At 70.9% G+C, this 115,343-nt stretch carries 101 protein-coding genes and 1 pseudogene (1 of these 102 running past the window's edge); 54 read left to right on the plus strand and 48 right to left on the minus strand.

Features of this window, described 5'->3' with window-relative positions; all coding sequences use genetic code 11:
• Positions 1 to 133: 133 nt before the first annotated feature.
• A complete protein-coding gene (locus FKR81_RS27805; protein WP_186763210.1) occupies positions 134 to 973 on the minus strand; it encodes an alpha/beta fold hydrolase in 840 nt (279 codons plus the stop codon).
• Positions 974 to 983: 10 nt separating this feature from the next.
• On the opposite strand from FKR81_RS27805, the gene FKR81_RS27810 reads away from it, so the two are divergent.
• A complete protein-coding gene (locus tag FKR81_RS27810) occupies positions 984 to 1,445 on the plus strand; it encodes a PPOX class F420-dependent oxidoreductase (protein WP_186763219.1) in 462 nt (153 codons plus the stop codon).
• On the opposite strand, the gene FKR81_RS27815 is transcribed toward FKR81_RS27810, so the two are convergent.
• The 3 genes from FKR81_RS27815 to FKR81_RS27825 all read right to left on the minus strand — a co-directional run bounded on the left by FKR81_RS27815 (position 1,438) and on the right by FKR81_RS27825 (position 4,659).
• Positions 1,438 to 2,106, minus strand: a complete 669-nt coding sequence (locus tag FKR81_RS27815; protein WP_146356097.1) for a VOC family protein — start codon at positions 2,104 to 2,106, stop codon at positions 1,438 to 1,440. The genes FKR81_RS27810 and FKR81_RS27815 overlap by 8 nt on opposite strands.
• 24 nt (positions 2,107 to 2,130) lie before the next feature.
• Complete coding sequence (locus FKR81_RS45710) at positions 2,131 to 4,119, minus strand: putative bifunctional diguanylate cyclase/phosphodiesterase (RefSeq protein ID WP_268891587.1); 1,989 nt, start codon at positions 4,117 to 4,119, stop codon at positions 2,131 to 2,133.
• Between the two features lie 180 nt (positions 4,120 to 4,299).
• Positions 4,300 to 4,659, minus strand: coding sequence for a hypothetical protein (locus FKR81_RS27825; RefSeq protein WP_146356101.1), 360 nt, complete (start codon positions 4,657 to 4,659; stop codon positions 4,300 to 4,302).
• A 67-nt stretch (positions 4,660 to 4,726) separates the two neighbouring features.
• Here FKR81_RS27825 and FKR81_RS27830 point away from each other — a divergent pair, with 67 nt between their 5' ends.
• Both FKR81_RS27830 and FKR81_RS27835 read left to right on the plus strand, forming a co-directional pair.
• Positions 4,727 to 5,488, plus strand: a complete 762-nt coding sequence (locus FKR81_RS27830) for a glycerophosphodiester phosphodiesterase (RefSeq protein ID WP_235921809.1) — start codon at positions 4,727 to 4,729, stop codon at positions 5,486 to 5,488.
• 54 nt (positions 5,489 to 5,542) lie between these two features.
• Positions 5,543 to 6,946, plus strand: coding sequence for an MFS transporter (locus FKR81_RS27835; RefSeq protein WP_146356105.1), 1,404 nt, complete (start codon positions 5,543 to 5,545; stop codon positions 6,944 to 6,946).
• On the opposite strand, the gene FKR81_RS27840 is transcribed toward FKR81_RS27835, so the two are convergent.
• The 3 genes from FKR81_RS27840 to FKR81_RS27850 are packed head-to-tail and all read right to left on the minus strand — an operon-like array spanning position 6,909 to position 8,883.
• Positions 6,909 to 7,826 carry a hypothetical protein gene (locus tag FKR81_RS27840; protein ID WP_146356107.1) on the minus strand — a complete coding sequence of 306 codons (918 nt, stop codon included), beginning with the start codon at positions 7,824 to 7,826 and terminating at the stop codon, positions 6,909 to 6,911. The genes FKR81_RS27835 and FKR81_RS27840 overlap by 38 nt on opposite strands.
• Positions 7,823 to 8,560, minus strand: a complete 738-nt coding sequence (locus FKR81_RS27845; RefSeq protein ID WP_146356109.1) for a hypothetical protein — start codon at positions 8,558 to 8,560, stop codon at positions 7,823 to 7,825. Before FKR81_RS27845 ends, FKR81_RS27840 begins: the two co-directional genes overlap by 4 nt.
• Complete coding sequence (locus tag FKR81_RS27850; protein WP_328593163.1) at positions 8,557 to 8,883, minus strand: PadR family transcriptional regulator; 327 nt, start codon at positions 8,881 to 8,883, stop codon at positions 8,557 to 8,559. The genes FKR81_RS27845 and FKR81_RS27850 overlap by 4 nt, the downstream gene beginning before the upstream one ends.
• A 168-nt stretch (positions 8,884 to 9,051) precedes the next feature.
• Here FKR81_RS27850 and FKR81_RS27855 point away from each other — a divergent pair, with 168 nt between their 5' ends.
• Positions 9,052 to 9,768, plus strand: a complete 717-nt coding sequence (locus tag FKR81_RS27855; protein ID WP_146356111.1) for a thymidine kinase — start codon at positions 9,052 to 9,054, stop codon at positions 9,766 to 9,768.
• Between the two features lie 24 nt (positions 9,769 to 9,792).
• On the opposite strand, the gene FKR81_RS27860 is transcribed toward FKR81_RS27855, so the two are convergent.
• From FKR81_RS27860 to FKR81_RS27870, 3 genes are all read right to left on the minus strand, one after another.
• The gene (locus FKR81_RS27860) at positions 9,793 to 10,302 is read right to left on the minus strand and encodes a hypothetical protein (RefSeq protein ID WP_146356113.1); all 510 of its coding nucleotides are present in this window, start codon (positions 10,300 to 10,302) and stop codon (positions 9,793 to 9,795) included.
• Positions 10,292 to 11,134 carry a hypothetical protein gene (locus FKR81_RS27865; protein WP_146356115.1) on the minus strand — a complete coding sequence of 281 codons (843 nt, stop codon included), beginning with the start codon at positions 11,132 to 11,134 and terminating at the stop codon, positions 10,292 to 10,294. Before FKR81_RS27865 ends, FKR81_RS27860 begins: the two co-directional genes overlap by 11 nt.
• A 175-nt stretch (positions 11,135 to 11,309) precedes the next feature.
• On the minus strand, positions 11,310 to 13,382 hold the full coding sequence (locus FKR81_RS27870; protein ID WP_222598423.1) for a glycoside hydrolase family 2 protein: 2,073 nt from the start codon (positions 13,380 to 13,382) through the stop codon (positions 11,310 to 11,312).
• A gap of 211 nt (positions 13,383 to 13,593) precedes the next feature.
• On the opposite strand from FKR81_RS27870, the gene FKR81_RS27875 reads away from it, so the two are divergent.
• The 7 genes from FKR81_RS27875 (at position 13,594) to FKR81_RS27905 (ending at position 19,355) form a co-directional block, all read left to right on the plus strand.
• Complete coding sequence (locus FKR81_RS27875; RefSeq protein ID WP_146356117.1) at positions 13,594 to 15,054, plus strand: hypothetical protein; 1,461 nt, start codon at positions 13,594 to 13,596, stop codon at positions 15,052 to 15,054.
• 84 nt (positions 15,055 to 15,138) lie between these two features.
• Positions 15,139 to 16,050, plus strand: a complete 912-nt coding sequence (locus tag FKR81_RS43775; RefSeq protein WP_186763212.1) for a hypothetical protein — start codon at positions 15,139 to 15,141, stop codon at positions 16,048 to 16,050.
• Positions 16,051 to 16,089: 39 nt separating this feature from the next.
• Positions 16,090 to 16,533: a GyrI-like domain-containing protein gene (locus tag FKR81_RS27885; RefSeq protein WP_146356119.1), complete on the plus strand. Its 444-nt coding sequence runs from the start codon at positions 16,090 to 16,092 to the stop codon at positions 16,531 to 16,533.
• A 142-nt stretch (positions 16,534 to 16,675) separates the two neighbouring features.
• Complete coding sequence (locus tag FKR81_RS27890) at positions 16,676 to 17,380, plus strand: helix-turn-helix transcriptional regulator (RefSeq protein ID WP_146356121.1); 705 nt, start codon at positions 16,676 to 16,678, stop codon at positions 17,378 to 17,380.
• Between the two features lie 90 nt (positions 17,381 to 17,470).
• On the plus strand, positions 17,471 to 17,836 hold the full coding sequence (locus FKR81_RS27895; RefSeq protein ID WP_146356123.1) for a VOC family protein: 366 nt from the start codon (positions 17,471 to 17,473) through the stop codon (positions 17,834 to 17,836).
• A gap of 56 nt (positions 17,837 to 17,892) precedes the next feature.
• Complete coding sequence (locus FKR81_RS27900; RefSeq protein WP_146356125.1) at positions 17,893 to 18,465, plus strand: TetR/AcrR family transcriptional regulator; 573 nt, start codon at positions 17,893 to 17,895, stop codon at positions 18,463 to 18,465.
• A gap of 47 nt (positions 18,466 to 18,512) precedes the next feature.
• Positions 18,513 to 19,355 carry an SMP-30/gluconolactonase/LRE family protein gene (locus FKR81_RS27905; protein WP_235921810.1) on the plus strand — a complete coding sequence of 281 codons (843 nt, stop codon included), beginning with the start codon at positions 18,513 to 18,515 and terminating at the stop codon, positions 19,353 to 19,355.
• A 48-nt stretch (positions 19,356 to 19,403) separates the two neighbouring features.
• Here the strand turns inward: FKR81_RS27905 and FKR81_RS27910 are convergent, their stop codons facing one another.
• From FKR81_RS27910 to FKR81_RS27930, 5 genes and pseudogenes are all read right to left on the minus strand, one after another.
• A complete protein-coding gene (locus FKR81_RS27910; protein WP_146356127.1) occupies positions 19,404 to 20,432 on the minus strand; it encodes an LLM class flavin-dependent oxidoreductase in 1,029 nt (342 codons plus the stop codon).
• Positions 20,433 to 20,440: 8 nt separating this feature from the next.
• Complete coding sequence (locus FKR81_RS27915) at positions 20,441 to 22,063, minus strand: peptide ABC transporter substrate-binding protein (protein ID WP_146356129.1); 1,623 nt, start codon at positions 22,061 to 22,063, stop codon at positions 20,441 to 20,443.
• A gap of 9 nt (positions 22,064 to 22,072) precedes the next feature.
• Positions 22,073 to 23,494, minus strand: a complete 1,422-nt coding sequence (locus FKR81_RS27920) for a DHA2 family efflux MFS transporter permease subunit (RefSeq protein ID WP_146356131.1) — start codon at positions 23,492 to 23,494, stop codon at positions 22,073 to 22,075.
• Positions 23,491 to 23,703 (minus strand): MbtH family protein, encoded by a 213-nt coding sequence (locus FKR81_RS27925; RefSeq protein ID WP_146356133.1) that lies wholly within the window; start codon positions 23,701 to 23,703, stop codon positions 23,491 to 23,493. The genes FKR81_RS27920 and FKR81_RS27925 overlap by 4 nt, the downstream gene beginning before the upstream one ends.
• A pseudogene (locus tag FKR81_RS27930) lies at positions 23,700 to 38,102 on the minus strand (amino acid adenylation domain-containing protein); the annotation flags it as partial. The pseudogene FKR81_RS27930 and the gene FKR81_RS27925, both read right to left, overlap by 4 nt.
• Positions 38,103 to 38,233: 131 nt before the next feature.
• On the opposite strand from FKR81_RS27930, the gene FKR81_RS27935 reads away from it, so the two are divergent.
• From FKR81_RS27935 to FKR81_RS27990, 12 genes are all read left to right on the plus strand, one after another.
• On the plus strand, positions 38,234 to 39,703 hold the full coding sequence (locus FKR81_RS27935) for an aminotransferase-like domain-containing protein (protein ID WP_328593164.1): 1,470 nt from the start codon (positions 38,234 to 38,236) through the stop codon (positions 39,701 to 39,703).
• A gap of 540 nt (positions 39,704 to 40,243) precedes the next feature.
• A complete protein-coding gene (locus FKR81_RS27940; RefSeq protein ID WP_235921811.1) occupies positions 40,244 to 41,905 on the plus strand; it encodes a non-ribosomal peptide synthetase in 1,662 nt (553 codons plus the stop codon).
• Entirely contained in the window at positions 41,902 to 42,903 is a 1,002-nt protein-coding gene (locus FKR81_RS27945; RefSeq protein WP_222598424.1) for a hypothetical protein, read from the plus strand. Before FKR81_RS27940 ends, FKR81_RS27945 begins: the two co-directional genes overlap by 4 nt.
• The gene (gene trpA / locus FKR81_RS27950; protein WP_146356138.1) at positions 42,896 to 43,660 is read left to right on the plus strand and encodes a tryptophan synthase subunit alpha; all 765 of its coding nucleotides are present in this window, start codon (positions 42,896 to 42,898) and stop codon (positions 43,658 to 43,660) included. The genes FKR81_RS27945 and trpA overlap by 8 nt, the downstream gene beginning before the upstream one ends.
• Positions 43,657 to 44,031, plus strand: coding sequence for an ectoine synthase (locus FKR81_RS27955; protein WP_146356140.1), 375 nt, complete (start codon positions 43,657 to 43,659; stop codon positions 44,029 to 44,031). Before trpA ends, FKR81_RS27955 begins: the two co-directional genes overlap by 4 nt.
• 17 nt (positions 44,032 to 44,048) lie before the next feature.
• Complete coding sequence (locus FKR81_RS27960) at positions 44,049 to 45,191, plus strand: acyl-CoA dehydrogenase family protein (protein ID WP_146356142.1); 1,143 nt, start codon at positions 44,049 to 44,051, stop codon at positions 45,189 to 45,191.
• 7 nt (positions 45,192 to 45,198) lie between these two features.
• Positions 45,199 to 45,843: a transglutaminase-like domain-containing protein gene (locus FKR81_RS27965; RefSeq protein ID WP_146356144.1), complete on the plus strand. Its 645-nt coding sequence runs from the start codon at positions 45,199 to 45,201 to the stop codon at positions 45,841 to 45,843.
• A complete protein-coding gene (locus tag FKR81_RS27970; protein WP_146356146.1) occupies positions 45,840 to 47,204 on the plus strand; it encodes a TrpB-like pyridoxal phosphate-dependent enzyme in 1,365 nt (454 codons plus the stop codon). Before FKR81_RS27965 ends, FKR81_RS27970 begins: the two co-directional genes overlap by 4 nt.
• Positions 47,197 to 47,850 carry a phosphoribosylanthranilate isomerase gene (locus FKR81_RS27975; protein WP_146356148.1) on the plus strand — a complete coding sequence of 218 codons (654 nt, stop codon included), beginning with the start codon at positions 47,197 to 47,199 and terminating at the stop codon, positions 47,848 to 47,850. Before FKR81_RS27970 ends, FKR81_RS27975 begins: the two co-directional genes overlap by 8 nt.
• Positions 47,847 to 48,536, plus strand: a complete 690-nt coding sequence (locus FKR81_RS27980) for a beta/alpha barrel domain-containing protein (RefSeq protein ID WP_146356150.1) — start codon at positions 47,847 to 47,849, stop codon at positions 48,534 to 48,536. Before FKR81_RS27975 ends, FKR81_RS27980 begins: the two co-directional genes overlap by 4 nt.
• Positions 48,533 to 49,792 carry a UbiD family decarboxylase gene (locus tag FKR81_RS27985; RefSeq protein WP_146356151.1) on the plus strand — a complete coding sequence of 420 codons (1,260 nt, stop codon included), beginning with the start codon at positions 48,533 to 48,535 and terminating at the stop codon, positions 49,790 to 49,792. Before FKR81_RS27980 ends, FKR81_RS27985 begins: the two co-directional genes overlap by 4 nt.
• Complete coding sequence (locus tag FKR81_RS27990) at positions 49,789 to 50,355, plus strand: UbiX family flavin prenyltransferase (RefSeq protein WP_146356153.1); 567 nt, start codon at positions 49,789 to 49,791, stop codon at positions 50,353 to 50,355. Before FKR81_RS27985 ends, FKR81_RS27990 begins: the two co-directional genes overlap by 4 nt.
• Positions 50,356 to 50,594: 239 nt before the next feature.
• On the opposite strand, the gene FKR81_RS27995 is transcribed toward FKR81_RS27990, so the two are convergent.
• On the minus strand, positions 50,595 to 51,266 hold the full coding sequence (locus FKR81_RS27995) for a response regulator transcription factor (protein WP_235921812.1): 672 nt from the start codon (positions 51,264 to 51,266) through the stop codon (positions 50,595 to 50,597).
• On the minus strand, positions 51,259 to 53,301 hold the full coding sequence (locus FKR81_RS28000; RefSeq protein ID WP_146356155.1) for a sensor histidine kinase: 2,043 nt from the start codon (positions 53,299 to 53,301) through the stop codon (positions 51,259 to 51,261). The genes FKR81_RS27995 and FKR81_RS28000 overlap by 8 nt, the downstream gene beginning before the upstream one ends.
• 153 nt (positions 53,302 to 53,454) lie before the next feature.
• Here FKR81_RS28000 and FKR81_RS28005 point away from each other — a divergent pair, with 153 nt between their 5' ends.
• Genes FKR81_RS28005 through FKR81_RS28025 form a run of 5 tightly spaced genes read left to right on the plus strand, consistent with a single transcriptional unit; the run spans position 53,455 to position 57,185 of the window.
• Positions 53,455 to 53,883 (plus strand): nitroreductase/quinone reductase family protein, encoded by a 429-nt coding sequence (locus tag FKR81_RS28005; protein ID WP_146356157.1) that lies wholly within the window; start codon positions 53,455 to 53,457, stop codon positions 53,881 to 53,883.
• Positions 53,880 to 54,425 (plus strand): hypothetical protein, encoded by a 546-nt coding sequence (locus tag FKR81_RS28010; protein WP_146356159.1) that lies wholly within the window; start codon positions 53,880 to 53,882, stop codon positions 54,423 to 54,425. The genes FKR81_RS28005 and FKR81_RS28010 overlap by 4 nt, the downstream gene beginning before the upstream one ends.
• Positions 54,422 to 54,814 (plus strand): hypothetical protein, encoded by a 393-nt coding sequence (locus FKR81_RS28015; protein WP_146356161.1) that lies wholly within the window; start codon positions 54,422 to 54,424, stop codon positions 54,812 to 54,814. The genes FKR81_RS28010 and FKR81_RS28015 overlap by 4 nt, the downstream gene beginning before the upstream one ends.
• Positions 54,811 to 56,310 (plus strand): multicopper oxidase family protein, encoded by a 1,500-nt coding sequence (locus tag FKR81_RS28020; protein ID WP_146356163.1) that lies wholly within the window; start codon positions 54,811 to 54,813, stop codon positions 56,308 to 56,310. Before FKR81_RS28015 ends, FKR81_RS28020 begins: the two co-directional genes overlap by 4 nt.
• A 44-nt stretch (positions 56,311 to 56,354) precedes the next feature.
• Positions 56,355 to 57,185 carry a DUF11 domain-containing protein gene (locus FKR81_RS28025; protein WP_146356165.1) on the plus strand — a complete coding sequence of 277 codons (831 nt, stop codon included), beginning with the start codon at positions 56,355 to 56,357 and terminating at the stop codon, positions 57,183 to 57,185.
• 48 nt (positions 57,186 to 57,233) lie between these two features.
• Here the strand turns inward: FKR81_RS28025 and ligA are convergent, their stop codons facing one another.
• Positions 57,234 to 59,225, minus strand: a complete 1,992-nt coding sequence (ligA, locus tag FKR81_RS28030; protein WP_146356167.1) for an NAD-dependent DNA ligase LigA — start codon at positions 59,223 to 59,225, stop codon at positions 57,234 to 57,236.
• Between the two features lie 83 nt (positions 59,226 to 59,308).
• Between ligA and FKR81_RS28035 the strand changes: the two genes are divergently transcribed.
• Complete coding sequence (locus tag FKR81_RS28035) at positions 59,309 to 59,893, plus strand: D-alanyl-D-alanine carboxypeptidase family protein (RefSeq protein ID WP_146356169.1); 585 nt, start codon at positions 59,309 to 59,311, stop codon at positions 59,891 to 59,893.
• A gap of 41 nt (positions 59,894 to 59,934) precedes the next feature.
• On the opposite strand, the gene FKR81_RS28040 is transcribed toward FKR81_RS28035, so the two are convergent.
• The 3 genes from FKR81_RS28040 to FKR81_RS28050 all read right to left on the minus strand — a co-directional run bounded on the left by FKR81_RS28040 (position 59,935) and on the right by FKR81_RS28050 (position 61,672).
• Entirely contained in the window at positions 59,935 to 60,366 is a 432-nt protein-coding gene (locus FKR81_RS28040) for a pyridoxamine 5'-phosphate oxidase family protein (protein WP_146356171.1), read from the minus strand.
• Positions 60,367 to 60,459: 93 nt separating this feature from the next.
• Positions 60,460 to 61,260, minus strand: a complete 801-nt coding sequence (gene ppk2, locus FKR81_RS28045) for a polyphosphate kinase 2 (RefSeq protein ID WP_146356173.1) — start codon at positions 61,258 to 61,260, stop codon at positions 60,460 to 60,462.
• A gap of 52 nt (positions 61,261 to 61,312) precedes the next feature.
• A complete protein-coding gene (locus tag FKR81_RS28050) occupies positions 61,313 to 61,672 on the minus strand; it encodes a spore germination protein GerW family protein (protein WP_146356175.1) in 360 nt (119 codons plus the stop codon).
• A 383-nt stretch (positions 61,673 to 62,055) separates the two neighbouring features.
• Here FKR81_RS28050 and FKR81_RS45230 point away from each other — a divergent pair, with 383 nt between their 5' ends.
• Positions 62,056 to 62,442 carry a flavodoxin domain-containing protein gene (locus FKR81_RS45230; RefSeq protein ID WP_235921813.1) on the plus strand — a complete coding sequence of 129 codons (387 nt, stop codon included), beginning with the start codon at positions 62,056 to 62,058 and terminating at the stop codon, positions 62,440 to 62,442.
• 71 nt (positions 62,443 to 62,513) lie between these two features.
• On the opposite strand, the gene FKR81_RS28060 is transcribed toward FKR81_RS45230, so the two are convergent.
• From FKR81_RS28060 to FKR81_RS28070, 3 genes are all read right to left on the minus strand, one after another.
• Complete coding sequence (locus FKR81_RS28060; protein ID WP_146356177.1) at positions 62,514 to 63,746, minus strand: MgtC/SapB family protein; 1,233 nt, start codon at positions 63,744 to 63,746, stop codon at positions 62,514 to 62,516.
• Between the two features lie 83 nt (positions 63,747 to 63,829).
• Positions 63,830 to 64,708: a universal stress protein gene (locus tag FKR81_RS28065; RefSeq protein ID WP_146356179.1), complete on the minus strand. Its 879-nt coding sequence runs from the start codon at positions 64,706 to 64,708 to the stop codon at positions 63,830 to 63,832.
• Positions 64,708 to 65,403, minus strand: coding sequence for a hypothetical protein (locus tag FKR81_RS28070; protein WP_146356181.1), 696 nt, complete (start codon positions 65,401 to 65,403; stop codon positions 64,708 to 64,710). Before FKR81_RS28070 ends, FKR81_RS28065 begins: the two co-directional genes overlap by 1 nt.
• A gap of 138 nt (positions 65,404 to 65,541) precedes the next feature.
• Here FKR81_RS28070 and FKR81_RS28075 point away from each other — a divergent pair, with 138 nt between their 5' ends.
• Positions 65,542 to 66,198, plus strand: coding sequence for a response regulator transcription factor (locus tag FKR81_RS28075; protein ID WP_146356183.1), 657 nt, complete (start codon positions 65,542 to 65,544; stop codon positions 66,196 to 66,198).
• Here the strand turns inward: FKR81_RS28075 and FKR81_RS28080 are convergent.
• Complete coding sequence (locus tag FKR81_RS28080; RefSeq protein WP_146356185.1) at positions 66,195 to 67,877, minus strand: GAF domain-containing sensor histidine kinase; 1,683 nt, start codon at positions 67,875 to 67,877, stop codon at positions 66,195 to 66,197. The genes FKR81_RS28075 and FKR81_RS28080 overlap by 4 nt on opposite strands.
• Before the next feature lie 118 nt (positions 67,878 to 67,995).
• Between FKR81_RS28080 and FKR81_RS28085 the strand changes: the two genes are divergently transcribed.
• From FKR81_RS28085 to FKR81_RS28095, 3 genes are read left to right on the plus strand one after another with little or no spacing between them, the layout of a single operon-like run.
• Positions 67,996 to 68,997, plus strand: coding sequence for an Acg family FMN-binding oxidoreductase (locus FKR81_RS28085; protein ID WP_146356187.1), 1,002 nt, complete (start codon positions 67,996 to 67,998; stop codon positions 68,995 to 68,997).
• A gap of 46 nt (positions 68,998 to 69,043) precedes the next feature.
• Positions 69,044 to 69,859 (plus strand): transglutaminase-like domain-containing protein, encoded by an 816-nt coding sequence (locus FKR81_RS28090; RefSeq protein WP_146356188.1) that lies wholly within the window; start codon positions 69,044 to 69,046, stop codon positions 69,857 to 69,859.
• Positions 69,856 to 70,743, plus strand: coding sequence for a transglutaminase family protein (locus tag FKR81_RS28095; protein WP_222598425.1), 888 nt, complete (start codon positions 69,856 to 69,858; stop codon positions 70,741 to 70,743). Before FKR81_RS28090 ends, FKR81_RS28095 begins: the two co-directional genes overlap by 4 nt.
• 8 nt (positions 70,744 to 70,751) lie before the next feature.
• Here the strand turns inward: FKR81_RS28095 and FKR81_RS28100 are convergent, their stop codons facing one another.
• Complete coding sequence (locus FKR81_RS28100) at positions 70,752 to 71,951, minus strand: serine hydrolase domain-containing protein (RefSeq protein WP_146356190.1); 1,200 nt, start codon at positions 71,949 to 71,951, stop codon at positions 70,752 to 70,754.
• 7 nt (positions 71,952 to 71,958) lie between these two features.
• The gene (locus FKR81_RS28105) at positions 71,959 to 72,855 is read right to left on the minus strand and encodes an alpha/beta hydrolase (protein WP_146356192.1); all 897 of its coding nucleotides are present in this window, start codon (positions 72,853 to 72,855) and stop codon (positions 71,959 to 71,961) included.
• 94 nt (positions 72,856 to 72,949) lie between these two features.
• On the opposite strand from FKR81_RS28105, the gene FKR81_RS28110 reads away from it, so the two are divergent.
• Positions 72,950 to 73,981, plus strand: a complete 1,032-nt coding sequence (locus FKR81_RS28110; protein WP_146356194.1) for a helix-turn-helix domain-containing protein — start codon at positions 72,950 to 72,952, stop codon at positions 73,979 to 73,981.
• Here FKR81_RS28110 and FKR81_RS28115 read toward each other — a convergent pair.
• Together FKR81_RS28115 and FKR81_RS28120 are read right to left on the minus strand one after the other, a co-directional pair.
• On the minus strand, positions 73,971 to 75,251 hold the full coding sequence (locus FKR81_RS28115) for an FAD-dependent oxidoreductase (RefSeq protein ID WP_146356196.1): 1,281 nt from the start codon (positions 75,249 to 75,251) through the stop codon (positions 73,971 to 73,973). The genes FKR81_RS28110 and FKR81_RS28115 overlap by 11 nt on opposite strands.
• Positions 75,248 to 75,784 carry a PadR family transcriptional regulator gene (locus tag FKR81_RS28120; RefSeq protein WP_146356197.1) on the minus strand — a complete coding sequence of 179 codons (537 nt, stop codon included), beginning with the start codon at positions 75,782 to 75,784 and terminating at the stop codon, positions 75,248 to 75,250. Before FKR81_RS28120 ends, FKR81_RS28115 begins: the two co-directional genes overlap by 4 nt.
• 108 nt (positions 75,785 to 75,892) lie before the next feature.
• Between FKR81_RS28120 and FKR81_RS28125 the strand changes: the two genes are divergently transcribed.
• Positions 75,893 to 76,237, plus strand: coding sequence for a type 2 periplasmic-binding domain-containing protein (locus FKR81_RS28125; RefSeq protein WP_146356199.1), 345 nt, complete (start codon positions 75,893 to 75,895; stop codon positions 76,235 to 76,237).
• A gap of 4 nt (positions 76,238 to 76,241) precedes the next feature.
• On the opposite strand, the gene FKR81_RS28130 is transcribed toward FKR81_RS28125, so the two are convergent.
• Together FKR81_RS28130 and FKR81_RS28135 are read right to left on the minus strand one after the other, a co-directional pair.
• A complete protein-coding gene (locus tag FKR81_RS28130; RefSeq protein WP_146356201.1) occupies positions 76,242 to 78,608 on the minus strand; it encodes a VIT domain-containing protein in 2,367 nt (788 codons plus the stop codon).
• On the minus strand, positions 78,605 to 79,177 hold the full coding sequence (locus FKR81_RS28135; protein ID WP_146356203.1) for a MerR family transcriptional regulator: 573 nt from the start codon (positions 79,175 to 79,177) through the stop codon (positions 78,605 to 78,607). Before FKR81_RS28135 ends, FKR81_RS28130 begins: the two co-directional genes overlap by 4 nt.
• A gap of 23 nt (positions 79,178 to 79,200) precedes the next feature.
• Between FKR81_RS28135 and FKR81_RS28140 the strand changes: the two genes are divergently transcribed.
• The gene (locus tag FKR81_RS28140) at positions 79,201 to 79,389 is read left to right on the plus strand and encodes a hypothetical protein (protein WP_146356205.1); all 189 of its coding nucleotides are present in this window, start codon (positions 79,201 to 79,203) and stop codon (positions 79,387 to 79,389) included.
• 1 nt (position 79,390) lies between these two features.
• Here the strand turns inward: FKR81_RS28140 and FKR81_RS28145 are convergent, their stop codons facing one another.
• Positions 79,391 to 80,896, minus strand: coding sequence for a carotenoid oxygenase family protein (locus tag FKR81_RS28145; protein ID WP_146356207.1), 1,506 nt, complete (start codon positions 80,894 to 80,896; stop codon positions 79,391 to 79,393).
• Between the two features lie 5 nt (positions 80,897 to 80,901).
• Positions 80,902 to 82,104 (minus strand): acetyl-CoA acetyltransferase, encoded by a 1,203-nt coding sequence (locus FKR81_RS28150; protein ID WP_222598427.1) that lies wholly within the window; start codon positions 82,102 to 82,104, stop codon positions 80,902 to 80,904.
• A 47-nt stretch (positions 82,105 to 82,151) separates the two neighbouring features.
• On the opposite strand from FKR81_RS28150, the gene FKR81_RS28155 reads away from it, so the two are divergent.
• From FKR81_RS28155 to FKR81_RS28165, 3 genes are read left to right on the plus strand one after another with little or no spacing between them, the layout of a single operon-like run.
• On the plus strand, positions 82,152 to 83,312 hold the full coding sequence (locus FKR81_RS28155; protein ID WP_146356209.1) for an acetyl-CoA C-acyltransferase: 1,161 nt from the start codon (positions 82,152 to 82,154) through the stop codon (positions 83,310 to 83,312).
• A gap of 8 nt (positions 83,313 to 83,320) precedes the next feature.
• Positions 83,321 to 84,268: a winged helix-turn-helix transcriptional regulator gene (locus FKR81_RS28160; protein ID WP_146356211.1), complete on the plus strand. Its 948-nt coding sequence runs from the start codon at positions 83,321 to 83,323 to the stop codon at positions 84,266 to 84,268.
• A gap of 23 nt (positions 84,269 to 84,291) precedes the next feature.
• The gene (locus tag FKR81_RS28165) at positions 84,292 to 85,335 is read left to right on the plus strand and encodes a DUF2855 family protein (protein WP_146356213.1); all 1,044 of its coding nucleotides are present in this window, start codon (positions 84,292 to 84,294) and stop codon (positions 85,333 to 85,335) included.
• Between the two features lie 5 nt (positions 85,336 to 85,340).
• On the opposite strand, the gene FKR81_RS28170 is transcribed toward FKR81_RS28165, so the two are convergent.
• Together FKR81_RS28170 and FKR81_RS43780 are read right to left on the minus strand one after the other, a co-directional pair.
• Complete coding sequence (locus FKR81_RS28170; protein WP_146356215.1) at positions 85,341 to 87,602, minus strand: WD40 repeat domain-containing protein; 2,262 nt, start codon at positions 87,600 to 87,602, stop codon at positions 85,341 to 85,343.
• Between the two features lie 116 nt (positions 87,603 to 87,718).
• Positions 87,719 to 88,582, minus strand: a complete 864-nt coding sequence (locus tag FKR81_RS43780; protein ID WP_186763213.1) for a hypothetical protein — start codon at positions 88,580 to 88,582, stop codon at positions 87,719 to 87,721.
• Between the two features lie 36 nt (positions 88,583 to 88,618).
• On the opposite strand from FKR81_RS43780, the gene FKR81_RS28180 reads away from it, so the two are divergent.
• From FKR81_RS28180 to FKR81_RS28190, 3 genes are read left to right on the plus strand one after another with little or no spacing between them, the layout of a single operon-like run.
• Positions 88,619 to 89,062 (plus strand): MarR family winged helix-turn-helix transcriptional regulator, encoded by a 444-nt coding sequence (locus FKR81_RS28180; RefSeq protein WP_235921814.1) that lies wholly within the window; start codon positions 88,619 to 88,621, stop codon positions 89,060 to 89,062.
• Positions 89,059 to 89,640, plus strand: coding sequence for an NADPH-dependent F420 reductase (locus FKR81_RS28185; RefSeq protein WP_146356219.1), 582 nt, complete (start codon positions 89,059 to 89,061; stop codon positions 89,638 to 89,640). Before FKR81_RS28180 ends, FKR81_RS28185 begins: the two co-directional genes overlap by 4 nt.
• A complete protein-coding gene (locus FKR81_RS28190) occupies positions 89,637 to 90,656 on the plus strand; it encodes an LLM class flavin-dependent oxidoreductase (RefSeq protein WP_146356221.1) in 1,020 nt (339 codons plus the stop codon). Before FKR81_RS28185 ends, FKR81_RS28190 begins: the two co-directional genes overlap by 4 nt.
• 240 nt (positions 90,657 to 90,896) lie before the next feature.
• On the opposite strand, the gene FKR81_RS28195 is transcribed toward FKR81_RS28190, so the two are convergent.
• A complete protein-coding gene (locus FKR81_RS28195; RefSeq protein ID WP_146356223.1) occupies positions 90,897 to 92,237 on the minus strand; it encodes a glycosyl hydrolase family 79 C-terminal domain-containing protein in 1,341 nt (446 codons plus the stop codon).
• A gap of 256 nt (positions 92,238 to 92,493) precedes the next feature.
• Here FKR81_RS28195 and FKR81_RS28200 point away from each other — a divergent pair, with 256 nt between their 5' ends.
• The 5 genes from FKR81_RS28200 to FKR81_RS28220 all read left to right on the plus strand — a co-directional run bounded on the left by FKR81_RS28200 (position 92,494) and on the right by FKR81_RS28220 (position 96,259).
• On the plus strand, positions 92,494 to 92,892 hold the full coding sequence (locus tag FKR81_RS28200) for a TOBE domain-containing protein (protein ID WP_146356225.1): 399 nt from the start codon (positions 92,494 to 92,496) through the stop codon (positions 92,890 to 92,892).
• A gap of 1 nt (position 92,893) precedes the next feature.
• Positions 92,894 to 93,667: a molybdate ABC transporter substrate-binding protein gene (gene modA / locus FKR81_RS28205; protein ID WP_146356227.1), complete on the plus strand. Its 774-nt coding sequence runs from the start codon at positions 92,894 to 92,896 to the stop codon at positions 93,665 to 93,667.
• Positions 93,664 to 94,467 carry a molybdate ABC transporter permease subunit gene (gene modB / locus FKR81_RS28210; RefSeq protein ID WP_146356229.1) on the plus strand — a complete coding sequence of 268 codons (804 nt, stop codon included), beginning with the start codon at positions 93,664 to 93,666 and terminating at the stop codon, positions 94,465 to 94,467. The genes modA and modB overlap by 4 nt, the downstream gene beginning before the upstream one ends.
• Positions 94,464 to 95,495 (plus strand): ABC transporter ATP-binding protein, encoded by a 1,032-nt coding sequence (locus FKR81_RS28215; RefSeq protein ID WP_146356231.1) that lies wholly within the window; start codon positions 94,464 to 94,466, stop codon positions 95,493 to 95,495. The genes modB and FKR81_RS28215 overlap by 4 nt, the downstream gene beginning before the upstream one ends.
• A gap of 146 nt (positions 95,496 to 95,641) precedes the next feature.
• Positions 95,642 to 96,259 (plus strand): hypothetical protein, encoded by a 618-nt coding sequence (locus FKR81_RS28220; RefSeq protein WP_146356233.1) that lies wholly within the window; start codon positions 95,642 to 95,644, stop codon positions 96,257 to 96,259.
• Here FKR81_RS28220 and FKR81_RS28225 read toward each other — a convergent pair.
• Positions 96,246 to 97,415, minus strand: coding sequence for a helix-turn-helix domain-containing protein (locus tag FKR81_RS28225; protein ID WP_146356235.1), 1,170 nt, complete (start codon positions 97,413 to 97,415; stop codon positions 96,246 to 96,248). The two genes, FKR81_RS28220 and FKR81_RS28225, sit on opposite strands and share 14 nt — an antisense overlap.
• 223 nt (positions 97,416 to 97,638) lie before the next feature.
• Here FKR81_RS28225 and FKR81_RS28230 point away from each other — a divergent pair, with 223 nt between their 5' ends.
• The 5 genes from FKR81_RS28230 to FKR81_RS28250 all read left to right on the plus strand — a co-directional run bounded on the left by FKR81_RS28230 (position 97,639) and on the right by FKR81_RS28250 (position 102,315).
• Entirely contained in the window at positions 97,639 to 99,351 is a 1,713-nt protein-coding gene (locus FKR81_RS28230; RefSeq protein WP_222598428.1) for an FAD-binding dehydrogenase, read from the plus strand.
• A 151-nt stretch (positions 99,352 to 99,502) separates the two neighbouring features.
• Positions 99,503 to 100,969, plus strand: a complete 1,467-nt coding sequence (locus tag FKR81_RS28235) for a DUF4185 domain-containing protein (protein ID WP_235921815.1) — start codon at positions 99,503 to 99,505, stop codon at positions 100,967 to 100,969.
• Between the two features lie 16 nt (positions 100,970 to 100,985).
• Positions 100,986 to 101,324 (plus strand): peptidase inhibitor family I36 protein, encoded by a 339-nt coding sequence (locus tag FKR81_RS43785; RefSeq protein ID WP_186763214.1) that lies wholly within the window; start codon positions 100,986 to 100,988, stop codon positions 101,322 to 101,324.
• A 23-nt stretch (positions 101,325 to 101,347) separates the two neighbouring features.
• Complete coding sequence (locus FKR81_RS28245; protein ID WP_186763215.1) at positions 101,348 to 101,824, plus strand: peptidase inhibitor family I36 protein; 477 nt, start codon at positions 101,348 to 101,350, stop codon at positions 101,822 to 101,824.
• Positions 101,825 to 101,841: 17 nt separating this feature from the next.
• A complete protein-coding gene (locus tag FKR81_RS28250; protein WP_146356243.1) occupies positions 101,842 to 102,315 on the plus strand; it encodes a hypothetical protein in 474 nt (157 codons plus the stop codon).
• A gap of 52 nt (positions 102,316 to 102,367) precedes the next feature.
• Here FKR81_RS28250 and FKR81_RS28255 read toward each other — a convergent pair whose 3' ends face one another.
• Positions 102,368 to 106,159, minus strand: coding sequence for an nSTAND1 domain-containing NTPase (locus FKR81_RS28255; RefSeq protein WP_146356245.1), 3,792 nt, complete (start codon positions 106,157 to 106,159; stop codon positions 102,368 to 102,370).
• A 202-nt stretch (positions 106,160 to 106,361) separates the two neighbouring features.
• Between FKR81_RS28255 and FKR81_RS28260 the strand changes: the two genes are divergently transcribed.
• On the plus strand, positions 106,362 to 106,886 hold the full coding sequence (locus FKR81_RS28260; RefSeq protein ID WP_146356247.1) for a peptidase inhibitor family I36 protein: 525 nt from the start codon (positions 106,362 to 106,364) through the stop codon (positions 106,884 to 106,886).
• An 81-nt stretch (positions 106,887 to 106,967) separates the two neighbouring features.
• Here FKR81_RS28260 and FKR81_RS28265 read toward each other — a convergent pair whose 3' ends face one another.
• The 10 genes from FKR81_RS28265 to FKR81_RS28310 all read right to left on the minus strand — a co-directional run.
• A complete protein-coding gene (locus tag FKR81_RS28265; protein ID WP_268891588.1) occupies positions 106,968 to 108,200 on the minus strand; it encodes an MFS transporter in 1,233 nt (410 codons plus the stop codon).
• Entirely contained in the window at positions 108,182 to 108,883 is a 702-nt protein-coding gene (locus FKR81_RS28270; protein ID WP_146356251.1) for a phytanoyl-CoA dioxygenase family protein, read from the minus strand. Before FKR81_RS28270 ends, FKR81_RS28265 begins: the two co-directional genes overlap by 19 nt.
• 64 nt (positions 108,884 to 108,947) lie before the next feature.
• Positions 108,948 to 109,487 (minus strand): histidine phosphatase family protein, encoded by a 540-nt coding sequence (locus FKR81_RS28275; protein ID WP_146356253.1) that lies wholly within the window; start codon positions 109,485 to 109,487, stop codon positions 108,948 to 108,950.
• A complete protein-coding gene (locus FKR81_RS28280) occupies positions 109,475 to 110,245 on the minus strand; it encodes an SDR family oxidoreductase (protein ID WP_146356255.1) in 771 nt (256 codons plus the stop codon). The genes FKR81_RS28275 and FKR81_RS28280 overlap by 13 nt, the downstream gene beginning before the upstream one ends.
• Positions 110,246 to 110,275: 30 nt before the next feature.
• Positions 110,276 to 111,472 carry an ATP-grasp domain-containing protein gene (locus tag FKR81_RS28285; protein WP_146356257.1) on the minus strand — a complete coding sequence of 399 codons (1,197 nt, stop codon included), beginning with the start codon at positions 111,470 to 111,472 and terminating at the stop codon, positions 110,276 to 110,278.
• Positions 111,469 to 112,671 carry an ATP-grasp domain-containing protein gene (locus FKR81_RS28290; RefSeq protein WP_146356259.1) on the minus strand — a complete coding sequence of 401 codons (1,203 nt, stop codon included), beginning with the start codon at positions 112,669 to 112,671 and terminating at the stop codon, positions 111,469 to 111,471. The genes FKR81_RS28285 and FKR81_RS28290 overlap by 4 nt, the downstream gene beginning before the upstream one ends.
• Entirely contained in the window at positions 112,668 to 113,771 is a 1,104-nt protein-coding gene (locus tag FKR81_RS28295) for a radical SAM protein (protein ID WP_186763217.1), read from the minus strand. Before FKR81_RS28295 ends, FKR81_RS28290 begins: the two co-directional genes overlap by 4 nt.
• A gap of 101 nt (positions 113,772 to 113,872) precedes the next feature.
• Positions 113,873 to 114,322, minus strand: coding sequence for an alpha/beta fold hydrolase (locus FKR81_RS28300; protein WP_146356263.1), 450 nt, complete (start codon positions 114,320 to 114,322; stop codon positions 113,873 to 113,875).
• A gap of 11 nt (positions 114,323 to 114,333) precedes the next feature.
• Positions 114,334 to 115,317, minus strand: a complete 984-nt coding sequence (locus tag FKR81_RS28305; RefSeq protein WP_186763218.1) for an SLAC1 family transporter — start codon at positions 115,315 to 115,317, stop codon at positions 114,334 to 114,336.
• Positions 115,314 to 115,343: the end of an alpha/beta fold hydrolase gene (locus FKR81_RS28310; RefSeq protein ID WP_146356267.1), read on the minus strand. The gene runs 921 nt beyond the window's last position; the window shows 30 of its 951 coding nt (coding positions 922-951); its start codon lies beyond the right edge, outside the window; it ends in the stop codon at positions 115,314 to 115,316. The genes FKR81_RS28305 and FKR81_RS28310 overlap by 4 nt, the downstream gene beginning before the upstream one ends.

A 115,343-nucleotide genomic window follows, 5' to 3' on the forward strand; every position in this document is an offset into this window, starting at 1 on the left:
AGGTTCGCGGATCAGGCGCAGCCTTGCCATATTTTCAGGTCGGGGTCAAGACGTCTTTTTGTCTTGACCCCGACCTGAAAATATGGCCACCTCTGGTGATCCGCGAACCTCTCCCCACCCCACCACGAACCCCCTACCCGAGGAACGTGGCAACCTGCTTCACCAGCCACTCCGGGTCGTCCACCCACGCGTAATGCCCGGCACCCTCGTGCACGATGAGCTGCGCGTTGGGGAACAACTCCACCAACTCGGCACACCGCCGCACCGGCGAAATAGGATCAGCCGAAGCGCAATAGACCAGCACGGGATGCGAGAAATCAGCCAACGCACGCCGCAAAACGCCAGGCGTGAAAGCGCCTTCCGCGTTGTACCCGAGCCCGACCTCGTACTTCCACTCCTGCAACTCGGCCGCAGCGTGTTCCTGGGCCCGCGAGCTCCACGTCCCGTAGAGCATCGGAGACGCGGCCACGCGGTTCTCCACCGAGTTGTCGCCCGCCTTGTCCTTCGCCAAAGCGCCCACGACCTGCGCGAACCACGGCTCGCCCGACCGCGCCGCCAGGAAGCTGTCCCAGTCGCTCTGCTCGGGCGACAACCCGACGGACCGCAGAGCCGGGGTCAGCAGCACGAGCTTGCCGATGCGCTGCGGGAAGTCCTGCGCGTACCCCATCGCGATGCCCGCACCGGCCGAGTGCCCCAGCACGTCGACCACGTCGAGACCGAGGTGGGCGCGCAGGGCCTCGACGTCGCGGACCAGGAAGTCACGGCGGTAGGTGATCGGGTGCTCGGGTGAGTCGGACGAACCGGTGCCGCGGTTGTCCAGCACCACGAGCTGCCGGTGAGCGGACAGACCGCCCAGGTCACCCAGGTAGCTCGACGCTCTGCCGGGACCACCCGCGAGGCAGATCAGGGGCTCACCCGACCCCTCGATGCGATATGCGAGTTCCGTGCCGTCGTACGAGGTGAACCGTGCCATGCTGCACATCATGCCGAAGATCGCCACGGCCGACGTCGTCGACCGCGCCCAGCTGCTGGAGTTCCTCCGCACCCGCCACCGCGGCCTGATCATCACCAAGCGCGCGGACGGCCGGCCGCAGGTGTCGCCCGTCGCGTGCGGCGTCGACACCGAGGGGCGCATCGTCGTCTCCACCTACCCGCAGCGCGCCAAGACCACCAACGCCCGGCGCGACGCCGACGTCACCATGTGCGTGCTCTCCGACGACTGGGACGGGCCCTACGTCCAGGTCGACGGACAAGCCGAGGTGCTCGACCTGCCCGAGGCGCTCGAACCGCTCGTCGAGTACTTCCGGTGCATCGCGGGCGAGCACCCCGACTGGGACGAGTACCGCGAAGCCATGCGACGTCAGGGCAAGTCGCTCATCCGCATCACCATCGAACGATGGGGCCCCATCGCCACCGGCGGCTTCCCGCCCGAGCTCGCTAGCTAGACCACGCACCGCCCCAGCCCGACGGCGAGTCCAGCAACGCGCACACCCCGCCCGCCGGATCGGCGATCGACGCCACCAAACCAGTGGGCACCGCGGTGGGCGGCATCAGCACGGTGCCGCCCAGCTCCGCCACCGACGCACACGCCTCGGACACCGAATCCACGGCGAAGTACACCATCCACCCCGACACCGGCGGCTCTACCGTGCACAACCGGCCCGCCACCGCGCGACGGTCACCACGACGCGACGACTCGTACAGCGAGAACTCCGCCGACTCCGGCCGGACCTCCCAGCCCAGCTGACCCGACCAGTACGAGTCATCGGCCGACGAGCACATCAGCTCCGCCCAGCACGGCTCACCACCACGCGGCTCCGGCGCCCACGGCCCGTGCAGCACGCGACCGTCGTCCACTGCGGCGTCCACATCGGACGCATCGCGCAACGACCGCGCGACCGGACCACCGAAAACCACGCGCCAGCAAGGAGAACCACCCGCGTGCACGGCGACCGCCAGCCGGTCGCCAACCCATCCCGTGAAGGAACCGTCCGGGTCCGCGATCACCGACCAGCCGAGCACGGCGGCGTAGAAGTCGACCACTCGTTCTGGTTCGGGCGTGAACAACTCGATACGGCGAAGGCCGCACGATCCGTCGTATGGCACGAAGGGCTTCCCATCAGGCGGTGATCAGGAGCGCGCACCATCCTCGGCTCCAACCACCTGAGACGACAATGCGCCATCCGCACCAACCAGCTGCGCCGAAAGGACCTGCTCGAGCGGAACCGGCCGGCCCAGGTGGAACCCCTGCCCCACCTTGACACCCAAGCGCCGCAACGCATCCACCTGCGCCGGGCGCTCCACCCACTCGGCCACCGCCGACAGGCCGAGCCCGCGCGCGATTTCCATGATGCCCGCGACGAGCACCGCGTCGGCCGGGTTGCCGTCGATGTTCTTCACGAACTCGCCGTCGATCTTGATGCCGGTGATCGGCAGGTGTTTCAAGTGGACGAACGAACCGAAACCGGAACCGAAGTCGTCCAGCGTGATCCGGCAGCCGAACCCGCGCAGCTGCCGCGCCAGCGTCCGCGCCGCGTCCAGGTTCGTCACCGCCGCCGTCTCGGTGATCTCCAACCCCAACCGGCCCGGCGCCACCCCCGCCGAACCCAGCCGGTCCAGCACGAAGTCACCGAAGTCGCTGTCCTCCAGCGTCCGGCCCGAGATGTTCACGTTGAACCGCAGCTCCGGCGACGGCTGCGCCACCAGCGCGTCGATCGCCCGCGACAGCACCCACCGGTCGATGTCGAAGATCAGGTTCGACCGCTCGGCCACCGGCAGGAAGTCCGCAGGGCCCAGATACGGCTCCTGGCCGTCCTCCAGCCTCAACAGCAGCTCGTGCCCCAGCACCCGGCCGTCCACCAGCGACACCATCGGCATCCCGTGCAACGCCAGGCCACCATCGGCCAGCGCACCCCGCAACCGATCCAGCACCGACACCCGCTTCACCGTGTCCGCGTAGTGCCCCGGCTCGTACACCGTCACCCGGTTCCGGCCCGCCGCCTTCGACGCGTACAACGCCAGGTCCGCGTTCGCCAGCACCAGCTCCCACGAGTCACCCGGACCGAACGCCGCCAGCCCCGTCGACACCGTGATGTGCGCCGGCGTCCCGCACCCCACCAGCGGCAACGCCGCCACCGCGTCACGCAGCCCGTCAGCGACCGCCGACGCGTCCGCCATCGAACACCCCGGCAGCACCACCGCGAACTCGTCACCACCGAGCCGCCCGATCACCTGCCGCTCGGACAGCCTGCCCTCCAGCGCCGACGCCAGCATCCGCATCACCCGGTCACCCACACCGTGCCCGCGCAGATCGTTGACGTCCTTGAAGTTGTCCAGATCCAGCACCAGCAACGCACCCGAACCACCGGTCGCCAGCTCGCGCTCCAGCTCCCGCGTCAACGCACGCCGGTTCGGCAACCCCGTCAACGGGTCCTGCTCGGCCATCCGCACGAGCTCGTCGCGCACCCGGCTCGCCTGCGTCACGTCGTGCGCCGTCCCCAGCGCCCGCACCGGGGTCCCGTGCTCGTCGACGACCACCTCGCCGAAGCACTCGAACACCCGCTCCGTCCGCCGGTCCGCCAGCAGCATCCGGTGCGTGTAGGTGAACACCGAACCCGTCCGCATCGCCTCCTCGAGCGTCCGCTCGATGACCGGCAGATCCTCGGCGTGCACCAGCTGGGAATAACGCTCGAAGTCGAACTCCGTGCCCGGCGCGAACCCGAACATCTCCAGCAACGTGTCCGACCACGTCACCCGATCCTCGGTGATGTGCCACTCCCAGGTACCCATCCGGCCCAGCACCTGCGCCCGCCGCAACGCGTCCGCCTCCTGCGTCACCGCCAGCTCCCGGTCACGCCACGCCGTTACGTCAACGAGCTGGTACAGCAGCTCCTCGCCCAGCGGTGTGCAGGTGATCTCCAGCCACCGGTGGCTGTCGGCCGCGGCCGCCAGCGCGAACCCCGAACCAGGGCGTTCGGGCACACCGGGCAGCAGCGCGGGCAGCGAACGCCCCGCCGCCGAGTCCGCGGGCACCCCGAGGAAATCCCCCAGGGCGCGGTTCACCCAGCGCAGCGTCCCGAGCGCATCCGTCACACCGAACCCGACGTCCGCTCGGTCCATCGCTGTGCGGCAATAGGACGTCACGCGGGTCATGATCGTCCGATTACTGCGGGTAGGCAAGCCGCTACGACAGCCGGGTTTCTCCCGGTCTTTGCGGGTGTGCCTTGAGTTGGGCGTGTACCGGTGGTGCGGAGAGCGCTGATTTAAGTCAGCACTGAAATCATCGAACTGACTGACCAATCACCGGAGCCGCTCGAGGCTCTTCGCCGTCTCCACCATCTCCGCCGCCAGCTTCCGCAGCTCATCGGGGTCAGCCCCGTCCGAAGCCGCCGTGAACACGTCCTCCGCCGCACACCGCAACTGGAACAACCGGTCCTGCAGATCGGCGAGCTCCGCCGTCGACAACACCACCGCGTCCTCCGGCAACCCTCCCCGCTGCAACGCCGCCCGCCGCTCGTAGGCCCGCTGCCGGCACGGCTGCGCGCAATAACGCCGCGGCCTGCCGATCCGCCCACTCCCCGGCAACCTGCGTCCACACCACGCGCAGTGCCTCGGCTCATCCGGCCTCAGCCCCTCAGGGCCCCGGATCTCGACCTCCATGGCGCGCGACGGTATCCGGCCACCCCACCTTCACTCCAGCGCCACGCCGCCAAGGCACACTCCACTCGTGACACACCCCTACCTCACCGGGCCGCACCCCCGCGCGTTCGCCCACCGCGGCTGGCACGTCGACGACCTCACCGGCATGGAGAACTCCATGAGCTCCTTCCGCCGGGCCGTGAGTGAGGGCTACCGCTACCTCGAGACCGACGTCCACGCCACCAGCGACGGACACGTCGTCGTCCACCACGACACCACCCTCGACCGCACCACCGACGCCACCGGCGTCGTCAGCGACCTGCCGTGGGCCGAGGTCCAGCGCGCCCGCATCGGCGGCCGCGAACCGATCTCCCGCCTCGCCGACGTACTCGAAGAGCTCCCCGACACGCTCTTCAACATCGACGTCAAGACCGAACGCGCCGTCGAACCCGTCCTCGCCCTGCTGCGCAAGGCGAAGGCACTCCACCGCGTCTGCCTCGCGTCGTTCTCCGACAGCCGACTCGCCCGCCTGCGCAAGCGCGGCGGCCCCGAGCTCCTCACCTCCATGGGCCCCCGCAGCGCGGGCGCGCTCTGGGCATCCGGACGCATCCCGCTCGCCGGACTCGCCGTGCGCGGCCAGGTCGCCCAGGTCCCCGTCAGCCAGGGCCGGCTCACCGTCGTCGACCAGCGCTTCGTCGACGCCGCCCACAAACGGTCACTCGAAGTTCACGTCTGGACCATCGACGACGCCACCGAAATGCGCCACCTGCTCGACATCGGCGTCGACGGACTCGTCACCGACCGGCCCGACGTCCTGCGCGACGTACTCCGGTCGCGCGGTACCTGGTAACAGCTTGGGCAGACGATCAACGCGAGATAGTTCGGACAAGTACAGTCCCGCGCCATGAGTGTGGTGGAAGACAGCAACGCGGCGGTCAAGAAGCGCCGCCGCGAGCAATGGGGCTGGTGCTGGTACGACTGGGCGAACTCGGTTTTCCCCACCTCGGTGACAACGGTGTTCCTGTCGCTCTACCTCACCGCCGTCGCACAGGAAGCCGCCAAGGCGGACACCGCCCGCAACGGCGCCAACGGCTGCCCCGGTGACGACGCGTTCCAGAGCTGCGACGTCTCCATCCTCGGCCTCACCTTCCCCGCGGGCTCGCTCTGGGGCTACCTGCTGTCCGCCGCGACCGTGGTCCAGGTGATCGTCCTGCCGATCATGGGCGCCATCGCCGACCGCACCCAGAACAAGAAGCGCATGCTCGCCTTCTTCGCCTTCACCGGCGCGGCGATGACCGCGCTGCTCGGCTTCGTCGAGGGCACCAACTGGCAGCTCGGCGTGCTGCTCTTCATCCTCGCCAACATCTGCTACGGATCATCCGTGGTCGTGTACTACGCCTTCCTCCCCGAGATCGCGAACCCCGACGAACGCGACGGCGTCTCCTCGCGCGGCTGGGCGTTCGGCTACCTCGGCGGCGGAATCGCTCTCATCATCCAGCTCGGCATCACCCTCAAGGCTGACTCGCTCGGCCTCACCGCGAGCGACGCGGCCCGGATCGCCTTCGTCATCTCCGGCGTCTGGTGGGCGCTGTTCACCATCGTCCCGCTGCGCGCGCTCACCCAGCACCAGGCTCCGCACGGCGCCGAGTCCGGCGCGTCCGTCGTCACCGCCGGCTTCAAGGAGCTGGGCCAGACCTTCAAGGCAGCCAAGGCGTTCCCGCTCACGCTGGCGTTCCTCGGCACCTACCTGATCTACACCGACGGCATCTCCACCGTCGCGAACGTCTCCGCCCAGTACGGCAGCGTGGAGCTCAAGCTCGACCGCACCACGCTGATCGCCACGATCCTCATCGTCCAGTTCGTCGCGTTCATCGGCGGCGTCGTGCACGGCATGATCGCCCGCCGCTTCGGCGCCAAGAAGACCATCATGGGCTCGCTGTGCGTCTGGATCGTCGTCATCACCGCGGCGTTCTTCGTCCGCGCGGGCGACCAGGTCCAGTTCTACCTCGTCGCCGCGGGCATCGGCATCGTCCTCGGCGGCACCAACGCGCTGTCCCGGTCGCTGTTCAGCCAGATGGTGCCGCCCGGACGCGAAGCCCAGTACTTCTCGCTCTACGAGGTCGGCGAGCGGTCCACGTCGTGGCTCGGCCCGCTGGTGTTCGCCGCCGTCGGCCAGGCCACCGGCAGCCTGCGGCCCGCGATCATCTCGCTGATCATCTTCTTCGTGATCGGCTTCGTGCTGCTGATCTTCGTGCCCGTCCGCCGCGCCATCAAGGCCGTCGGAAACCCGGAACCGAAGCTCGTCTGACCATCGCAGCCACAAGAGGAACGAGCGTGCCGGCGGTCAGCAACACGATCGCCGCCACGTAGACCGAGCGCGGATCCTGCATGACCACGACCATGAAGTTGGCCTCCGGCAACAACACCGCCGACCCCGCGGCCACCGCCCACGTCGTCACCGGATCACGCCACCGCCGCACCAGCAGCACCACCAACGCGAGGGCCATCGGCAGTACGAGGCCAACCTGGAACCACGTCGCCACCGCCCCGACCACCCCGGCGACCGCGCCCGCGACGAGCCACGGCTTCACGGAGGGCAGCCGCGCCTCGCGGTGGAAACCCAGGCACAGGCACGCCAGCGCCAACCACGACGGCAGCAGGAACGACGCCTGAGTCGCCCACTGCAACGCCCCACCTTGCGACAGGCTCAGCGACAACCCGACCAGACCACCGCACACCTGCAACGCGACGAACGCCTTCGCCAACGTGCGCCACCCGAACGCCAGAGCCGCGAGCGCCGCAACCGGCGCCAACTCCACCACCGTCCACGGCGTCACCCGCACCGCCTCGAACCCGTGCACCAGGCCGAACACGATCGACGCGACGAACGCACCGGACCACATCACCCCGGCTACCAGGCCCAGCAACGCGATCCGCCGCGTCACGTCCCCCAGCGTCACCGCGTGCGCGGGCGCATCGTCGGCCGCGAACCTCGTCCGCACCGCCAGGCTCAGCGTCGACCGCGTCTCCGGCCACCCCGGCCAGCCGTACTCGCCGTCCAGATCGTCGTAGCCCTCCCCCGCGCGACTTTCGAGGAAGATCCCGACCATCTCCTCCTCGCGATCCGTCCGGTACCACGACGGCAACACCTTCAACAGCAACCGGTACCTGCGCTCCAACGTGCTCACGCCTGCGCCCCCCTCGATCCCATCGTCACCGTCCGCGCGGCCAGCACCACCACGCTCACCACGACCATCCCGATCGTGATCAGGTACGTCTCCAGCGTGCCGACCACCACGACGCTGAGCGCACCGGCGACGAACGCCACGCCGGCCGCCGACCACCACCGCATGACTGACGGCGCCGCTGCCTCACGGTGGAAACCCAGGCACAGCAACAGGAAACCCAGCCACCACGGCGCCAGGAACCACACCAACGGCCAATTGGGCTCGCTCACCAGCGTGAGGACGCCGGGCACGAGCACCAGCCCGGTGAGCACCTTCGCCCACCCGTAGCGCCCCCGCAGCAACAGGGCGAACGCCACCAGCGGCACCACCTCGAACGCGAGCCCCAACCACGACCGCGTCGTCGTCAGATCGTCGTCGACCGCGAGCAGGACCGACTGCACCACCCCACCACCGAGCATCGCGACCCCGGCCACCGCCCCCACCAGCGCGACCGACCGCACCACGTCGCCCAGCGCCACCGCACGGGCCAGACCTCCGGACGCCCCCATCCGCACGCGGCACGCCAGCGCCAGCACCGCCCAGGTCTCCATCCAGCCCGGCCAGCCGTGCTCGAGATCCAGCTCGTCGGTCCGCCCGGCCAGGAAGATCCCGACCATCTCGTCCTCGCGATCGGCCCGGTACCAGCGCGGCAACGTCCTCAACAGCCACCGATACCTGCGCTCCAGCTGGTTCACGCCTCAGACCCCCTCGCCCGCAGCACCGCCGACGCCGCCCGCACGTTCGCGCTCATCCGCGCGACCTCCGCCTGCAGCGTCCGCACTCCCCCATCGGTGAGCCGGTAGTACCGGCGCAGCCGCCCCTGGTGCACCTCCTCGCGGTCGCGCTCGGCGAGGCCGTCCGCGACCAGCCGGTCGAGCACCCCGTACAGCGTGCCGACCCGCAGCCGCATCCGCCCGTCCGACAACGCCTCCACCGACTGCACGATCGCGTACCCGTGCAACGGCTCCTCCGCCAGTGCGGTCAGCACCAGGAACGTCTGCTCCGACACACCCCTCATACAGCTAAATATATCGCTAAGCGGTATATACCGCCAGAGCGAATCGGGACCGTTGCCCTGGTCGCGTCGTGGCGGTTTTGGGTCTGCTGGTTGACTGAAGGCTGAGTTCAGTCAACACTGAAGTAATAGAGCTTAGTGAGTTTTGGAGGGCGGCTAGGGTGTCGGCCCGTGGACGCTCTTCCCGCAACATCAACAGACCCCACTGACGCCCTCTCCTCCGTTCCGGCCGCCGGCGCGCGGCGCGGACTCGGCGTGCCGGGCAGGCTGAGGTTCTTCTACGGCCCCATGGACTGCGGGAAGTCGACGCTCGCGCTGCAGATCGACCACAACCAGGCCCGGCAGGGCCGCTGCGGCCTCCTGCTGGTGCGCCACGACCGGTCCGGCACCCCGACGATCTCCAGCCGCATGGGCATCGCCCGCGGCGCGCTCGAGGTGCACGAGACCATCGACATCCGCGCTCTCGTGCGCTCCCACTGGGCCCAAGGCATCCGGGTCGACTACCTGATCGTCGACGAAGCCCAGTTCCTCTCCCCCACCCAGGTCGACCAACTGGCCGAGCTGGCCGACGACTCGCAGATCGACGTCTACGCGTTCGGTCTCGCCACCGACTTCCGCAGCTGCCTCTTCCCCGGCGCCGCACGGCTCTTCGAGCTCGCCGACGAGCTCAACGCCATCCAGGTCGAGGTGCTGTGCTGGTGCGGGCTCCCCGGCCGCTTCAACTCCCGCATCCACGACGACCAGATCGTCCGCGACGGCGACACCGTCCTCGTCGCCGACACGATCCCCGGCGACGACGTCCGCTACCAAGTCCTGTGCCGCAAGCACTACCGCACCGGCGACCTCGGCCCGACGGACGTGGATCCAGGACAACTCCGCCTGGCATAGCCACCGGACCGGAATGTGCGGGACTCAGCTGAGCAACTCCGCGATGTGCACCACGTGATGGTGAGCCCACGACTGGTGCTCGCCACCGTGAAAAGTCACCCGGACGTCCTCGTCGAACGTCACCAGGGTCACCTGACCGATCGGGCCGATCGAGCCGTGCAGCCGGACGAGGTCGCCCGGCACCAGCTCGTTCGCCTGTTTCGTCCCGATGTTGCGCGCTGAGGACGCGGGCCTCAGCCGCGTGGTGAAGAGCCACCACGACGCACCGCACAGCGCCGGAACCGTGAGGACCAGGACACCCGCGGCGACGGGAAACGTGCTCACCAGCGAGGCCGCGCCGACCGACGCCCACAGCAGACCCGCCATCGCGGCGATGTGCGCCGAGCTCACGGGATGGTCGCCGAACTGGAGCCAGCCCGTCGTGCGCACCCAGCCGTCCGAGGTCAGACCGCGCGGCGGCCTGCCGTCCGCGAGGCCGGGTTCCGCGGTGTGGACCGGTTTGCTGAACAGGTCGACGTGATCCTCAGTCCGCACGCCGCCACCTCAGCTGATTCTTGCCGTTGCGGCCGCAGACCACGACGTTGCCCTTCGGGGACCTCTTCCGCACACCTTCGAAGAAGCACCTCTTGCCCACCACGAAGCGGACCCATGCGTCGTCGGCCGGTGGTCGTGAGGTGGCCGTGGCCGGCTCTGAGGATGGTGGCGGTGCGGAAGACTCCGTCGTGGTCGTGGTCGTGGTCGTTGTGGTCACGGTCGGGCTCGGCGCGGACGACGATGGCGCGCTGGTGGCCGTCGCCGTCGCTGCGTCGGGAGCGCAGCCTGCCGCCCACAGGCCGCGGTGTTCCTGCCTGGCGGCGGACTCGACCGGCGCGAGCTCCTCGCGGGCCGACAGGTCCGCCGACGCCGCACCTTCGTGCACGATGGTCCGCGCGTAGTCCGCTCCGTCCGGCAGTCGCACGTCGACCGCGATCCGATCGTTTCCGGACACGTCGTCACTCTTGACGACGAGCCACACGTTCTTGCCTCGCAACAGGCTCTGAGCGACCGAGCGAGACTCCGCCGGCCCGCAGTCCGCGATCTGCCGCAACCCGGCGACGCGGGCGCGGAAGGCGAGCCCGGTGGCGGGCTCCACGCCTTCGAACAAGTCCACATCGGACACGGTGTGAACAGTCACCTCGAGGGAGTCACCTCTGTGCATGGCCTCTTCGAGCCCGGCGCTCTCGCGTTCCTGCGGGACCACCTCGCCGCCGAAGCCGACCGTTCCGGTGGTGACGAGCGCGGTCAGGATCCCGAGGCACGCGACCGCGAGCCTCGCGCGCTGGTTGATGCGCCACCAGAAGCGGCGGACGATCCCTGTGCTCGGCAATGGCAGTCCCCGACTTGGTCGAACAATTCATGACACGTGCGTTCACCGTTGTCGGAGCAGCGTCATCGCTGAAAACTTCACCGTCAAGAACGAAAAAGGTTCAATCGAATAGTGCTTCGTCATTCACAGAATTGACCACTGTGAACGCTCCTGCGCGCTACCGGCTGATCGCTCTTCAGAGCGTCCACGTGGCCGTGTCGGTGTAGGTCCGGCCATCGCGCGTGCCGGTGATGGTCACCGTGTTGACGCCGGGCCGCAGCGTGATCGGCCAAGCGCAGATGTGGTCTGCCGCGGGCGGTTTCGGAGCACCGACGGCCTGGCCGTTCAGGATCAGCTGCACGGTGTCGGTGGTGCCGTAGGCGCGGACCGTGGTGGCCGCGGTGGTGCGCTGCACCCAGCGGGCGCTGTTGAGGTGCACGAAGGGCGTGGTCGTCCAGTTGGCCTTGTAGAGGTAGAAGGCGTCCTTGCGCGTCGCGCGGTCGTAGGTGACCAGGCCTTTGTCGTTGCGCCCCAGGGTGTCTCCCTCGGAGCGGCTGTCCACGGCGAAGTCGAACATGTTCCACACGAACGTGCCCCAGAGGTACTCGCGGGTCCGCAGCTGTGCCCACGAATTCTCGTGCACCAGGGTCTGGTACTCCTCCGGGTGCCAGCGCGACGTCGTCACGGGCGGGCGCGGGTTCTCCTCGTGCTGGTTGATGCTGCCGCCCGCGCCGTACTCGCTCAGTGCGATCTTGCGCGCCGGATCGCTCGCGTGCAGCCGGTCCGCCCAGCCGCCGGGGCCGGTGCTGCTGTTGTTGTACCAGCCGAAGTACTTGTTGTAGGCCGCGAGCTCCGTGTGGCTCGACACCGCGTCGAGGTCGCCGAGGTGGCTGGCGTACGTCGAGTGCCTGCCCGAGTCCTCCGCCCGCACGGCCGCCGCGAGGTCGCGGAGCAGGTTGTTGGTCGCGGCGTTGCTGGTCTTCTGCTCGTTGCCGACGCCCCAGAACGCGATCGACGGGTGGTTGAAGTTCTGGCGGATCATCTCGAGCAGTTGCTGCTGGGCGTTCGCGCGGAACGCCGCGCTGTCGGTCACCTCGTTGACCAGCGGGATCTCCGTCCACACCACGTAACCGCGTTCGTCGGCGAGGTCGTACACGTCCTCGGACTGCTGGTAGTGCGCGGTGCGCAGGGCGTTGACGCCCATCTCGTCCATCAGATCGAAGTCCTGGCGCTGCTGTGCGGGCGTGACGGCCCAGCCCTGGTTCAGCCGGTCCTGGTGCGCGTTGACGCCGTGCAGGCGCACCGATCGGCCGTTCAACGAGAAGCCGGTGTTCGCGTCGACCGCGGTCGTGCGCAGGCCGAGTGGTTGGGTGACGACGTCGGTCACGTCGCCGATGTCGGCGTCGATGATCTCCACGCTCGCGCGGTAGCGGTACGGGTCCGTCTTGCCGTGCCAGCGGTGCGGGCGTGGGATCGTGATCGTCTGCGCGGTGTCGAAGCCGGTGGCGGCGTTCACCGAACGGGTCGCCGCCGTGGTCTCACCGACGATCGTGCCCGTCTGATCGGCGACGACCGTGCGCACCTCGACCCGCTTGGTGGTCGCGTTGTTGTTCCACGCCTTGGTGGTGACCTCGACACGTGCCGACTCGTCGGACAGGGCTCGCTGCCGCAGATACACGCCGGGACCGCCGAAGTCGCCCATGCGGATGCCCAGCGGGTCGACCGCGGTGAGCGACACGGAGCGGTAGATCCCGCCGAAGAACGTGAAGTCGGCGGAGAGCGGCGCCACGTCGGGCTTCGCGGCGTTGTCCGCCTTCACCGCGATCACGTTGTCCTGCCCCGGTTTCACCGCACTCGTCGCGTCGAAGCGAAACGCCGCGAAGCCGCCGCGGTGCTGACCCAGCCGGACGCCGTTCACCCACACGTCCGCGACCTGGTTCACGCCGTCGAACTGCAGCCACAGCCGCTTGCCGGCCAGCGACGACGGCGGCGTGAAGTGCTTGCGGTACCAACCGATTCCCCGGTGGTAGTTCGAGCCGCCGTCCTGGCCGTCCGACGCGTTCCAGGTGTGCGGCACGGTCACCGGCGTCCACGCCGAGTCGTTGAAACCCGGTGTCTCGGCTCCCGCGACGTCGCTGCGGACGAACCGCCAGCCCGCGTCGAGGCCCACGTGCTGGCGTGTCGCGGGCGGCTCGTACGCCGAGGCGGCAGGCGCTCCCACGAGCATCGTCGACAGCAGCAACAACACCGACAGGCGAGTCCGAGCCATGAAATCACTCCACTGTTCGCCCACGTGAACACCGGGGTTGAACGATTTAGAACGCTATTGGTGGCGGGAAATCCGCGTCAACACCACGGGCGAGTTCCGGTACAAGCGATTCGGCGATGCGTGATCCGACTGCGATCTTGACGCCGCCCGCGCGGACGGGCACGGTCGGTGGTGACCGCTGCCATCACGTTCGACATCGAAGGAGCGGTCGTTGACACCCCAGCCAGGTTCCTACCCCGGCCTGACCCGCCGCACCCTGCTCGTCTCGGCGGTGGCCGCCGCGGGCACCGCCTTCGCGGGCAACGGCAGCGCCACCGCGGCACCCGCACTGGCACTGCGCTCCGGTAGCAACACCCTCAACGCGGACTTCGCGTGGGCCCGCAAGCGCGCACTGGACTGGGTCCAGACCGGCAAGCCCGGCACCATCCCGTCGTACTGGGCTGGTCTCACGAACCGTCCCGCGTTCTACTCCCGCGACGTGGCGCACCAGATGCTCGGCGCGCACCTGCTCGGCCTCGACGCCGAGAACATCAGCATGCTCAAGGTGTTCGCCACGTCGGCGACCGAGCGTCGGCGCTGGTACCCGTTGTGGGCGTTCCAGTTCGACGGCGGCATCTACCGCACGGACTACAAGAGCGACGACAACTTCGTCCGCGAGGTCCCCGCGGTGTTCGAGCTGACCGAGAAGGGCGTGCGGCAGTACCTGTGGACCGGCAACCGCGCCTACGTCGACGACGCGGCGCTGTGGAAGTACTACACGAACTCGGTCACCTACTTCATCGGCGCTCACGACGACAACCGCAACGGCGTCGCCGACGAGGACGGCACCGGGAAGATCTTCCAGGGCGTCGCCAGCTACAACGAGAACGGCGAGGGCCTGCTCGAAGCAGGCGACGGCATCGCATCGCAGTACCAGGCGCTGCTCGCCTACAGCATCGCCCAGCAGGCGCGCGGCGATGAGGCCGGCGCGCAAGCGTCCGCCAGGAAAGCGGCCAACCTGCGCGCGCACTTCGAGAAGAACTGGTGGTCGGCGAGCGCCAACAGGTACATCCGCGGCTTCACCAAGGCGGGTGCGCGCACGAACTTCGGCAAGGAGAACTCCTGGTTCCTGCCGATGAAGGGCCTCACCGCGCCCGGCCCGCGCACCGACGCCTACCTGGACTTCGTGCACAAGTCGGTGTCGGACCTGCCGCCGTTCAACATCGAGGCCTACACCTACCTGCCCGAGACGTTCTTCCGCTGGGGCCGCGTCGACCAGGCGTGGAAGTGGTTCCGCTACGTCGCGGACAGCCGCGCCGCCTACCCCGAGGTCTCGTACACCACGATCGGCAACATCGCCGAGGGCCTGCTGGGCATCGAGCCGAACGCACCCGCGTCGGCGCTGTCCACGGTGCCGCAGCTGCCCTCCGCGGTGCCGTGGCTGGAGCTGGACCACGTCCCGCTGGGTGCGCACGACCTCGCGGTCCGGCACGACGGCAACAAGACCAGCGCGCTGACCCACCACGCGGGGCCGCGGCCGCTCGCGTGGACCGCGCAGTTCGCCGGACGGTACGAGTCGGTGCTCGTGAACGGACAGCGGCAGCCCGCCAAGGTCAGCGTCGTGGAGGGCCGCACCCTCTCGTCGGTGACGATCACGGTGGCGCCGGGAGCGAAGGCCACGGCCGCCGTCTGACTCTCTCGCCCAGCGGTGGGGACAGTGGGAGCATCTCGGCCCATGACGCCGCTGCCGCGATTGCTCACGCGCGTCGTGACTGCCTTGACCGTCACGACAGCCGCCGTCGGATGTTCCGACGGCGGCAGGACCGATGCGGGCGAAACCGGCCTGCGAAAAGCGCTCGCCCGTGTGGCGGCGACCGACCAGCTGCGGGACTACGTGGAGTACGCCGACGGCGAGGGCATCGCCGTCGTGGCGGGCCGGACGGGCGCACCGGAAGGGCCGTGGCGACGGTTGCGCGGCTACGAGGGCGGCAAGATCGCGGCCTACTCCAGGACGCTCGCGGACGTGACGGGCATCGAGCTGGGAGCGGTGCGGTACCGGATCGCCGCGGGCGCGCCGCCCTACGACGTGGCGCTGCTCGTCGGTGGTCAGGACGCCGGGCAGATCACCGGCCGGTTGCGGGCCAGCGGCTGGCAGGACGGCGCGAACGGCGAGCTCACGGCCCCGTCACTCGACGCGTCCGGGGCTCCCGACGTGCGCGTGCTCAGTCTCTCGCTGGCGAAGGTGAAGCCGACGGGCGCCGACCTCGCGCACGGGTCCGCGGACGCGTCACTCGACCCCGTTCTCGCGCCCGGCGAGAAGACGCTCGCCGCCGACGCGGGCACGGTCGCGCTCGCCGACTGCCTCGGCGACGTCATCGTGGCGTTGATGACGCGCACCAAGGACACCGGCGAGGGACCGGACGCGGTGGCGGTCGGCGTCCGGCGCACCGCGGACAAGGCGAGTGCGCCGCGGGCGATCGTGTGCAGCGAGTGGCGGTCCGCGGGCGCGGCTGACCGCGCAGCCGGCGAGCAGCGCGACGCGCTCGCTTCCGGACCGTTCGCGGACACCTACCGCAACGGCAAGGCGGAGCGCGCGGGCGGCAACCTCGTCCGGCTGGAGGCCGACACCCCCGACGACGCGGCCGCCGTGCTGGCCGGTTTCCTCGAACGGCGGCTGCCCGGCATGTGACAACCTGGACAGCACCGGGTTCGAGGACAGGCGGCGCCGATGGACCACGTCGTGGAGCTGATCACCGTCGCGGCGCACCCGACCGCTGTTGTCCGGGCGGCGACCACGTGGCACGACTTCCCGTCGCTGTGGAAGGGCATGCTGGACGAGGTCTGGGCGTGCGTGCACGCCGCGGGGATCAGCCGGGGCTGTCGCAACGTGATGCTGTACCTGGACGACGTGCCGACCGTCGAGGTCGGCGTCGAGCTCCCGGAGTCCTGTCGGCTCACCGGCCGGGTCGTGGCGTCGGCGTTGCCCGCGGGGCGGGTTGCGATGACCGTGCACCGCGGTGGGTACGCGGGTCTGGCGTCGGCGCACGAGGCCGTGGTGCGGTGGTGTGCCGCGCACGGACAGCCGTTGGCGGGGCCGCGGTGGGAGGTCTACGGGCCTCATCGCGACGATCCCGCCGAGGTGACGACCGAGGTGTTCCACCTGCTGGCATGACCTGCCGGAGTTCGAGAAACCGGCGGGCTGCATGCGCGAAAAGGGCGTCGCCGTGCCCGATCCGGCGGTGGGCACGCCCTTCGAGACGGGTGGGCTGAACTGTCAGCGCCGAATTGTCGGTGCTCGCCCCTACTCTGCGGGCATGAACCGGACCGACCGGCTGTACGCGATCGTCGAGACACTGCGGGCCATCGCCCCTCGCACCCGGAGCGCCCGCGTGCTGGCCCAGCAGTACGAGGTCAGCGTGCGCACCATCGAGCGCGACATCAGCGCGTTGCAGCAGGCGAGCGTGCCGATCTACGCGGACACCGGCCGCACCGGCGGCTACGCGCTGGACACGTCGATGTCGTTGCCACCGCTGAACTTCACGCCCGCCGAGGCGGTCGCGGTGGCGGTGGCGCTGCGCGGCGTCGACCACACGCCGTTCGGCCGGTCGGCGCGCAGTGCGCTGCGCAAGATCATGGCCGCGATGCCGTCGCGTGACGCCGGCACCGTGAACGAGCTGGCCACCCGAGTCCGGTTCTTCACCGCGGCCGAGGCGCAGGCCGCCCCCGCCGTGCCCGCGGTGCTGTCGGACGCACTGGTCCACCGGCACGTGCTGCACCTCGTCTACCAGGACAAGCAGGGCGAGCTGACCGAACGCGAGGTCGAGCCCCTGATGTTCCTGGCCGGCCAGCAGGGCTGGTACCTGCACGGCTACTGCCGGCTGCGGCAGAACCAGCGGGTGTTCCGGCTGGACCGGATCGTGGCCGCGCGCGACCGCGGCGAGCCCGCGCCCCACCGGCCGGACCTGCGACCGCCATCGGACGTGCCGCACAACATCGCGCTGCTCTCGACGTTCGACTGAGAAAGGCCGGCTGAGAAAGGCGGAAAACACCGACAGGGGGTTGTCGCGGACGGGCCGCATCGTGGGTGCACACCGAACGAGGAGGCATCCGTGACTGCACACGGCACCATCAACTGGGTCCAGATCGGCACCGACGCGCCCGAGGACGCGAAGAAGTTCTACGGCGAGCTCTTCGGCTGGACGTACGCCGACGACCCCCACTCCCCCGGCTACGACCTGATCACGACGCCCGGAGGCGCCGGACCCAGCGGCGGCTTGTCCGACACCAAGGGCGAGGCACCGAACCACGCGGTCTTCTTCGTCGTCGTGTCGGACGTGGCGGCCGCTGCCGCCGAGGCCGAACGCCTCGGCGGCAAGGTCGTGGTCCCGCTGACCACCACGCCGGACGGTCTGGCGTTCGCCCACCTGGTCGACCCGTCGGGCAACCACTTCGGCGTCTACACGCCGGCAGGCTGAGCGGCGCCCGGACGCTAGCACTGCTAGATCTGTCTAGCAGTGCTAGCTTCCGGGTCGTGTCCACCCGGGATCGCCGTGAGCGGGAACGCGCGGAACGCGAGCAGCTGATCATCGACGTGGCGCAGGACCTCGCCGAAGCCGAGGGCTGGGACGCGGTCACCACCCGCAGGCTCGCCGAGCGCGTCGAGTACAGCCAGCCAGTGCTGTACAGCCACTTCACCAGCAAGGACGCCATCGTGCGTGCCGTCGCACTGCGCGGTTTCGGCATGCTGGCGGACGAGCTGCACGCCGCGCGCACGTCCTACCCGAAGACGATGGACTCGTTGCGCGCGGTCGCCGACGCGTACCTGAGGTTCGCCAAGGCGAGGCCCGCGTTGTACGAGGCGATGTTCGTGCGGGACGTCGCCATCGCGTTCGGCACCGACGACGCGCCGCCCGAGCCGCGTGCCGCGTTCGGCGAGATCGTCGCCGCGCTCGAGCCCGTCGCGATCCCCAGCGCGCTGGAGACCTACGCCGAGGTGTTCTGGAGCGCGCTGCACGGCACGGCGTCACTGGCACGCCGGAAACGGCTGCGGCCCGAGTACCACCTGGCGCGGATGGACCTGATGATGACGAAGTTGTTCCGGTAGTCGATTCCGGCGCACCCCGTTCGTGTAGCTGGTGACAGGTGGGTCGCGTGGAACGGAGGACGGCGATGGAAGAGCTGCTGACCGGTCTGGTGGTGGGCGAGTCCCCGCGGTGGCACGAGGGCAGGCTGTGGTTCTCGAACTGGGGCGCGCCGGAGATCGTGGCCGTCGACGTCGACGGCAAGTCCGAGGTGATCGCGCCCGGACCCAAGTTCGCCGGGTACTGCCTCGACTGGCTGGCCGACGGCAGGCTGCTCGTCACCGGTGAGACCGAGGTGCTGCGCCAGGAGCCGGACGGGTCGTTCGTCACCCACGCCGACCTCAGCGAGCTGGGCGAGGGCTGGAACGAGATCGTCGTCGACGGCAGGCAGAACATCTACGTCAACAACATCGGCTTCCGGTTCGGCGAGGAGGACTTCAAACCGGGCTTCATCGCGCTCGTCACGCCGGACGGCGCGGTGCGCAAGGTCGCCGACGACATCGCGTTCCCCAACGGCATGGTCGTCACGCCGGACAACAAGACCCTGATCATCGCCGAGTCGTGGTCGGCGAAGCTCACCGCGTTCGACATCGAGCCCGACGGCGGCCTCACCCACCGCCGAGTGTGGGCGGACGTCGGCGGCGACGGCATCTGCCTCGACGCCGAGGGCGCGATCTGGTGCGCGGACATGACCGAGTCCGGGTCGGTGGCGATGCGTGTCCGCGAGGGCGGTGAGGTGGTGGAACGGATCCCGCTCGACGCCGCGTGCTTCGCGTGCGCGCTCGGCGGTGACGACGGCAGGACGTTGTTCCTGATGGTCGCCGAGTGGCGCGGCATCGAGCGGATGGGCGAGCTCTTCCAGTCTCGGACCGGCCGCGTGCTGACGGCGTCGGTCGCGGTCGGCGCGCACTGAATCGGGGGGATGGTCCTGGCCACGTGCCGCGCGGCCAGGACCACGTCCTCAGCACACCTGGCGGAGCTCGTCCAGGTGCTTCAGCCCGCCGAGCACGGCGTCCGCGTCACCGACGAAGTCGATCAGGCAGGCGACCTCGTCGATGCCGACCTCCTTCAGCCGTTCGACGACCCGCACGCCGTCGGCGACCGTGCCGAAGAGCCCGCCGGTGTCGAAGTAGCGGTCGAACGACCGCTCCACCAGGAACTCCACGTCCTCCGGGTCCATGTCGTCCGGGTTCACCCCCGGCATCAGGTCGCCGGACGCCTGCACGATCAGGCCGATGGAGCTGCGCAGGTAGTCGCTGAACGGCTTGCGCACGATCTCCCTGACCTCCTCGCGGTCGGCGCCGAGGAACGTGTGCAGCATCAGCGCGACGTGCCCGTCACCGGAGTGCCCGGCCGTCCGGTACGCGTCCCGGTAGAGCCGCACCTTCGCGGTCAGGTCGTCGAGGTCCTGGCCGAGCAGGTGGGTGAGCACGCCGACGCCCATCTCCCCCGCCTGCCGGAACGTGTCCGGCGTGCCCGCGCTGGTGAGCCACACGGGCAGCGACGGCCGCACCGGCGGCGGGTAGATGCCGACGGACGCGGCGTTCCCCGCGCCGTCGACGACCTCGACCTGCTCACCCCGCCACGCCCGCCGCACGGTGTCCACAGTGGAGGCGAGCACCTCCTTGCGGCGCGGGTAGTTCTCCGGCCTCAGTGCGAAGTCCACCGCGTGCCAGCCCGACGCGAACGACACGCCGACCCGGCCACCCGAGAGGTTGTCCACGACGGACCACTCCTCGGCGATCCGCAGCGGGTGGTGCAGCGGCGCGACGACGCTGCCCGCCCTGATCTGGACCCGCGAGGTCACCATCGCCACGGCGGCGCCGGTGACGGCCGGGTTCGGGTAGCGGCCGCCGAACGGGTGGAAGTGCCGTTCCGGCGTCCACACCGAGGCGAACCCGTGCGCGTCGGCGAACCTGGCGCCCTCGATCAGCAGCCGGTAGTCGCCCTGGCCGCCGTCGTCGGCGAAGTAGAACAGGCCGAAGTCCATGCCTCCCCCTAGCGGTCGCAGGGTTCGACGACCCTGACCTTGAAGATGTCGATGTCGGTCAGGACGCTGACCTTCACGTTGCGCAGCCGGGGCGACCAGCCGACGGCCGACCACTCCTGCCACAGCGGCACGACCGGCATGTCCTGCACCAGCAGGCGCTCCGCGTCGCGGTACAGCCCGAGCGCGGCCTCCTTGCTCGGTGCCCGGTCGGCCTTGTCGAGCGCGGCGTCGAACGCCGGGTTCGAGTAGCCGTAGTCGTTCGAGGACGCCCCCGTCTTGTACAACGGGGTCAGGAAGTTCTCGATCGACGGGTAGTCGGCGCGCCAGTCCGAGCGGTAGGCGCCGGTCATCCGCTTGCCCACGATCGCCTCGCGGAACTCGCGGAACGACATGGTCTCCTTGGTGACGCAGTCGACGCCGAGCGTGGTCTTGATGCTCTCGCACACCGGCCCGAGCCACGTGCGCGCGCCGGACTCGACGTTGGTGTGCAGCTCGATCGGACCCTGGAAACCGGTGCGGGCGAACAGCTCCCGCGCCTTGGCCGGGTTGTACGTGCACAGCTCACCGCACTGCCCCGGCGCGTAGCCCTCCAGTCCGGGGATGGTGAACCCGTCCGCCGCCTTCTGCCCGCCACCGACCTTCTTGATCAGCTCGGCGCGGTCGATCGACATCGACACCGCCTTGCGCAGGTCGGGGTTGTCGTAGCCGGGCTTGTAGCTCGGGAACGCCAGGTTCTGCATCAGCAGGAAGTTGCGGTCGGTGAAGCGGCCGGGCAGGTCCTTCTTGTACTGGCCGCTGGTGATCTTCTCGTACGGCATGGCCTCCATGAAGTCGAGCTCACCGCGCACCAGCGCGTCGTAGGCCACCGACGTGTTCGGATAGACCGTGTAGTGCAGGTCCTTGATGCGCGGCTTCTCCTCGCCCTTGAAGCCCTTGAACGCGGTGAGCTTCTGGTGCCCGTTCGGCACGGCCTCGACGAACTTGTACGGCCCGTTGCCGACCGGCTTGCGCTTCCAGGCCTCCTGGTCGCGGAAGAACGAGTCCGGCAGCGGGTAGAACGCCCAGTAGCCGACCATCGTCGGGAAGATCGACAACGGGACGCTGAGCGTCACCTGGAACTCGTAGTCGTTGATGATCTTCAAACCGGACAGCTTGTCCGTGGTGGGCGTCCCGCTGGCCGGGTTGAGGTCGGCATAGCCCTGGATGCGCTCCATGAACGTGTTGTTGCGCAGCTTGTTCGGCCCGTACGCGACGTGGTTCCAGGCGTTGACGAAGTTGCGCGCCTTCACCTCGCTGCCGTCGTGGAACTTCCAGCCGCGGTGGATCTTGATGCGGAAGACCTTGGAGTCCTTGGTCTCGATCGACTTCGCCATCGCGTTGTACGGCGCGGCGTCCTCCAGCCGGTAGCCGACGAGTCCGGTGAACATCATGCTGATCAGCCGGCCGCCACCCCACTCGTTGGTGTCCCCCGGCAGCAGCGGGCGGAACGGCTCGGTGTTGAACATGCGGACGACCGTGTTCTGAAACCCGTGCTGATCCGCCACCGCCGCGGTCTGCACGGCTGGCGCCACGAGCCCCGTGGCGACCAGCGTCGCTCCAGCGAGCGTCAGCAGTTTCCTGACGAACGACATCACTCCCCCTTAGTTGACAACGGATTCCCGTGCGCGCACCCCGAGCGTCAGCAGGACGCCCAGCACCAGCGCGGCGACGGGGAGCAGGTAGGCGAAACGCAGCGCGTCGGCGAAGCCCTCGCGCAGTGCGGGCGGGACCACCCCGGACTTGAGCAGGTCCGGGTGGACGCCCTCGGCGGTCAGTCTGGCCTGCAGCAGCGCGCCCACCGCCGCGCTGCCGAGCAGGCTGCCGCACAACCTGGTGGTGTTGAACAGACCTGACGCGGCACCGGACATCGACTGGTCGACGTCGCGCATGGCGATGATCGCCGCGGGTGACCCGCCGACGCCCATGCCGAACCCGAGCACCACCAGCCCCGGCAGCAGGTGCCACCATTGGCCGTCCGCGCGGACGGCGAACGCGATGCCCACGATGCCCGCCGCGAACAACGCGAACCCGGCCATCAGCACCGGTTTGCCGCCGTAGCGGTCGATCATCGCGCCGGACTTCGGTGCGACGACCGCGGAGAGCAGCGGCGCGACCGCGATGGTCAGCCCCGCGTCGCGCGCGCTCAACCCCGCCACCGACTGCAGGTGCAGCAGCGTGAGGAACAGCATCGCGCCGAGCCCGAGCGGCAACGCGGCGACCACGACGGCCATCAGCGAGAAGTTCCGGTCGCGCACCACCGCGAACGGCAGCAGCGGCTCCCGGTCCTGCCTGCCCCGTTCGGCCAGCACGAACAGCGCCAGCACGAGCACACCCGCGACCAGCACCAGCTGGATCGTGCCGTCCCAGCCGTGCCGCTCCCCCTCGATCAGCCCGTACGTCAGCAGGAACAGCCCGGTGGTGACGAGCACCGTGCCCAGCACGTCCAGCCTGCGCCTGCCGTTCGACGCGTGCTCGGGCAGCCACAGCAGGCCGAGCACGGCCGCGGCGATGCCGAGCGGGACGTTGAGGTAGAAGATCCACCGCCAGCCGAGCGTGTCGACGAGCAGCCCGCCGACCGTCGGGCCGACCGCGGCACCCAGCCCGCCGACCGCACCCCACACGCCGAACGCGGCGCCGCGCTTCTCCTCCGGGAACACGATCGTCAGCAGCGACAGCGTCTGCGGCACCAGCATCGCGGCACCGATGCCCTGCACGACCCGCGCGGCGACCAGCTGTCCCGGTGACTGGGCCGCTCCGCACACCACCGACGCGAGGGTGAACAGCGTGACGCCGAGGACGAACATCCGGCGCTGTCCGAACAGGTCGCCGAGGCGGCCGCCGGTCACCAGCAGCACGGTGAACGCGAGCACGTAGGCGTTGATCACCCACAGCACCGAGTCGAGCCCGGCGCCCAGGTCCGCGGCGAGCGTCGGCACCGCGACGTTGACGACCGTCGTGTCGAGCAGTGTGGCGACCTGGCCGAGCACGAGCGCGACCAGCACCAGCCACGGGTTTCGGTTCACGACCGGCCCATCTGCTCGACGAGGCTGCGCGGGCGCATGTCAGCCCAGTGCTCGTCGACGTGGTCGAGGCACGCCTGTCTGGAGTCCGGGCCGTGCGCGACGGTCCACCCGGCGGGGACGTCGATGTGCTCGGGCCACAGCGAGTACTGGCCCTCGGCGTTGGTGAGGACGAGGTAGGTGCCGTCGGCGTTCTCGAACGGGTTGGTCATCGGACTCTCCCTGGGCTCAGTCGGGTGCCGAGTACCTGTCCGATCTCGGCGATGGGTTCGGGTTGGGTCATGGCGCCGTGCGCGCAGCCGACGTCGTGCGTCTCGACCGCGCCCGTGACGTGCGGCTCCCACAGCTCGGGCCTGCCGTTGCGGGCGGCGAAGAACAGCACGTCGCCGTCGAACACCCGTGGGCTCGCGTTGTTCATCAGCCGGGCGTTCGCGGCGAATGTGACGGCCATGGCGTCCACCTGGTCCGGGGTGAAGCCGGCGAGGTCCTCGGGAGCGTCGTGGCCGAGCGACTCCAGCAGTGCGGAGAGCGCGTCGAGCTCGCTCACCTCGTCGGCCGGGACCGGGTAGGCGTCGAGCAGGACGAGCAGTTCCACCTGGTCGCCCAGCTGCACGGCCATCTCGTGCGCGACCACGCCGCCGAACGACCAGCCGAGCAGGTGGTACGGCCCTTCCGGCTGCACCTTCCGGATCTGCTCGACGTACTCGGCGGCCATCTGCGCGACGGAGGCCGGTTGTGCCGATGGATCGGTGAGTCCCTTGGCCTGCAACGCGTAGACCGGGCGGTCGACGTGGCGCAGCAGTCCGGAGTAGACCCAGCCGATGCCCGCGGCGGGGTGGACGCAGAACAGCGGTTCGCCCGTGCCGTGCGGACGCAGTGGCAGCAGCACGGCGAGTTGGTCGCTTTCGTCGTCGTGGCCGAGGCGTTCCGCCAGCCCGGCGACCGTGGGTGTCTCGAAGAGCGTCCGGATGCCCAGGCGCACGCCGAAGGTGGCCTGGATCCGGCCCAGCAGCTGCGCCGCCAGGATCGAGTGGCCGCCCAGGTCGAAGAAGCCGTCGTCGATGCCGAGCTCGGGCAGTTCCAGCGCGTCGGCGAACAGCTCCAGCAGGATCTGCTCGGCCGGGGTGCGCGGACCCCAGGACGTGGTGACGAAGTCCGGTGCGGGCAACGCCTTCCGGTCGAGCTTGCCGTTCGGGGTGAGCGGCAGTCGTTCGACGCTCATTACAGCGGCCGGGACCATGTGGTCCGGCAACCTCCTCGCCAGGCCGGTGCGGATCTGGTCCACACCGGACTCGGTGACGACGTACGCGACGAGGCGGTTGTCGTGCGGCAGCACGGCCGCCTGGGTGACACCGGGTTCGGAGAGCAGTGCCGCCTCGACCTCGCCGAGCTCGACGCGGAAGCCGCGGATCTTGACCTGCTGATCGGCGCGTCCGACGAACTCGAGGGTGCCGTCGGCCTTCCAGCGCACCACGTCACCGGTGCGGTACATCCGGCCGCCGAACGGGCAGGCGACGAACCGTTCCGCGGTGAGGGCGGGGCGGTTCACGTACCCCCTGGCCACACCGTCGCCCGCGACGTACAGCTCGCCGGGGACGCCGACCGGGACCGGGCGCAGGTTCGCGTCCAGCACGTGGGCGCGGGTGCCCGGCATCGGCCTGCCCATGGCCGGAGTGCCGGGCCCCGCCAGAGGGTCGCTCATGGTTGAGACGACCGTGGTCTCGGTGAGGCCGTAGACCTGCATCATCGTGCGGCCGGGTGACCACCTGGCCACCAGCTCGGCCGAGCACGCCTCGCCGCCGACGACGAACCCGCGCAGGCTCGGCAGGTCGCGTTCCGGCACGGACGCGAGCATCGACGCGACGAGGTCGGTGTGCGTGACCTGGTTGTCGTCGATCAGGTCGGCCAGGTCGTCGCCGGCCAGCTGACGGTCCGGTCCGGGGACGACGAGCGCGGCACCCGCCAGGAACGTCAGCGCGATGTCGGCGAGCGAGACGTCGAAGCTGATCGACACCGCCAGCAGGAACCGGCTGGTGCCGTCCACGCCGAGCCGGTCGACGTGCGCCCTCGCCATCGCGACGATCCCGGCGTGCGAGACCTGCACGCCCTTCGGTGTGCCCGTCGAACCCGAGGTGTAGATGACGTAGGCGGCGTTGTCCCGCGAGATCGGCACACCGGGGTCGGTGTCCGGGTACCCCTCGGCATCGGCGCTGGTGACGGTGATGATCGGCCGGGTGTCGGCGAGCATGAACTCGATGCGCTCGGCCGGGTAACCGGGGTCGACCGGCAGGTACGCGGCACCGGTCTTCAGCACCGCGAGCCAGGCGACGACCAGGTCGGCGGAGCGCGGCATCATCAGCGCCACCACGCGTTCGCGGTCGGCGCCGAGCCCGATCAGGCTGTGGGCCAGCCGGTTCGCCCGCGCGTTGAGCTCCGCGTAGGTGAGGACGGTGTCCTCGAAGACGACCGCGGTGGCGTCCGGGGTGCGGCGGACCTGCTCCTCGATGAGGCGCGGCAGCATCTCGTGCGCGGGGTGTCCGGTGTCGTTCCAGGTGGCGAGCTGGTCGCGTTCGGCGTCGGACAGCAGGTCGATCGCGCCGATGCGGCGGTCCGGCTCGATCTCCTCCAGCAGCCGCACGAGCCACGCGGTCATTCGCTCCGCAGTGGACCGGTCGAACAGGTCCGTGCTGAACGTGACCTCGGCGCGCAGGCCGCCATCGTGCTCGGCGAAGCTGAGCTCCAGGTCGAAGCGGGACGGGTGCACGCCGGTGTCCACTGCTTCGGCGCGCACGCCGGGCAGGTCGAGCCGCGGCTCGGCGTCGTCCTGCATGGCGAGGATGACCTGGAACAGCGGCGGCCGCGAGGTGGAGCGGGCGGGCCGCAGCTCCTCGACGAGCCGCTCGAACGGCAGGTCGGCGTTGGCGTACGCGGCGAGGTCGGTCTCCCTGACCCGCGCGAGCAGCTCGCCGAACGTCGGGTCGCTGCTGGTGTCCGTGCGCAGCACCAGCGTGTTGACGAAGAACCCGACGACGTCGTCGAGTGCCGCGTCGGTGCGGGCCGCGACCGGGCTGCCGATCGGGATGTCCGTGCCCGCGCCCAGCCTGGTGAGCAGCGCGGCGAGCGCCGCGTGCAGCACCATGAACAGGGTCGTGTCGTGCTCGCGGGCCAGCGCGACGAGCCGGTTGCGCACGTCCGGGCCGATCTCGGCGGTGACGAGATCACCGCGTCCGCTCGGCACCGGCGGCCTCGTGCGGTCGAACGGCAGCGCCAGCTCGTCGGGCAGTCCGGCGAGCGTGCGGCTCCAGTGGTCGAGCTGGGCCTCGACGTCGAGCGTCTCGTGCTGCCACAGCGCGTAGTCCGCGTACTGCACGGGCAGCGGCGTGAAGTCCGGCTGCCGGTGCCGGGCTCGCGCGCTGTAGGCCAGCTCGATGTCCCTGGTCAGCGGTTCCATCGACCCCCCGTCGAACGCGATGTGGTGCAGCACCAGCAGCAGCACGTGCTCCTGCTCGTCGATCGCGAACAGGGTCGGGCGCAGTGGCAGGTCGCAGGTCAGGTCGAAGCCCTTCGCGGTCCGCTCGGCGACGCCGTGCGCGTCCGCCGCGTCCACAACGGACAGTTCCGGTCCGGTCGGCCGGACGACCTGCACCGGTCCCCCGTCCCCCTGCGGGAACACGGTGCGCAGCGACTCGTGCCGTTGCACCACGTCGGTGATCGCCTGGCTGAGGGCGTCGCGGTCGAGGTCTCCGATCAGGCGGAGCGCGATGGCGACGTTGTAGGCCGCGTCCGCGTCCAGCATCTGGTTGAGGATCCACAGCCGGTGCTGCGCGAACGACAACGGCACCTGGTCCGGACGGTGCCGCGCCACCAGCGGGTGCGCCGCCCGGCCCGCGGTGCGGACCCGGTCGGCGAGCCGGGCCACGGTCGGGTTCTCGAACACCGCGCGCACCGGCAGCTCGACGCGCAGCGCGGTGCGGATCCGGTTGACCAGCCGGGTGGCGAGCAGCGAATGTCCGCCGAGGTCGAAGAAGTTGTCGTCCACGCCGACGCCCGGCAGTCCGAGTATCTGCGCGTACAGCCCGGCGAGGATCTCCTCCTGCGGCGTGCTCGGCCTGCGTCCGGACGACTCGAAGTCCGGCGCGGGCAGCGCCTTGCGGTCGAGCTTGCCGTTGGGGGTGAGCGGCAGCGCGTCGAGGCGGACGATCGCGGCAGGCACCAGGTACTCCGGCAGCTTCCCCGCCAGCGCGGCGCGGATCTCGGCCGGGTCCGGCGTGCGACAGGGTTCCGCGACGACGTAGCCGACGAGCATGCGCGGCTCTTCGCGGAGCACCACGGCCGCGCCAGACACGTCCGGCCTGGCCAGCAGCGCGGCCTCGATCTCGCCCAGCTCGACCCGGAAGCCGCGGATCTTGACCTGCTGGTCGGCGCGGCCGAGGAACTCGAGGTTGCCGTCCGCGCGCCACCGGACGAGGTCGCCGGTCCGGTACATCCGTCCGCCCCACGGGCAGGCGACGAACCGTTCCGCGGTGAGCGCGGGCCGGTCGAGGTAGCCGCGGGCCAGTCCGTCGCCGGACAGGTACAGCTCCCCCGGCACGCCGACGGGGACGGGCAGCAGGTTCGCGTCCAGCACGAGGGTGCGGGTGTTCCAGATCGGCCTGCCCATGGGCGGGGTGGTGGTGCCGGTGAGCGGGTCGCTCATCACCGCGACCACGGTCGCCTCGGTGGGGCCGTAGACCTGCATCATCGTGCGGCCCGGCGACCACCTGGCCACCAGCTCCGCCGTGCAGGCCTCGCCGCCGACCACGAAGCCCCGCAGGCTCGGCAGGTCCCGGTCGGGCATCGACGCGAGCATCGCGGCTACCAGGTCGGTGTGCGTGATCGCGTGGTCTTCGATCAGGTCGGTCAGCTCGTCGCCCGCCAGCTTGCGGTCCGGTGGCGGCACCACCAGCGTCGCGCCCGAGGTCAGGACCATCGCGATGTCCGCCATCGACACGTCGAAGCTGATCGACACCGCGAGCAGGAACCGCGCGCCCGGCCGGAGGTCCAGCCGGTCCACGTGCACGCCGGCCACGCCGGCGATGCCGGAGTGCGTGACCACCACGCCCTTCGGCGTACCGGTCGAACCCGACGTGTAGATGACGTAGGCGGCGGACGCGAGCGGCACGTCCACGCCAGGATCTGTGGACGAACACCCGGTCGTGTCGGGAAGTTCCCTCAGCGTCAGCAGCGGAGCCGCGTCGGCGAGCATGAACTCGATGCGCTCGGCCGGGTAGTCCGGGTCGATCGGCACGTACGCGGCACCGGTCTTGAGCACCCCGAGCCACGCCACGACCAGGTCGGCCGAGCGGGGCATCGCCAGCGCCACACGGGTTTCCGGGCCTGCCCCCAGCCCGATCAGGTGGTGCGCGAGCCGGTTTGCCCGAGCGTCCAGCTCGGCGTACGTCAGCGAAACGTCCTCGAACACCACGGCCACGGCGTCCGGGGTGCGCAGCACCTGTTCCCGCACGAGCACCGGCAACGGTGCCCGGCGCACGTCGCGCGCGGTGGCGTTGAACCCGTCCACCACCTGCTCGACCTCACCGGGCGCCATGAACTCCAGCGCACCGATCGACGTCCCGGCGTCGGCGACGACCGCGGCCAGCACCCCGGAAAGCCACGCGGCGATCCGCTCCACAGTGGACCGGTCGAACAGCTCGGCGCTGTACTCCAGCGCACCGGAGATGCTGACCGGTGACCCGTCCGGACCCAGTTCCTCGGTGAGGTCGAAGGCGAGGTCGAACTTCCCCACGTCAGACCCGTGCACGTCGACCCGCGCGACCGCCGTGCCGAAGGGCAGCTCCTGCTCCAGGGTCTCCTGGAACGCCAGCAGCACCTGGAACAGCGGGTGCCGCGACAGCGACCGGGCGGGCTGCAGCTGCTCCACCAGCCGTTCGAACGGCAGGTCGGGGTGCGCGTGCGCGGCCAGGTCGATGTCGCGGACGCGGGCGAGCAAGGCGGCGAACGTCGGGTCGCCACTCGTGTCCGTCCGGAGCACCAGGGTGTTCACGAAGAAGCCGACCACGTCGTCCAGCACCTCGTCCGACCGCGCGGCCACCGGGCTGCCGATCGGGATGTCCGTGCCCGCGCCCAGCCTGGTCAGCAACGTGGCGACCGCGGCCTGGAGCACCATGAACACGGTCACCCCGTGCTCCTTGGCCACCGCGCGCAAGCCCCGGTACAGCTCATCGGGCACCGTGAAGCCGACCCGGCCGCCGCGGAACTCCGACACCACCGGACGCGGCCGGTCCACCGGCAGCGGCAGCTCCTCCGGCAACCCGGCCAGCGCGTCGGACCAGAAGCCGAGCTGCTGGCTGAACAGGCTCGCCGGGTCGGACTCCGAGCCGAGCACCTCCCGTTGCCACAGCGCGTAGTCCGCGTACTGCACGGGCAGCGGATCGAACGACGGCGCCTGCCCCGCGCACCGGGCCGCGTAGGCCTGGGCGAGGTCGCGCACCAGCGGTGCGGTCGACCGGCCGTCGCCCGCGATGTGGTGGTGCAGCAGCAACAACACGTGCTCGTCCGGACCGGCCACGAACAGCCGGCAGCGCAGCGGCGGCGCCGTGGTGAGGTCGAAGTCCTCGGTCACCACGTCGGCGAGATCGGTGATCGGTTCCACCGACAGCGCGGGCGTCCAGGACAGCACCTGCTGGTACGGCCCGGTGTCGCTGTCCGGGAACACCGTGCGCAGCACCTCGTGCCGTGACACCACGTCACCGAGCGCCGACGACAACGCGTCCTGGTCGAGCGGGCCGGAGATCCGCAGGGTGAGCGGGATGTTGTAGATGCCCTTGGCTTCCTCGATGCGGTTGAGCAGCCACATCCGGCGCTGCGCGTGCGACAGCGGGATCCGCTCCGGCCGGGGACGCGCGGTGAGCTGCGGACGTGCCGCGTCGGCACTCCCGAGCAACGCCGCCAGCCCGGCAGGGGTGGGTGCCTGGAACAGGTGGCGGATCTTCAGCTCCGCGCCGAACACCGTGCGGGTGCGGCTGATCAGCCTGATCGCGAGCAGCGAGTGCCCGCCGAGCTGGAAGAAGTCGTCGTCCACGCCGACCCGCACGCCGAGCACGTCGGCGAACAGCGAGCACAACAACTCCTCGACCGGTGTGCGCGCGGCGCGGACCACGCGGGCCGACGCGGACCAGTCCGGTTCGGGCAGCGCCTTGCGGTCGACCTTCCCGTTGGGCGTCAACGGAAGCGCGTCCAGCACGACGATCGCGGACGGCACCATGTACTCGGGCAGCTTGGCGGCCACGAAGTCGCGGACTCCCGCCGACGAACCGGTCAGGTAGGCGACCAGCCTGCCGGAGCTGTGCGCGACGACCACGGCCGTCCGCACGTCCGGGTGCGACGTCAGCACGGCCTCGATCTCGCCCAGCTCGATGCGGTGACCACGCACCTTGACCTGGAAGTCGACCCGGCCCAGGTACTCCAGCTCGCCGTCGGCACCCCACCGGGCGAGGTCGCCGGTGCGGTACATGCGGCCGCCGAACGGGCAGGCGACGAACCGTTCCGCGGTCAGGGACGGCCGCCGGTGGTAGCCCCTGGCCAGCCCCTCGCCCCCGATGTACAGCTCGCCGGGCACACCGGGCGGCACCGGCCGCAAACCGGAGTCCAGCACGTACACCGAGGTGTTCCAGATCGGCCTGCCGATGGGCGGCGCACCCGGTCTGCCGCGCAACGCGTGCACCGTCGACCAGATCGTCGTCTCGGTCGGCCCGTACAGGTTGATCACCTGCGCCCCGCGTTCCCGCATCGACGACGCCAGCGCGGGCGGCAACGCCTCGCCGCCGACGAGCATCCGCAGGCCGGTCGGCACGGTGTCGACCAGCGCCTGCCACAGCGACGGCGTGGCCTGCAGAACCGTGCCACCAGCGGACGCGATCAGCTGCGACAGCGCGGCCGGATCGGTGACGACCTCCTTCTCCGCCACGACGATCGCGGCGCCGGAGACCAGCGGCAGGAACATCTCCAGCGCCGCGATGTCGAACGCGATCGTGGTGACCGCGATCCACCGGTCGGCACCCGAAAGCGGGCACGTCTCGGCCATCGACGCCAGGAAGTTCTCCAACGTCGCGCGCGGGACGACGACGCCCTTGGGCCGTCCCGTCGAGCCGGACGTGTAGATCACGTACGCCGGGCTGTCCCCCGAGACCAGCACACCGGGGTTGGTGTCCACCTCACCCGACACGTCCGGCAGCTCGCTGAGCAGCAGCAACGGCTCCGCGTCCGCCAGCATGTACTCGACCCGCTCCGCCGGGTACTCCGGGTCGAGCGGCAGGTACGCGGCACCGGACTTGAGCACGCCGAGCAGTGCGACCACGAGGTCGGCCGAGCGCGGCAACGCGAGCGCCACGTACCGTTCGGGCCCGGCGCCGAGCCCTATCAGGTGGTGCGCCAACCGGTTCGCGCGGGCGTTCAGCTCCGCGTAGGTCAGCTCGGTCCGGCCGCACGACACCGCCAGCGCATCCGGTGTCCGCGCGACCCGGTCCTCGAACTGCTCGACCAGCGATCGCGACGGAACCCGCCGCGCGGTGTCGTTCCACTCGACGAGAACCCTGTCCCGCTCATCAGCGGTGAGCACGTCAAGTGTCCTGATAGGACGGTCAGGCCAGGTGACCGCGGTGTCCAGCACCTGGACGACACGCGATGCGAGGCGTTGCGCGGTCGGGTGGTCGAACAGGTCGGCCGCGTACTCCAGACGTCCGGAGAGGCCACCGGAGCGTTCGGTGAAGTAGCAGAGCACGTCGAACTTCGCGACGCGCAGGTCCTCCTGCTCGCGCGTCACCACGAGACCGGGCAGGTCCAGCTCGACGCTCGGGGTGTTCTGCAGCACCAGCATCGTCTGGAACAGCGGGTGCCGCGCCAGCGAGCGCGCCGGGTTGAGCAGCTCGACGAGCCGTTCGAACGGCAGGTCCGCGTTGGCGTAAGCGGTGAGGTTCGTCTGCCGCACCCGTGCCAGCAGCTCGGCGTACGTCGGGTCGCCGCTCGTGTCCGTCCTGAGCACCAGCGTGTTGAGGAAGCAGCCGACCAGGTTCTCCAGCGCCTCGTCACCACGTCCGGCGACCGGCGTGCCGATCGGGATGTCCTCGCCCGCGCCGAGCCGCGTGTACGTGGCGGCGAACGCGGCTTGCAGCACCATGAACACGCTGACCTCGTTCCGGCGCGCCAGCTCGCGCACCCGCGAGTGCAACGCGGCCGGGATGTCGAACTCCACGACCCCGCCGGTGTAGCTCGCGACCGGCGGGCGCACCCGGTCCGCCGGCAGCGCCAGCTCCTCGGGCAGACCGGCGAGCGCACAGCGCCAGTGCTCGACCTGACCGGCGATCGGACTCGACGAGTCCTGCTCGGTGCCGAGCACGTCGCGCTGCCACAGCGTGTAGTCCGCGTACTGCACCGGCAGCGGCTCCCACGCGGGCGCGGCGCCGTTCAGCCGGGCCGCGTAGGCCTGGGACAGGTCGCGGCCGAGCGGGGCGAGCGACCAGCCGTCGCTCGCTATGTGGTGCATGACCAGCAACAACACGTGCTCGCCACGTTCTTCGAACAGGTGGGCGCGGATCGGCGGCTCCTCGGCCAGGTCGAACGCCCGCCGCGACGCCTCGTCGAGCGAACCGCCCTCGTGCAGCGGCACCTCGACGCGCGGCAGCACGACCTGCGCCGGCGCACCGTCGTGCTCCGTGAAGACCGTCCGCAGCACCTCGTGCCGGTCCGCCACGTCGTTCAACGCCGCCCGCAACGCCGCCACGTCGAGCGAGCCGGACAGCCGCAGCACCAGCGGCAGGTTGTAGGTGCCGGACGGACTGTCGAGCTTGTCCAGGAACCACAACCGTTGCTGTGTATGGGAAACGGGCAGCCGCTCCGGGCGTTCGACCGGGGTGACCCGCCGCCGGGCACCGGACGCGGTGGCGATCCGCGCCGCCAGCGCCGCGGGCGTCGGCGCGTCGAAGAGGCTGCGGATGTCGAGTTCCACCCCGAACACCGTGCGCACCCGGCCGATGAGCCTCATCGCCAGCAGCGAGTGCCCGCCGAGGTCGAAGAACCGGTCCTCCACGCCCACCTCGACGCCGAGCACGTCGGCGAACAGCCCGACGACCAGTTCCTCGGCCGGCGTGCGAGGTGCGCGCGAGCTCGGCTTCAGCACGATCTCGGGCGCGGGCAGCGCCTTGCGGTCGAGCTTCCCGCTGGGCGTCAACGGCATCGCGTCGAGCACGAGTACCGCCGAGGGCACCATGTACTCGGGCAGCACGGCCGCGATGTGCTCCCGCGCGCCCGAAGCGTCGACCTCACCGACGACGTAACCGACGAGCGTGTCGTCCCTGGCCACCACGACGGCCTGCCGCACGTCCGGGTGCGCGGTGAGCACGGACTCGATCTCGCCGAGCTCGATGCGGAACCCGCGCACCTTCACCTGGTGGTCGGCCCGCCCGACGAACTCGACGGTGCCGTCCGCACGCCACCGCGCCAGGTCGCCGGTGCGGTACATCCGCCCGCCGAACGGGCAGGCGACGAACCGTTCCGCGGTCAGCGAAGCCTGGTTGAGGTACCCGCGCGCCAGCTGCACGCCGGCCAGGTACAACTCACCGGTGACACCGGGCGGCGCCGGGTTGAGGTCGCGGTCGAGCACGTACAGCCGCGTGTTCCACACCGGTCTGCCGATCGGGACCGACCCCTCGTCGGTCCCCGGCAGGCACTCGTGGAAGCTGACCTCGACCGCGGCCTCGGTCGGCCCGTACAGGTTGTGCAGCGGAACATCCACAGTAGACCGGAACCGCGAGGCCAGCTCGCTGGACAGCGCCTCCCCCGCCGCCAGCACGCGCCGCAGGCTCGTGCACCCGGACACCGACGGCTCCTCGAGGAACGCCTCCAGCATCGACGGCACGAAGTTGACCTCGGTGATCCGTTCCGATCGGATCAACGCGGCCAGGTACGCGGGATCGCGGTGACCGCCGGGCTTGGCCAGCACCACGGTCGCGCCGACGATCAACGGCCCGAAGAACTCCGGTACCGACACGTCGAAGCTCGACGGCGTCTTCTGCAGCGCCCGCTCACTCGCGTCGAGCCCGTAGTGCTCCTGCGACCACAGCAGCCGGTTCACGATCGCCCGGTGCGGTACGACGACACCCTTGGGACGTCCGGTCGAGCCGGACGTGTAGATCAGGTACGCGGCGGTGTCCGGCGTCGCGGTCAACGGCAGCGGGTCGGGCGAAAGCGTTGCCACGTCGGGAAGTGAGCGCAGGGTCACCGCCACGTCGGCGTCGCCCAGCACGTAGTCGATCCACTCGGCCGGGTGGTCGGGGTCGATCGGCAGGTACGCCGCGCCGGCTTTCAGCACGGCAACCAGAGCGACCATCAGCTCCAGCGAGCGGGGCAGCAGCACGGCGACGAACCGCTCCGGCCCGGCGCCGGACGCGACGAGGTGGCGCGCCAGCCGGTTGGACCACGCGTCCAGCTCGGCGTAGGTCAGGCCGGCGCCCTCGAACACCACCGCGGTCGCATCGGGCGTTCGCACGGCTTGATCGGCGAGCAGCCGGGTGAGCGTGACGTCCGGGACCTCGGTCGCGGTGTCGTTCCACTCCTCCAGCACCCGCGCGCGCTCGTCCTGGTCGAGCAGGTCGACGCGGTGCAGCGGGCGGGACGGGTCGTCGGCGACAGCGGTCAGCACGCGCACCAGGCAGTCCGCGATCCGCTCGACCGGGAGCGACGCGCGGTGGCTGAGCCGCAGCGTGAGCTGGTCACCGGGCACCGCGATCAGGCCGAGCGGGTAGTGCACCGGGTACCGCATCTCGGTCCCGACGACCTGTGGCGACCGGACGTCGTCCGGGTAGTTCTCGAACACGGTCAGCGTGTCGAACAGCTCGGTCACGCCGGTCAGCCGGTGCAGGTCGGCGAGTCCCAGCACGGCGTGCTCGCTCATCGCGGTCTGCTGGCGCTGCAGGTCGGCGCACAGGTCCGCGACGGACGTCCCGGCGGTCAGCCGCGCCCGCACCGGGACGGTGTTGATGAACAGACCGACCATCGTCTCGACGCCGGGCAGCTGCGCCGGCCTGCCGGACACCGTGGTGCCGAAGACGACGTCCGCCCGCCCGGTGATGCCACCGAGCACCATCGCCCACGCGGCCTGCACGACCGTGTTGAGCGTGAACCCGCCCTCGGCCGCCCGGCGGGTCAGCCGGTCCGTGAGCGCCGGCGACAGCTCGATGATCCGCTCGCGGGGTTCGCCGTCCAACCGCGCACCGGGTTCCGCGACCAGGGTGGGCTCGTCGACGCCGTCGAGCAGCCCGGCCCACGCGCGTTCCGCCGCGGCGCGGTCCTGCTTGCCCAGCCACCGCAGGTAGTCCCGGTACGCCGGAGGTTCCGGCAGGTCCGTGCCCGCGTAGTGGGCCAGCAGCTCGTCCAGGAGCACCGGCGTCGACCAGCCGTCGAGCAGGATGTGGTGGTGGGTGATGACCAGCCGGTCGCCCGCCAGCAGGAACCTCAGCAGCGGCGGACTGGTCATGTCGAACCGCCCTCGCTCCTCGGCCCGCAACGCGTCGAGGTCGCCGTCGGCCGTGCGGAACGGAACGTCCACTTCGGACGCGATGAACTGCTTGCCCTGCCAGAAACCCGCGCGCAGGTTCGGGTGCCTGCGCACCAACCACCGCGCCGACTCACGGAGCCGCTCCGCATCGAGCGGCCCGGCCAACTGGACCGTCAGCTGCGAGACGTAGACATCGACCCCGGCGCTGTCGTAGAGAGCGTGGAACAGCAGGCCCTCGGCGAGCGGCGCGAGCGGCAGCACCTCGACGACATCGGCCGGGATCTCCCGCAACGCCGCGGCGTCCAGCTCCACCAGCGGCCGCTCGTCGACGAGTTCCACCTCGGCCTGACCAGCGATCTCAGCGAGCGCGCGCACGGTGCGGTGCTCGAACACCTGGGCAGTGGTGAGCAGCAGCCCGGCCTGCCGCGCCCGGCTCACCAGCCGGATCGCGCCGATGCTGTCGCCGCCCAGCGCGAAGAAGTCGTCCTCGACACCGACCGACGGCAGTCCGAGCACCGAGGCGAACGGCGCGCACAACGCCGCCTCCACGTCGGTGGCCGCCGCCACCGAGGTGGACAGCGCGGACAGGTCCGGCGCGGGCAAAGCGGACCGGTCCAACTTGCCTGCGGGCGACAACGGGAACTCGTCGAGCACCACGAACAGCGACGGCACCATGTACTCGGGCAGCGCGGAACCGAGCCACTCGGTGAGCTCCACCAGATCGACGTCACCGACGACGTACCCGACCAGCCGGATCACACCGGGCTGGTCCTCGCGCGCGGTCACCGCGGCCGCCCGCACCGAGTGGTGCGCGGCCAGCACGGCCTCGACCTCGCCCAGCTCGATGCGGAACCCGCGGACCTTGACCTGGCTGTCGGTGCGCCCGAGGTAGTCGATCGCGCCGTCCGGACGCCGCCGCGCCAGGTCACCGGTCCGGTACATGCGCGTCCCGGCCGGCCCGTGCGGGTCGGCCACGAACCGCGAGGCGGTGAGACCGCGCCGGTGGAGGTATCCCCTGGCCAGCTGGTCACCGGCGAGGTACAGCTCGCCGACCTCGGCGGGCCGCAGCTCGCCGTCGAGCACCCGCAGTTCGGTGTTCCAGACGGGATGCCCGATCGGCACGGACGTCTCGCCGGACTCGGGCGCGCATTCCCAGTAGGTCACCTCGACCGCGGCCTCGGTCGGCCCGTACAGGTTGTGCAGCGGCACGTCCAGCGTGGACTGGAACTCGGCCGCCAGCTCGCCGGTCAACGCCTCACCGGCGGCCAGCACTCGTCGCAGGCTCGTGCACTCGGACACCGACGGCTCCTCGAGGAACGCCCGCAGCATCGATGGCACGAAGTTGACCTCGGTGATCCGCTCGTCCCGGATCAGCGCGGCCAGGTACGCGGGATCCTTGTGCCCGTCGGGTTTCGCGACGACCAGGGTCGCGCCGATGATCAGCGGGCCGAAGAACTCGGGCACGGACACGTCGAAGCTCGACGGCGTCTTCTGCAGCACGCGTTCGCTCTCGTCGAGCACGTACCAGGTCTTCGCCCACAGCAGCCGGTTCACGATCGCCTGGTGCGGCACGACAACGCCCTTGGGACGCCCGGTCGAGCCGGACGTGTAAATGACGTACGCGGCGTCCTGCGGGTCGATGGGCCGCACTCGATCATCGTCGGTGAGCGGTGCGGCGGAATACCGCGACAGCACCGAATCCGCCTCGTCGAGCACCAACGCGTCGAGGCCGAGAGAAGCGGTGCTGTGCGCGAGCACCTGAACGGGTTCGGCGTCGTCGACCATGAACGCGATCCGGTCGGCGGGGTAGTGGGGATCGATCGGCAGGTACGCGGCACCGGCTTTCTCCACCGCAAGCAATGCGACAACCAGCTCGACCGAACGCGGAATGGCGACCGCGACCACGCGATCTGGACCGGCTCCCCGTGCGATCAAGAACCGGGCCAATCGGTTCGCCGCCGCGTGCAATTCCGCGTACGAGACCGACCGGCCCTCGAAGACAACCGCCGTGGAATCCGGCGTGAACAACGCCTGGGTTTCCAGTAATGCCACCAGGTCGCGCTTCGCCCCAACAATCATGAACCCGCCCCGTCCGATTCCCCCGCGTCCGGCGAAACGCCCCCGATGCACCGGACTGATGCGCTAGCTTGGCCCGGCACGTTTCCAGTCCACCAGTGCCAATGGAGCGAGAAATGGACCGTTTCCAGGACCCGGCAGAACTGGTCGAGCTCCTCGGTGACTGGTCGACGGCGCGCGGACCGCTGTACCGGAGGCTGGCGGCCGCGCTCACCAAGGCGATGCGCGCGGGCGACCTGCCGCACGGCGAACGGCTGCCGTCCGAACGGGACCTCGCCAGGATGTTGCAGGTCAGCAGGGCGACCGTGGTCGCGGCGTACGACGAGCTGCGCAGCGCGGGCATGGTCGACAGCAGGCGCGGCAGCGGCACCAGGGTCACCACCGAGGCGCCGAAGCGCAGGCCGGGCGCGGACGGCCGGGTGCCGGGTGGTCGCGCGACGTCGATCTTCCAGCGGCTCGTGGACGGACCGGGCGAGCTGATCTCGCTGGCGTTCGCGGTCGAACCGGCCGCACCCGAGCTCGCGGACGTGGTGCGCGAGCTCGTCGACGAGGAGCTGCCGGAGCTGCTGGCCGACGTCGGTTACCACCCGCGCGGGTTCCCGCCGCTGCGCGAGACGATCTCCGCGTACTACAAGGAGATGCAGCTCCCGACGGTCCCGGACCAGGTGCTCGTGACGACCGGCGCGCAGCAGGCGCTCGGCCTGGTCGGTCAGATGTACCTGCGGCCGGGCTCGACCGTCGTCGTCGAGTCGCCGAGCTGGCCCGGCTGCCTCGACGTGTTCCGCGCTGCGGGCGCGAAGATGATCTCCGTGCCGCTGGACGACGAGGGTATCTCCGCCGACGGCCTCGCGCAGGCGTTCGGCGAGCACCGGCCGGCACTGCTGTACGTGATGCCGACGTTCCACAACCCGACGGGCACCCTCATGTCCGCGCACCGGCGGAGCAGGGTCGCCGAGATCGCCGCCCGCCACGAGGTCCCCGTGCTGGAGGACAACGCCTACACCTCGTCGGACTCGGCGTGCGTGCCACCGATCGCGGCGTTCGCGCCACCGGGCGCCGAGGTGCTGACGGTCGGCTCGCTCGCCAAGGCGGTATGGGGCGGCCTGCGGATCGGCTGGGTGCGCGCGCCCGGCGAGATCACCGAACGCCTCGCTCGGTACAAGGTGCGCGCGGACCTCGCGAGCCCGGTGCTCGACCAGGCGCTGGCCGCGCGCGTCCTGCCGCGGCTCGACGAGATCGCCGACGGCCGCGCCGCGGTGATGAACGCGCGGCTCGACCTGCTGTGCGACCTGCTCACCGAGCACCTGCCGGACTGGCGGTGGCGCAGGCCGGACGGCGGCTCCGCGCTGTGGACCGAGCTGCCGGACACCGACGCGCGGGTCTTCGCCCAACTCGCGCTGCGCCAGGGCGTCGAGGTCGTGCCCGGCGCGGTCAACGACCCGACCGGCGGACACGACAACCACATTCGCCTGCCGTTCACCTTCCCCGAGGAGACGCTGACCGAACTGGTCCGCAGGCTCCACCGGGCGTGGCTCGAACTAAAGCGCCACGGCCCGGAAAACCCGACCCACCACCCGTCGGTGTAATCAACCGGTCACGGGTCGTGCATCACGGTCTGGTCTATTCCATTCAGCACTGTCAACGGCGCTCCGTAGTCACCCGATCACGCATTCTGTGACGGCCATCCTGACTGGGGAGCGCATTTTGCTGCGTCTCCGTAAAGCGATCCAATTTCACCCCGCCCAGCGGTCCAACCTAGCCCGAAGAGACTAGCGGATTACCACCAACAACCTTATTGCCCCGGCGACATGGAGCAACATATGGTTGCGCGAGAACAGTGGCCGTGGGGAGACGCCACTTTTCCCGCGAACATCCCGATCAGTGGACCGAATGTATCGGAATCGGAGTTGTCCACTCCGTTCCTACGTGGGTTCCGCGCCGTGGGGATCGCGGAGAAGGGGGATGCAAGAGGGGGTAAGACACGAATGTGTACCGGCCGAGGGGGAGACTTGGCTCGCGTACGACTTCTCGTCGAACGTTCGAGGCGATAGCCGGCAGATAGCGCTCCTCCCTTTCCTGATCACACCGCACCCGCATGCGGACGACAATCTGGAATGGGTTAATTCGTGCTGCACGAAAACGAGACTTCACGGTCCCTTGTGGACTGCTTCGTCACCGTTGCCAGACGCAGGCCGGACGCACCGGCGCTGGTCTGGCGCGACACCACCACCAGCTACGGCGAACTGCACTGGAAAGCGCTGCGCGCACAGGAGCACGTCGCCACCCTGCCCGACGGGCCGATCGGTCTCGTCGCACCGAAGTCCCCGGACTCGATCGCGCTCGTGCTCGGCTGCCTGCTGGCGGGCAGGCGATTCCTGCTGCCGTCGGCCGCGCTGGCCGAGCCGGTGCGCGCGGAACTGTTCTCCGTCAGCGGATGCACGACCGTGCTCTCCGCGAAGAACGTTCACGTCAGCGGCGCCACCACGCCCTTCCGTCCTGATCCGGACCGCGTCACGTTCATGCTGACCACGTCCGGCTCGACCGGGATGCCGAAGGTCGTGCCGCTCACCGAGGGCGCGGTCGACCGGTTCACCGACTGGGCGGGCGAGACGTTCGGGCTGCGCCGCGTGCTCAACTACAGCCCGCTCAACTTCGACCTGTGCCTGCTCGACGTCTGGGCGACGCTCAAGCACGGCGGCACCGTCGTGCTCGTCGACCCGGACCGCGCGACGAACGCCGGGCACCTCAGCGAACTCGTGCACGACATCGAGGTCGTGCAGGCGGTGCCGATGCTGTTCGCGCTGCTCGCCGAGCGGACCGACTGCTACCCGCGGGTGCGGCACGTGATCGTCACCGGCGACACCGTCGCCGGCCGCCTGCTGGCCAGGCTGCCGGAGCTGTTCCCGAACGCCAGGCTGCACAACCTCTACGGCTGCACCGAGACCAACGACAGCCTGCTGCACGAGCTCGACCCGGCGCACCTGAGCAGCCCGGTCCCGCTGGGCACACCGCTGCCCGGCGTCGACATCAGGGTCGTCGCGGACGGCGTGGAGCTCACCGGGCCGGGGACGGGCGAGCTGCACGCGCGCACGCCGTTCCAGACCACCGGCTACCTCGACCCCGCGCTCAACGCGGGCAGGTTCACCGGCGACGGCTTCTACCGCACCGGCGACCTCGTCCGGGTCAGCCAGGACGGCGTGCTGACCCTGGTGGGGCGCAACGACTTCCAGGTCAAGGTGCGCGGCGTGCGCACGAACGTCCAGGAGGTCGAACAGGTGCTGCTCGCGCACCAGGAGGTCACCGAGGCCGTGGTCGTCGCGATTCCGGACGCGCTCGCCGGGCACCTGCTGCACGCCGAGCTGCGGCACGCGCCCGGCTCGCGGCTGAACTCGCTGGAGCTGCGGCGGTTCTGCGCCGACCGGCTGCCCGCGACGTCGATCCCCTCCACCTTCCGCGTCTCCGGCGACCCGCTGCCGAGGACCTCGACCGGCAAACCGGACCGCCAACGACTCATTCAGGGAAGGCTCATCATGGACCGCACCAAGGAGATCACGAAGTTCGTCGTCGAGGAGTTCCTGCCCGACGTGGCGCCGGGCTCGCTCGCCGCCGACTACGACCTGCTCGCCGGTGGCGTGATCGACAGCCTCGGTCTGCTGAAGGTCATCGCGTGGCTGGAGGACCGCTACGACCTCGCCGTCGACGACGTCGAGCTGGAGCCGGACAGCTTCCGCACGGTCGACGCCATCAACGACTTCATCGACCGAGCACAACAACCGGTGTCCGGATGAAGACCTCGCATCAGCTGCTGGACGCCGTCGTCAACCGCAGGCGGCCGGTCGAACCCGGGATGTGCCGGGAGTTCTGGGACCGGCTCGGTGACCGGCAGGTCGACGCGGCCGAAGCCGCCGCACTGCTCGCCGCTCTCTCGGCCCGCATGCCGGACCCCGCCGCCGTCGCCACGCTCGTCGAGTCGCTGCTGGAACGCAGGCCGCGGCACGGGCACCGGTTCCCCGGTGCGGTGAACGTCGTCGGCACCGGCGGCGGTCCCAGCACCGCCAACATCTCCACCGCCGCGGCGTTCGTCGCCGCTGCCGCCGGTGTGCCGGTCGTCAAGACCGGGTCGCGCGCCAGCTCCGGCGGCGTCGGGTCGATCAACCTGCTGGACCGGCTGGGCGTGTCGCTCACCCGGTCCTACGAGCGGACCGGGGAGCACCTGGCCCGGTTCGGCATCGCGTTCGCCGGCTACTTCGTCTACCCGGTCGAGCTGACCCGGCTGGCGCGGACGGTGCTGCCGCTGGACATGCGCACCATCGGCCGCTGGGTCAACACGATCGGGCCGTTCCTGGCCGACGTGCCGGTGTCCGCGCAGCTCACCGGCGTGTCCGACGTCGCGCACCTGCCCGCGTTGCGACGGCTTGCCGACGGCAGGCGGATCTGGTTGTGCACCAACGACCTCGGCGCCGACGAGCTGGTCAGCGTCGCGGTCAACACCGTCCACGGCGACAGCACGTTTACGGTCGACCCGCGTGAGCTCGGCATCGACGGCGGCTCGCTCGACGACCTGCGCGGCCCGTCCGACGACGCGGAGGTCGTCACCCACTTCCTGGACCTGCTGGCGGGCAGGGCCTCGTCGACGGCGGTGGCGACGGTGTGCCTGAACGCGGCCGCGCTCGCGGTGGCCGGCGGACACCAGCCGAACCTGACGTCCGGTCTGCGCGCGGCGTTCTCGGCCGTCGCGGACGGTGCCGCGCGAGCACTGGCGGAGCGGGTGATGAGCCGTGGCTGACCGGTTCTTCGACGGCGCCGATCCGGGCCTGGTGCTGTTCCTCAACGCAGGCGACCCGCCGCTTCCCGTGCTGCGCGACGTGGTCCAGATGCTCGACGACCAGCGCGTCGACTGCCTGGAGCTGGCCGTGCCGTTCCCCGACTCGTTCACCGACGGCCCGGTCGTGCGGCGCTCCGCGCAACGGGCGCTCGACCAGGGTGTCGACCTGCCCGCGGTGCTGGAGTTCCTCGACGCGACACCGAGGAAGCACCTGAGAATCGCGTTGCTGGCCGACTGGAGCCACACCGTGAAGCCGACGCCGATCGGCGACTTCGTGGCACGCGTCGCCGACTCGGCCGCCGACGCGCTGCTGGTGCACGGACTGCCGCCACGCCTGCGGTCCGGGTACTACGCGCAAGCCGCCGAGCACGCGGTACCGCTGGTCACCACGTGCTATCCGGGTTCGTCGGACGAGGTGCGGCGCGAGTCGGCGCACCACGCGTCCGCCTACCTGTACCTGGTCGCGCACTACGGCCGCAGCGGATCCCGTCCCGCAACGGGGTTCGACGCGTTGCGCGACCCGATCGCGAAGCTGCGCACCGAGACCACCGCACCGATCGCGGTCGGCTTCGGGGCACGCACGCGTCAGGACGTCGTCGCGATCCACGCGGCAGGCGCGGACGCGGTCGTCATCGGCAGCGGAGCCGTCGAGCAGGTCGAAAGCGACCCGGTCGGCAACCTCTCCCGCTTCGTCCACACCACCAAGGAGGAAAGATGATCATTCGCTCGATCGAGGAGGTCCCGTCCGTCGAGTGGGGCAACGGCCTGAGCAGACGGTTCCTGCTCGACTCCGACGGCATGGGCTACACCGTGACCGACACGGTCGTCCGCGCGGGCACCAAGTCGCGCCTGGAGTACCGCAACCACCTCGAGGCCTGCTACTGCATCGAGGGCAGGGGCGAGGTCGTCGACATGGACGGGCGATCGCACCCGATCACACCGGGGACGCTCTACGCGCTCGACGAGAACGACGCGCACTTCCTGATCGCCGCACCGGACACCGACCTGCGGCTCGTGTGCGTCTTCTCCCCCGCGTTGCGCGGGCACGAAAGACACAGTCTCGACTCGGGCGAGTTCTCGCACTACTGAGCGACCGGAGCACGAACGTGATCACCTGGAACTCCGACCAGCGGGCCTTGCGCGCCGGGCTGGCCGAGTGGTCGGCGAAGCTCAGTGCCGACCACGTCGAACGCGACGCCGAAGGCGGCTTCTCCTGGGACAAGTGGGAACTCGTCCGGGGGTGCGGCCTGCTGCGGCTGCCGTTCGACGAACGCTGGGGCGGGCTCGGCCAAGACCTGCTCACCACGATGTACCTGCTGGAAGGACTCGGCTACGACTGTCGTGACGGCGGACTGAACTTCGCCGTCTCGACGCACGTCGTCAGCACCGGGATCCCGTTGCAGCGCTACGGTTCCGCCGCTCTGAAGGACCGCTACCTCCCCGCCGTCTGCGACGGCTCCAAGATCGGCGCGCACGCCATCACCGAGCCGGGAGGCGGCTCGGACGCACTGGCGATGCGCACTCGGGCGGTCCGCGACGGCGACTCCTACGTGCTGAACGGCAGCAAGACGTTCGTGAGCAACGGCCCGGTGGCCGACCTCTTCGTCGTGTACGCGCGGACGCATCCGGACGGCGGTCCTCTGGGGACGACCGCCTTCCTGGTCGAACGCGGCACGCCGGGGTTCAGCGTCGGCAACCCGATCGCGAAGATGGGCCTGCGGACCGCACCGCTGGCCGAGCTGTACTTCGACGAGTGCCGGATCCCGGCAGGCAACGTCGTCGGACGGCCGGGCGCCGGGTTCCTGGTGCTCGACTTCGTGATGAAGTGGGAGATCCTCTGCTCGTTCGTGATCAACCTGGGCGAGATGCAGCACCGGCTCGAGCGGTGCGTCGCCTACGCGGGCCAGCGCACCCAGTTCGGCGCTTCCATCGGCACCTACCAGGCCGTCTCGCACAAGATCGCGGACATGAAGGTCGGCGTCGAGACGACGCGGAAGTGGTTGTACGACACGGCGGTCAAGGTCGCGGCCGGCGAGAACGTCACCACCGACATGGCGATCACGAAGCTCGTGGCGAGCGAGCAGAACGTCGCGTCCGCCATGTCGGCGGTGCAGATCTTCGGCGGCAACGGCTACATGGCCGAGTACGGCCTGGAGAAGGACCTGCGCAACGCCGTCGCCGGAACCATCTACTCGGGCACGTCCGAGATCCAGCGCAACCGGATCTCGTCGATGCTCGGGCTCGGATAGGAGCGCCGTGGAGTTCATCGACCACACCTCGCCCGAGGTCAGGGACTTCGTGGCGCGGACCGTGTCCACGGTGGAAGGACGGGTCGCGCAGACCGTCGCGCTGTACCGGGCGGTTCGGGACGAGATCAGGTACGAGGTCTACGACGCGGACCTGTCCCGGACCGGCCTGCGCGCGAGCCAGGTGCTGCGCGCCGGCGCCGGCATGTGCATCCACAAGTCGATCGCCTACGCGGCCTGCCTGCGTGCGATCGGCGTGCCGAGCAGGCTGGTGCTCACCGACGTGCGCAACCACCTGTCGTCACCGCGGCTGCGCGAGCTCGTCGGCGGCGACGTGTTCCGCTTCCACTGCCTTACGTCCGTCCACACCGGACAGCGCTGGGTGCGCGCGACCCCGGTGTTCAACAAGAACCTCTGCCGTCTCTACGGAATCACCCCGCTCGACTTCGACGGCACGTCCGACAGCGTGTACCACCCGTTCGACCAGCAGGGCCGCGCGCACATGGAGTTCCTGCACGAGCACGGCGAGTTCGACGACCTGCCGTACGACCTCGTGCTCACCGGCCTGCGCGCCGCACACCCCCGCATCTTCGCCGACGCCGACCGGTTCGCCACGGGCTCGCTGGTCGCCGACGCCCAAGGAGGCCTCTCATGACGGAACAGATCAAGTACCTGCTCGACGAGAAGGACATCCCCACCACCTGGTACAACATCGCCGCCGACCTGCCGGACCTGGCGCCGTTGATGCACCCCGGCACCGGTGCGCCGATCACGGTCGACGACCTGGTGCCGATCATGCCGGAGGCCGTGGCGCGGCAGGAGCTGAGCCGCGAGCGGGAGATCGAGATCCCCGAGCCGGTGCGGCAGATCTACGCGCAGTGGCGGCCGTCGCCGCTGTTCCGCGCCAGACGGCTGGAACGGCTGCTCGACACCCCCGCGCGCATCTACTACAAGTACGAGGGCGGCAGCCCGGCAGGCAGCCACAAGCCGAACACCGCGATCGCGCAGGCGTTCTACAACCACGAGGCGAGGATCAGAAAGCTCGCCACGGAGACCGGCGCCGGCCAGTGGGGTTCGTCGTTGTCGCTGGCCGGGGCGCTGTTCGGCCTGCAGGTGCAGGTCTACATGGTCATGGTCAGCTTCCACCAGAAGCCGTACCGGCGGCTGCTGATGGAGACCTACGGCGCGCGGTGCGTCGCGAGCCCGTCGCTCGAGACCGCGGCCGGTCGCGCGATTCTCGCCGCCGATCCGGAGTGCACGGGCAGCCTCGGCATCGCGACGTCCGAGGCGCTCGAGGTCGCGATGAACGACCCGGAGACCAACTACGCGGGCGGCAGCGTGCTCAACCACGTGCTGCTGCACCAGAGCGTGATCGGCCAGGAGGCGCTGGCGCAGTTCGCCATGGCGCAGGACTACCCGGACGTCGTGGTCGGCTGCGCGGGCGGTGGTTCGAACCTGGGCGGGCTGACGTTCCCGTTCCTCGGCGAGAAGCTGCGCGGTGGCCGGGACGTGCGCGTGGTCGCGGCCGAGCCCGCCGCTTGCCCCACGCTGACCAGGGGCAAGCTGGCGTACGACTTCGGTGACACGGCCGGGCTGACGCCGTTGCTGCGCATGCACACCCTGGGCCACTCGTTCGTGCCGCCGTCGTTCCACGCGGGCGGGCTGCGCTACCACGGCATGGCACCACTGGTCAGCGCCGCGCTCGACGCGAACCTGCTGGAGGCGGTGGCCGTCGAGCAGTCGCGGTGCTTCGCGGCGGGAATCCAGTTCGCGCGTGCCGAGGGCATCGTGCCCGCACCCGAGTCGACGCACGCGATCTCGGTCGCCGTGCAGGAGGCGTTGCGCTGCAAGGAGGAGGGCCGTTCGGAGGCGATCCTGTTCGGACTGTCCGGGCACGGGCACTTCGACCTGTCCGCCTACGAGGCGCACCTCGGCGGCGCGCTGCGCGACGAGGGCGTCGACCAGACGCGCCTGGACGCGGCGCTGGCCCAGCTGCCCGCGCTGGCCGATGCCTGAGCTCAAGGTCTGCGGCGTCACCAGCACCGCTGACCTCAACCTGCTCGCGACGTCCGGCGCGGACATGGCCGGGCTGTGGCACGGCGTTCCCGGCGGACACGCCGACCTGACCATCGGCAGGCTGACCTCGCTGGCCGCGGCGGCGCACCTGGTCACGCCGGTGCTGGTGACGCTGGCCGCCGAGGTGCGCGACGTGCTCGCCGTGTCCGGGATCCGGGTGGTGCAGCTGCACGGCTACCAGGCGCCCGGTGTGGTGCGCGCGTTGAAGCGCGACGGCGTGCACGTGATCAAGGTGCTGCACGTCGCGGGTTCGGTGTGCCCGGAGCGGCCGTTGATCCGCGCGTACGAACGGGCGGGTGTCGACTCGTTCCTGATCGACGCGGTCGGGGACGACGGGCGGATCGGGAGCACCGGGCAGTCGCTGGCTCCGGCCGCTGTGCTGTCGCTGGCGGCCTCGTTGTCGCGGCCGTTCCTGCTCGCCGGCGGGATCACCGCGGACAACGCGCCCGCGTTCGCCGAGGTCGCGGCGCATCCGGGGTTCCTCGGGGTCGACGTGGACACCGGGGCGCGGGATTCCCTGGGGTGCATCGACGCCGGACGTGTCCGTGCCCTGCGGCGGGCGTGGGACGGGCGGGTGGCCGCGTGAGCCCGTTCGTCGAGGCGATCACCGGGGCCCTCGCCCCGGTGATCGCCGAGGTGAAGCTGCGGTCGGCCGACGGCCACGACCTGCTGCGCGGCCGTTCCGTGGCGTCGGTGGTCGCGGCGTACCGGGAAGCCGGTGCGCCGTGCGTGTCCGTGGTGACCGGGCGGTGGTTCGGTGGCACTCCCGCGCTGCTGCGCGAGGTGGCGTCACTGGTTGACGTTCCGGTGCTGCAGAAGGACTTCATCACGCGGGAGAGCCAGCTTCGGCAGGCTCGCTCACTGGGTGCGTCCGCTGTGCTGCTGACCGCCGCGTTGCTGCCCGCGGGTGTGCTGCGTTCGTTGGCCGATCGTGCTTTGGGGCTCGGGCTCACGCCGTTCATCGAGGTGGCATCCGCCGGGGAGCTGCCTGCTGACGCGTCGGGCTGCGTGGTCGCGGTGAACAACAAGGACATCGCAACGCGTGAGCGCACCGGTGGTTCCGTCGAACGCGGGCTTTCGTTGTTGCCCGCGGTGCTGGCGACCGGCACGCCCTGCCCGGTGAGCGCCAGCGGCATCTCCCCCGCCGCCGGAGCCCGTCTGGTGCACGCCGGTTTCGCCGGACTGTTGGTAGGGACCGATCTGCTGCGGGCTTCCTCCCCCGCCGCGTGGTTCGACGAGTTCACGCGTCATCGTCTGGAGGACACCGCATGACCGGGCTCCGCTCCCTGCTGCCGGATCTGCTGGTCCACTCCGCGCCGCTGCCCGTCGACCGGATCGGTGCGGACTTCGCCGCCCGGTTCGCCGGCGTGCCCGCGACTTCTTCGGCGTGCGCGGAACCTGCCGTGCTGTATCCCGTGACCGGCTCGGACATCCCGGTGCTGCTGGGCATGTACGGCTGCGAGGAGCGGGTGCGCGGCTGGCTGCCCGGTGGTGCCGCGGACTTGGTGGAAAGGGCCGTCGCGCCGGAGCACGTGGTCGATCCGCCGTGCCAGCAGGCGAAGTCGCAGCTCTCCGCGCTCCCCGTGCTGCGCACGACCCCGCGTGACGCCGGGCCGTACATCACGATGGGCGTGGTGCACGCGCACGATCCGGAGACCGGCGAGAGCGCGCTGTCCGTGCACCGGATGCTGGTGCTGAGCGCCGATCGGCTGGCCATCTGGATGGTGCCGGGCCGCCAGCTGCTCGCGATGCACCGGCGGCTCGGCAGGCTGCCGGTGTCGGTCAACATCGGCGCTCCCCCGGCCGCGATGGTCGCGTCCGCGTTGTCCAGCGCCGTGCTGCCGGACGGCGTCGGCAAGCTCGACGTGGCCGGAGCGCTCGCCGGGGCGCCGTTGACTGTCGCCGATGGGATCAGCCAGCCGGTGCGGGTGCTGGCTTCGGCCGAGATCGTGCTGGAGGGCTACCTGTCCGACGAGGTCGCGGACGAGGGTGCCGGTGTGTCGCTGCCCGAGTTCCTCGGCTACGACGGCGACACCCGCTCGGGCCTCCCGGTGCTGACCGTCACCGCGGTGACGACCCGGCGGGATCCCGTCTACCAGGCGGTGATCGGTCCGGGCCGCGAGCAGTCGGTGATACTCGGCCTGGCGGGCGCGCTGTCCGTCGCGCTGTGCGGCGACCCGGCTCTCGCCGACCTGCACTTCCCCGCCGCCGGTGGCGGGATGCTCACCCTGTTCGCCTCGGTGCGGCCGAACTCCGACCTGGCCTCCGCAGCGCGGCGGATCTTCGACCGGCACCGGTTCGTCAAACTGATCGTCTTCACCGACACCGACGTGGACATCCGCTGTGCCGAGGACGTGTGGTGGGCGGTGACCACCCGCGCGAACCTGGGCGCCGACTGCACCACGTTCGACGGGTACCAGCCGCTGGCGATGGACCCGTCGCAGGCGCCGGGCTGGCGTCCCGGCGGCACCGGTCGCACGTTCATCGACGCCACCTCGGCGCACCCCGTTCGCCGGAGCTTCGCATGAAGCTCGTCGTGGGCATCACCGGCGCGACCGGGTCGATCATCGGCATCCGGCTCCTGCAGGCGTTGCGCTCGCTCGAGGTCGAGACGCACCTGGTGCTCAGCAGGTGGGGCCGGGCGACGTTGGAGATGGAGACCGACTTCACCGCCGCCGAGGTCCGCTCGCTCGCGGACGTGTCGTACGGGCCGGGCGACGCGTCCGCGGCGATCGCCAGCGGCTCGTTCCGCACCGACGGCATGATCATCGCGCCGTGCAGCATGAAGACCTTGGCGGCCGTGCGCACCGGTTACGGCGACGGGCTCATCCCGCGTGCCGCCGACGTGGCGTTGAAGGAGCGGCGCAAGCTCGTGCTCGTGCCGCGTGAGCTGCCGCTGTCCGAGATCCACCTGGAGAACATGTTGGCGCTCACCAGGATGGGGGCGGTGATCGCGCCGCCCGTGCCCGCCTTCTACACGCGGCCTGCGTCGATCGACGAGCTCGTGACGCACATCGTGGCTCGGGTGCTGGACCAGTTCGGTCTCGACGTCGGCGCGCCGCGGTGGACCGGGTCTGGGACGTTCGAGTGAGGGTTGCCGGGCTTCGCCCGGACCACGAGTGATGCCTCCTTCGTCGGCCTCACCCGTACTGGATTCTTGGGTGGCTTGGCACCGTGGTCCGGTCCGGTGGTCGGCTTTCGTTGTTCTGGTTGCGCTGGCTCCGTGGTCGCCGGTCGGTGGCTGGGCTTGGCCTTGCTTCCTCGTGACCCCGCTTGCCGTTGTGGTTCTTTCCCTGCTCGCTGCGGGTTGGGGGTTGCCGGGCTTCGCGACTAGTGCGCGGCCTCGCGGAGGAACGCCAGCACGGCGGCCACCCTGCGGTGCACCGGCTCGTCGGCCAGCCCGAGCTTGCCGAAGATCGCGTTGACGTGCTTCTCGACGGTCGACGACGACAGGTGCAGCGCCTGCTCGATCCCCGCGTTCGTCTTGCCCTGCGCCATCTCCCGCAGCACGTCGAGCTCGCGGGCGGTGAGCGCGGCCAGTGGTGAACCGGCCGTGCGCGTCCGCCTGCCGACCAGCGCCTCGACGACCAGGGGGTCGATCACCGAACCGCCGCGCGCCACCTCGCGCAGCGCGCGGACCAGGTCCTCGAGGTCGCCGAGCCGGTCCTTGAGCAGGTAGGCGAGCCCGGCTGTGCCGTTGCGCAGCAGTGCGAAGGCGTAGCTCTCGTCGGTGTGCTGGGACAGCACGGCGACGCCGATGCCGGGGTGCTCGGCGCGGATGGCGTGCGCGGCGTCGATGCCCTCCATGTGGTGACCTGGCGGCATGCGGATGTCGGTCAGCACCGCCTGCGGGCTCAGCCTGCGCACCGCGTCGCGCAGGTCGTCCGCGTCACCGACCGCGGCCAGCACGTCGATCTCGCCGGAGTCCTCCAGCAGTCGGCGGGTGCCCTCGCGGACCAGGTAGTTGTCCTCCGCGATCACCACGCGCAGCCGGTCAGCCACGGCTCGCTCCCGTGGGCAGGTCCGCGTGCACCCGCGTCCCCGCGCCCGGCTCGCCGGACACGCTCAGCCTGCCGCCCAGCGCCTCCACCCGGTCGCGCAGGTTCGTCAGCCCCTGGCCGTTGCCTGCTCCCAGGCCGACACCCGAGTCGCACACCTCGACCTCCAGCCGCCCGTCCACCGCGGCCAGCGACACCCGCGCCGACGCGGCCGCGGAGTGCTTGACCACGTTCGTCAGAGCCTCGCAGACCACGAAGTAGGCGGCACCTTCGACCTCGGTGCCGAGCCGCTGCTCGCGCAGGCCCGGTGAGGCGTGCACGGTGACCGCGAGGGGCAGCCGGTCGGCTCTGGCCTCCACCGCGGCGACCAGGCCGCGGTCGCTGAGCACCGGCGGGTGGATGCCGTGCGCGAGCTCGCGCAGGTCCGCGAGCAGCTCCCGCGTGTCGGACTGCAGCTCGTCCAGCACCTCGGCCGCCTCCCGTTCGCCGCGGCCGACCTGGTTGCGCGCCAGCCGCATCTTCATGATCAGGGCGACGACCTGCTGCTGCGCGCCGTCGTGGATGTCGCGCTCGATGCGCCGCCGCTCGTCGTCCTGCGCGGCGACGATCCTGGTGCGCGACGTCGCCAGCTCGTCGACCTGCTCGGCCAGCCTGGCGGTCAGCTGGACGTTCGCGATGGCGGTCGCCGCCTGCCCGGCCAGCGTGGCCAGCAGCTCGCGGTCGGCCGCGCTGTAGCCGCCTTCCTTCGGACCGCACTCGATCACGCCGATCGTCGAACCCGCGCGTTCCAGCGGCACGGTCAGCTCCGGCTCGCCTTCGGGGTGCCCGGCGACGGCACGCGCGCTCGGCAGCGTCACCCGCACCCAGCCCGCGTCCAGTCCCTTGTGGACGGTCTCGGTCAGTCGCGGCAGGAGGTCCGCGAGCTCGACGGTCTGCTCGAGGCCCGCGCCGAACCTGGTGACGAGCTCGTAGCGGTTGACCCGCTCGCCGAACACGAGGCGGTCAGCCAGTCGCTCGAGCCGTCTGCGCAGCGGCTGGAACACGGCGGCCGCGGCGATGGTCAGCACCACCGCCACCTCGACCGGGATCTGGTCGCCGAGCGCCAGCCCCGGCGCAACGCTCAGTCCGATGTAGACGGCCGCGATACCGAGCGACAGCACGCCGAACGTCACCGACCGGCGGACCGCGACGTCGATGTCGTACAGCCGGTGCCGGAGGATCCCGATGACCACGCTCACCGGCACCATCAGCAGGAACACGACCGACGCGCCGCGCACCAGCTGCACCCAGGCGGGCGGCTCGGGGAACCGGTTCTCGAGCACGGTCAGCAGCGCGGTGGCCACGACCAGACCGATCGTCGCGTACATCAGCAGCCGCATGCGCGCCCGTTGCCCGGCGTCCGCCTGGACGAACCGCACGAACAGCACCGTGATCAGCACGAGCGCGCCGTAGTAGCTCAGGTACAGGTTCGCCAGCAGCCCGCCGAGCGGCTGCAACCACGCCACGGCGAGCGGGCTCGGCACCACCGGCGCCGGGTCGAGCAGGTACGCGTCGATCACCAGGTTCGGCCGGGTCAGCAGCAACAGCGGCGGCAGCGCGAGGTGCGCCCACACGGCGTTCAGCGCCCAGCGCTGCCAGGTCCGCTCCACGACACCGTCCGGGAAGGACGCCAGCAGCAGCACGGCCGCGATCAACGCCGCCACGCCGGTGTACTGGTAGACCAGGTTCGCCCACCAGAACCACCGGCCGGGCCCGTTCGCCTCGAACGCCTGCCGGACCGGGATCTCCATGCCCGCGTTGACCGCCAGCGCCGAGCTCATCAGCAGCATCCGGCGCGCCTGGGGGTGTTCCGGGCGCTCGTGCATCAGCCACACCGCGACCCCGTACATCGGCGCGATGCCGAGCATCACCCAGCCGAGTCCGCCGATCGTGCCGTGCCCGCCCGGCGCACCCAGCACCCGGTAGCCGATGGCGACCGCCAGCCCGGCACCGCCGAGCGCGGTGCCTGCGTACCACGCGATCCGAGGCCAGGAGGGCACACCGGCATTGTGTGCCCGCGGCGATCGGCGGCGCCACGGGGAGAACCCCGCCCGCACCCCGCGGCTGTCCTCCACCTCGACTCTGCTGCCTGACCGCGTTCCGGCGCGCGTCGGGGCGAACGAGCATGGCTCCGGCGCGAAAGGAGCCTGATCATGGCCACGCAGCTGATGCGCAACCTCATGCGACTGGGCAACTCGCTCGGCGTCTCGCTCTACCGGCGGTCCCACGGCCGCATCGGCGGTGGCGCCAAGGGACTCCAGGTGTGCTTGCTGACGGTGCCCGGCCGCCGGACCGGGCAGCCGCACACGGTCGCGGTCGCCTTCATGGAACACGACGGCGCCCACCTCGTCATGGGATCGGGAGGCGGGCAGAAACCGGAACCGCAGTGGATGAGGAACCTCCGGGTCGCGTCCCGTGCCACGATCCAGATCGGCGACGAGGTCCGCGAGGTCACGCCGCGCATCACGGCCGGAGAGGAACGCGACCGGCTGTGGCACGACGTCGTGCTCGCCCGCGCGCCGTTCTTCGTGAAGTACGAGGAGCGGTCCGGCCGCACGATCCCGATCGCGGTGCTCCGATGACCGCCACCCGCGGGTGGGCGCTCGCGGCGGGAGTCGCCGGCGTGATCGCCAACGTCCTGCTGGTCCTGTTCTTCGCCGTCGACCAGCCGTGGCGGCCGCAGCCGCACGGAACCGGGTGGCTCGGCCCGGCCAACGACGTCGTGGTGGCACTGCAGTTCGCGGCACTGGTCCCGCTGGCCGTCGCGCTGCGCCGCGGCTCGCTGGTCGGCGTGCCCGCCATGATCGCGGTGGTCGTGCTGCAGCTGCTGCTGGTCGCGGACGTGCTCCCGTTCGACGTGCAGGTGTTCTTCGTGACCGCGGGCATCGCCGTCGTGCTCGGCTGGCTGCTCGTCGTGAGCAGGCGGGCGGACCTGCCGCGGGCGGCCGCCCGGCTCGGCACTGCCGTGTCGCTCAGCTACTTCGCGGGCATCGCGCTGGTGCTCGTCTCGCTGCTGCTGCCGTCCGGCTCAGTGCTCCAGTGGGCCGGCCTCGCACTGGGCGCGGCCGGGTTCCTGGCGTTCGGCGCGTGGCCGCTCTGGTTGGCGTTCGAGGAGGAGAGATGATCACCGAGACCCAGGTCGAAGCACCGCGGAAGTCGTTGCGGGCGTTGCGAATCATCGTCGCGCTGCACACGACGTGCGTGCTCGCCCAGCCCGCGCTCGCCGGGCTCTACCTCAGCGGCGTGGTCGACGCGTTGTTCTTCCACGGCCGCACCGGCGACACGATCAGCGTGCTCGGCCTCGCCCAGCTGATCGCCGCGATCGTCTTCGTGTGGCGCGGCAAGGGCCACAAGCCCGCGCTGTGGGCGGCGATCGGCATCTTCCTCGCCGAGATGGTGCAGATGCCGCTGGGCATCGAAGGCGTCGTGGCACTGCACGTCCCGCTCGGCGTGTCGATCGTCGTCGGGCAGATCCTGTTCACCGTCTGGCTGTTCAGGGAGGGACGGTCATGACCGTCACCCGGCGCGGGTTCCTCGGCGCGCTCGGCATCACGGCACTGGGCGTGACGAGCTTCGGTGGCGCACTGCTGCCCGCCGGTCAGACCGCCGAGCTGCTGCGCAGCCGGGTGCGGCTGCCCGAACCGTTCACCGTTCCGCTGCCCGTGCCGCCGCTCGCCAGGGAGATCGCACCCGGCCACTTCGAGATCGTGCAGCGGCACGCCGACGTCGAGATCCTGCCCGGACTGCGCACGCCGGTGCTGTCCTACGACGGATGCTTCCCCGGCCCCACCGTGGTGAGCCGCCGCGGCCGGACCACGACCGTGACGCACCGCAACGAGCTCGACGTGCCGACCGTCGTGCACCTGCACGGCGGCCACACGCCGGCCGACAGCGACGGCTATCCGACCGACCTGCTGCTCCCGGCGTCCGGCTGGACGCCGAGCGGGCATCACGCGATGCACGGCTCACTGACGCACGGCTCCCGCGACTACGTCTACCCGTGCGACCAGCCCGCGGCGACTCTCTGGTACCACGACCACCGCATGGACTTCACCGGTCCGCAGGTCTATCGCGGCCTCGCGGGTTTCCACCTCGTGCACGACGACGAGGAGGACGCGCTGCCGCTGCCCCGCGATCACCGCGACATCCCACTGATGATCACCGACCGATCGTTCGAGGAGGACGGCGCACTGCTCTACCCGGCCCGCGGCCACGACGAGCCCGGTGTGCTCGACGATTTCGCGGAGGGCGTGCTCGGCGACGTGATCCTGGTCAACGGCAAGCCCTGGCCGGTGCTCGAGGTCGAGACCGCGCGCTACCGGCTGCGCATCCTCAACGCCTCGAACGCCCGCCGCTACCGGCTGACCGGGCTGCCGTTCGTGCAGATCGGCTCCGACGGCGGCCTGCTCGAACACCCCGTCGGGCACGCCGAGCTGCTCGTCGCGCCGGGCGAGCGGTTCGACGTCGTCGTGGACTTCTCGGCTCTCGCCCCCGGCACGGAGATCATCGTCCACAACGGACTCGGCAGCGGAACCACCGCCGCGGTCATGAAGTTCCGCGTCACCCGGCGCACTCGCGACGACAGCGCGATCCCCGCCGTGCTGACCCGGTTCGAACGGCTGGAGCCCGCGAAAGCCGCGCGCACCCGCGAATGGCGCTTCAGCCGCGGCCGCCACCACGGCGAGCGCATGTGGCTGGTCAACGGCCTGCCGTTCGACCCGCTCCGCGCCGACGCGACGGTGCGGCTGGGTGAGCTGGAGATCTGGCGCTTCAGCACCGACCTGCACCACCCGATCCACCTGCACCTCAACCAGTTCCAGGTGGTGTCGCGCGAGGACGCCGCTCCGGACCCGCTCGACGCCGGGTGGAAGGACACGGTCAACCTCGGCCCGTCCGACCACGTCGACGTCGCCGTGCGGTTCACCGACCACGCGGGTCGCTTCATGCTGCACTGCCACGCACTGGAACACGAGGACATGGCGATGATGGCCGCATTCGACACCGCGTGATCGTCCGGCCCGATATCCTGGCGGCCTCTTGGGGGAGGTCGATCATGTTCAAGCTGTCTGCTGTTCTCGTCGCGCTCGCGATGATGAGTCCGGTTCCGGCGCTGGCCGCGTCCGACGACCAGGCGGACGTGTCCATCGAGGTCACCGCACCGCGCAACATCCTGGCCACCGACGGCTGGACGCGCGTGGCGGCGACCGTGCGCAACACGGGCGAGCTGCCCGCGTCGGACGTGCGGTTCACGTACACGATCCCGCAGGAACTGCTGCCGTCCGGCACCGAGACGTCGAGTGAGTGGGACTGCCAGCACGGCTGGCGCACCGTGACGTGCACGCACGACGGCGACCTCGCGCCCGGCGCGACCGCGTACCCGTTCTACTTCACCGCGTCCGCACAGGGCGCGACGGTCGGGCAGACGATCACGGCGGTCGCCGACGTCACCACCGCCTCACCGGAGCACTCGGCGGCGAACAACCACGGGTCGCGCGACATCCAGTTCGTCGGCAAGGGCAACGTGCGCGGCAGGTTGTGGCACGACCTCAACGCGAACGGCGCGCGCGAGGAAGGCGAGCCGCCGGTCGACAGCGTCGGCCTCAGCGTGCTGGCCGTGGACGACGAGGACCAGTACGGCTACGCGAACCACCACGGCGGCACGTTCGACCACCGGGTGCCCGCGAAGCGCTTCTACGGCCGGGTGACGCTCGCCAGCTGGTCCGGCTGGGCGTTCACGACGCCGAACGCCGGCGACGACACGACCGACTCCGACTTCGTCCAGGTGTCGGACAACCACGGCTACCTGGAAGGCCGCACGGACGTCTTCACCGTCGAGCCGGACGGCTCCGTGACGATCGACGTGGGACTGGTGACCCGCTCCTGATCCCCCGCGACGGCCCGCCTGCCAACGGCACGGCGGGCCGTCAGGGTCTCAGGCGACGCCGGCCGCGATCAGCTGCCGCCAGATCTCGCCCTGGTCCACGACCTCCACGCCGAGCTTCTCGGCCTTGGTCAGCTTGCTCGCACCGACGTCCGCACCGGTGATGAGCAGGTCGGTGCTCGCCGAGACCGAGGACGCGATGGCCGCGCCCGCCTTCTCGCACAGCCGCTGGAAGGTGGGGCGGGCGACCTTCTCGCCGGAACGCGGGTCGCTGATCGCACCGGTGATCACCACCGTCTTACCCGCCAGTGGCGCGTCGGACACGACGACCGGTGGGAGGTCCTCCTCGCGCACGTCCAGTGAGACACCGCGCTCCCGCAGTCGTTCGAGCTCGGGGCGCAGCCGGGTGAGGTGCTCGATCAGCGAGCTGGCGACCTTGGGTCCGATGTCCTCGACGGCCACGAGCGCGTCGACACCCGCGTCCGCGACTTCCTCGAGTGAGCCGAACCCCGCGCGGCACAGCCGGGTGGCGGTGCCTTCCGATGCCATCGGGATCGCAAGGCCGATCACCGCGCGGCGCAGGCCGACCTGGCGGCTGACCGCGATCGAGTCGATCATGCGCACGGCCGAGACCTCGCCGATGCGGTCGAACTCCAGCAGCTTCTCCTTGGTGAGGCTGTAGAAGTCCGACGGGTTCACGAGAATCCCGGCCTCGGCGAGCCGTTCGATCCACACCGGACCGACCGCCTCGATGTCCGCCGCCGCACGCGACGCCCAGTGGATCAGCCGTCGCACGGTCTGGGCGGGGCAGGCGACGTTGGTGCAGAACAGTTCGCGGCTGTTGCCCTGCTCGGTCAGCGGCTGCGCGCACGACGGGCACTCGGTGGGCGGCACGATCTCCCGTTCCGCGCCCGTGCGCTTGGCCGCGTCGAGCACGCCTGCGACGAACGGGATCACGTCGCCCGCGCGGCGGACCAGCACCGTGTCACCGATCTTGATGCCGCGGGCGCGGATCACCTCCTGGTTCGCGAGCGTCGCGCGGGTCACCGTCGTCCCGCCCACGAACACCGGCTCCAACCAGGCGACCGGGGCGATCTTGCCCGTCTTGCCGACGTCCCAGACCACGTCGGACAGCACGGTGGTCTTCTCCTCGGCGGCGAACTTGAACGCCAGCGCCCCGCGCGGTGAGTTCGACCGGGTGCCCGCGGCGGCGTAGGCGGCACGGTCCGCCAGCCGCAGCACGGCGCCGTCCAGGTCGTAGTCCAGCTCGTTGCGCTGCTGCTCGATCGACCCGATCACCTCCTGCGCCGCGTCCGCGTCGGCGCAGTGCCGCATGTCGGCGACGCTGAACCCGAGCGTGCGCAGCCCGCGGTCCAGGTCGGACTCGCCGCTGTCGGGGTCGGTGTCCAGGTCGAAGGCGAAGAACCGCAGGCGTCGCTCGGCGACCGTGGCCGGGTCCTTCGCGCGCAGGGTGCCCGCGGCGGCGTTGCGCGGGTTGATCAGCGGCTTGTCCGGGTGCGCGGTGTTGTAGGCGGCGAACGTGGAACGCAGCATCACCGCCTCGCCGCGCACCTCGACGCGGCCCGGTGCGTCGACCCGCTCCGGCACCCCGTCGGTCAGCGCCCGCACCAGCGGGGTCACGTCGTCGCCGGTCGTGCCGTCGCCGCGGGTGACCGCTCGCGCCAGCCGCCCGTTCTCGTAGACCAGCGCCAGCGACAGCCCGTCCAGCTTCGGCATGACCACCACCGGCTGGCCGGGGAAGCGGCCGAAGAACGCCGCGACCTGCTCGGGCCGGTTCGCCTTCTCCAGGGACAGCATCGGCCGCGAATGCCGGATCGGTGCGTGCAGCACGGCGGGCGCGCCCACCTGTTCCAACGGGTTCGGATCGGGCGCCAGCTCCGGGTTCGCCTCGATCAGCCCGCGCAGCTCGTCCTCGATCACGTCGTACTCGGCGTCCGCGACCAGCGGAGCGCCCTGGTAGTACGCGTCGCGCAGCTCCGTGATCCGGTCCGCCAGTTCCTGAATCCGTTCCCCAGCTTTCACGGGGCACCACGCTACCCGTGACCACTGACACTTCCACCGCACGTCAACGCGGGTCGAACCGGGATTTCAGTACTGTCGAACGCATGTCCAGCGCAACCAGACGCGTCGTGATCGGCGCGCTACTCACCGTGAGCATCGCAATGGGCGCTGCGGCAGCATTGGGATACCTCGGCCGTCTGACGCTGGTGTACGACCGGCATCCGGGACAGCCGCTGGCCATCCGCCAGGAGGTGCCGGGTCCGCCGAGCGGCCCGCCGTGCCCGATCGACGCCCGCTACCTCGACGAGCAGCCGGAAGGCCTGCGACCGGACGTGCTCAGCGCGTGGAACCAGTTGGTGGGCAAGGCGCGCGAGCAGGGTGTTCGGCTGTGCCTGAACGACGGCAAGCGGAGCAGGCAACAGCAGCAGGCCGAGTTCGACGAGGCGGTCCGGAAGTTCGGCACGGAGGAACTGGCAGCGCGGTACGTGCTGCCGCCCGACAAGTCGATGCACGTGCACGGCATCGCGGTGGACGTGCAGCCGATCGAGTCCGCGCAGTGGATCGAGAAGAACGGCGGCTCGATCGGCTGGTGCCGCCGTTACGACAACGAGCAGTGGCACTTCGAGTACGACCTCGGCTACGCCTCCGCCGGGTGCCCTGCGCTGCTGCCGAGCGCGAGCGGCAGCTGAGCCCTGGACCGCCGGATGCGTTGCGGTCCAGGGACTTCGGGTCAGACCGCGGCCAGCTCCCTGCCGGGCAGCATGCCGTTGGGGATGTCGGTGACGCGCCACGAGTCCACGTGCAGCCGCACGGTCTCGATGGGCGTGTCGAGGAACGGCGTGGCGTACGGCACCTTCGCCACCAGCAGGTCGCGGGCGGCTTGCGCTTCGTCGCCGTCCAGGATCTCGACGCGGACCGACGCCTGGAGGAACGGGTCGGCGGGCGAGCCGGTGGAGACGATCACCGAGGCCACCGGGTTCTCGCGGATCGCGGCGAGGGTGCGGCCCCGCTGCTCCAGCACGAGCACGAGGGTGAACAGGTCGGCCTCGGCGAAGAACACGCCGTTCACCCAGGGGCCGGACGCACCGGCGGTGGCGAGGTAGAGCGACTGGTGCGCGGCAAGCGTGGTCCGCGCGAGGGCGGACACAGCGGTCTCGGACATGGCGATCACTCATACCCGCCGGGTCCGGTTCGACCAAGCCGCATCAGCCCATCGGGCGATTCTTTGGCCACATCGCGGCAAGCCGGGCACCGTTCACTCGAGTCGAGCCGCGTGGTCCGGTACCTCGGTCTGCAGGCTCCGCGACGGACGCTGGTAGCCGGACGACGGCGGCCGGTCGGGCAACGTGACGGCCGGCGCCTCGACGTCCTGGTAGTCGATGGTGCTGAGCAGGTGCGCGATCATGTTGACCCTGGCGCGGCGTTTGTCGTCGCCTTCGACCACGTGCCACGGTGATTCGGCGATGTCGGTGTGGACCAGCATGTCGTCCTTGGCGCGGGAGTAGTCCTCCCAGCGGGTCAGCGACTCGAGGTCCATCGGCGAGAGCTTCCACCGCTTCAGCGGATCGTCGAGTCGCTTGCGGAAGCGCCGCTGCTGCTCGGCATCGCTCACCGAGAACCAGTACTTGCGCAACAGGATCCCGTCCTCGACCAGCATCCGTTCGAACACCGGGCACTGGCGCAGGAACAGCCGATGCTCCTCGGGAGTGCAGTACCCCATCACGCGCTCGACGCCCGCGCGGTTGTACCAGCTCCGATCGAGCAACACGATCTCGCCGGCGGCGGGCAGATGGGCGACGTAGCGCTGGAAGTACCACTGGGTGCGCTCGCGTTCGTTCGGCGCGGGCAACGCCACGATCCGGGCGGCCCGAGGGTTGAGGTGCTCGGTGATCCGCTTGATCGCGCTGCCCTTGCCCGCCGCGTCACGACCTTCGAACACGACCACGAGCCTGGCGCCCTCGGCGCGGACCCACTCCTGCAGCTTCACGAGCTCCACCTGCAGGCGGAACAACTCGTCCTCGTACAGCGCTCGCCCCAGCCGCTTCCCGGCCTTCATGTCACCAGAGTTCCCCGAGCCCGGCCCCGGACACAGGGACCTTCGGCCCTCGTCACCGGGCCTGCGTGCCCTTCGTGCCCTTCGCCCGGATCCTCGCGATGCGCACGCGGGTGACCAGGTACACGATCAGCACCGCCGCGATCGTGCCGAGCATCCGGTTCACGTCGATCGCCGGCTGCCAGGTCACCTCGCCGTGCTTGATGACGTAGGCGCCGACGGGTCGTCCACCGACACCGATGCCGCCACCTTCGCCCTCCTGCCCGCGCTCGTCCTTGCCGCCGCCTCCTCCCCCGCCTCCGCTGACGGCGGCAGCCGGGATCACGGTGACACCGTCCTTCTCGTAGGGCTCCGCGTACACCCGCTTCACCGAGATGGCGTCCCGTGCTGTCGTGACCAGTTCCTGCAGTTTCACGCGAGCTCCTCAGCATCGGCCGCGGCGACGCACAGGGCGTGACGACCCAGTCGGGTCAGGACCAACGCCCGCGTCCAAGCCTTCGGCGTCCCAAGACACTCGGTATACCAGAACAAAGGAGTGCACGATGTCCGCTCTGAAGAGCCGGGTGGCGGCCCGCGCCGACGTTCCACGACTGGGCAGGCGCCTGGTGGGCGGACGCGCTCGTAGTGCTCGCCACCACCGCCGCGGGTGCTGTGTGGGGCCTGGGCCGCTGGTGGTCCGGCCTGCCGGTCGTGCGCGCGAACCCGTGGCTGCGGTAACCACGGGATGAGAAGGCGCCGTGGTCACGACGCCTTCCTCATGGCGCTCGAGCGTCCACGCGCAGCGCGAGGCAGTGCCCAATGGGGCGGAGTCCAAATGCCCTGTCCGCGCGCGATCGGCGAACGTGTCCGTGCGGCGGCCACGACGTCGCCCTGCTGCCCGCGGACGAGGTGGGTTCGGTCGAGCCGTACCACGCGGTCGTCATCGGCAGCGCGCTCTACATGGGACGGTGGCGGCCGGACGCCGTGCGCTTGCTGAAGCGTCAACAGGAACTTCTCGCTCTGCGACCGGTGTGGCTGTTCCACAGCGGGGAACCGGACGTCTGCCACACCGGCGACCGCCCGCGCGAGCACCTCGACGACGTGCCGATCCGCGACATCGTCCACCTTGTCCACAATGGACACGAATCCCCTCGTCACCGACACGCTCCACCGGTGCGGATCGCCAGGACTCGAAGTCGCTCATGACTTCAGCCTCGCGTTCACCTTCGTGAACGGTCAGTGGCCGCAGTCCCTCAGGCCATGGGACTTTCGTCCCGTCACCACCAGGCCATCCCGGCGGCGACGGCCGCGATGACGGGCAGCAGCCATGCGCCGAGGTGCAGTGCGAACCGCGGTCCTCCTGCGATCGTCGCGAGCACGAGCTTCACCACTGTGTTGGCGGCCAGTGCCGCACCGCACGCGAACACCGCCGTGGACACCGAGATCGACTGCGGGGCGAGGGAAGCGGCCGCGATCGCGGAGGCATGCGCGTCGGCCAGCCCGCCGAGCGCACCCGCGGCGACGACTCCTCCGCCCCCGAGCCAGTCCGCGGCCGCGCGGGTGAGCACGAGGAACACGACCAGGATCAGCGTCAGCGTCAGCGCGGCCCGAAGTGACATCGGCCGGGCGACCGCGGGTTCGGAGTTCACCGCTTCTGGTGTCTCGGTCCGCCACACCAGCCAGGCGACCTCCAGGCTCACCACGAGAGCGCCCGCGATGGCGGCGGGCAGCAGCCGGACCGCGACCGGCGGGCTCGCGACAGCCGTGACCGCGACGACCTGGATCAGGGTTGCGAGGTTGACCGCCACCGCACCTGGAAGCGCGGCCATGCCGACCGTTCGGTACTTGCGCGCCATCACCGCCGTGGTCGCCGAGCCCGACACGAAACCACCCGCGAAGCCGGCGACGAGCAGCCCCCAGCGTTGTCCGAGCGCGCGGGCCGCGACGTAACCGGCCCACCCGATCAACGTCACCGCGACGACCAGCCACCAGACGCGCGCCGGGTTCAGCACGCCGTACGGGCCGAGCGGACGGTTGGGCAGCAGCGGAAGCACCACGAACGCCACGACGAACAGCGTCATCGCGTCCTTCACGTCCTGGTTGCTCACCACGTTGGTCGCGAACCGGTGCAACGGCCGTTTCGCGGCGAGCAACACGGCGACCACCACGCCGGCGGGCACCGCGAGCTCGGGACGCTGCCACGCCAGCGCGCCCAGCAGGAACGCGGCGATCGCCGCGACCTCGGTCGTGGCGCCCGCGTCGGCTTCCTCCGTCCTCGTGCTCCGCCAGTACCAGGCGACGACGAGTGCGGACACCGCACCGAGGCCGACCCCGAGTGCGACCGGGGACAGCGCGGCGGCGACGGCTCCGGCGAGCGAGATCAGTGGAAAGGTCCGCGATCCGGCAGGCCGGACACTCTCACCAGCGGTGTCGTGCTCGCGTTCCACGCCGAGCAGCAGTCCGATCGCGAGCGCTGTCGCGAGGTGCGCGAGCGCGACGGTGGTCTCCACGGGTCACCCGGCACGCGGCCGGGCAGCCCCGTGGCCTGCGGTCCTGACCGGGGCGACTGGTCGGCTCATCACGTCAGCGGCTTTCAGCTCGTCGGGCGGACGATCGCGAGTGGGCACACCGCGTGGTGGACCAGCGCCTGGCTCGTCGAGCCGAGCAGCATCCCGGTGAACCCGCCGTGACCGCGGCTCCCGACGACCAGCAGCTGCGCGTCGGCCGCGAGCCTCATCATCGCGCGCACGGGGCGATCCCGCACCACGACGCGGCTGACCCGCACGTCGGGGTACTTCTCCTGCCATCCGGCGAGCCGCTCCGCGAGCAGCCGTCGTTGCTCGTCCTCGACGTAGTCCCAGTTGATCGCGAGCCGCGTGGCGTCGTAGCCGCTGTGGATCATGAAGTCCTCCCACACCATCAGCGCGGTCAGCGGCACTCCGCGCGTCGAGGCGGCGTCGAAGGCGAAGGCCACGGCGGCTTCGCTCGTCGGTGATCCGTCCACGCCGACCACGACGGGGCCATCGGCGACACCCGGTCCGCGAACGACGACGAGCGGGCACCGGCCGTGCGACGCCAGAGCGAGCGCGGTGGACCCGACGAGCAGACCGGTGACGTTGCCGAGCCCCTGCGAGCCGAGCACCATCAGCCGGGCTTCCCGTGACTCCTCGATCAACGCCGTCACGGTCCCCGAGAACGCGAGGTGCGTCGTCACCTGGATGCCCGGCGCGACGGCGTGAGCCGCCACCACCGCCTCGTCCAGCCACTCGCGGGCCCGCGCCTCCATCGCGTGCCTGACCTCGTTGCCGGTCAGCACGATCTCCGGATAGCCGCGGGTCGGCAGCAGATGTGCGTGCACCAGCCGCAGTGGCGCCCGGTGACGTGCGCATTCGTCGGCGGCCCAGCTGACCGCACCGAGCGCCGAGGACGAGCCGTCGACACCGACGACGACCGGGGCCGCGGGTCCCTTCATCACTTTCCTCCTGTCAGCACACGGGCGAGCTGGCTGTCGGGACCGTCGGCATCGGCGACCGCACCGACGGAGAGCAACGCCTGCGGGTAGCCGGCGAGGCCGTGCCGTTCGACGAGGCCGGCCCGCCACTCGGCGCGGTGCGTCAGGTGGATCACCGGGCGGGCGGACACACCCGCGGCCCGAGCGGTGAGCAGCGCGGCGTGCAGTGCCGCTCCGCCGCGGACGTGGTCCGAGCGGCGGTCGTCGGCCGTCAGCACGACGAGCGTGTCGGGGTCGACCGGGTGCAGTGCCGTTCCAGCCCACCGGCTCGCGGTCGCGAACCGGCCCGCGTCACCGTCACCGGTCGCCTCGGGCAGCCGGATGGCCCGGTGGCAGTCCAGTTCCTCCGGGGTCGGTGGTTCGAGGCGGTCCGCGCGGACGACCGCGATGAGCTCGGGGTTCGAACGCTCCGGCAGGAACGCGACCTTGGCGTGCCAGCCGGCGGTCCGGATGGCGAGGACGACGTGTTCCAGCACGGCGCCGCAGGACAGCAGCCGGTCCACGTCCAGCGGGTCGTACGGCGACCGGTGCGCGACCTCGTACAGGTACACCGACCGCCCGTGCAGCTCCAGCACCCACGGCTTCCTGACGCTGTGCACGGGCGCCTGGCGGGCGACCTCAACGATTTCCGCCGCCTCGGCGGCACTCCAACGCATGACACCGACCCTCCGGCAGGTCAGGACGGACAGACAGAGCGGACCGGCACTCATCGCACAGGGTCTTTGGGCACTGTGGCCCGCGCGGCCGGTGGGAGAGCGTCATCAGTGGAACCGACTCGATGAGAGGTGGTCGTGGTGGTCGCGCGCGTCTTCCTGGTCGACGACCACGAAGTGGTCCGGCTGGGGATCAGAGAGCTGCTCAGCGCAGCGGACGACCTCGAGGTCGTCGGCGAGGCGTCCTCGGTGACCGAGGCGCTCGCGAGGGTTCCGGCGACGGCGCCGGACGTGGCGGTGCTGGACGTGCGGCTGCCGGACGGCAACGGCATCGAGCTGTGCCGCGAGCTGCGGTCGCAGCTGCCCGACCTCAAGTGCCTCATGCTGACCTCGTTCACCGACGACGAGGCGCTGTTCGACGCGATCATGGCCGGCGCGTCCGGCTTCGTGCTCAAACGCATCCTCGGTACCGATCTCACCAACGCGGTGCGCACCGTCGCATCCGGACAGTCCCTGCTGGACGCCCGCTCCACCTCGGCGCTGCTCAACCGCATCCGCAAGGAACGCGAGACCGGCGACCCGGTGCGGATGCTGACCGACCAGGAACGCACGGTGCTCGACCTGGTCGGCGACGGACTGACCAACCGTCAGATCGCCGAGAAGATGTTCCTCGCCGAGAAGACCGTCAAGAACTACGTCTCGCACCTGCTCGCCAAACTGGGCCTCGAACGGCGCACCCAGGCGGCCGTGCTCGCCTCCCACCTGCGCCGGCCGCGAGAACCGCGCGAGGACGGCTAGTCCAGGGGGATCTGCCAGGTCACGCGGGTGCCACCACCCGGTTCCCCGGCCACCGTGAGCGAGCCGCCGAACTCCGCGGCGCGCTGTTCCAGGTTCCGCAGTCCGCTCCGCGCGACCTGCGGCGGCATGCCGACCCCGTTGTCCACGGATGTGATCGTCAGCGAGTCGCCTGCCTCGACGGTGATCGTCAGCTCGGTCGCGTGCGCGTGCCGCATCGCGTTGCTCATCGTCTCGCGCACCACCGCCTCGGCGTGTTCGCCGATGTGGTCGGGCACCAGGTTGTCGATCGTGCCGGTCATCCGCACGGCCGGTGACAGCGCCGAGCCCTCGCTGAGCTCGGCGATGATGTCGACCAGTCGTCTGCGGAGTCCGGCGTAGTCGTCGGCCGCCTGCAGGTCGAAGATGGACGTGCGGATCTCCAGGACGGTCTGATCCAGCTGCGTGACGGCCTTCTGCACCCGCTGACGCACCTGCGGGTGGGTCACCCACGTCAACGCGCCCTGCAGGCTCATCCCGGTCGCGAACAGCCGCTGGATCACGTGGTCGTGCAGGTCACGCGCGATGCGGTCGCGATCCTCCAGCACGTCCACCAGCCGCCGGGCCCGCTGGTTCTCGGCGAACTCGAGCGCCACCACCGCCTGATCAGCCAGCGAGGCCAGCAACGGCAGCAGGTCAGGGCCGAACGGCACGCCGTCCTTCTCCCGCGCGGTGAGCAGGACGCCAGTGACGGCGGAACCGGCGCGCAGCGGCACGACCAGACCCGCGCCCGGTTCGACGGCGACGTCCCCGAGGTGTTCGTTCAGGTCCTCCACCAGCGCCGGGGCACCTGACGCCAGCACCTCCCCGAGTACCGTCCCCTCGCTGACGAGCTCGTTGACGACGGCGTTGTCCCCCGCCTGCGCCGCGGGTCGCAGCGTCCGCTCCGGTGAGTCGTCGGCGAGCAGGATCACCGACCACGACGCGGCGGCCAGCTCCACCGAGCGCTGGGCGATCAACCGCAACGCGTCCTCGGCCGATGCTCCGCCGAGGAGCTGTGAGTTGATCTCGGCCGTCGCTTCGAGCCACCGTTCCCGCATCTTGGACCGCTCGAACAGCCTGGCGTTCTCGATCGCGACGCCCGCGGCCGCGGCGAGTGCCTCCAGCACGACCTCGTCGTCCGGGGTGAAGTCGCCGGACCCCTTCTTCTCGGTCATGTAGAGGTTGCCGAACACCTCGTCGCGGACCCGCACCGGCACACCGAGGAAGCTGTGCATCGGCGGGTGGTTCGCGGGGAAGCCGACCGACGCCGCGTGCTCCGCGAGGTTCTGCAGCCGGATCGCGCGCGGATCCTTGATCAGCAACCCCAGCAGCCCTTTGCCCTCCGGAAGGTGCCCCATGCGGGAGCGGGTCTCGGCGTCTATCCCGACGTAGACGAACTGGGACAGGTTGTCCCGCGGTCCGAGCACGCCGAGAGCGCCGTAGCGGGCGTCCACGAGGTTCACCGCCGCCTGGACGATGCGCTGGAGGGTGGAGTCCAGCTCCAGGCCGGCCCCGACGGCGAGGACCGCGTCCAGCAGGCCCTGCATCTTGTCCCTGGTCGACCCGATCTCCGTCAGCCGTTCACGCATCTCGTCGAGCAGCTCGTCCAGCCGCAGGCCTCCGAGGGGGCTGCGCACGGGGTCTTCGGGGCGACCAGCCATGGATCAAGCTTCGCACGTCCCAGGCATCTCGGGACCTTCGACTGTGGGACCGGTTCACCAGGGGACGGAGAGTGAAGCCAGCACGATCTACCAGGCGCAACACGATGAGGTGACGGAGATGGTCGAGATGACCGCGACCCTGGGGCTCAGGCCCGACCAGGTGGAGGCGGCGCTCACCGCCGCAGCGCTGGCCCCCTCGGTGCACAACAGCCAGCCGTGGCGGTTCCGGCTGCTGCCGGAGTTGATCGAGCTGCACGGGGACATGGACCGCCAGCTCACCGCCACCGACCCCGACGCACGCGAGCTCCGGCTGTCCTGCGGCGCCGCGCTCTTCAACCTCAAACTGGCGCTGCAGAGCTTCGGCATCCGTCCTCTGGTCACCCTCTTGCCCGGCCACGACGCGCCGGGCGCGCTCGCGACGATTCGCCGGGGCGGCACCGTGAAACCCGACGAGGAGATGCTGGCCCTGCTCAAGGCGGTGCCCGTGCGGCGGACGAACCGCCGCCGGTTCCACGACGCGAAGATCGACGCGCCCCACCGCCAGGCACTCGTCCGCGCGGCGGAGCTCGAACGATCCTGGCTCCACGTCGTGTCCGCGCGCGACGAACGGGCCCGCCTGAAGAGCTTCGTCCAGCGAGCCGACCAGATGCAGCGCGCCGACGCCGGCGTGCAGGCCGAGCTCGCCGCGTTCACCGGTGTCCGGCCGGACGCCCTGGACGGGGTTCCGCCGGTTTCGGCAGGCCCCCGGCCCGCGCCGCAGGACGAGTGGACCTTCCGCGACTTCCTGCCCGGCGAGTCCGTGGAACGCATACCCGGCAAGGACTACGAGTCCGACCCGCTCGTCGTCGTCCTGTGCTCCTTCTACGACGGGGCACTCGCCGAACTGCAGGCCGGACAGGCGATGCAGCGGGTGCTCCTGAACGCGACCGTCCAGGGACTGTCCGCGTCGTTCCTGTCGCAGCCCGTCGAGGTTCGCCAGGTGCGGGAGGAACTGCGCCGCGCGCTCGGCGGCACCCTCGTTCCCCAGACCATCCTGCGGATCGGCTTCAGCACGCCGGTGCTGGCCACGCCGCGCCGTCCGGTCGGTGAACTGCTGCTGGAACCGACCGCCACGCGCTGACCTGCACCGTTACCCCGATTTCATCGCGGCAGGGCACCATCACCTGATGGGAGACCGACGGGTGCGCATCGGATGCGAGTTCATCTACGACGCCGCCATCAGGACGCCGACGGTGTTCCAGGTGCAGGCCAACGACGCGCCGCGGGTCACGGTCGTGAGCGAGCAGCGGTCGATACGGCCGGAGGTCGGCCTGCGCGGCTACCGCGACCTCTACGACAACCCGTGCCTGCGGGTGGTGCTGCCCGCGGGCACGTCCACCTTCCGGTACCAGGCCGAGGTGCTGGTGCCGGACGCGACCGAGGACGCGGACACCGACGCCCCGGAGATCACCCCGGAATCGCTGCCCGACGAGGTGCTGCTCTACACGCTGCCCAGCCGCTACTGCCTGCCGGACGTGCTCGCCGACGAGTCGTGGGCACGGTTCGGGGCCGTCCCGCCCGGCTACCGGCGGGTGCAGAAGATCATCGACCACGTCCACGAGCACCTGCGCTTCAGCTACGGCAGCAGCAGCGCGCAGTCGACCGCGGTGGACGTCAACACCTCCGGGTACGGCGTGTGCCGCGACTTCGCGCACCTGGCGATCTCGTTCTGCCGCGCCCTGAACATCCCGGCGCGCTACGTCTTCGGGTACCTTCCCGACCTCGACGTCCAGCCCGCGGCGGAGCCGATGGACTTCGCCGCGTGGATGGAGGTCTGGCTCGGTGACCGGTGGTGGACCTTCGACCCGCGCAACAACGTGCGCCGCAAGGGGCGGGTCGTGGTCGGCCGGGGCCGCGACGCGTCCGATGTCGCCATGGCGACCACGTTCGGTGGTCCCAGGCTCGAGTCGATGGTGGTCCACGCCGAGGAGGTCCTGCCGTGACGATCAACGCAGAGGTGCTGGCGCAGCCGTTGCTGGATCACCGCGCGCTCGACCTGAACGCGGCCGAGCGCGTCACGTACGTGCTGGAGCAGGAGTTCCACTACGGCTACGACGAGCCGATCGGCGCGCTGCGGCACCGGCTGGTGGTGGTCCCTCGCGAGCGGCACGGCGACCAGCACCGGCGCGCGCACCGGGTCGCTGCGTCAGGCGCGCAGGTGCGGCGCCGGTCGCGGCGTGACGCGCACGGCAACGTCGTCGTCCAGATGCGCGCGGACCGGGTGGAGGAGGGCGTGCGGTTCAGCGTCGCCGCCCTGCTGGAACGCGTCCGCGCGGACGGTCCGACCGTCCTCGCCGCCACCGCGCTGCGGGATCCCCGGCTGTTGCGCCCGACCCGGCTCACCGCTCCGGACGACCGGCTGCGCGACCTGGCCGCCGACCTCCTGCGCGCCGGCGGAACCCCGCTGGAGCTGGCCGAGCGAATCTGCCACGTCGTGCACGAAGCGGTGCGCTACGAGCACGACGTCACGTCCGTCGAGACGACCGCCGCGGAGGCGCTCGCCGGTGGGCGCGGGGTCTGCCAGGACTCGGCGCACGTGATGATCGCGTTGTGCCGCCTGGCCGGGGTGCCCGCGCGGTACGTGTCCGGTCACCTGCTCGGCGAAGGCGGCACGCACGGCTGGGTCGAGGTGGTCGTCGCCAGTGGCGACGCGGCGGTGGCGGTGCCGTTCGACCCGTGCAACGACCGGCGGGCGGGCGCGCAGTACATCACCGTGGCGACCGGTCGCGACTACGCCGACGTGCCACCTACGTCCGGCAGCTACCTCGGCACACCGAACAGCACGCTGACGACCAGCCGCCGGGTCGGTGTGCTCGAGGCCGCCTGAGCGCGAAGTCACCCGCACATCGCCTTCAGGGAGAAGGCCGGCAGCGCGTCGTCGATGGGGTGGGGCTGCGGCTGCCCCGACGAGTCCGCCTTGTTCCACCTCGCCAGGTTCATGGCGACGGACATCTGCCGCTCGCCGTCGGCGCGCGTCCAGGACATCGTCAGCGCGCCCCAGACCGTGCCGTCGTTGCCCCAGAAGGTGCCGCAGCCGGGGATCGTGACCCGGTGCAGGCCGAGGCCGTAGTCGATCTGCTCCCCCACCTGACTGATGACCGGGACCGTGCGCTGCATCTGCGCCAGCGACGACGGCGTGATGATCCTGCCGGCGAGCAACTCGCCGTAGAAGCGGTTGAGGTCGTCGACGGTCGACACCAGCGCGGCCGCGGGCCCCACCCAGGACATGTCGTAGACGCTGTAGTCGCGCGCCGGTTCGATCAGGCCGAAGAACGCCTCGTACATCCGCGAGTGCGGCCCGGTGACGCGCGGCCCGGCCGGAAACCCGGTGTGCCGCAGCCCAGCGCGCTCGATCACGTTGCGGGTGATGTACTTCTCGGCCGTCGTGCCGGTCACCCGCTCCAGCAGTTGGCCGAGCAGCAGGTAGTTGGTGTTCGAGTACACCCCTGGGGTGCCTCCCGGCTCGCCGACGGCCGGCGCGGTGACGCCCATCCTGATCAGCTCGGCCGGGCGGAACCGCCGGAACCTGTTGTCGTCCAGGCTCTTCGGCGACACGTCCGGCAGCGAAGGCCACGCCTTGAGCGACGGGAACGCGTACGGGAGGTACTCGGCGAGGCCGCTGGTGTGGTTGAGGAGCATCCGGACCGTGATCCGCCGTCCGCGCTCTCCAGGCACCAGGTGCGGCAGGTAGCCGCCGATCGGCGCGTCGAGCTGGATCCGGCCCTGCTCGACCTGTTGCAGCACCGCCGCGGCGGTGAAGGTCTTGGTGATGCTGCCGATGCGCTGCCGCATGTCGGACCGGACGGGACGGCCAGTGCTGACGTCGGCGACACCGGAAGCGCCGCGCCACACCCGGCCGGCCTCGCGCACCTCGGCGTACACCCCTGGCATCCCCGCGCGGTGGACACCGTCCAATGCGGACTTCAGCTCGGTGCTGCCGGTCAGCGCCGGTGCGGGATCCGCCGCCGCCGTGGCGGCACTGACGCTCAGCACGGCGACGCTCGCCAACGCTGCCAGCCTGCGTGCTCCGGACATCGCCGCCTCACCCGGCCAGTGCCCGGCGCAGCGCCGCGCCGAGCTCGGCGTTCTGCCGCTGGGACACCTCGGCGGACAGGATCGCCTGCGAGCCGTGGAAGGTGCCGGGCCACTGGTGCAGCTCGACGGACACACCCGCCTGCATCAGACGCAGCGCGTAGGTGATGTCCTCGTCGCGGTTCGGGCAGAACTCCGCGGTGGCGACGTAGGCGGGCGGCAGGCCGGTGAGATCGGCGGCCCGCGCCGGGGCCGCGTACGGCGAGGCGGGCGCCGAGCCCAGGTAGTGCCCCCACGCGGAGGCGAGCTTGTCGCGCGTCAGCCAAGGAGTGTCCGTGAAGTTCCGCGCCGACCACGTCTCCTGCCGGTCGTCGAGCCCCGGCTGGTTGAGCAGCTGGAAGCAGATCCGCGGCCCGTGCTCGTCACGCGCCCGCAACGCCACCGCCGCCGCGATCCCGGCGCCCGCGCTGTGGCCGCCGACGGCGATCCGCGCCGGGTCGACGCCGAACTCGGCCGCGTGCTCAGCCGTCCAGGTCAGCACCGCGTGGACGTCGTCCAGCGCGGCAGGGAACGGGTTCTCGGGAGCGAGGCGGTAGCCGACCGAGATCACCACCGCACCCGAGCTCTCCGCCAACCTGGCGGCCCACGGGTGCTCGGTGTCCACGTCGCCCATGACCCAACCGCCGCCGTGCAGCCAGATGATGGCGCCCTGCGCCAGCTGCGGGCGGTAGATCCGCACCGGCACGTCCGGATCGGCGGGCACCGCGAGGTCCTCGACCTCCATGCCCGCGATGTCGGGTACCGGTATCGAGGCGGCCAGCTCGGCGAGGTTCTTGCGCGCGATGACCGGGTCGGTCAGGTCGGACTTGGGGAACAGCGGGAGGAATGCTTCGAGTTCGGGATCCATGTCGACCATCCTCTCGGCCGCCACCCTCGAGATCGCCCGCCAGCTGTCGGGCATTCCGCCCTGATCGCGCGCCGATCGTCGCTACCCTCGCGCCATGGAGGCTCTGGCCCAACGGCTGTCGCAGCTGGACACGCACGTCGAGGGCGCGCTCCGCGTCGTGATGTTCTACGACACGCTGATGCGCCGACGGGTGGATCTTCCGGCGCTGGCAAGGGCATCGGCGGGCCTGGCCGAGTGCGTGGCCGGGATCCGGCTCCACGGCACGGGCCGCACGGTCCGCATGTCTCCGGACGGCAAGGAAGCCGCCGCGCCACTACCCGCCTCCGCCACGTTGCCGATCACGCTCGACGCGGAGGAGATCGGCACGGTGTGGCTGGAACGCCCCGGCGAGCCCGGCCCGCTCGACGACGTGCTGCTGGACCGCTTCGCGATCGCGTCCGCGGCGGTCGTCGAGCGGTACGGCCCCGCCCGCACCACGATGGCCGATCCCGCGCTCGTCGAACTGGTGATCAGCTCCGGCACCGACGAGGCGGCACGGGACCGGGCTCTGCGCCTGCTGGGTTTCGCCGCCGACCTGCCGGTCCGCGTCGTCGCCGTGCGGTCCGAGCTCCCGCTCGACCAGGTCGGTGGCCTGATCTGCCCGGCCCGCCCGGTGAAGGCGGCATCGGTCGCCGACGTGGGCGTCATCCTCGCCACCACCGCGGACCCGGCCCGGTTCCCGGCGGGCGTGCGGGCGGGCATCGGCGCCGCCGACCGCCCCGACCGCTCCTGGCGGGAAGCCCGCACCGCGCTGCGCTTCACCACGTCGCGCCAGCCGGTCGTCCACTACGAGAGCCTGGGCTCGCTGGCCCTGCTCGCCCAGGTGCCCCAGAACTCCGTGCGGGACAACGCAGACGTGGCCGCGATCGCCCGTGTGGCGGGCAACCCGGAGGACCTGGAGACGCTGGACGCCTACTGCACCACCGGATCCCAGCGCCGGGCCGCCGACCTGCTCCACCTGCACCACAGCAGCGTCGCGCGCAGGCTCGACCAGCTCGGCAGGTCACTGGGCATCGAGCTCACCGAACCCACTGGACTGGTGCGGGCCCGGCTCGCACTCATCGCGTGGCGGCTGCTCAACGACTGACCGTCTCCAGCCCCGCGGTGTCGTCGGTCCACGTGCTGCCGAAGCTCGAGCGCTTCATCGACGGCACGGCGGAGCACGTCCGCAGCCACGCCCGCATGCCCCGCTTCGCCAGCGCGTTGGGCGAGGTGAACCGGTACGCGGACGACCGCGACGTCTTCACGGCGTCGAACCCGTAGGCGAGCATGCGGCGTTCGTACTCGTGCAGCGCGGCCAGCAGTTCGGCCTCACCGCGGTGGACCGCGACGAGCTGGTGCGCGAGCAGCGCGGCGTCGCGCAGAGCGGTGTTGGCGCCCAGTCCCATCACCGGCGTCATGTTGTGGATCGCGTCGCCGAGCAGCGTCACCCGCGAGGTCGGCCACGGTTCGACCGGCGTCGACGTCTTGAACCTCATCGAGTAGACGCTGGCCGGGTCGGCGTCCGCGATCATGCGGCGCAGGTCCGGGTGCCAACGGCTGGTGAGCGCGTCCATGTCACCGGCTCGGGCGCAGAACGCCCACAGCACGTAGTCCTCGATGTCGTCGAGCAGCGCGTCGGGCGTGAGGCCGTAGCCGGCCAGGTCCAGTCCCGCGCCCAGCGCGTCGGCGGTCCGGCGCCTGCCGTCGAACACCGCGCTGAACAGGAAGCCCTCGCCACGCGGCAGCACGATGTTCAGGCCGTGCTGGATCCGAGCGGGCAGCCACGCACGGGTCTCGTCGTCGAGCCGAACGCGGCCCGCGACACCCACCACGTCGGTGTCGACGCGGCGTGCGCCGGGCAGGAACTGGCCGCGTACCGCGGAGTTCGCGCCGTCGGCACCGATCAGGACGTCGCCGGTCGCGCTGGTGCCGTCAGCGAAGAACGCCGTGACGGTGCCGTCGTCGCCGAGCTCGTACCGTTCGAACGTTCGTCCGAAGTGGACCTTCAGACCCGCGAGCAGCAACCTGCGCAACGCGATCCGGCTCACCGCGTAGTTCCCGTCGGCAGGGTCGTCCGACCCGCCGGTCATCAGCTCCTCCTCGACGAACAACAGCTCGTCGAGCTGCTCGGTCTGGAAGGCGAACCCGAGTCCGGGGCGGCCCGAGGTGGCGACGAACGCCTCCCACAACGGCCGCGGCAGGCAGCGGTGCAGCGCGCGGCTGCCGTGCCGGTTGACGTGGATCCGATAGCCCTGCAACCAGTCGGCGGACTCGGCGTCGCGCTCGAACACCTCCACGGGCACACCGGCCCCGGTCAGCGCCTGCGCGAGCGCCAGCCCACCGACTCCCCCACCTATCACCAGAACTCTCGTCATCCCTGTGCTCCCAGCTCTTCGAGCAGCCGGTCGTGCCAGGCGAGCTCGGCGGCCAGCCGCATGAGTGTGTGGTCGAACGCGATCCGCTCCAGGCCGACCAGGTACGGATCGGCGCCCTCGCGGATGTGCTGCCACGAGTCGAGCTCGGCAGCGATCGCGGCGCGCCTGCCCTGCACGAGAGCGCGCACCTCGTCGCGGGGCATGTCGTCGGTGTAGGCCAGCGCCAGGTCCACCGGGTCCGGCCGCAGCCTGGTGTCGCGCAGCATCGCGTGCCGCAGCGCGGACATCTCCACCCGGCCGCCGTCGGTGATCGCGTAGACGGTGCGCTGCGGCAGGTTCCCCTCGCGCTCGGTCCGCACCGCCTCGATCACGCCGTCGGCGGCCATCCGGTGCAGCGCCCCGTAGAGCGAACCCGGCTTCACGTCCGCCCACAGCTCGGTGCGGTCCTCCTGCGCGGCCCGCCGGATCTGGTGGCCGTGCATGGGTCCGCGCCTCGCCAGCGCGCCGAGGATGAACAACCGGGTAGCACTCACCAGGGTAGTCAAACACGAGTACTCGCGTTTGACTACCTCTCGGTGGTCAATTCTCGCCAACGTGGACAAACGGCTAACGCTGGGCCGACCCGGTGCGATGCACGCCACATGACGCTCGCCGAGAAAGCACCACTGGACGTCTCGCGCACGGAACAACACGTGCGAGAGGCACTCGAGCGGTGGCTTGAGCAGCGGCACGTGCACCTGTCGGTCGCCGGGTTCACCGCGGACGTGCAGCCGCGCGCGGTGTTCAGCGAGGTCCTGCGCAGGTCGTTGCAGCTCAGGCAGGGCAACCCGCTGGACGAGGTGGCCATCGGGCTGCCGGACGTGCCCCGCTGCCGCAGCCTGGTCGCCGGCTCCGAGACCACGCTGCGTTCGCTGCGCATCGACGCCTACTTCGTCCGGCCGGACGGTTGTGTGGAGCCCTCCCCGCACAACCACCCGGCGGACTGACCGGTCAGCGCCAGAACGACGAGCCGCGGTCCGGCGCGACGACCTGCCCGGCGGAGGCGAACTCGCGCAGCGCCTTCACCGCCCGCGACCACAGCTGGTCGGTGTCCCCGCCCGCGACGAGCTCCGCCACCAGGCGGTGCAGCGGCTCGTACCCTGCACCTGTCCGCGCGGCGATGAGAGTGCCGAGCCTGCTGGCCAGGTCGGCGAGCAGCTCGAGACGCTCGTGGGCGGGCAGCCCCGCGGCCAGCTCGAGGCGCTGCGCCTCCATCGCCGCGATCTCCCGCAGTTCGGCCAGGTCGTCCGGCACGATCCCGAAGTCGGACACGAGCCCGGAGTCGGCCATGCGCTCGAGTGACGGCGCGGCGACCTTCTTCGACTCAGCCCGGCCGCGGAACCGGCCACCGGGACGAGCTCCGGCTGCCTGGACGGCGCGCGGCGCGGGCGGCGGTGGCGGCATGGGAGCTCCGCCCGTGGGGGTGGGCGCCGCACCGTAGCCACCGGCGAACTGCGGCGCGAACTGCGGCATCGCGAGGTCCCAGCCGGCGGGCAGTTCCACCGGCTGCGTCACCCGGTGCACCGTGCCGTCGGACACGACTCGCTCGTCGATCGCGACGAACGCCGTGAACCGGCACAACACGCCGAACCTCAACGACATCTGGACGATCGCCGGCTCCACTGCCCTGTTGCCGGTGACGAACTCGTCCTCCAGGTGACGCAGTGCGGCACGCGCCCACTGCGTGGTGATCGCGCGCTCGGCACGCCGCTGGACGGCCACCGCCGCCTGCCACTCCGCGCCCTCACGGGTGCGACCGCGCACCGTCACGGACTCCGGCGCCGCACCGCGGTACCGGCCGAACGCGACGAGGGGCACGCCGGGGTAGATGGCCGAGGGCAGCCGGGGGACGTCTGACTCCAGCGACACCGCGACGTCGGTGATCACCGGCGCGCCGATCCGGCGCTGGATGTGCTCCATCGCTTCGTCCAGGCGGTCCTCGCTCTCGACGAGCTCGCACCGGCCCGCTCCCCTGGCGACGAGCCTGCCGAGGAAGCCCGCGTTGACGGCCGTGTCGATGCCGACGGCGTGCACCCTCGTCCGGTTGATCATCGGCGCGATGTCGCGCAGGATCTGGTCCTCGTTGCCGACCTGCCCGTCCGTCACGAGCACCAGGACGGGGTCGCGCCCGTCGGCGGCGTCGGCGAGCAGACCCAGCCCTTCGTGCAGCGGCGTGAACAGCTCGGTGCCGCCGCGTGCCTGCACCCCGGCCAGGTGCTCGACGGCGCGGAAGCGGTGGCGGTCGGTGCCCGCGGACAGTCCGGTGCCCAATGTGGACGGCCGTTCGACGCGGTCGTCAAAGGTGATCACGGCGAAGCTGTCGTCCGCGGTCAGCGTGTCGACGATGCGGGCGGCCGCACGCCTGGCGGCGACCATCTTCCAGCCGCCCATGCTGCCGGAGCGGTCGAGCAGCAGGACCACGTCCCGCGGCCGGACCGGCGCCGTCGCGTCCGGCGGCAGGACGGTCAGCTGGTAGGTGCCCTCACCGGAGTCGTCCGCGTCGGGCACGCACACGACCGCGGAGCTGTTCCCCGCGTACGCCAGGCGCAGCACGAAGTCGCGGTCGGCGCGCTCGCCGGGCACGACGGTGATCGCGTTGCCCTCACCGGTCACGGTGTGCAGGCTCGACCGCACCTCACCGAGCTCGAGGCCGGCCGGGTCGATCTCCACTCCGATGGAGAGCCGCAACGGGTTGGGGAAGCCGGGCAGCAGCACCGGCGGGCTGATCCGCGAGGCGTCCGGGACCACGTCGGTGTCCTGGGCGTGGCCGTCACCCACCGACGGCGACGGCAACGGCGTGCCGGGGATGTACCGCGGCGCCACCACGAGCGGGAACCGGAACGTGGCCGCACCGTCCTCGTACACCAGCGGCCCGACCAGGTTCAGCACGACGGTCACGCGTTCGCCCGCCGGGATGTTCCCCACCCGCATCGTGAAGACGTCGGGCCGTTCCTCCTCGACGATGGACGCCCGTCTGCCCGCCGCGATCGCCTCGTCGTAGGACTGGCGAGCGGCGCCGCGTTCCTGCAGCTCGGCCTCGACGGTGCGGCCGTCGGCGATCATCTTCATGCCGGTGACGGCGGCGCGGTCGGGCAGCGGGAACACGTACGTCGCCTCTAACGCCGTGTCGTAGGTGTTCACGAAGTCGGTCGTCAGCACGACGTGGCCGACCAGGCCGGTGATCGTCGCGCGCACGTCGATGCGGTCCAGCGGCAGGTTGCCGCGTTCGGTGCGCAGCGCGCCGACGCCCGCGTCCGCGGTCGTCCGGCCGATCCGGTCCAGCTCGGCGGACTTCATCCGGGCGACGGAGTAGGTCATGACGGATCCCTTTCATCGGTGAGCAGACCACGGGCGCTGAGCAGGTCGAGCAACGGCTGGGCGGCGGCCGCGATGTCCGCGCAGTCCGCCGCGGACGGGGCGCCCGGCACGAGAAGGACGGCACCTCCGGCGAGTGCGACACCGGTCAACGCGACCGCCTTCGGCGCCTCGGCCTGGGGCGCGGGCACCGGTGCGGCGGGTTCGGCCCAGAACCGGGGACGGACGGCTTGCTCCAGTTGCGGTTCTTCGGTTTCGAGCAGTTCATCGGGCAGCCGGGCGATGCCGGCCAGGGTCGTGTCGGTGGCGCCCGCGAGCTCGGCCTGGATCTCCGCGAGCGTCCTGCCCTCCGCCTGCCGCCTCTTCACGGCCACGAGCTGGAGCAGGTGCCGCTGCCCGTAGAGCGCGGTCCGGCCGCGCATCGCGGACGGCCGGTCGACCAGGCCGGTCGTCGCGTACCAGCGGACGGCCCGGCGGTCGGGCACGTCGCGCACCCGGCCGTTGGGCGCGCCCGAGTACTCCGCCGCGAGCGCGACGGACACGCGTTGCACCAGCTCGTCGATCGTCCACACACCACGATACTGACACTGCAATCGTGACAGTGTCAAGGTTCGAGATCCCGTACGGATCCGGGCGCCACGAGTGGAAGCTGAGCATGCGGCACCGTGGCGGCAGCCTTTCGGCCACCGCCACCGCGGACGGGAAACCGGTGACTCGGACCGGCGGTGCGGGCTCACCGGGGAGCACCAACACCGCCAACCTCACCGGCAGCTTCGAGGACTGATCTACAGGGCGAAGCCCGCCGTCGGGTCGTTCTCCCAGCCGGTGATGAGCGCACCCGGCGCCCAGGTGGAGTGCGTCCCGCTGCTGACCCGCTCGGGCAACCGGATCCGGGCGACCGGACCCGCGCTGACGTCCGCGGCGTCGAAGATCAGGCACTCGGACAGGTCGCGGTTCACGTCGGACGTGATGGTGACCAGGTAGCCGTCGTCCTCGGACTTCGACCCGATCCGGGGCGCCATCGCGGTCTCGCTGCCGAACACGCCGTCGCCGAACCGGTAGTGCTCCTCGGCGCCGGTCAGCGAGTCGTGCTTGACCAGGCCGTCGAACAGGAACCAGCCGACCGGGGAGGTCGCGGCGTAGCTGTAGCGGTGCGGCCTGCCAGCGTACTCCTGGTTGATCATGCCGAACTCGGTGGTCAGCTCGCTGAGGCGTTCTTCCTTGCACAGACCGGTCTTCATGTTCAGCCGCCAGCGGTGCAGCCGCGGCCGGAGCTGGTCGTTGTCGATGAAGCGGAACATGCGCTGATACAGCGTGCCGCCACCGGAGGGCGGCTGGGGGTTCGTCTGGAAGAACCCCTCGAGGACGATCTCGTCGCCCTGCTCGTAGGCGTTGGTCCAGTGCAGCACGTAGGTGGGATCGGCCTCGAACCACCGGATGTCCGCGGTCGTGCCGTGGCGCGGGATGACGGCCAGCCTGGTCGGGATGTCGGGCTGGAACTTCGCGATGTACTTGCCCTGCGCCAGCGCCTCGGGCATCCAGAACAGCGGAAGGTCGTTCAGGATCGCGTAGTTCTCGGTGAACGCCATGTCGTGCGGCAGCCGCGGTCCGGGCAACGGCACGTCGACGTAGGTGACCAGGTTGTCCTGTCCGTCGACCACGCCGTAGTGCATGTACGGCGCTTCGGTGCTGTAGTTGAAGAACATCAGCTCACCGGTGCGCTCGTCGTACTTCGGGTGAGCCGAAACCCCGGCGTTGCTGGGGAATCCGCCGTTCCACGTCGCCTTGCCGAGCGTCTCCAGCGTGGTCGGGCTGAGCCGGTAGAGGTCGCCGCACTGGTAGAAGCTGGTCAGCGCGACACCGTTGTGCAGCACCACGTCGGTGCTGGAGGCGTCCTTCATCCGGCCACGCGCACCCCAACCGGTCTGCGTCGGCGAGCGCCGGGGGTCCTCGGCGATGCCCGCCCACAGCGGGCCGCCTGCCTCCTGCTCGGCGACGAACCCGTCGGTGCGGACGAACCTGTTGCGGTAGAACGCCTTCCCGTCGCGGAAACCGACCGCGTGCACCATCCCGTCACCGTCGAACGGGTGGTAGATCTCCACCGCCGGGTGCACCGGGTTCTCGGTGTTGCGCAGGTAGACGCCCTCCAGGTCGGCCGGGATCTCACCGGTCACCTCGAGGTCTACGGCACCGCGCTCCACCTGCTGGGGCCGCCACGGACCGGTGCGGTACGGGTGGTCGTCGTCGGCCGGAAGGGTCGTGAGCGCGCGGCCCAGCACCTCGATGTCCATCCCTGCTATCCCTCCTGAGTCACGACGAACGCGGCGCACGTGGTCGTGCTGCCGCCGATGTTGAGCGTCACCGCGGTCTTCGCTCCCGCGACCTGGTACTCCCCTGCCGTTCCGGTGACCTGCTTGTACGCGTCGAGCACCATCCGCACACCGGTCGCGCCGACCGGGTGGCCGCCGCCGATCAGCCCGCCGCTGGGGTTGACCGGGATCCGCCCGCCGATCTCCAGGTCACCCGCCTCCACGGCCTTCCAGCTGTCGCCGGGCGCGGTGATGCCGAAGTGGTCGATGGCGGCGTACTCGCTCATCGAGAAGCAGTCGTGGGTCTCGATCAGGTCCACGTCACCGACGTCGGCGACGCTCGCCCTGGCGAACGCGTCGAGGATCGTCATGCGGACGTGCGGCAGCACGTACGGCTCGTCGGCCGACCGCGCCAGCTTCTGCGCGAGGGGCAGGCCGACGGTGCGGTGTCCCCAGCCGGCGATCACCGCACTCGGCCGGGCGGCCGGATGGCGGTCGCTCACCAGCACGACGCCTGCCGCACCGTCGGTCAGCGCGCTGCTGTCGGTGCGCCGGATCCGGCCCTCCACCACGGGGTTGGCGATGTCGTCGGCGGTGAAGCTCTCGGGCGTGTAGTTCCACCCGCGGGTCTGCGCGTTCGGGTTGCGCCGCGCGTTGCGCACGTTGAGCTCGGAGATCGCGTGCAGGTACCTGTCGTCCAGCCCGTACCGGCGGTCGTACTCGTCCGCCAGGAGGTCGAACATGTGCGGCCACATGAACTTCGCGGTCTCGCCCTCGTGACCGACCCACGCGGCGGCACCCATGTGCTGCGCTCCCAGTGCGGCGTCCACCGTCTTCTCGATCTCGGCTCCGAGCACCAGCGCGACGTCGTAGCGCCCCGCCTCGAGGTCCGCCATCGCACCCAGCACGGCCATCGAGCCCGACGCGCACGCCGCCTCGTGCCGCACGGCGGGCACTCCCCACAGGGCCGGTTCGACGGTGGCGGGCAAGCCTCCCAGGTGCCCCTGGCCGGTGAAGAGCTGGCCGAACGCGTTGCCGACGTGGATGACCCCGACCTCGGCGGGCGACACCGCCGCCCGGTCCAAGGTGTGCTGGACCGTCTCGGCGAACAGGTCGGCGAAGGTCAGCCCTTCGCGCACGGTGTTGCGGGCGAAGTCGGTCTGGTAGCCACCGATTACCGAGATTCTCACCCCACCATTACTACAACAAACAGAGTTAATACGCTACAACTAGCAGAGTGGAAGCCTACGTTCTCGACTACGTCCGCACCCCGCGCGGCAAGGGATCACCCAAGGGCTCGCTGCACCACGTCACCCCGCTGGACGCACTGGTGCTGCTGGAGAACGCGCTCGTCGCCCGCACCGGGCTCGACCCGGCGCACGTGGACGACGTGACGATCGGCGCCGCCACGCAGGTCGGCGAGCAGGGCGCCAACATCGCCCGCACGTCGGTGCTGCTGGCGGGCTGGGGGCACGTCCCAGGCGTCACGCTCAACCGGTTCTGCGCGTCCGGCGTCGACGCGGTCGCCCAGACCGCGGCCCGGATCCGGGGCGGCGACCTCGAGCTGGCCGTGGCGGGCGGCGTCGAGAGCGTCTCCCGCGTCCCGATGTTCGCCGACAACGGTCCACTGTGGACCAGTTCGGTGCACATGGGCATCGCTGCCGACCTCAACGCCACCATCGACGGCTTCGAGCGCGCGGAGCTCGACGCGTACGGCGTGGAGACGCACACCAAGGCCGCCGCCGCGTGGGACGCGGGGTTCTACGACGACAGCGTCGTCCCGGTCGGCGAGTTCGCCCGCGACGAGCTGATCCGGCCCACGACCGCGGAGAGCCTGGCCGCGCTGCCGCCCGCGTTCGCCGAGCTGGGCGCGTCCGGCCAGGACGCCGTCGCGCTGGCGGCGCACCCGGAGGTCGGCGAGATCCGGCACCTGCACACGGTGGGCACCTCCCCCGCGCTCGCCGACGCCGCGGCGTTGCTCCTGCTCGGGAACGCAGAGACGAGCGAGCGGCTCGGCCTGCCGGTGCGCGCGCGGGTGGTCGCCAGCGCCACCACAGGTGCCGATCCGGTGATCATGCTGACGGCGGGCCAGTCGGCCGTCGAGCGGGTCATCGCCAAGGCCGGGCTGCGACCGGCCGACATCGACGTCTTCGAGTTCGCCGAGGCGTTCAGCGCGCTGTGCCTGCGGTTCCGCCGCGACCTCGGCGCCGGGCCGGAGCGGATGAACCCCAACGGCGGCACCATGGCGATGGGGCACGCCTTCGGCGCCACCGGCGCGATACTGGTCGGCCAGTGCGTCGACGAACTGGAGCGGCGCGACGGGCGCTACGGCGTCGCGGCGGTCAGCGGCGCGGCGGGCCTGGGCGTTGCCGTTCTCGTCGAGCGCGTGCGGGCATAATCCCCGCGATGGATCCGAACCCCGGCCGCGTCACCCCGCTCGAGGCGGGCGGACCGAACGCGATCGCCGTCAGCAACGGCATCGTCGGTGACGAGTGGACGCTGTGGATCGTGCAGCAGGCGATGACCGAGGGCCTGACCCAGTTCGGCGAGTGGCTGGGCGCCGGTCCGATCTCCACCGCGGTGCTCACCGCGCGGCTGAACCGGCTGGTGCAGGCCGACGTCCTGCAGCACGGCCTGAACGACAAGGGGCGCAAGGACTACCGGCTCACCCGGCGCGGCAGGCAGATGTGGCCGATCCTGCTGTCGATGTGGGCGTGGGAGCAGCGCTGGGTGCCCGGCGAGAACCTGCCCGAGATGCGGCATTCCAAGTGCGGCGAGGTCTTCAGCCCGCTGCTGTGCTGCGAGGCGTGCGACGAGGTCACCGAGGCCAAGGACGTGCGGGGCAGGTTCGGGCCGAGCGGCGGCTGGGAACGCAGCATCCCCACCGGCGTGACCCGCCGCCGGGCGCACTCGGGCGCTCGTCCGACCGAGCTGGTCCCGCAGACCATGGCGCTCATCGGCAACCGCTGGTCGACGGCGCTGGTCGGCGCGGCGTTCCTCGGTGCCACCCGCTTCGGCGAGTTCGAGCAGCGCATGGGCGCTCCGCCCACGGTCGTCGCGGACCGGCTGCGGACGTTCTGCGACATCGGCGTCCTCGTCGCGACACCGAACCCGCAACGCCCCGTCTACCACCTCACCGAGAAGGGCCGGTCGTTCTTCCCGGTCGTGGCGACGGTGGTCGAGTGGGGGCATCGCTGGTTCCAGGCACCGGAAGGACCGGCGCTGCGCCTGACCCACACCGGCTGCGGACGCGCGTTCCACCCCCGGCTGCGGTGCGGCGAGTGCTCCGACCGGCTGCGCGGCACGTCCGTGCAGGTCGTGCGCGGTCACGACGAGCGGGCCTCCGCCGGTTGATCGAGTCGTGCGAGGATCGGCGCATGGCTGAGTCTTCGTGGACCTTGCAGGTGGGGCGCAAGAACCTGGACGACGTCGAGGTGGTGCGCGCCGAGACTCCGGAGTTGAACGCGGGCGAGGTGCTGCTGCGCGTCGACCTGGTAGGGGTCACGGCGAACAACGTGACGTACGGCGTGCTCGGCGAGGACTTCCGCTACTGGGACTTCTTCCCGGCGAACGAGGGCCGGGGCATCGTGCCGGTGTGGGGCTTCGCCGACGTCGTCTCCTCGACCGTCGACGAGCTCGCCGCCGGCAGCCGCGTCTACGGCTACCTGCCCATGGGCGGCCACCTGGTCGTCCGCCCCGAGCGGATCGACGCCGGAGGCTTCGTCGACGCGACTCCGCACCGGCGGGACCTGCCCGCGGCCTACAACCGCTACACGCTCTCGAAAACCGACGCCGGGCACGAGGAACTGGCCGTGCTGTACCGGCCGCTGTTCTACACGTCGTTCCTGCTGGCCGACCAGCTGGTGAGCGACGAGACGCTCGCCGCGGACGTCGTCGTCCTGTCCTCGGCGTCGAGCAAGACGGCGTACGGAACGGCGTTCCTGCTCAAGGACTCCGGTGTCCGGGTCGTCGGCCTCACGTCACCGCGCAACGTCGAGTTCACCGAGTCGCTCGGCTGCTACGACACCGTGGCCACGTACTCCGAGGCGCGGCTCGACCCCGTGCGCACCGCCTACCTGGACTTCGCAGGCGACGGCGACGTGCGAACCTCGTTGTACCGGCAACTCGGCGACGACCTGGTCAAGGACGTCGTCATCGGCCTGACGCACCAGGAGCGGTCAGCGGGCGGAGCCCGGAGCGAGGTCTTCTTCGCGCCCGCCCAGATGCGCAAGCGGATCGACGACTGGGGCCAGGACGGACTCGACCAGCGGTTCGGCGACGCGTGGCGGCGGTTCGCCGTGCGCGCCGAGGGCTGGGTCGACGTGGTGCGGCACCAAGGGCCGGACGAGCTCGCCCAGATGTGGCTGGACGTGCTGGCGGGCCGGGCGGAGCCGCGCAGCGGCCACGTCGTCACCTGCTGAGGCCATCACCCGCTGACGAGGTCGAGCAGGTGCACGCCGTCCTTGCCGCCGACGCACAGCCCGCTGCCGTCCGGGAGCCAGTCGCACTGGAACGACTGCTCGGGCATGCGCGCCGCGACCTCCAGCCGACGCGTCGCGACCTGCCACACCTCGACCGCGCCCCAGCACACCGAGGCCAGCCGGGTCCCGTCCGGGGAGAGCGCCAACCAGCTCACCTGGCCGCCCTTCGTCCTGATCTGGCCGCGGATCTCGCCGGTGGCCGTGTCCAGGATCCAGATGTCCTCGAAGCTGCCCCCGCTCGCCAGCCACGTACCGTCCGGCGCGATCACCACCGCGTTCACCCGGTGGGCTCGGGACCTCATGGTCACCCGCATCTCGCGGGTGGCGACGTCCCAGGTGCGGATCGTCCCGTCGGTGCCGCCGGTGGCGATCCAGGTGCCGTCGGGGGACACCGCCACCGCGCTCACCTCGCCGTGGTGCCCGGCGAGCGTGGCACGGAGCTTGCCGGTGGACGTGTCCCAGATCCGGAGCTTGCCGTCGCGGGCGGAGTCGTAACGCCGGGTGTCCCCGGTGTCGACCGCCGCCAGCCAGGTGCCGTCCGGCGCGACGGCCAGGCCGCGCACCAGGCCACCGCCCCTGGCCATGGTGAGCCTCTTGTCCCCCGTGCCCGCGTCCCAGACGCAGATCTCGTCGAAGTGGGCCGTGGCCAGCCAGGTGCCGTCCGGCGCGATGGCGAGCGCGTTCGGGGTGCTGCCGACGTTCAGGGCGGACCGCACGGTGCCGTCGGTGGTCCGGCGGAGCTCCAGGGTCCGTCCGGCGCAGGCGGCCAGCCAGGTCCCGTCCGGGGCCACGGCGAGGTTCTCCACGCCGAACACGTACGGAACCGCAGCGACCGGCACGCCACCCGCGTCCCACAGGTGCACCGCGCCCACGTAGCCCGCTGCGGCCAGCCAGGCGCCATCCGGTGCGATGGCCACCGCCGTGACCAGACCACCGTTGCCGGGCAGCACCGCCCGCTGCTCGCCGGTCACCGGGTCCCACACCCGCACGTCGTTGTCACCGCTCCCGGTGGCGATCCAGGCCCCGTCCGGTGAGACCGCCGCACAGGTCACCGCGCTGGTGTGGCCGCTCAGCGTGGCTCGGACCTCGCCGGTGGCCACGTCCAGCACCCTGGCTGTCCTCGTCTCGTCCTGCCCTGCGGTCACCAGCCACGATCCGTCCGGCGCGACGGCGAGCGTGGTGAACGGGCCGTAGCGCCGGACGACGCTCGGCGTGACCGACTCGACCACGGTGCGGGCGCGCCCGCTGACGAGGTCCCACACGCGGACCGCGCCGTTGCCGGCGAGCGTCACCAGCCACGTGCCGTCCGGCCCGTACCTCATCGCGGCGACCTCTCCCGCGGACCCGACGAGACGACGCGGAGGAAGCTGCCCACCGATGTCGTGCAGCCACACCCGCTGGTCCTCACCGGCCAGCGCGAGCGTCGTGCCGTCCGGCGCTGCGGCCAGCGCGGTCACCTTTACGTCCACATCGGACAGTGAGCGGGGCAGCTCCTCCCCTGCCGCGTCCCAGATGCGCACCGTGCGGTCCTCACCGGCCGACGCCAGCCACGACCCGTCCGCGGCCGCCGCCAGCGCGGTGATGGCACCCTGGTGGCCTTCCAGCGAGGCGAGCGGCCCGCCCGTGGCCGGGTCCCAGATCCGGACCACGCCGTCGCGGCCCGCACTCGCCAGCCAGGTTCCGTCCGGGGCAAGCACCATCGTCTTCGTCGTACCCCACGGCGGGCTCAGCACGCGGCGCAGCGCCGGGTGGTTGCGGTCCGGCACCGGCCACCGGTCGATCAGGTACGGGAGAGGCAGCGTCGGGACGTACGCCTCGACCAGCGGCACCAGGTCCGGTGTGGACGAGAGCAGGCCGGCCAGCGCGGGCCCCAGCCGGGCCGCCGGAGGGGTCGGCTCGAGCCGATGGCCTGCCCGGCCGATCATCCGCGCCAGCACCGCCGCCACCGGATCGTCGACGAGCGCCAGATCCTCCAGGACACCGGGCACTCCGCCGTGGGCGAGCCGGGCGGCCACCCAGCGCAGGTCGACCACGAGCCGGGCGAGCTCGTCGACGCGACCGGTGGCGGCGAGGTGGGCGGCGACGTCGCCGAACCGATGGCTGTGGCTGTCGGGCAACGCCCACCACGCCGGAGACGCGCTACCGGGGACGGAGGGCAGCAGCCCCGCCACCGCGTCCAGCTCCGCGGCGGCGAGAAGATCAGTCATGGACGGGCACCGTACGCGACCCGGCTGCCGTGCGCGGCGCAGTTGCGGAAAGCGTTGGCAGCAAATGTTCTTCCGCCGCACCGTGCATACAAACCGTGCACACGAACCGATCCTGCTCAGCGACCGGCCAGGCGCTCGCGAACCAGCTGCGCCCGCCACGGCACCTCGTCGGGCCAAGCCGCAGCGACCCGACGGACCAGCGGCAGGTGCACCTCGAACATCGCCAGCCCGTGCGCGGCGGTGGCCGACAGTTCGATGTCGTCGTGACCGAGCACGGCGACCACGGCGCCGGACTGGTCCAATGCCGTGTGGTGCTCGGAGTCCCAGAACGGGTGCATCGCCGCCGCCCGAAGGTCCACCGGCAGGCGTTCGTCGGTGAACACAGCGGCGAGCCGGGACCCGGCCCGGCGATGCGCCGCCTCGTCGGCACCTGCCAGCCGCCGGCGGCCAGCGGCCAGCAGGTCGGTGCCGAAACGACCCGTGGAGGCCAGATCCGTGCGGTCGAGCACGGCCAGCAGCGAGTCGAGGTCGCTGCTGGCGCCGTGCTTCGCCACCGCCATGACGGCTTTGCCGAGATGCGGCTTGGTGGCGGTGCCGATGGCTGAGCGAGCCCAGGCGAGCAGAGAAAGGATCTCGGTGCACACGTGGTCTTCAGCGGGTGCGGCGTGGAAGTCGGCGACCAAGGCGTCGAGCACCGCCACGAGCTGCACGACATCGTCCGAGGAGGACCCGGCGACTCGCCAAAGCGCGTCCGCCGCGCTGCCCCAGCCCGCGGTCACCGCCGGTTGGGCGCTGAGCGGAGCACCGGGGTTGTTGGGATCGCTCGGCAGTCCCGGCGAGTGCTCGTCCATCGCCGTGAGCGCCGCGGCGTCCCGCGCGTCCAGCTCGGTGACGTCCCCGAAGTTGGCCTCGTAGCCGTACATCCGCGGCAGCCTGCCGACCGCCCGGCGCGGCGGAATAAACCGGCATCTGATTGACATATCAATATTGACATGTCAATCAGGGAGGTGAGTGTGGTGGAGCGACTGACCTCGAAGCAGCTCGCGACCTGGCGTGCCCTCCTGGACACGACGAACGACCTGCGCCGCGCGCTCGGTGCGCAGTTGCAGGAGTCGGGCCTGTCGCCGAACGACTACCAGGTGCTGCTGGCGCTCAAGGAGGCCGAGGGGAAGCAGCTGCGGTCCTCCGAGCTCGCGGCGCGCATCGACTGGGAACGCAGCCGGTTGTCGCATCACCTCGGCCGGATGGAGCGGCGCGGGCTCATCAGGCGGCACGACTGCGCGACGGACAGCCGGGGTGCCGTGGTGGCGCTGACCGACGAGGGCGCGCACGTGTTCCGGCGTGCGACGCCGCCGCACACGCGGGCCATCAAGAAGCACTTCGCCGATGCGCTGACACCGCGGCAGTTCGAGGCGCTCGACGACATCCTGCGAACACTGGGAAGGCATGGTGCGTCATGAGGATCGCGGTTCTCGGAGCGGGGCACGTCGGCCCCGTGATCGCGCGGCTCGCGGTTGCGGCCGGGTACGACGTGTCGATCGCGGCTTCCGGTGATCCGCAGGACATCGCGCTCATCGCGGAGTTCCTGGCACCGGGTGCCGAGCCGCGCTGGGCGGCCGACGCCGTCGGTGACGCGGACCTCGTCGTGCTCGCGATTCCGTGGCACCGGTTCACCTCCCTCGACCCCGGACCGCTGGCGGGCAAGGTCGTCGTGGACGCGATGAACGAGTGGCCGCCCGCCGACAGCCCCACCGGCACCAGCGAGCACGTCGCCGAGAAGCTCTCCGGCGCACAGGTGGTCAAGACGCTCAACCACATCGCCTACCACGAGATGGAAGAGCCACGCGGACGCGCGCTCGGCGTCGCCGGGGACGACCCGGCCGCGGTCGGCGTCGTAGCGACGTTCATCGAACGCCTCGGCTTCGACGCCGTCCGGGTGGGCGATCTCGCCGCCGGGCGGCTGCTCGAGCCCGCGGGCCCCGTCTTCGGGCTCGCGCTCACCAGATCGGAATTCGAACAGGCAGGAGGTCTGTTGTGATCACGTTCGGACTGGACACGTTCGGAGACGTCACGAACGATCGTGACGGCCACCCGTTGTCCCACGCGCAGACGATCCGCAACCTCGTCGAGGAAGGCGTGCTCGCCGAGCAGGTCGGCGTCGACTTCTTCGGCATCGGCGAACACCACACGCCGGACATGCCGCTGTCGGCGGCCGACGTCGTGCTCGCCGCCATCGCCGCCCGCACCAGCCGGATCCACCTCGGCTCCGCGGTCACCGTGCTCAGCTCGGACGACCCGGTGCGGGTGTTCCAGCGCTACTCCACGCTCAACGCCGTGTCGGACGGCCGGGCCGAGGTCATACTCGGCCGCGGGTCGAGCATCGACTCGTTCCCGTTGTTCGGCTACGACCTGGCCGACTACGAGGACCTCTTCGAGGAGAAGACGAACCTGTTCGCGGAGCTGCTCAAGGGCGGCCCGGTGACCTGGCAGGGCAAGACGCGCTCCTCGCTGCACGAGCAGGACGTGGTGCCGCACACCGAGCCGTTCCCCGCGTGGATCGGCGTCGGCGGCAGCCCGCAGTCGGTCGTGCGCGCCGCGGCGTACGGGTTCTCGCTGATGCTCGCCATCATCGGCGGGCACCCGTCGCGGTTCGCACCGTTCTCGAAGCTGTACCTGCAGGCGCTGCAGCGGTTCGGGCGCGACCCGCTGCCGATCGGCGTGCACTCCCCCGGCCACGTCGCCGCCACCGACGAGCAGGCGCGCGAGGAGTTCTGGCCGCACTACCGGGAGCTCATCACCCGGCTCGGCAAGACGCGCGGGTTCGCCGTCCCTACCGAGGAGTCGTACGCACACGAGGTCGGCCCGCACGGCGCCCTGTTCGTCGGCTCACCCGAGACCGTCGCGCAGAAGATCGCCGCCACCCTCCGGGTGCTGCAGGCGAGTCGCTTCGACCTCAAGTACGGCATGGGCGGGCTGTCCCACTCCTCGCTCATGACCACCATCGAGCTCTACGGAACGCAGGTCGTGCCGCGGGTGCGCGAGCTGATGGACTGACCGTGATCACAGTCGGCACAGCAGGTGATCCCGAGCGATCGGCGCAGCCGCGCAGTACCGGCCACGAGTCCGGGAGCTATTTTTGGTCAACACTGAAGCAATAGTGATCCTAAAGCGTTGAACCGGGATCAGTCGCCTGACAGACGTCCGATGTCAAGGGTTCGATGTAATCGCTCTCACGCATGAAGACGGCCACGCGGTGGCGTCTGCCTCCGCGTGGCCGTCTTCGTGCGAGCCGGGTCAGCCGGTCGTCACCAGCACCGCGCTGTGCGCCGGAACGTTGACCTTGGTCTTCTTGCCGGAGACGGGCACCGTCTTGGGCAGCGGGGTGAACGCCGCGTTCTTGCCGACCTTCGAGCCCGCGATCGTGATGGCGGTGGAGTCCAGCGACGGCGCGGTCAGCACGTAGACGCGCGCCTTGCTCGCTCCCGAGGGCAGGGTGATGGTCGCGGTCACCGCGGCCCCGCCCTTGTTGTTGACGAACGCGTTGTTGCCGATGCCCCACGCGGTGATGTCCGAGCCGCCGGTCACGGACGCGGCGTGGTACGCGCCGGGCCCGGCCAGCTTCCAGAGCAGCTCACCGTAGTAGACACCTTGCACACCAACGGGATCGAGCCCGGAGTACTTGATCGGCGAGTAGTGCAGCGGGAACTGCGTCGAGGTGCCGCCGTGGAAGTTGATGCCCGAGCCGCGCCGGGCCGCGACGCCCGACAGGTAGTCCAGCGACCACAACGCCGCGGCCTGCACATCGCTCACCCCGGCCGCGCCGCCGTGGTAGTAGTTGTTCGCCTCGGTGACGCGCCACTGCGGGATTCCGTTGGCAGACCAGGCTTTCTCCATGGCCGCCGAGGCGTTCGGCAGCCTGCCCGACGAGTTCGACGCCAGCATCCCGGGGATGGAGGCCTCGGTGTTGCGGGCGATGTACTGATGCGTGGACAGGATCTTCGCGCCCTTGTCCTTCTGGGTGCGGGCGAAGTCCTCGGCCCACGCGGTCTTGTTCGCCTCACCGGGACCGTCGAACTTCGCGCCGGGCACCTTCGCCCTGATCGCGTCGGCGAACGAGGTGTACAGCGCCTCGTACTCCGGCCACGTCTTGACGTAGACGTTCGGCTCGTTGCCGATCTCGAACGCCACCAGGTCCTCACCCAGCACCTTCGCCGCGACCGCCGCCTCCTCCGCGGCCTTCGCCGGGGTGTTGGTCTTGAGGTTGAGACCGTAGACGACCTTCCACCCCGTGGCCTTCAGGAACAGCGAGAGCTCACGCACGTCGGACGGCGCGACCTCCTTCTCCGAGCCACCCGCGCCATCGGGGTTCCAGCCGGTCATGTCGACCAGGTTGCCGCCGATGCGCAGCAGGCTGGGACCGAGCAGCCTGAACAGCTTCACCAGGTCGGCGTTGCGCGCGTTGAACATGCGCGCCCCGACCCGGTCCTTCTCGTAGCTGAAACCGGCGAAGTCCGTGCCGACGCGGCTCTTGCTCGCCGGGTCGACCGACACGGACACGGCGGGTGCGGCATGAGCGGACGAACCACTGAAGACGATCAACGACGTGATTACCGCGACGACCGCAGCTCGACGCATCGAGATTCCCTCCCACGGGTGCCTGCGGCGGCTGTCCGACTATAGATCGGATGTCTTCAGGGGTAAATCCTCGCCACCCGCACGCCGGACACGTCCCGCACAGTTGGAGACCTGCGCTGATGCTCTAGATCTCTGGCGAACCGTGAACGCGGAACGAAAGTCGCGCTCTACTCCGCGTACTCGGCTGAAAGTAACGATTGAATCCGCAGCTGTCGTGCCGCTGGCGATCCGCTGACACGGATCTAGACTCCGATTCATGCCGAATCTGCGGATCAGCGAGGCCGCCGCGCTGCTGGGTGTCAGCGACGACACCGTGCGCCGGTGGATCGACCAGGGCCGTCTGAGCTCGATCGTGCTCGACAACGGCCGCAAGGCGGTGGACGGCGCCGAGCTGGCCGCGTTCGCGCAGCAGCTGTCGGAGGCGACCGAGACCGGCGCGACGGTCGCGGCGTCCGCGCGCAACCGGATGCGCGGCATCGTCACCCGCGTCATCAAGGACGGCGTGATGGCGCAGGTCGACATGCAGGCGGGCCCGTTCCGGATCGTGTCGCTGATGAGCCGCGAGTCCGCCGAGGAGCTCGGTCTCGAGGTCGGCAGTGTCGCCGTGGCCTCCATCAAGTCCACCCACGTCGTCGTCGAGATCCCGGAGGCCTGAGATGAAGAAGCTGCTGGCTGCCGTCGCAGCGGCCGTGGCACTGGCGGGCTGCGGCGTGTCGGGCCCCGGTCTCGTCCCTCCCACCAGCCCGCCTGCCGTCACCGGCGAGATCACCGTGTTCGCCGCCGCGTCGCTCACCGAGTCGTTCAAGGAGCTGGGCGCGGAGTTCGAGGCGGCCAACCCCGGCTCGAAGGTCAACTTCAACTTCGCTGGTAGCTCCGCTCTCGCGCAGCAGATCAACCAGGGTGCGCCCGCCGACGTGTTCGCCTCGGCCGCGCCGGCGAACATGAAGCAGGTCACGGACACCGGCGCCGTCACCGCCTCGCCGACGACGTTCGTGAAGAACACGCTGCAGATCGTCGTGCCCAAGGGCAACCCCGGCAAGATCAGCGGGCTGCCGGACTTCGCCCAGGCCGACAAGAAGATCGCGTTGTGCGCGGAGCAGGTGCCGTGCGGTGCGGCGGCCAAGAAGGTGTTCCAGGTCGCGAAGGTCACGCCCGCGCCGGACACGCTGGAACAGGACGTGAAGGCTGTGCTCACCAAGGTGCAGCTCGGTGAGGTCGACGGCGCGCTCGTGTACCGCACGGACGTCAAGGCCGCGGGCGACAAGGTCCAGGGCATCGAGTTCGCCGAGGCCGACCAGGCGGTCAACGACTACCCGATCGCCCCGCTGGCCAAGGCGCCCAACGCCGCGGCGGCCAAGGCGTTCGTCGACTACGTCCTGTCGGACAAGGGGCGCAAGGCGCTCGCCGAAGCCGGCTTCGCGGCACCGTGACCAAGACCCGAACGGCTCGGGGACGGCGGCCTGTCGTCCTCGTGCTGCCCGCGCTGATCGGGCTCGCGTTCCTGCTCGTCCCGCTGGCGGGCCTGCTCGCCAAGGCACCGTGGGCGACCCTGCCGAGCCAGCTGTTCAGCCCCGAGGTCGGCCAGGCGCTCCAGCTCTCCCTGGTGTGCGCGAGCCTGGCCACCGTGATCTGCCTGCTGTTCGGCGTCCCGCTCGCGTGGCTGCTGGCCCGCGGCGACGTGCCCGGCCGCGGGTTCCTGCGCGCGCTGGTGACGGTTCCGCTCGTGCTGCCACCGGTCGTCGGAGGCGTCGCGCTGCTGCTGGTGCTCGGCAGGCGCGGGCTCGTCGGCCAGTACCTCGACCAGTGGTTCGGCGTCTCGCTCCCCTTCACCACCACCGGTGTCGTGCTGGCCGAGGCGTTCGTCGCGATGCCGTTCCTCGTCATCTCCGTCGAAGGCGCGTTGCGCGCGGCGGATCCGCGGTTCGAGGAAGCCGCCGCCACGCTCGGCGCGTCGCGCTGGCTCACGTTCCGCCGGGTGACCCTGCCGTCGGTCATGCCCGGTGTCGTCGCCGGCACCGTGCTGTGCTGGGCCCGCGCGCTCGGCGAGTTCGGCGCCACCATCACCTTCGCCGGCAACTTCCCCGGCAAGACCACCACCATGCCGCTCGCGGTCTACCTCGCGCTGGAGACCGATCCGGACGCGGCGATCGTGCTCAGCATCGTGCTGCTGCTCGTGTCCGTCGGGGTGCTGGCCGGCCTGCGCGACCGCTGGATCGGTGGCGCGACATGACGTTGCACGCCGCCCTGCACGTCACCCGCGAGACGTTCGCGCTCGACGTCGACCTCACGATCGAGCCCGGCGAGGTCGTCGCACTGCTCGGCCCCAACGGCGCGGGCAAGACCACCGCGCTGCGCGCGCTCGCCGGACTCCTGGTGAGCGACAGCACGATCCGGCTCGGTGAGTCCACCTGGGACGACCTGCCCGCCGAGCGACGGCCGATCGGCGTGGTGTTCCAGGACTACCTGCTCTTCGCACACATGACCGCACTCGACAACGTCGCGTTCGGCCTGCGCGCCCGCGGCACCCGCAAGGCCGACGCCAACGCGGTGGCGGCGCGCTGGCTCGACCAGGTCGGCCTCGCCGAGTTCGCCGGAGCCAAGCCCCGCACCCTGTCCGGTGGCCAGGCCCAGCGCGTCGCACTCGCCCGCGCACTGGCCACCGACCCCGAACTGCTGCTGCTCGACGAACCACTCGCCGCACTGGACGCGAGCACCCGGCTCCGGGTGCGCTCCGAGCTCGGACGGCACCTGCGGGACTACCCCGGCCACACGCTGCTGGTCACCCACGACCCGCTCGACGCCATGGTGCTCGCCGACCGGCTCGTCATACTCGAGAACGGCCGCGTGGTGCAGCACGGCACACCGCGCGAGGTGGTCCGGCAGCCGCGCACCGACTACGTCGCCCACCTCGTCGGCCTCAACTTCTACCGCGGCACCGCCGACGGCACGGAGATCCACCTCGACGAGGGCGGCGCACTCACCGTCGCCGAGCCGGTGTCCGGCCCGGTGCACGTGGTGTTCCCGCCCAGCGCGGTGAGCCTGTACCCGGAGAAACCCGTTGGCAGCCCGCGCAACACGTGGCCCGCCACGGTCGCCGGGATCGAGCAGCACGCGCACACCACCCGCGTCGAGCTCGACGGCACGCCGACCGTGCTGGCCGACATCACCACCGCGACCGTCGCCGAACTGCGCCTGCAGCCCGGCGACCCGCTGTGGGTCTCGTTGAAGGCGACCGAGATCCACACCTACCCGCGCTGATCAGACCTCAGCAGTCCTGCGGGCCTTCGTCGAACAGGTGGAACTTATCGAAACGTATGCACGGCACAAGGACTGCCGAACGGCGGTTCCGCCGCGGCTCGGCGCCTGGTTGAGATAGGGGTCGCCGCCGCGTGAAAGGAGCGCGCGTGCGTCCGTCCACATTGGTACTCGTCGTCATGGCGATGTGCCTCGGCCCGGCCCCCACCGCCGGCGCCGCCACGACGTACACCTACAGCTACGAGAACGACTACGAGGGCTGGGTCGCCAAGACCGACCAGGACACCGGGGTCCCCGAGTGCCGCCCGCACGACTCGTCGGTGACGCGGTCGGCCCGAAGAGCCCGCGACGGCGTCCACAGCGTCGACTTCGGCACGCACGGCCGGAGCGACTGCGGTCTGCTCTGGATCGAGCGCGAGTTCGACGTCGGCACCGCGGCACCGGTCGAGGTGGACCTGTCGTTCTGGGTCTGGAGCGACGACAAGGGGGACATCGGCACCGGCGGCGTCAACCACGTGAACGCCTCGGTGCGCGCGAGCTGCGTCACCGATCCGGGCCGCGGAACCAAGGGCGGCTGGGACGGCTTCGCCGACCTCGGCTCGCTGGGTCACCGGGACGGGCCCGGCTGGTTCCTCTACCGCCACAAGGCCAAGCTCACCCCGAGCCCCAGCGGACGCATCTGCGTCGGCCAGGCCGTGATGATCGCGTCCACGTACAGCTTCATCAAGCACTACCACCTCGACCAGACCACGATCACGATCTCCTGAGCGGACCTGGCTGGACCCCGCGGTCGATCCAGGTGCGCAGCGCCCACCACGTGTGGAGGGTGGTGAGCACGTGGGAACGCCGCGACCGCGGGGTCTCGCCGAGATCGATGTCCGTCAGTTCCGCCAGGCGGTCGAGCCGGTAGCGAACGGTGTTGGCGTGGATGTGCAACGCGGTCGCCGTGGCGCTGATCCTCCGGCCGTGGTCCAGGTAGCACAGCGCGGTCGCCGCTATCTCCTGGTGGAACGAGCTCTTCGGGTCGAGCAGGTGCAGGAGCTCGTCGGCCAGGGCACCGGCCATCTCCGGGTGGGCGGCCAGCGCCGTCTCCGCGGCCAGCTCGATGAGCAGGTGAACGCCGTGCGCTCCCCGTGCCGACGCCGCCGCGAGTGCCTGCGCGCAGATCGGGTACGTCCCGCGCAACGACGTCAATGCGGTGGCGGGAGAGACCACGAGCAGGGGCGCGTCGTCGTCCGGCCAGCACGGCGGGTCGTCGGTCAGGCCCGCCAGTCGTCCCTCGACCAGTCCGTACAGACCGCCGAAGGGGTGCAGGCGTTGTTCGAGTGCTCTGGCGTGGCTCGGGTCGGTCACCTCCGAGACGACGCAGTGGTAGCGGCTGCCGGGGCGCAGGCCCGCCCGGTTCAGCTCCGCCGGGTCTGGGAAGTCGTCGTCCGGCACCAGGAGGCGGCGCAGCACCTGGGTGTTCAGGTCGCGGGCCGTGCGGGCCAGTTGGAGCTCGGCGGTGTGGTAGCCGCTGATGATGTGGCGTTCGACGGCGCCGACGTAGTGGTCCACGTCGATGATGAAGTCCAGGATCGTGGTGTCGTCGACACCGATCCCGCGGGCCAGCTCGACGCCCGCCCGGATCAGTTCGTTGCGGCCCGCGTTCAAGCCGCGCAGCAGCCCCGCGATGGAGACGCCCTGCGCCGCGCGGTCGGCCCCCAGCGCCTGTGCCGCGGAGAAGTCGCCGTCGTCGTGCTCGTCGCCGCGTTCGAGGTGGGCGACGCCCTCGGTCAGCAGGGTGGTGATGTGCCTGCGGTTCTCCGCTTCCGGCAGCCGGGCCACCTCGGGTGAGTTCTCGCGGGCGGCCTCGACGACCCTCGTCACGACCTTGTCGTCGGCGGCCATGGCCGCCATCACCTGCAGGGCGATCGCAGTCATCCGCTGGTCCCGCACAGCACCTCCGGGACGTCGTTGTGGCTGGGACACAACGGGGTCGATGGCGTTTGGTGGCGCGACCCTATCTGCGCCCGGTCTCTTCCTGGTTACGTTGTGTCAACCCGCGAGCAGATCGACGGAGGACTCAACGATGAGTGCACCCCGCAGAAACATCAGCCGCCGCAACCTCTTGACGGCTGGAAGCGCTCTCGCCGCGAGCACGACCATGACCACGCTGGGCCTGGGCCGGGCCTCCGCCGCGCCGAGGGTCGACGCGGACGTGATCGTCGTCGGAAGTGGACTCGCGGGGCTCGTCGCGACCTCCGAGCTCGCCGCCGCGGGCAGGCGGGTTCTGCTGGTGGACCAGGAGCCCGAGGCCAGCCTCGGCGGCCAGGCCTTCTGGTCGTTGGGCGGGTTGTTCTTCGTCGACTCCCACGAGCAGCGGCTGTCGGGCATCAAGGACTCGCTGGAACTGGCCCGCACCGACTGGTTCAACACGGCGGGCTTCGACCGCGGCGCCGACGACCCGATGGGCGAGGACTACTGGGCGTCGCGGTGGGCCGAGAAGTACCTGGAGTTCGCCGCGGGCGAGAAGCGCGCGTGGCTGGCGGGGCTGGGCATGCGGTGGGTGTCCATCGTCGGCTGGGCCGAACGCGGCGGGCAGCTCGCCGACGGGCCGGGCAACTCCGTGCCGCGCTTCCACCTGACGCTGGGCACCGGCCCCGGTGTCATGGAGCCGTTCGAGAAGCTCGTGCGCGCCGCGGTGGCACGGGGCACGGTCACCTTCCGGTTCCGGCACCAGGTCGACGGGCTCATCACCACGAACGGTGCCGTCACCGGTGTGCGCGGCAGCGTCCTGCAGCCCAGCGGTGCCGCGCGCGGCACACCCAGTTCCCGCACCAAGGTCGGCGACTTCGAGCTGTACGCGCCGATGGTCGTCGTCACCTCCGGCGGTATCGGCGGCAACCAGGACCTCGTCCGGCGCAACTGGCCCGCCCGCCTCGGCACCCCGCCCGCCCGCATGATCACCGGCGTGCCCGCGCACGTCGACGGCCGCATGCTGGCGATCAGCGAGCTGGCCGGAGCCCGGCTGGTCAACCGCGACCGCATGTGGCACTACACGGAGGGGCTGGCCAACCACACGCCCATCTGGCCCGGCCACGGGATCCGCGTGCTCGCCGCGCCCTCGTCGTTGTGGTTCGACGCCGAGGGCCGCCGCTTCCCCAGCCCCGGCATGCCCAGCTACGACACGCTCGGCACGCTGGAGCTGATCCAGCGCTCCGGGCACGGCTACTCGTGGTTCGTGCTGAACAAGAAGATCATCGACAAGGAGTTCGTGCTCTCGGGTTCCGAGCAGAACCCGGAGCTCACCCGGAAGGACCTCATCGCCTACCTCGCCAGCCGGTTGCTCAACAGCACTCCCCCGCCGGTCAAGGCGTTCATGGACAAGGGCGAGGACTTCGTCATCGCGAACTCGCTGCCGGACCTCGTCACCGGCATGAACAGGCTCGCCGGCGGCAACCGGATCCGTCTCGACGACCTGCGCAGGCAGATCACCCTGCGCGACCAGCAGGTCGACAACCCCTTCACCAAGGACAGCCAGATCATGGGCGTCCGCAACTCACTCGCCTACACCGGCGACAGCCTCGCCCGCACGGCTCCGCTGCACAAGATCCTCGACCCGGCGGCGGGCCCGCTGATCGCGATCCGGATGAACATCCTCACCCGCAAAACGCTCGGCGGCCTGCAGACCGATCTGTCCGGGCGCGTGCTCGGGTCGACGGGCCAGCCGATTCCCGGTCTCTACGCGGCGGGCGAGGTCGCGGGATTCGGCGGCGGCGGTGTGCACGGGTACCGCGCGCTGGAAGGGACGTTCCTCGGCGGCTGCTTGTTCTCCGGCAGGCAGACCGGGCGCGCCGCCGCGCAGGAAAGCGCCTGAAGCTCGAGGGCGGCCGCTGGGACCTCCAGGAGGTCCAGCGGCCGTAGGCCGTTCTTCACTGTTTGTTTGTTCACCGGCGGACGTCGACCGCTAACAACCCCGCGGCACTACACATGGCGAGGCAGCGACCACGAGCCCGGAAGGGGCGCCTGTGCTTGCCCACCTCGCCACCACCGCACTGCTGCTCGTCTCGACACCGCTCCCCGGCGACGCCCAGGTGGCCGGACTGATCGCCGGCCAGGGCGCGGGTGACATCAACAGCACGGCGAGCCGGTACGCGGTGCACGCGACGGACCTCGGCGTGATGTGGCGGGACAGCCGCGGCCGGGTGGCGATCGCCTTCGGCGACACCTACGGGGCCGGGTGGGGCGGGCACGGGGCAGGCCCGGAGACCGCGGACTGGCGGTTCAACGTGCTCGCGCACTCGACCGACCGCGACCTCGCCGACGGCTTGAGCATCGACTCGATGGTCACCGACCGGCCCGGCCACGCGAAGCAGATCCTGCCCGGCGACCCGTCGGTGCAGGAGGTGACCGTGATCCCCACCGCCGCGGTCAGCGTGGGGTCGCGGGACTACCTGCACTACATGTCGGTGCGCAGCTGGGGACCCGCCGGAACGTGGACGACCAACTACGCGGGCCTCGCCTACTCCGACGACGGCGGGCAGAACTGGGTGAAGCCCGCGAGCGCGCGCTGGGCCAACCCCGGCAGCGGTTTCCAGCTCGGCGCGATGGTGCGCAAGGGCGGCTACGTCTACCTGTTCGGCACGCCGAACGGCAGGCTCGGTGACTCGAGCGTCAGCCGGGTACCGGAGAACGCCGTGCTGAACCTCGCGGCCTACCAGTACTGGACCGGCTCGAGCTGGCGGACCGGCGCGCCCGCCAGCGCGGTCCCGGTGATGTCGGGACAGGTCGGCGAACTGTCCGTGCAGTACAACTCGGTGCTCGGCCGATGGGTCGCGCTGCACCTCGACGAGAACCGCGCGGCCATCGTGCTGCGCACCGCGCCCGATCCGACCGGGCCGTGGACCGGTGGCCAGGTGGTGGCCGACGGCGCGACTCATCCAGGGCTCTACGGCGCGTTCCTGCACCCCGACAGCGCGACTAGCTCGGTGCTGCACTTCGCGATGTCGCGTTGGGACCCGTACCACGTCGAGTTGATGCGCTTGCCGCTCGCCGACGTGCCCGCCGACCGGAACCTGGTGCAGGAAGGCGGTTTCGAGCACCGCACCGGCGCGTGGCGGGTCACCGGGCAGGGCGGGGTGGACCAGGGGCTCGGCCAGGCGCACTCGGGCGCGAACAACGGGTGGGTCCGCAACAGCACCGGCTGGAACGACCTGTTCCAGCACGCGGTCGTCCGGCCGGGCAAGCGCTACCGGCTCAGCGGCTGGGTGCGCAGCTCCAGCACGACCAGTGACGGCTTCTTCGGAGTGCGCCGTCCCGACGGCGGCGGCGTTGTCGCCGAACAGAAGTACGGCTCGTTGCCCGCGTACCGCAGGCTCGCGGTCGAGTTCACCGCGACCGAGCCGCGGGTCGAGGTCTTCGCGGGCGTCTGGGCGCACAACGGGCAGGACACCTGGGCGCAGGTCGACGACCTCCTGCTCGAACCGATCGATTGATCCTGGGGAGGAAACAGTGAGAAAGGCATTGCTGGTCAGCATTTCGGCCGCGGCGTTGGGGGCAGCCGCACTCGTGACCGCGGCGCCCGCGAGCGCGGCGCCGACGTGTCCGCGCGGCTTCGCGTGCTTCTACACCGGGGATGCCGGCACCGGCCGGGTCCTGATCACGCAGAGCGAGACGTGGCAGAACCTGAACGGCCTCGACGGCGTCAGGTCGATCTTCAACAACCAGGCGGCCGACGACGACGCGTGCGTCGCGTCCGGCCTCAACGGGACCGGGCAGAGGTTCTGCGTCGACGGCGGGACCATCGCCCAGGTGCCGTCGTTCCTGACCGTCAGATCGCTCCGCGGCTGATGCGACGACCACGAGGGGGAGCAGTGAAAGCGATCACCAGGTTCGGTGCGGCACTGGCCGTCGCCGCCGCGGTGCTGACGTTCGGCACCGTCGGGGCGCAGGCGACGCCCGACCCCACCATCCAGACCATGCTCGACGAGGTCACCACCGCCAACCCCGGCGCGCGGCAGATCGACGCCGACACCGTGCGACTGGCCAACGGGGTCGAGGTGACCGCGTCGGCACCGACGCCCTGCCTCTACAAGCACCTGTGCATCTTCGACGGCGTGAACCTGACCGGCCGCCAGTGGTCCTTCTACAACTGCGGCTTCGTGAACATCGGTGGTGCCGGCTGGAGCGACCGCATCCAGTCGTTCGACAACAACCAGACACTCGGCACGGTCTCGATCTTCATGAACTGGAGCGGCTCCAACTGGCAGGAGCTGTACCGCTCACGGGCTCGTGAGGTCCAGATGTCGGTCAACATCGTGCACTGGACCGACGGGATCTGGGTGTGCTGAAAAATCGGGGAGGACACATGAAAATCATCAGCGCCATCGGGGCGGTGCTCGTCACGCTCTTCGCACTGACCGGGGCACCCGCGCAGGCGGCACCGCTGCCGGACAGCACGGTCAAGGCCATGGTCGAGGAGATGATCGACGCCAACCCCGGCGCGCGGCAGATCAACACCAACACCGTGCGGCTGGCCAACGGGGTCGAGGCGAGTGCCGTGCCCGCGAGCATCTGCCCTTACTACCGCCTGTGCATCTACGACGGTGAGTACCGCAGCGGCCAGCAGTGGAACTTCCTCAAGTGCGGGTTCGTCAACATCGGCGCGAGCGGGTGGAGCGACCGGATCAGGTCGTTCTCGAACAACCAGACCCCCGGCACCGTGGCGATCTTCATGAACTGGACCGGTTCCCAGTGGCAGGAGCTGCACCGGTCCACCGCCTACGAGCGACAGGACACGGTCGGTTCGGTGCACTGGACCGACGGACTGTGGGTGTGCTGATCGCTTGACCGGTGCGGCCGGGCAGCCGAGGAGGCTGCCCGGCCGCACGGGCTCACTGGCGGGCGGACGGGCACGGTGGCTGGAAGTCGACGCCGGTGAAGTGCTCGTTCCACTCCCCCTGTCCGAGCGCCTGGAAGTTGGCGCAGATCCACGCCGCCGCGCGGTCGGTGTCGCCGTCCCACAACCGGGTCGTGCGGTCTTCGCCACCGGTGGCCAGCGTGTGGCCGCCGGGCCGGAACGCCACCGCGTAGACGCGGGTCGTGTGGCCGGTGAGCACCGCCAGTTCGGCGGGCTTGCCGGGGTCCTGGACGTTCCACAGCCGAGTGGTGACGTCGGCGCCTGCGGTGGCGAGCGTGCTGCCGTCGGCGCTGAACGCGACCGAGTGGACGGTTTCGGTGTGACTGGTCAGGCTCGCGATCTCCTTGCCGCGCCGGGGATCGCCGACGTCCCACAGCCGGACCGTGTGGTCGGCGCTGCCGGTCGCCAGTGTGCGGCCGTCGCGGTGGAAGGCCACCGACTTGATGCTGTCGGTGTGCCCCTTCAGCGACAGCAGCTCGTACGGGTGGAGCCGGTCCGTGACGTCCCACAGCCGCACCACGTGGCCGGAAGTGCCTCCGGCCACGATGCGACCGTCCGGGCTGAAGGCCACCGACTCGATGTTGTCGACGTCCGAGTCGCCCGTCAGCACGGTCAGCTGACGTGGCTGCCGGGCGTCGGCGACGTCCCACAGGCGCAGCGAGTGGTCCGCGCTGCCGGTCGCCAACGTCCGGCCGTCCGGGCTGAACGCCACCGACTGCACCGACTCGGCGTGACCGGTGAGAGTGGCGAGCTCACCCGGCCGCTGCGGATCGGCCAGGTCCCACAGGCGGACCGTGCGGTCGAGGCTCGCGGTGGCGAGCAACCGGCTGTCAGGGCTGAAGGTCACGGAGTTGACCGCCGCGGTGTGCGTGGTCGACAGAGCGACATGCCGGGGCCGTCGCACGTCACCGATGTCCCACAACCGGACCGTGCCGTCGTAGCTGCCGGTGGCCGTGAAGCGGCCGTCGGGGCTGAACGCCACGGTGTAGACGGCGTCGTCGTGCCCGGTGAGCACCGGGCCGGGGATGTCCCACAACCGCACGGTGCGGTCGAACCCGGCGGTGGCCAGGGTGCGTCCGTCCGGGGTGAACCGCGCGGTCAGCACCGGACCGGTGTGGCCCTGCAGGACAGCGAGCTCTCGGGGGCGGCGCGGCGCGGTGACGTCCCAGAGCCGCACGTCGCGCCCCAGGCTGGCGGTGGCCAGGGTGTGGCCGTCCGGACTGAACGTGACCGCGTGGATGCCGTTCATGTTGTCGGTGAAGACCGCCAGCTCCTCGGGGTGGCGCGGGTCGGTGACCTGCCAGAGGTGCACGGCGTGGTCGGAGGTGATGCTCGCCAGGGTGGTGCCGTCAGGGCTGAAGGCGACCGATCCGGGCTTGTCGGTGTGCGTCCCCACCAACGCCTGCTCCGCAGGTGCACCGGGGTTCGTGACGTCCCACAGCCGGACGGTGCGGTCCCAGCTGACCGTCGCCAGCGTGCGGCTCCTCGGACTGAACGCGACCGTGGTCACCACGTCGGTGTGACCGGTGAGAATGCCGATCTGCCTGGCGTTGCGGGGATCGGTGACGTCCCACAGGCGAACGGTGTGGTCGCTGCTCGCGGTGGCCAGCAGGGTGCCGTCCGGCGCGAACGCGGCCGACACGACGGCGTGCTCGTGCCCGGTCAGCGGGACCAACTTGGCCGGATGACGGGGATCGGCGAGGTCCCACAGCCGGACCGTCCTGTCCTCGCCCGTGGTGACCAGCACCGTGCCCGCCGGGTTGAACGCCACCGACCAGACCGTGCCGGTGTGCGCGGTGAGCACGGACAGCTCGACCGGGTGATGGGGGTCGGAGATGTCCCGCACCCGGACGGTGTGGTCGGAGCTCGCCGAGGCCAGCAGTCGCCCGTCCGGGCTGACGGCCACCGACTGGACGATCGCCTCGTGGCCGGTCAACCGGGTCGCGACCGGCGTGGCCGCCGCGCTGAGCAGGCTGCTGCGGGCCTCGAAGGTGGGCGCCACCTGGAAAGCGGCCAGGCTGAGCTGGGCGGCCAGGCCCGGATTGCTGGTGCGCGACGTGGCGGCCTGTCCGGCGACCTTCTGGGACAGCGCCGTGTTGCGCTGCCCGGCGATCGTCTGCCCGGCTTCGGCGGCGAAGATGGTGGTCGCGGTCGCGAGCACGAGCAGTGCGGTGAGCACCCCGACGAGCTGCCGCAGCCGGCGCGCCCCGCGACGAGCCGCGGCCTGTTCCTCGGTTCGCGCCGCCGCGCTCGCGGCGAGGAAGTCCTTTTCGGACGGACTGAGCGCCACGCCCGCACGGGCCCACTCCTGCGCCACGTCCAGCCGCACCCCCCGGTACAGCGAGCCAGGATCACGGCGCAGCGCCAGCCAGTCCGCGGTCGCGTCGGTGAGGCCGCGGTGGATCCGCAGCCCGTCGCGGTCCTCGGCCAGCCAGGCGCGCAGCCGCGGCCACGAGCGGATGAGGGCTTCGTGCGCGATCTCCACGCCGTCCGAGTCGAGCACGATCAGGCGCGCGGTCGCCAGCCGCTCCAGCACCTCCAGGGTGCTCCCGTCGGAACGGTCGAGCTCGTCGACGCTCACCCGGCGCTTGGTGTCCTCGGTGCCCTGCCCGAGGGCGCACAGGCGGAGGAAGAGCTGCTTGGCGATGCGTTGCCGTTCGGCGGGCAGGTGGTTGTAGACGTCCTCCGCGGTGTGGGCGACCGCGTGCTCGATCCCGCCGGCCGCCTCGTAGCCCGCCGTGGTCAGCGTGGTGCCGCGTCGCCGCCGCCACGTCTCCATCAGCGCGTGGGACAGCAGCGGCAGCACCCCCGGCTGGCCGGAGGCTTCCGCGACGATGCGGGTCACCAGCGCGGACTCCACCGTGCACTTGGCGCGCACCGCGGGCTGGACGACGGCGAGCCTCAGCTCGTCGGCCGTCATCGGCCCGACCGTGACCTGACCCGCCCGCAGCACGTCCACCAGCTCCGGGTGCGTGGTGCAGTGGGCGTAGAAGTCCGCGCGCACGCCGAGCACGACGCGGCAACGGCTGTTGTCGGTCTGCGCGGCGGTCAGCAACTGGTCGATGAACCGAACCCGCTCGTCGGCGTCACGGCACAGGGTGAAGACCTCTTCGAACTGGTCGACCACCAGCGTCAGCTCGGCGTCGTCCGGCACCACCTGCCGGACCGCGCGGTGCAGCTCCCGCCGGTCCCCACCGAGCGGTTCCACCGGCGAGCCCGCGAACCGGCCGAGGTGGATGGCGCACTCCTCGAGCGGGTGCGTCCCCGGCGTGAACAGCACCACCGGACCGGACGAGCCCGCGACCAGCCCGGCCCGCAGCAGCGACGACTTGCCCGAACCCGACGCGCCGACGACCACCACGACGCGGTGCTCCGCGAGGCGGGAGACCAGCTCCCGCACCAACGGGTCCCGCCCGAAGAACCTCTCCGCGTCCTCCGCCTGGAACGCCGCCAGCCCCACGTAGGGCGGTGAGCCGGGCCCGTCGACGGGCTCCGGTGGTTCCATCTCGGCCGCGACCTCGCGCCAGCGCTGCTCCCACTCGTCGGCCGCTCCCCCGCAGGCGCTCACGTACGCGAGCGCGACCTGCAGGCTCGGCAACCGGCGCCCCGCGGCGGCCTGCGACAGCACCGCCTGCGAGTAATGCGTCTCCGCGCTCAGCTCCCGGTACGTCGGCGATCCAGCCTTTTCCCGCAACAACCGCAGGTCTCGGGCGAATCTGAGCAGCGCACTGTCACCCGCGTCGAGCGGGCGTTCCCCTCTTGGCATGCCACACCCCCAGATGTCGATTGTTCACGAATCCGCGGGCGCACGTCTCGCTCAATGATCACAAATACTCCATACGCAGTACGGAGAAGCCACTGTTCGGTTGTTCACGAGGTTGTTTGTTTGGCGCTCGCCACCGATCCGAATCAACGCGGCCGAGCTAGCTTGGGGCCACCTCGATCGAGCAAGAACTGGGGAGGAATACGTGATCCGTACGTTGTCGAGGCCTCGCAGGGTGGTCGCCGCAGCGGCGATGGCACTGCTGGCCGTCATTTCGTTCAGCAGCCCGGCTTCTGCCGATGTGCCACCGCCGACCACGAGCAACTGGACGGTGGATGCCTGGTCCGACGGTGCGCTGGACTCCATGGTGGCCGCGAACCCCGGCGCCAGGCGAATCAGCCAGGACACCGTGATTTTCGCCGACGGGGGCGGCGTGAAAGCAGCGCCCGCGGCCGGTACGTGCCTGTACCGGTATCTCTGCGTCTGGAAGGGATTGGGCTACAACGGGGCGAAGCTCATGTTCTGGAAGTGCGAGTTCCGGAACTTCGGCGCCGAATACCCCGGCTGGAGCGACGCGATTCGCTCGTACCAGAACCACCAGAGCGGAGGGGCGGTCTCCGTCTTCTACGACTGGCAGGGACGGTGGATCGAGGTCGAGCGGACGCGGGCCATCGAGGACATCCCCGTCGAGCGCGGTGCGGGCCGGGCCGACGGCGTGCAGGTGTGCTGACCTCGTAGCTGAACGACCGTGCTGCGGAGAGCTCCAGCTGGAGCTCTCCGCAGCGCTGTCTCACCAGCCGATGCCGAGGGGTCAAAACGTGCGCGCGGAAGCGCGAGCATCCCTCGGCTTCGCCCTGCCGACCTGCACGGCCATCCCCAGCCCCGCGAGCACGAAGATGCCGGCGAGCACGAACCAGCCGGGCGGGCCGAGCTGGATGGTCAGCAGGATGAGCGCCGCGGGGGCGATCTGCTGCGCCGCGGCGGTTCCGGTGTTGAACAGCCCCAGGTACTGACCGGTGGCGTCGCGCGGCGCGAGCTCGTAGCTCACCACCCACGCTCCCGACGCCTGGAGCATCTCGCCGTGCGCGTGCACCGCCGCACCCACGACGAGCAGCAGCACGGTCACCGGCGTGGAGACGTACGAGGCCGTCGCGAACAGCACGCAGGCCGCCGCGAGCAGCAGACCGGTCGTGCGCACCTCGCGGGCCGCCTTCGCCAGCGTGTCGACGCGCGTGCTGACCCTGATCTGGAACAGGACGACCGCCGTCGTGTTCACCACCACCAGCACCGCGACGAGGAACCGGGGTGCGTCGGTGTACCTCGTGATCCACAGCGGCAGCACGACCTCGATCAGCGGCGCGTGCAGCAACAGCAGCATGTTCGTCGCGGCGAGTGCGACGTAGCGGCGGTCGCGCAGCACCGCGTACCAGCGCGGACGTTCGCCGGCCTCGGCATCCGCCGCCCGGTCGGGCAGTCGCAGGAACACCGCGGCGCACGCGACGAAGCTCACCGCGTCCAGCGCGAGGACCGCCAGGTACGCCTCGCGGGTGTCCACGACCAGCGCGACCGCGGCGAATCCCGCGCCGACGGTGACCCCGATGTTGGTAACGCTGCGGAGAAAGGCCCTGGTGCGCACCAGCTTCTCGCCGTCGACGACGGAGACGATCAGCGCCTGCCTCGCTGCGTAGGCGGCCCGGTCGCACACCGCGAACGCCACCGCGACCACGACGAACAGCCACGCGCTGCTGACGAACAGGTAGCCGGCCACGCACAGGCCGGTCAGCGCGGTGAGCACGGCGGTGGTGCGGCGAGGCCCGTGGACGTCCGCGAGGTGACCGCCGGGCACACCCGCGAACAACCCCGCCAGCCCGGCCGCGGTCAGGCCGGCGCCCATCGTCAGCGGCGACAGGCCCGCGACACGGGTGAAGTACAGGGCGGACGCGGTGATGAACGCCCCGTTGCCCACGGTCGTCGCGAAGATCGCCGCCGCGAGCGTCCGCGCCGGACCTGGTTCGGGCAGCAGGGCTATGACTTCACGCTCCAGCCGTCGGCGTAGGCGGGGTGGAAGCTCCGCCCGCGCACCGCGAGCCGCCGCCCGTGCGCCACCTTGCCGCCCTCGTGCACCAGATCGCTGTCGATCACCAGCAGCGTGCCCGCCGGTCCGTCGACGGGCCGGGTGTCCTGCGGAACGGAGTCGGGCAGCACCCTGGTCTCGTCCTGTCCGGGCAGCACGCCCGCCAGCCGGTTCTCCCGCTGGGCCGCCTTCGCGTAGCCGTGCGATCCGGGGACGCAGCGGAACGCGCCGGTGCTCTCGTCCACGTCCGTCAGGTACAGGAAGAACTTGAGGTTCGGCATGCGGTCGTAGTGCGGGTGGTGCGCCGCGTGCACGGTGCCGGGCAGGTCGAGCACGGCGATCACGTCGTGGTTGAACAGGTGCGGTTCGTCGCCGAAGAACGCCGCGGCCACCTCGCGCATCCACGGCCGGTCGAACACCTCGTCCAGCACCGGGAAGCCGGCGCGCACGAACTCCCGCTCGGCCCGCACACCCGCGCCGCCCGAGTAGTCCAGCCGCTTCGCCCGTTCCGGCGGAGCCTCGAGAAACCGTTCCACGTCCGCGACCAGGCGGGCGTTCTCGGCGGGCGACAGGTAGCCGGGCACGCGCGCGATGCCGTGCTCGACCACGGCGGCCAGCACGTCGGCCTGCTCCGCTGCCACGGTGAAAGTCATCGTTGTCCTCCAGTCAGCACCGGCAGGTCCACCCACGACCTCGCCTCCCCCACCACCACGAAAGTCACCGTCGTTCCTCAGTCAGCACCAGATGTCCCGCGGGCGGCAGATCCGCCCACGGTCCGACCTCCCCCAACAGCCGCCGCACCACCGCGTAGGCGGTGTTCGCGTGGGTGACCACCACCAACGGATCGCCCGCCACGTCGTCGATCGCCTCGACCGCCCGGTCGGCCACGGCGTCGAGCCCTTCGCGGTTCTCGCCGGGCGCCCACAACTCGCCTGCCCGCCACCGCGCGTACTCCGCGGGAAACCGTTGGCGCACCTCGGAGTGATCCAGCCCGCTCCACGCGCCGAGGTGCTCCTCGCGCAGCCGTGCGTCGACGGTGAACCCGAGGCCGGCCGCGGCCGCGATCTCGGCGGCGGTGGCGGTGGCCCGCGCCAGGTCGCTGCTGATCACCGCGCGCGGGCGGAGCGCGGCCACGGTCCGCGCCACCGTCTTCGCCTCGACGAGGCCCTGAGCGCTGAGCTCGACGTCGCGGTGCCCGGTGAACCGGCCCGGCCACACCGTCGCCCCGTGCCGCACCAGCACGATCACCCGTGCCACGCACCCAGCCCCCCGGACACGTCGACGACGGCACCGACCACGTAGGACGACAACGGCGAGAGCAGCATCGCCACGATCGGGGCGACCTCCTCGGGCGTGCCGAACCGGCCGACCGGGATCCCGCGCCTGGCCGCCTCCCGCGCGGACCACGAGGCGAAGTCCAGGTCCGTGCCGGACCGCGCGTGCTTGGCGTGCTGCCGCTCGGTGCTGATCGCGCCGAGGTTCACCGTGTTCACCCGGACACCGCGCGGCGTGAGCGTGCTCGCCAGCATCGTGGCCAGCGCGCCCGCGGCGGCCCGTGCGGCGCTCACCGCGGCCATGTCCGGTTCGGGGGCGCGCGCCGTGACGCCGTTCATCAGCACGACGGCGCCATCGGTCGTGAGGTGCTCGACCGCGGGCTCGACGAGGTTGAGCACGCTGGACAACTTCACGTCGCACTGGTCGCGCCACACGTCGAGCGGCGTGTCGAGCACGCCGCCCACCGCGCCGGCGCCCGCGTTCGCGACGACGCCGTCGATCCCACCGAGCTCCGCGGCGGCCTCGGCGACGAACTCCCGCATCCGGTCCCGGTCGCGGACGTCGGCCTGCCGCGCCACCAGCCGATCAGTGTCTCCCCAGGCCTCGCGCAGGACCGACTCGTCACGCGCGCAGGTCGCCACCCGCGCGCCCTCGGCGAGCAGGGTGGCGACGACCGCCCTGCCGATCCCCCGGCTGCCGCCGGTGACCACGTACCGGCGACCGGCCAGATCCAGGTCCATGACATCTCCTCGCCTCGGCTCCCCGCCTGCTTACCGCAGGTCCCAGGCGATCTGCTCGCCGAGCCAGCGCACGACCTCGTCGTGCACCGGCACGAGCCCTGCCGGATCGTCGGCGGTGAACAGCACGTCGGCGGCCAGTGCGGACGCCTTGCGGGTGCGCTCGAGCCGTTGCCCGGCAACGACGTGCGGCCGCCAGTCGACGACACCGCTGACCGGGCAGGTCGCGGGCATCCTGGTGACCCGGCCACCGGGCGCGGGCAGGAGCACGAAACCGGCCGCGGCCTGAGCGTTCTCGCGCGGCAGGTCCGTGATGCCCGCCTGGCCGAGGCACGACCACCGCTCCAGGTCGACACCGAGCGCGATCCGGGCCTGGTCGTTGATCCGGCCGCCGCCGGTCCTGGCGGTGATCTCGCACAGGACCACGTCCTCACCCGGCACGTCGAAGAGCTCGCAGTGGAAGCTCGTCGGCTCCTGCGGGCCCGGCATGGCCTTGACCAGCCGCTCGACGTACGCGGCCGCCCGCACCGCCACCGGATCGTCGTCGTCCAGTCCCACCACCCCCAACGGCTGGAGGCCGGCGACCAGGCCGTGGCACGTGCCGACGTACCTGCTCACCATCCGCACCAGCACGTCGCCCGCCGCCATCACCCCGTCGACCAGCACCATCGGCGCGTCGACGTGCTGCTCGACCACCAGTCCGGCCGAGGAGTCCCACGGCGTGCGCCGCGCCGCCGCCCAGGCGGTCAGCTCGTCACGGCTCAGCACGGTGACGTCGAGCGCACCCGAACCGTCGACCGGCTTGACCACCACCCGGTCCCGCCCTGCGGCGAAGTCGAGCAGGTCCCACACGGTGTCCACGCGTGCGAACTCCGGCGTCGCGAGACCGGCCTCGGCGGCGAGCCGCTTCATCACCACCTTGTCCCGGAAGGCAACCGCGGATCGAGTGTCCATTCCGGACACACCGAGCAGGTCGCGCAGCTCGCCCGCGCGCACCAGGTCGCACTCGCTCAACGCGACGATCCGGTCGAACGGCCGCCGCCGGTGCGCGGCGACCACGGCGAGGTCGACGGCCCGGTTGGCCTTCCAGTCGTCGAACACCTCGACCGAGCCGAACCCGGCGGTGGACGGCGGCGGCTGGGCGGCGAACAGCGCCACGTCGTGCCCGGCCAGCCAGCTGCCGACCGGGTGTGCGCGCAGATCCTTCTTGCACAGCACCGCAATCCTCATCGCCACGGCTCCATCGCGTCCCACCAGCGCACCGCCGCGCTGATCCGCTCCCGCACCTGCGCCGCGTCGGCGCCCTCGACGACGACGGTCGCCACCGAGTCACCCGCGTGCACGGCGCCCGTGCCCCGCACGCCGGTCAACTCCAACCGCACACCGGGCACGGGACACGGTTCCGCCGGCGGGGTGAACGTCCCCTGCCGCGGCGTGATCGCGACCCAGCCGCCGTACCGGACCGGCACGGCGGGCACGGCGGAGACCGGCAGCCCGGCCTGCCCGCGCAGGTTCTCCTTCGACAGGTGCACGCCGAACGCCGCGGCGTACACGTCCGCCACGAACGCACCGCCGGTGCGGGAAGCGGCCTCGCACAGCACCGGCGCACCTCCGTCGTGCGGCAGCCACGCCTCCAGGTGGAAGCTCGTCGGCAACGGGAAGTGCGGCAGCGCGTCGAGCACCGCGGCCGCGTGGTCGAGCAGCGGGAGGAACGACCCGTCCTGCGGAGCGAGCATGGCGCTCGTCAGCGGAACGCCGTCCCTGACCGCCTCGGCGTTGCCGCCCGAGTAGCGGCTCGGCCAGCAGTGCAGGATCCGCCCGCCGGCCGCGAGACCGTCCACGTGGCACAGCACGCCGTCCACGAACGACTCCGCCATCCACTCACCGGGCCGCGCGGGCGCCGCGGGCAGCACGCCGCAACCCAGCAGGGACACCAGGTCCGCCGCCGAGCGCAGCACGTGCACGCCCTCCGACCCGCCACCCCGGCGCGGCTTGACCACGACGGGAAACCCGTGCACCTCGGCGAACGCGACGAGGTCGCCGGGCGTCTCGACCGCGGCGAACTCCGGCACCGCGATGCCCGCCGCCCGCGCGTACCGCTTCATCACGAGCTTGTCGCGGTAGGCGATGGCCGACGCGACGGACTGCCCGGTGAGCCCCAGCCGTTCCCGCAGCCGGGCGGCGCGGACGACGTCCACCTCGCTCGACGACGCGACGAGCTCGGCCGCACGCCGCGCGGCCAGCCGTTCGGCCTCGATCTCGACCTGCCACGAGCCGTAGTCGTCCACCGCGACGACCTCGGCGAAGCGGTCCACAACGGACTCGTCGACCGCGCCGGTGACCGTGACGAGGCTGACCGGCGCGCCCGCCAGCCACTCGTCGACCGGCCGCTGCCGCACCGGCTTCTTGCTCAGCACCAGAACGCTCATGGCTTGCGCAGCAACGAGTCCGGCGCGAACACCGGCGCCTCGGCCTTCCAGTCGATCGGCGTGGGACTGACCACCGACGTCGGCGTGCTCCAGTTCATCCGCGCCGGGCACGACGCGACGCCGTGGTCGTCCATGATCTGCGAGTACATCTCGCGGCGCTTCTGGACGCACGCCAGCAGCCCGCCGTCCTCCGGGTACCAGCTGCCGAGGTACTCGTCGGAGAAGTTGCAGATCAGCGCGTGCCCGCACGGTTCGGCGTAGATCTTGGCGACGTTCGCGCAGTCCTTCACGGTGAACCCGAGCTGCCGCGCGGGCGGGTAGCACGACACCGTCAGCTCCGGCCCCTCGCCGGACTCGATGACCTCGCCCAGACCTTCGGCGATGCCCATGAACACGTCGAAGAGTCGTTGCGGTGAAAGGCAGAGCTCGGTCTGGTTCGTCGCGGCGAGCCCGGACGGGATCCACGGCTTGATCTGCACGACGTCCACGCCGATGCCGGCGAGCGTGTGGTACAGGTCGACGACCTCGTCGTGGTTGTGCCGCCCCATCCCGATCCGGACGAACACCCACAGCCCGGACTGCTTGGCCCGCTTGATGTTGTCCAGGATCCGTTGGGCGTCACCGTCGTGCGATCCCTTCATCAACGCGAGCAATCGCTGATCGTCCGCGGTGTTGAAGGTGACCTTCACGCCGGACAGCTTCATGTCCGTGAGCTTGGCGATCCGCTCCTCGGTGAGCAGTGTCCCGTTGGTCACCAGCCGGGTGGTGATGCCGCGCTCCCCCAACGGCCGGAACACGGCGTCCACGAGATCGAGCGCCATCAACGGCTCACCGCCGGTGCCGAACACCGCGGCGGGCTTCTCCGGTTCGTCCGGGTCGTCGATCCAGTCGAACAACGAGGTCACGAACTTGTCGGTGTCCAGCGGGTTGAGCCTCTTGCCGATGTAGTCCTCGTTCACGCAGAAGATGCAGGCGCGGTTGCACCCGTCGAGGAACTTGACCTCGACCCCGTCCGTGGGGACGTAGGACGACAGGTCGGTTTGCGGGAAGTTCTCAGCGCGAAATTTGTAGTAAGGGTCAGAGGACGCGTTTGCGCGCAAATTCGACACGTTTTTCCCCCAGGTGTGTGAGCCCTAGGAGATCGACGCTAGCCACTTCGATGTGAGCTGGCTCTCAGTTGCGCCGGGTTAACTCGGATGGACTAGCCGGCCCGCGTCGAGCACCGCGTCCACGAAGGCGCGCGGCGCCTCCTGCGGGACGTTGTGACCGATGCCGGGGAGGGTGCGGTGCCGAGCGCCTTGTCGATCCCGAGTGCGTCCATCAGCGCGATGACGTCCAGCGCGAACGCCGCCTGCTGGGCGTTGCGCACCGTTGCGGCGTCACGGAACCGCGTCGTCCCGTGGCCGCGCAGGTGCGGGACGATCACCCGGTGGCCCCGGCGGGCCAGCATCGGGGCGACCTCGGCGTAGCTGTGGATGTCGTAGGGCCAGCCGTGCAGCAGGATGACCGGCCTTCCCCGTGGCGGCCCGAGCTCGACGTATCCGATGTTCAGCATCCCAGCGTCGATCTGGTTGAGCGGCCCGAAGGTGGCGGGCGGCGCCCCCGCCAGTCCAGCACCCACTACCTTGCCGAAGGTTCGCCTGCTGATCATGTGGGTCCCTCTCACCGAGTGATGCGACGCGCGAGGTCGCGCAAGGTGCCGGCGAGGATCGCCAGGATGGCGGCGGTGGTGATGCCGAGGACGGTCCAGGCGACGACCTGCCAGCCGTCGAAGCGCAGTGCGGCGGACCACCGGACGCCGAGGTTGCCGACCACCGCGAGCGGGAAGGTGAAGACCCAGTGCTGGGCGCTGAACGACAGCCGCAGGTAGTCCGGAACGAAGAACAGCTGGATCAGCAGCATGAACAGGGTGATCCCGCCGACCGCGACCTGCAGCTGGTCGATCTGCCCGTGCTGGATGGCGAACCACGCGAGGCCCGCGGTACCGGGCGGTGACAGCAGGATCGACAGGACCGGCCGGAACGGCAGTGGCAGTGGTGAGCCGAAGAACAGGCGGCTGGTGATCACGGCTCCGAGCAGCAGCCAGAAGAAGATCCCGATGCCGAAGAACGCGATCGCCACCTGGGTGTCGCCCACGCTCATCACCCCGATGGCGGCGATGAACGGTCCCGCGGTGACCGGGAGGAAGTAGCCGGGGTGCATGGCGTTCTGCTCGAGCGGTGCTTTGAGCCAGTGCGCGACCAGTGCGGCGGCGTTGATCACCAGTGCCGCCACGGCGGCGTAGACCAGCCAGCGGGCGGCGCCGCCGAGATCGGGCGCGTAGTAGGCGACCAGCAGGATCGCGATCACCGGGATGTACGCGGTCAGCGGGCCGAGCAGCGGATGACGCAGATCGAGGTGGAAGCTGCCCGTCTTGTGCCGGATCGTGCCGACGACGTAGGCGACCGTGAAGGCCGCCCAGACGACGGTCGCTGCCGCGTAGGCGAGTCCGGCCGGTGCGGCGGTCGCGCCGAGCAGCTGCGCGGCGGCGGTCCAGGCCCCGCCGAGCCCGGCCAGGCCCAGCGGGATCGAGAAGAGGCTGATCGGCAGGGCCCACGACGAGCTGGTGGTGCTCGCCGTGGGCGCGGCGGTCGCGGTGAGAGTCACGACGCCGCCTCTGCGCGGTACGGCGC

Source organism: Lentzea tibetensis, from assembly GCF_007845675.1.
Classification (GTDB): Bacteria; Actinomycetota; Actinomycetes; order Mycobacteriales; family Pseudonocardiaceae; genus Lentzea; species Lentzea tibetensis.

Excerpts from the sequence above, each read along its gene's own strand:
- FKR81_RS27805 (WP_186763210.1), bottom strand. The coding sequence starts at position 973 with ATGGCACGGTTCACCTCGTACGACGGCACGGAACTCGCATATCGCATC.
- FKR81_RS27810 (WP_186763219.1), top strand. The coding sequence starts at position 984 with ATGCCGAAGATCGCCACGGCCGACGTCGTCGACCGCGCCCAGCTGCTG.
- FKR81_RS45710 (WP_268891587.1), bottom strand. The coding sequence starts at position 4,119 with ATGGACCGAGCGGACGTCGGGTTCGGTGTGACGGATGCGCTCGGGACG.
- FKR81_RS27825 (WP_146356101.1), bottom strand. The coding sequence starts at position 4,659 with ATGGAGGTCGAGATCCGGGGCCCTGAGGGGCTGAGGCCGGATGAGCCG.
- FKR81_RS27835 (WP_146356105.1), top strand. The coding sequence starts at position 5,543 with ATGAGTGTGGTGGAAGACAGCAACGCGGCGGTCAAGAAGCGCCGCCGC.
- FKR81_RS27850 (WP_328593163.1), bottom strand. The coding sequence starts at position 8,883 with ATGAGGGGTGTGTCGGAGCAGACGTTCCTGGTGCTGACCGCACTGGCG.
- FKR81_RS27870 (WP_222598423.1), bottom strand. The coding sequence starts at position 13,382 with ATGGCTCGGACTCGCCTGTCGGTGTTGTTGCTGCTGTCGACGATGCTC.
- FKR81_RS27885 (WP_146356119.1), top strand. The coding sequence starts at position 16,090 with ATGGACCACGTCGTGGAGCTGATCACCGTCGCGGCGCACCCGACCGCT.
- FKR81_RS27890 (WP_146356121.1), top strand. The coding sequence starts at position 16,676 with ATGAACCGGACCGACCGGCTGTACGCGATCGTCGAGACACTGCGGGCC.
- FKR81_RS27910 (WP_146356127.1), bottom strand. The coding sequence starts at position 20,432 with ATGGACTTCGGCCTGTTCTACTTCGCCGACGACGGCGGCCAGGGCGAC.
- FKR81_RS27915 (WP_146356129.1), bottom strand. The coding sequence starts at position 22,063 with ATGTCGTTCGTCAGGAAACTGCTGACGCTCGCTGGAGCGACGCTGGTC.
- FKR81_RS27925 (WP_146356133.1), bottom strand. The coding sequence starts at position 23,703 with ATGACCAACCCGTTCGAGAACGCCGACGGCACCTACCTCGTCCTCACC.
- FKR81_RS27935 (WP_328593164.1), top strand. The coding sequence starts at position 38,234 with ATGGACCGTTTCCAGGACCCGGCAGAACTGGTCGAGCTCCTCGGTGAC.
- FKR81_RS27945 (WP_222598424.1), top strand. The coding sequence starts at position 41,902 with ATGAAGACCTCGCATCAGCTGCTGGACGCCGTCGTCAACCGCAGGCGG.
- FKR81_RS27955 (WP_146356140.1), top strand. The coding sequence starts at position 43,657 with ATGATCATTCGCTCGATCGAGGAGGTCCCGTCCGTCGAGTGGGGCAAC.
- FKR81_RS27970 (WP_146356146.1), top strand. The coding sequence starts at position 45,840 with ATGACGGAACAGATCAAGTACCTGCTCGACGAGAAGGACATCCCCACC.
- FKR81_RS27975 (WP_146356148.1), top strand. The coding sequence starts at position 47,197 with ATGCCTGAGCTCAAGGTCTGCGGCGTCACCAGCACCGCTGACCTCAAC.
- FKR81_RS27985 (WP_146356151.1), top strand. The coding sequence starts at position 48,533 with ATGACCGGGCTCCGCTCCCTGCTGCCGGATCTGCTGGTCCACTCCGCG.
- FKR81_RS27990 (WP_146356153.1), top strand. The coding sequence starts at position 49,789 with ATGAAGCTCGTCGTGGGCATCACCGGCGCGACCGGGTCGATCATCGGC.
- FKR81_RS28005 (WP_146356157.1), top strand. The coding sequence starts at position 53,455 with ATGGCCACGCAGCTGATGCGCAACCTCATGCGACTGGGCAACTCGCTC.
- FKR81_RS28010 (WP_146356159.1), top strand. The coding sequence starts at position 53,880 with ATGACCGCCACCCGCGGGTGGGCGCTCGCGGCGGGAGTCGCCGGCGTG.
- FKR81_RS28015 (WP_146356161.1), top strand. The coding sequence starts at position 54,422 with ATGATCACCGAGACCCAGGTCGAAGCACCGCGGAAGTCGTTGCGGGCG.
- FKR81_RS28020 (WP_146356163.1), top strand. The coding sequence starts at position 54,811 with ATGACCGTCACCCGGCGCGGGTTCCTCGGCGCGCTCGGCATCACGGCA.
- FKR81_RS28025 (WP_146356165.1), top strand. The coding sequence starts at position 56,355 with ATGTTCAAGCTGTCTGCTGTTCTCGTCGCGCTCGCGATGATGAGTCCG.
- FKR81_RS28035 (WP_146356169.1), top strand. The coding sequence starts at position 59,309 with ATGTCCAGCGCAACCAGACGCGTCGTGATCGGCGCGCTACTCACCGTG.
- FKR81_RS28040 (WP_146356171.1), bottom strand. The coding sequence starts at position 60,366 with ATGTCCGAGACCGCTGTGTCCGCCCTCGCGCGGACCACGCTTGCCGCG.
- ppk2 (WP_146356173.1), bottom strand. The coding sequence starts at position 61,260 with ATGAAGGCCGGGAAGCGGCTGGGGCGAGCGCTGTACGAGGACGAGTTG.
- FKR81_RS45230 (WP_235921813.1), top strand. The coding sequence starts at position 62,056 with ATGGGGCGGAGTCCAAATGCCCTGTCCGCGCGCGATCGGCGAACGTGT.
- FKR81_RS28065 (WP_146356179.1), bottom strand. The coding sequence starts at position 64,708 with ATGAAGGGACCCGCGGCCCCGGTCGTCGTCGGTGTCGACGGCTCGTCC.
- FKR81_RS28070 (WP_146356181.1), bottom strand. The coding sequence starts at position 65,403 with ATGCGTTGGAGTGCCGCCGAGGCGGCGGAAATCGTTGAGGTCGCCCGC.
- FKR81_RS28080 (WP_146356185.1), bottom strand. The coding sequence starts at position 67,877 with ATGGCTGGTCGCCCCGAAGACCCCGTGCGCAGCCCCCTCGGAGGCCTG.
- FKR81_RS28085 (WP_146356187.1), top strand. The coding sequence starts at position 67,996 with ATGGTCGAGATGACCGCGACCCTGGGGCTCAGGCCCGACCAGGTGGAG.
- FKR81_RS28090 (WP_146356188.1), top strand. The coding sequence starts at position 69,044 with ATGGGAGACCGACGGGTGCGCATCGGATGCGAGTTCATCTACGACGCC.
- FKR81_RS28100 (WP_146356190.1), bottom strand. The coding sequence starts at position 71,951 with ATGTCCGGAGCACGCAGGCTGGCAGCGTTGGCGAGCGTCGCCGTGCTG.
- FKR81_RS28105 (WP_146356192.1), bottom strand. The coding sequence starts at position 72,855 with ATGGATCCCGAACTCGAAGCATTCCTCCCGCTGTTCCCCAAGTCCGAC.
- FKR81_RS28110 (WP_146356194.1), top strand. The coding sequence starts at position 72,950 with ATGGAGGCTCTGGCCCAACGGCTGTCGCAGCTGGACACGCACGTCGAG.
- FKR81_RS28115 (WP_146356196.1), bottom strand. The coding sequence starts at position 75,251 with ATGACGAGAGTTCTGGTGATAGGTGGGGGAGTCGGTGGGCTGGCGCTC.
- FKR81_RS28125 (WP_146356199.1), top strand. The coding sequence starts at position 75,893 with ATGACGCTCGCCGAGAAAGCACCACTGGACGTCTCGCGCACGGAACAA.
- FKR81_RS28130 (WP_146356201.1), bottom strand. The coding sequence starts at position 78,608 with ATGACCTACTCCGTCGCCCGGATGAAGTCCGCCGAGCTGGACCGGATC.
- FKR81_RS28145 (WP_146356207.1), bottom strand. The coding sequence starts at position 80,896 with ATGGACATCGAGGTGCTGGGCCGCGCGCTCACGACCCTTCCGGCCGAC.
- FKR81_RS28160 (WP_146356211.1), top strand. The coding sequence starts at position 83,321 with ATGGATCCGAACCCCGGCCGCGTCACCCCGCTCGAGGCGGGCGGACCG.
- FKR81_RS28165 (WP_146356213.1), top strand. The coding sequence starts at position 84,292 with ATGGCTGAGTCTTCGTGGACCTTGCAGGTGGGGCGCAAGAACCTGGAC.
- FKR81_RS28170 (WP_146356215.1), bottom strand. The coding sequence starts at position 87,602 with ATGACTGATCTTCTCGCCGCCGCGGAGCTGGACGCGGTGGCGGGGCTG.
- FKR81_RS43780 (WP_186763213.1), bottom strand. The coding sequence starts at position 88,582 with ATGTCAATCAGATGCCGGTTTATTCCGCCGCGCCGGGCGGTCGGCAGG.
- FKR81_RS28185 (WP_146356219.1), top strand. The coding sequence starts at position 89,059 with ATGAGGATCGCGGTTCTCGGAGCGGGGCACGTCGGCCCCGTGATCGCG.
- FKR81_RS28195 (WP_146356223.1), bottom strand. The coding sequence starts at position 92,237 with ATGCGTCGAGCTGCGGTCGTCGCGGTAATCACGTCGTTGATCGTCTTC.
- FKR81_RS28200 (WP_146356225.1), top strand. The coding sequence starts at position 92,494 with ATGCCGAATCTGCGGATCAGCGAGGCCGCCGCGCTGCTGGGTGTCAGC.
- modA (WP_146356227.1), top strand. The coding sequence starts at position 92,894 with ATGAAGAAGCTGCTGGCTGCCGTCGCAGCGGCCGTGGCACTGGCGGGC.
- FKR81_RS28215 (WP_146356231.1), top strand. The coding sequence starts at position 94,464 with ATGACGTTGCACGCCGCCCTGCACGTCACCCGCGAGACGTTCGCGCTC.
- FKR81_RS28225 (WP_146356235.1), bottom strand. The coding sequence starts at position 97,415 with ATGACTGCGATCGCCCTGCAGGTGATGGCGGCCATGGCCGCCGACGAC.
- FKR81_RS28230 (WP_222598428.1), top strand. The coding sequence starts at position 97,639 with ATGACCACGCTGGGCCTGGGCCGGGCCTCCGCCGCGCCGAGGGTCGAC.
- FKR81_RS28250 (WP_146356243.1), top strand. The coding sequence starts at position 101,842 with ATGAAAATCATCAGCGCCATCGGGGCGGTGCTCGTCACGCTCTTCGCA.
- FKR81_RS28255 (WP_146356245.1), bottom strand. The coding sequence starts at position 106,159 with ATGCCAAGAGGGGAACGCCCGCTCGACGCGGGTGACAGTGCGCTGCTC.
- FKR81_RS28270 (WP_146356251.1), bottom strand. The coding sequence starts at position 108,883 with ATGACTTTCACCGTGGCAGCGGAGCAGGCCGACGTGCTGGCCGCCGTG.
- FKR81_RS28280 (WP_146356255.1), bottom strand. The coding sequence starts at position 110,245 with ATGGACCTGGATCTGGCCGGTCGCCGGTACGTGGTCACCGGCGGCAGC.
- FKR81_RS28285 (WP_146356257.1), bottom strand. The coding sequence starts at position 111,472 with ATGAGGATTGCGGTGCTGTGCAAGAAGGATCTGCGCGCACACCCGGTC.
- FKR81_RS28290 (WP_146356259.1), bottom strand. The coding sequence starts at position 112,671 with ATGAGCGTTCTGGTGCTGAGCAAGAAGCCGGTGCGGCAGCGGCCGGTC.
- FKR81_RS28300 (WP_146356263.1), bottom strand. The coding sequence starts at position 114,322 with ATGATCAGCAGGCGAACCTTCGGCAAGGTAGTGGGTGCTGGACTGGCG.